We start from the raw sequence: 89,391 nt of genomic DNA on the forward strand, positions 1-89,391 counted from the left end.
ACGCCGTGTTCCTCGTGCTCGCCGCGCATCACGCCGATGGGCATGCCGGTCAGCGCACCGTGGCCGCGAGCGATCAGGGGGAACAGCACCAGCTCTTCCTTGCGCATGTGGCTTTCCAGTTCCTGCGCCATGACCATGAGGTGGCCGGCCAGGCCCTGCGGGCAGTCCTCGCGATCGCCGTGCACCTGCTCCACGCGGCGCGCCAGGCGGATCAGCTCGGGCAGCTGCTCGCGGTGCACCGCGTGGTAGCGCGCCAGGACGTGGTCCACCAGTTCGGTGTCGGTGGCGCGGCTCCAATCAAACGCCTCGGACGGTGCCTCGCGCGCCTGCAGCGCCAGCAGCTCGGCCGCGATGGCCTCGCCGTCGACGCCGGCGGCCGTGGCCGCCGTGCGCAGCGTGCGGTTGCCCGCGCAGCAGAAGTCGAACCGGTGCGCGTCGAACACGCGGGTGGCGCCGGGAATGCGCCGGGCCAACTGGCCCAGGGATTGGTCCATCAGGTCCATGCTTGCTCCTTGGTGAATGGGTCGCCGGGCGATATGCGATCCGCGTGCCAAAAAAATTCCCTTGCCAATCAAAGGCTTGGATTGACCAGGGTCAAATCCACCCTGGGCGCGCCACGGTACAAATCACCGCATGGGGTACGAATGACCATCGACACGACGCAACTGCTGCTGCTGACCGACCTGGTGGCCGAGCTGCCGGCCGCGGTGCGGCTGCAGCGCCTGGTGGGCAGCCTGCGCGCGCACTTCGCCTGCGGGGCGGTGGCGCTGCTGCGGCTCGAGCAGGAGCACCTGCGGCCCCTGGCGGTGGACGGCCTGGCCAGCGACGCGCTGGGCCGGCGCTTCGCGGTGAAAGACCACCCCCGGCTGGCGGCCATCCTCGCGCGGCGCGGCGCCACCCGCTTTCCCCACGACAGCGCGCTGCCCGATCCCTACGATGGCCTGGTCGATGGCCACCCCGGCCAGCCCCTGCCGGTGCACGACTGCATGGGCATGGCGCTGGACGTGGAGGGGGAGCGCTGGGGCGTGGTGACGCTGGACGCCTTGGACATCGGCCGCTTCGACGCCCAGGCCCAGCGCGATCTGGAACAGCTCGCCAGCGCGATCGAAGCGGCGGTGCGGCTCACGCGGCTGGAGGTCGAGGTCCGCGCCCTGCGCACGGCGGGCTGGCCGGCGCCGTCCGGTGCGCGCGCCCACCCGCGCGAGGACAGCGACATCGTCGGCCAGAGCGAGGCCATCGTGCACCTGCTGCACGAACTGCAGGTGGTGGCCGATTCCGAACTGCCCGCGCTGCTGCTGGGCGAGACCGGCGTCGGCAAGGAACTGTTCGCGCACCGCCTGCACCAGCTGTCGCGCCGCGCCGGCAAGCCGCTGGTGCACGTCAACTGCGCGGCCTTGCCCGAGTCGCTGGCCGAGAGCGAGCTGTTCGGCCACGCCAAGGGCGCCTTCTCGGGCGCGATGAGCGAGCGACCGGGCCGCTTCGAGGCCGCCGATGGCGGCACGCTGTTCCTTGACGAGGTGGGCGAGCTGCCGCTGGCCATCCAGGCCAAGCTGCTGCGCACGCTGCAGAACGGCGAGATCCAGCGCCTGGGCACCGACCGCCCGCGGCGCGTGAATGTGCGCGTGATCGCGGCCACCAACCGCCAGTTGCGCGAGCTGGTGCGCGAGGGCGCGTTCCGCGCCGACCTCTACCACCGCCTCTCGGTCTACCCCATTCCCATTCCGCCGCTGCGCGAACGCGGCAACGACGTGCTGCTGCTTGCCGGCCGCTTCCTCGAGCTCAACCGTGCCCGGCTGGGGCTGCGCAGCCTGCGCCTGTCCGCCGAGGCCGACGCCGCGCTGCGCCGCTACCGCTGGCCTGGCAACGTGCGCGAGCTGGAGCACGTGATCAGCCGCGCGGCGCTCAAGGCGGTGAGCCGGGGCGCCGACCGCCGCGGCATCGTGACCCTGGAGCCGGACATGCTGGACCTCGACGAGGGGGACGCGCCGGCGCAGGACCGCGCCGTGCCGGGCGCCAGCGCCGCACCGGTGCCCGCGCCGGCGCCGCTGCATGAGACGGTGGCGGCCACGCAGCGCCAGGCCATCCAGCAGGCGCTGGCGCTGCACGGCGGCAACTGGGCCGCCGCGGCCCGCGCGCTGGACCTGGACGCCAGCAACCTGCACAAGCTGGCCCGCCGGCTCGGGCTCAAGGCCTGAGCACCACGGCCCCGCGGGGACCGCGGGGTGAAGGCGCCCTAGGGGTGCTCGCCCACCGCCTTGTAGATGCCCGCGCGCACCGGGCCATGCTCACGCAAGCCGGTGCGCATGGCTTCCAGGTAAGCGTTCCAGTCGTAGCCGGCGGCGGCGGCGAAGTGCATCAGCAGCTGCCCGTTGACACCGAGCACGTACAGCAGACCGATGTCGGGCCGCTGCAGGGCCTGCGTCTCCTGCGGATCCAGCTCGTGGGCCGACAGGTACTCGCCGGGCGCTGACCGGAACCGCCGCAGCGCCTCGGGGCTGCGGTTGAGTTCGTAAATCACCTTCTGCACGCCATAGAGGCTCATCGTCTTCTCCGGTTCGGGCGCCGCCGCCGTGGCCTCACAGGTCCAGCACGAGCCGCGGCGAGCGGGCCCGCGACACGCAGATGACCATCGAGCGGCCCGCGTCGCGCTCCTCCTGCGACAGCACGTAGTCGTGGTGGTCGACCTCGCCCTCGAGAACCGTGGTCTCGCAGGTGCGGCACAGGCCCTCCCGGCACGAGCACGGAACGCCGATGCCATGGGCTTCCAGCACGTCCAGGATGCTTTTGTCCGGCGGCACCTGCAGGCGCAGGCCGCGCCGGCGCAGTTCGACCTCGAAGGCGCCGGCGGGACCGGCCGCTTCGACGCTGGGCGCGGGCGCCGAGAAGTACTCGAAGTGCAGGCGCTCGGGCGGCAGGTGCGCGCCCTGGGTCCGCACGGCGTCCATCAGCGCGCTCGGACCGCAGCAGTAGACGTGCTCGCCCTCGCGCACGTCGGCCAGGGCCTCGCGCACGTCCAGCGCCGCCCCGCCGCACAGGGCGTCGAAGTGGAAGCGCACCGCGGCGCCGTGCGGGCCCAGGGTGTCATAGAAGGCCGCGCGCTGCGGACTGCGGGCGGCGTACACCAGGCGCCAGGGGCGCTGGTGCGCGACGCACCACTGCACCATGGACATGATGGGCGTGATGCCGATGCCCCCCGCCACGAACAGGTAGCTGTCCAGGCCCGGGTCCAGCCGGAAGTGGTTGCGCGGCGCGCTGGTCTCCAGGCGATCGCCGCAGCGCAGGCTGCGGTGCACGAACGCCGAGCCGCCCCGGCTGGCCGGCGACAGGCCCACGCCGATGACGTAGCGATCGCGCTCGCGGCAGTCGTTGCTGATCGAGTAGTGGCGCACCAGCCCGCCGGGCAGCCGGATCTCCAGGTGCGCCCCGGGCTCGAAGGCGGGCAGCGGGGCGCCCTGCGGGTCCCGCAGCTCCAGCAGCAGCACGCCCCCGGCCTCGGCCCGCACGTCGCTGACCTGGAGCACCAGGCCGTCCTTCTGATTCGACATCGCGCGCCTCAGGCCGTGGCCCGCTGGGACATCGGCATGGCCATCGGCTGGGCCGCGGACTTCGCCGCCTGCTGCTCGGCCTTCACGCGCTCATCGAATACCCAGCGAAAGTGCGACAGCGCCGCGTCGGCGCCGATCGCCAGCATCTTGAATTCGGGGTCGGCGTCGAGCAGCTTCTGCTGCCCTTCGATGAAGGCCTTGTCCTCCATGAAGCCTTCCTCGATGCTGTTGCGAAGCGAGCGTGCGATGTTGGGGTCGTCGAGGTCGAAGTCGTGCAGGTAGTTCCAGAAGAAGTGGGTGCTGCGGCGCGTCTCCGGGGTCATGAACTGGCAGTTGCAGTAGCTGCGCGCGCCTTCCTTGTTGCCGTCCTTGAGGCCGCTGCCGGCCGGGGCGAAGGTGGTGTAGAGGAAGAACATGCCGGGGATCTGCATGTGGCCGATGTTCTTGCGGTCCACCTTGTCCGTCTTGTTCGGGATGACCTTGCGGTGGTAGGGCGGCGGGTCCGAATCCAGGTGCCAGCGCTCCACGCGAAAGCCGTCCTCCAGCCGCTCGATGGCCACCGGCTTGGTCTTGTAGGCGTACTCTTCCGAGCCGCCCAGCGTATTGGTGTGCACGAAGGCCAGGTGCGCGAAGTCGCTGAGGTTGTCGACGATCAGCATCCAGTTGGCGTCGTAGTGCATGTAGTCGGGGATGCCGCGCCAGGCCGGGTCGCGCATGGCCGGGAAGTCCACGATCTTGGCCGGATCGGCCTGGTCCTCGTCGCCCATCCAGATCCACACGATGCCGTCGCGCTCGACCACCGGGTAGCTGCGCACGCCGAGCTTGGGCGGCACCCGTTCCTGGCCCGGGATCTCGATGCACTTGCCGGACGGGTCGAACTTCATGCCGTGGTACATGCAGCGCAGGCAGTCGCCCTCGATGCGCCCCAGGTCCAGCGGCGCGGCCCGGTGGCAGCAGCGATTGTCCAGCGCCACGACACGACCGCTGTCGCCGCGGTACAGCACGACCGGCACCTCCAGCAGCGTTCGCGCCAGCTTCCTGCCGTCGATGAGGTCGTGCGACCACGCCGCGACGTACCAGCAGTTCATGAGAAAGATCCCGTCCTTGTGTGCCATTGCTTCTCCTGATGTGGGGTTGATCCAAGCGTTTGGATGGCGCCGAGATTAGGGTTCGCCAGCCCTGGCATCTACGGGGTCTCGGTGGACACACTGTCCCCTGCGCTGGACAATCGATGCATGACCAGCAACTGGGACGACTACGACCTCTTCTGCCACGTGGTCGAGCACGGCAACTTCTCCGCCGCGGCGCGCGCGCTGGACCGTCCCAAGTCGAGCCTGAGCGCGGCGGTGATCCGCCTCGAAACCTCGCTGCAGGCGCGCCTGCTGGAGCGCACCACGCGCCGGCTGCGCATGACGGAAGCCGGCGAGGCGCTCTTCCATGGCATGGGACCCCTGTTCGCCGCGCTGCGCGAGGCCCACCTCGCGGTTCTCGAGCAACGGCAGGGCGTGAGTGGCACGCTGCGCATCGCCGCGCCCTACGAGTTCGGCGCCGAGCACCTGGCGCCGGTGGTGTGCGCGATGATGGAGCGCTACCGGCAGTTGCGCATCGAACTCGACGTGCACCACGCCTCGCTCAACCCGCTGGAGCAAGGCCATGACCTGGCGTTCGCGATGCTGGAGTCGGCCCTGCCGGCCTCGACCATCGTGGTGCGCCGGGTGATGTCGCTGGAGCGCAAGCTCTACGCCGCGCCCGCGCTCATCAAGGCCCACCGCTCGCCCGCCACGCCGCGGCAGCTGGCCAAGATGCCCATGCTGGCGGGGCTGAGCGACACCGAGTGGCGCTTCCGGGGGCCCGATGGCGGCACCGAGAGCATCACCCTGCAGTCGCCTCGACTGGTCAGCGGGAACGCCGACGTGCGGCTGCAGGCGGCCATCGCCGGCCACGGCGTGCTGCGGGTGGCCGAGCCCTTCGCCACGCCCGCCATCGGCGCGGGCCTGCTGCAGCGCCTGCTGCCGGACTACAGCTGCGACCCGCTGCGCGTGTACGCCTTGTTGCCGGCCAAGCGCCTGATGCCGGAGAAGGTGCGGCTGTTCCTCGAGACGCTGGAGCAGCAGGTGCGGCAGGACGTGACTGGTCGGGGCAGCCTCATGGGCTGGACCAGCCGGCGGCTCATAGGCGCAGCGCCTGAGGCAGCCACAAGGTGATGGCGGGCACGGCGATCAACAGGCCCAGCCGCACCAGGTCCACCAGCACGAAAGGCGTGACGCCGCGCCAGATGGCGCCCGTGGGCACTTCCGGCAGCATGCTGCGCAGCACGAAGACGTTCATGCCCACGGGTGGCGTGATCAGGGAGATTTCGGCGACGCAGACGATCAGCACGCCGAACCAGACCGGGTCCAGGCCCATGTGCGTGATCAGCGGAAAGAAGATCGGCACCGTGAGCAGGATCATCGACAGGGTTTCCATCGCCGCGCCGAGCACCACGTAGATCAGGCAGATGCCCACCACCACCATGAGAGGCGACAGCCCCAGGCCGACGACCGCGTCGCGCAGGTCGGTGGGCATGGTGGTGTAGTTGATGAAGTTGGCGAACAGCGAGGCGCCGATCAGGATGGTGAAGAGCATGGCCGAGGTGCGGCCCGATTCGCCCAGGATCTCGATGAGCCGGCCCCAGGACAGGGTGCGCCGCAGCGCGGCGAACAGCAGGCCGCCCATGGCGCCCACGCCGGCGGCCTCGGTGGCGGTGAACAGCCCGCCGTACAGGCCCCCCATGACGACGCCGAACAGCAGCAGCACCGCCCACACCTTGCGCAGCGCCTGCCAGCGCTCGCGCCAGGGCGTGTGCTCGCCCGGCGGGCCCAGTTCGGGCGAACGGGCCGTGACCACCGCCGCGGCCACCATGTACAGCGCCATCGCCAGCAGGCCCGGCAGCAGGCCGGCGGCGAACAGGGCGCCGATGCTCTGCTCGGTCATGATGCCGTAGATGACCAGGATCACGGACGGCGGGATCAGGATGCCCAGCGTGCCGCCGGCGGCGATGGTGCCGGCCGCGAAGGAGTCGGCGTAGCGGTAGCGCCGCATCTCGGGCATGGCCACCCGGGCCATGGTGGCCACGGTGGCGAGCGAGGAGCCGCAGATCGCGCCGAAGCCCGCGCAGGACACCAGTGTCGACAGCGACAGCCCGCCGCGGCGGTGTCCGAAGAAGGCGAACGAGGCGCGAAAGAGCTCGCGCGACATCCCGGCCTGCGTCACGAGCTGGCCCATGAGGATGAACAGCGGCACCACCGACAGGGTGTACTTGGCGACGTCCAGCACCTCCGTGGTGGCCGAGGCACCGGCCGCCGGCCAGCCGCGCATGAAGCCCATGCCCGCCACGCCCACGATGCCCATGGCGAAGGCCAGTGGCACGCGCAGGAACATCAGCAGGAAGAGGCCTCCGAACCCGAGCATGGCTTCGTTCATGGGGTGGTCTCCGGTGGGGTGTCGTCGATGGAAGGGGCGGGGGCGAACGCCAGGCCCAGGTGCATCGCGGCCGTCAGCAGCAGCAGCGCCGCGATCGCATAGTGGAAGTTCGCCAGCCCGATGGACAGGATGGGCGTGGTGTCGCCGTACGAGGCGGTGCGGGCCGCCCGCGCGAACAGCAGCACGCCGATGCCGGCGAGGATCGCCGCGCAGCACAGGTCGGCGAGCCGTGACTGCAGGTGCTTCAGGCGGGCGGGCAGCCAGGGGTCGAACAGGTCGAACAGCACGTGCTCGCCTTGGAGGGAGGCCAGCGGCAGCCCGGCGAACACCGTCACGAGCATCAGCAGTTCGACCAGTTCCACCACACCGGGCAGGCCGATGCCGAGCAGCTTGCGCGCGACCACGTCGGCGCATTGCAGCAGCATCATGGCGAAGATCGCGGCGGCCACCGCCCAGGTCAGCAGCTTCTGGATCCGCGCCGTGACCGCGATCCGTGGCGTGGGCGCGGCCGCCGGCGTGGCGGGGCTCGCGAGCATCAGCGCTGCTGCTTCGCGATTTCGGCGCGAAGCTCCTGCAGGACCTGGGCCGCGTTCGGCAGGCCCTTCTGTTTCGCCGCGTCCACCCATTGCTGCTCCAGCGGCGCGGTCTTCTGGCGGATCGCCTCGATCAGCGCCGGCGAGGAGGGCGAGGAGTCCACGCCGATGGCGTCCAGCGCGGCGCGGCCACGCTGGTCGGCGGCGTCCCATTCGCGGCCGATGCGACGGGCCAGCGGTTCGCCCGACAGCTTCTCGATGGCCGCGCGGTCGGCGGCGGAGAGCCGCCCCCAGGTGCCTTCGTTCATGAACATCGCGAAGCTGGTGTTGTAGAGGCCGCCCGGGATGTTCGTGCGGTACTTGATGAACTTCTCCAGGCGGTACACGGGCACGGATTCGGCCGGGAAGAAGACGCCGTCGACCACGCCGGCCGACATCAGCTCGTAGGACTCCACCGAAGGCTTGAGGATGGCGCTGGCACCCAGGGCCTGGGCCACGTCCTTGACCATGCCCCCACCCACACGGAACTTCAGGCCGCCGAGGTCCGCGAGGGTCTTGATCGGGCGCTTCGACAGGTAGATGTCGGCCGGCCCGTGCGTGAAGACCGAGAGCACCTTCAGGCCCTTGTGCTCCTTCGCGAAGGCGTCGTGGCGCTCGAAGATGCGCTGGTAGGCGACGGAGTTGATCTCGGCCGAGTGGCCCAGGAAGGGCAGTTCGGCCACCGAGGTCAGCACGAAGCGGCCCGGCGTGTAGCCGTGGATGCCGAAGGACAGGTCGGCGAGCCCGTCGCGCACGGCGTCGAAGGTGGCGGCCGGGCCCGCCACCGGCTTGGGCAGGATGTTGCAGCTCACGCGCTTGTCCGTGGCCTGGGCCACGTCGTCGCACCACTGGCTGACGGCCTTCATCACGGGATGGGTCTGCGGCACGAACATCGAGGTCGTGAGCACCGTCTGCGCCGATGAGAGCAAGGGCGCCAGGGCCAGTGCGAGCAGCAGCGTGCGAGGGGTCGCCAATTTCATGGTGTTGTCTCCTGGAGAATGCGGCACGGCTGTGCCTCGTGGGGAAAGGGTTGTCAGGCCAGCGCGGCGCTCGCGCGCGCGGTCGTGGCCTCTGCTCCCGTGGCCATCACGCCGATGGAGCAGCCGCAGGCGAAGATGGGGATGGGCTCGTAGCACCAGACCTCGCCGGTGTGGCCCGCGCAGGCGCCGGCCACCGCGATGAAGGTGCGAATTTCGTAGCCGCCCTGGCCGCCGTCGCGCTGGGTCTCTTCGTCGGTGTAGGCGCACAGGGCCTCGCGGTCGTTGCGCGTCCAGCGCGCCAGGAACTCGCGGTCCCAGGCCTCGTTGATGCGCCCGGAGTCCGGCGTGCAAGGCCAGTGCGAGATGCCGCCGGTGCCGATCAGGGCGACGCGCGCCGGCATGGCGTCGGCGGCGCGCCGGATGGCCTCGCCGAGCGCGTAGGCGCGCTGCAGCGGCGCCAGCGGAGGGCCCTGGCAGTTGATGTTGACCGGAATGATGGGCAGGTCGTTCTGCGGCACCAGGTGGTGCAGCGGCACCATGATCCCGTGGTCCAGCTTCCACTCCTCGCAGAAGCTCAGGTCCACCGTGGCCGACATGCCTTCGATCAGCTGCAGCGAGAGCGCGCTGTTGCCGGGCACGCGGCGGCGTGCAATGCCCAGCCACTCGGGGTCCTCGATGGGGCCTTCGTAGTGGTCGGCCATGCCGACCGCGAACGCCGGCATGTTGTTTATGAAGAAGTTGGCGAAGTGCTCGGCGGCGATCACCACCAGCACATCGGGCCGGCTCGCGCGCAGCGCCTCGCGCTGGGCCTGATAGGCCGCTTCCAGCCGCGCGAGTTGCCGGGGGTCGGCGCGATCGCGCCGCGCGGTGATGCCGGGGCCATGGCTGCAAACGCCCGCGAAGACGAGGCTCATGCCAGGTCCGCCAGGGGCGCATCGGCGCCCGCCATCTCGGCCGGCAGCTCGTAGGCGCGCACGCCGCGTTCGCGGGCCACCACGCGACGCACGGCACCGCGTTGCCAGACCCGCTGTGCCAGGGCGCGGTAGCGGGGCCGGGGCGGCATCTCGCCGCTCAGCCGCTCGTCGAAGCTCCAGAGGTAGAACACGAAGAGGTAGGCGTCGACCGCGCTGAAGGCCTCGCCCAGCGCATAGGGCGTGTCGCCCAGGCGCCGCTCCACGGTCTGCAGCGCGCGCGCCAGGCGCTCGTGGCCCTGGGCGCGCACGGCCTCGACCACCTCGGGGCGGTCGCCGCCGTAGCTTTGCGGACGGAAGACCGAGCGGTAAGCGGCGTGCAGACTGCTGGAGATGAAGTTCATCCACTCGTGGGCCCGCGCCCGCGCCAGCGTGCCGGGCCGCGGCAGCAATCCGCGCTCGGGGACCAGGTCGGCGAGGTAGCTCAGCAGGGCCTGCGACTCGGTCAGGATCTGCCCGTCGATGGCCAGGGCGGGCACCGTGCCGCTGGGGTTGAGCTGCAGGTACTCGGGGCGGAGGTGTTCGCCAGCGCGGATGTTGACGGCGCGGGCGGCGTAGGGGAGCCCGGACTCCTCCAGCACGATGTGGGGCGCCAGGGAACAGGCCTTGGGGCTGTAGTAGAGGATGAGCTCGGGGGGAAAGGGTGGGGCGTTCATGGGGTGGTGGCGTCGGCTGCGGGCGCAGTTTTATGGAGGGGGCCGGCCGCGATAAGGGGGGCGGACGTGGACAAACTGTCCACCCACTTGGACAATGGCCACGCTTCGCGGTGCACCCGCGCCCGGTCGCGCGCGGTGGGGTGGCGCTGGCCTCGCCCCCGGGCCAGCGCCTTCGGCCTCTGCGGCCTCGGCGGCCTCAGCCGCCCCGGACCGTGGTCTCCATCAGATGGCGCGTGACGCGCGGCGGCTCCAGGCCGATGTGGAAGGCCAGCCGGCGGTCGCGCAGGTCGACGTCGGCGGCGGTGGAGCGGTCGAAGCGGCGCAGGTGGTCCGTCCACGACTCGTCCACGATGACCTCGACGAAACGCCCGGGCTTGTTGATGTCGTGCAGCAGCTCCCAGGACAGCGCGCCCTGGCGCAGGCGGCTGCGCCGGCTTTCGTTGAACATCAGGTCGCGGAATTCCTTGGCGCGCGCCGGGTCGATCAGGTACTCGATGGTCAGCATGATGTGACCGCGCTGGGGCGGCGACTCGACGCTGGTTGCCGTGGTGAGCACGCGCTGGGGCGTGAGGTCGCCCTCCGGGCCGCGGTCGGGCATCCAGCGGTTGGCCAGGGCCATGGCCACCCAGCCGCTCGCGGCCGCGATGCCCAGGGCCACCGACAGGCTGGTCCAGGTGGCGATCTGGCCCCACAGGGCGGCGCCGCTGGCGCTCGCGCCCATGATGGACATCTGGTAGATCGACATGCCACGCGCGCGCACCCAGTCGGGCAGACCCATCTGGATGGACACGCTCAGGGTGTTGGCGGTGGTGATCCAGGCCGCGCCGCCGAAGAACATGGCGGGCACGGCCACCCAGACGCGGTCGGTCAGGGCCATCACCGCCATGGCCGCGGCCTGCAGCAGCGCGCCGCGCAGCACCAGCGCATCGCGCGGGTAGCGGCGGCGCAGGCGCGGCAGGAAGAAGGTCGACACGATGGCCCCTGCGCCCATGGAAGCCAGCAGCAGCGTGAAGGTGCCCGCGCCGCCGCCCTGCATGCCGCGCGCCAGCAGCGCCAGCAGGGCCAGCAGCGCCGTGGAGTGGAAGAAGAAGATGCAGATGCGCAGCAGCACGCCCTTGAGAAGGTAGGACTGCGAGACGTACTGCCAGCCCACGCGCATGGCCGTGCCCAGCCGCTCGCGCCCGAGCGGGTGGGGCTTGTGCTCGCGGTGCCAGCGCGCGATGCCGGCCGCCGCCACCAGCGAGAGCACCGCGTTGAGCAGAAAGACCCAGGCGCTGCCCGCGCCCGCGATCAGCGCGCCGGCCACCAGCGGGCCGATGATGCGCGAGGCGTTCATGGCCACGCCATTGAGGGCCAGCGCCGCCGGCAGCTGCGGGCGCGGCACCAACTCCGGCACGATGGCCGAGAACACCGGCCAGCGCATCGCGAAGCCGATGCCGTTGGCGAAGGTCAGCGCCAGCAGCAGCAGCGGTGACATCACCCCGAAGAAGACGAAGCCGCTGAGCACCATGGCCACCACCGCCACCCAGAGCTGCGTGACCAGGTAGTAGCGTTTGCGGTCCAGGTTGTCGGCCAGCGCCCCGCTGGGCAGGCCGAGCAGGAACACCGGCAGGGTCGAGGCCGTCTGCACCAGCGCCACCCAGATGGGGGTGGTGGTCAGCGAGGTCATCATCCACGCCGCCGCCACGTCGTTCATCCACATGCACAGGTTGGCCACGAGCCAGGTGCTCCACAGCAGGCGGAACACGGGCAGGCGCAGGGGGGCGATAGGGGAGAGGCTGTCGTCGGTGGCGGGCATGCGTGGACACGAAGGCATGCGAAGACTGCGGAGCCTACCGCAGTTCAACCCCGCACTCACGTGCGACATTGCGCGGCCCGTTTGACGCCCCGCCGCCCCTTGCCTAGACTCGCCGCATGCCTTCTCGCCGGATCCACGCCCATTCGCATCGCGCCACCGCGCGTGCGCTGCCGTGCGCGCGTCACGTCCAGGGCCCTTCCGCGGCTCTGCGCGGCCACCGACTGCTGGCCGCACATTCCTCCGCCCGGCGATAACCCTTCCCCCTCGAACGCACACCTTCCATCGCCGGGCCCAGCAGCCAGTGCGATCCCTGCCGCGCGCCTGTTCCCTTTTTCTGGCGTCGGCGACCCGAAGGAGCCGTTCATGTCTTCCATCGTCCGCAGTGAGTGTGTTCTCACCGAGCTGGACCACGCGCGCCTGAGCAAGCTGCAGGACGCCGCGCGTGGCGGTGCCCTGGCCGATCTCCTGGCCGAGGCCGACCTCGTGCCCTCGCAGCGCGTGCCCGCCGACGTGGTCACCATGTATTCGCAGGTGCTCGTGCGCGACCACGCGTCGGGCGAGGTGCGCAAGCTGACGCTGTGCTACCCGAGCGACGCCGAGCCCGACGCGGGCTTTATCTCCGTGCTGTCTCCCATGGGCGCCGCGCTCATCGGGCGGCGCGTGGGCGAGCGCGTGCGCAGCGCGCTGCCCGCCGGGCTGGAGCGTGAGATGACCCTCGAGGCCATCCTGTTCCAGCCCGAAGCCAGCGGCGACTACAGCACCTAGGCGCGCCCGCCGCGCCTTCCCCCTTGTTGGCCGACGGTGGCATGTCCACCGGGTTGGGCCCTGCCTGGGAGTTACCTGCCATGAAATTCTCTTCCCTCATTGCCTGGGACGACGCGGCCCTGCGCGAGTCGCTGCCCGCCAGCGCCGGCGCGACGGACGACCGCGCGCAACGGGGCGCGCGCGCGAACGACACGGTCGCGCCGCCCTGGCTGCTGGTGCTGACCACCCTGTCGGCGGTCACCGGCGACCACCTGGCGAAGGTGGCGCGCGCGGCGGCGGAACTGGGCGTGGGGCTGCGGCTCGCGTACTACGCGGGCGAGCAGCCCATCGGTCTGGTCGATCCCCTGGCGCGGCTGGCGCAGCGCGCGCGCTTCGTGCGCCGCCAGCACGGCATCGGCGTCGAGGTGGTGGCCCACGAGGTGCGCAGCCGCTACCAGCTGCTGCGGCTGTCGCGCGCGGCCGGCCTGACCTGTCTGCTGGACGCCAACGAACGGCCGCGGCGCTCGCGCCTCGGGCCCGACCTGCTGTCGCTGCTGCTGCGCGAGGGCCAGGGGCCGCTGTGGGTGGTGAACGCGTCGGACACCGCCTCGGCGGCGCCGCTGTGCTGCTTCGCGCGCACGGCGCCGCTGTCGCGCGAGCGCGATCTGATGCGCTGGTCGCGCGTGTTCGCCCAAGGGCGCGCGGTGCAGCTGGTGCACGTGCTGCAGACCGCGGTGTCACCGCCCGACTCGGGCGACGCCGCCGAACTGACGGTGTTCGACCACGTCTTCCGGCAGCTGCGCCTGCAGGCCTTCCAGGCGCTGGACACCTTGTCGCGGCCGCTGCGCGAGGCCGGCTGCGAGACCACTTTCACCGTGCTCGCGGGCGATGTCGAGCAGCAGCTGCGCCAGCACCTGCGCGCCACGAGGCCCGCGATGGTGCTCATCGGCCACCGCTGGCGGCCGTGGTCGGTGGGCGCGGCGCGCTCGCGCGTGCAGGGCATCGCAGAGCAGGGCGCCGACGCCCTGGTGGTGCCGCTGCCGCGTGGCGCCTGGTGGTCGTGGATCGCGCGCGCGATCGGCTGGCGGGGGTGATGGCCATGGAACTCTCCAAAGCCTTCGTGAAGGCCAAGAACCCGTGCGCCGACGGCTTCCGCTGGTTCCTGCGCCACCGCCCGCAGGGCGAGGACTACCAGCCGCTGCTGGACGCGCTGGTGGCCGACGGCCGAGTCGACGACGCCTGCTGGCTGCTGGCGCAGTTCGGCCCCACCAGCGCGGTGCTGCAGCTCGACGAGCTGTCCTGCGAGTCCATCGTCTTCGCGGGCGCCATCGAGGTGCGCGGCGGCATCGACGCCGGCGCGCGTGTGCGCGCCGGCCGGGGCATCCGCGCGGGCGGCGACATCCAGGTCGGGCGCGAGCTGGTGGCGGGCGAAACCATCGCGGCCGGCGGCGTGGTCGAGGCCACCACCCTGGAGGCCGGCGGAGACCTGCTGGCCGGGGCCGCGGTCGTCGAAGGTGCCCTGCGCGTGGGTGGCCAGTTGAGGATCGCGCGCGACCTGGTGTGCCGCCGCGACCTCGACGTGGGCGCGCAGGCCAGCGTGGGCGGCGTGCTGGTGGCGCAGGGTGAGGTGCGCGTGGCCCGCAGCCTGCGCGTGCGCGGCACGCTGCGCACGGGCGGCGGCGTGCGCGCGGGCGATGGCGTGCTGGTCGATGGCGCGATCGATTGCGGCTCGCACCTCGACGCGGGCTGGGGCATCAAGGCCGGCGGACCCATCACCGCGCGCGGCGCGATCCGCGCCGGCGAAAGCCTCTGCGCCGACGGCGAGATCGCGGCCGGCGCGGGCTACGGCGTGTACGCCGGCCTGTGCGTGCAGCGCGAGGACTGGGCCGGCAGCGCGCGCGTGATCGCCACCGAGCGGCCGGCCGAGCTGTTGAGCGGTTGCTGGGTCGGCCCGGCCGTGCTGGCGTGAGCGCGGCGGCACGGGTGGGGAGCGCCTGAGCGCGCCCGGCCGGCGCCAAGCGGGCCGCCTCAGCCGAGCGCGCCCGGCGCCTTCAGGGCGATGAAGGCCAGCGTGCCGAGGAAGACCAGCACCAGCACGAAGGCCACGGCGATCAGCACCAGCGGGTGATCGCTCGGCGCCTCCAGCCGGCTGCGCCGCGCCACGCCGATGAGGCCCCACAGCACGGTCCTGATTTCGCGGGTGATGCGCATGGCGGGGCGCTCCTTCACCGGACCTTCTGCACGTCCAGCGGCAGCACGCGCGAGGCGGTGTTGCCCCAGGCGCCGCGCACGTAGCTGGCCAGCGCCGCGATCTCGGCGTTCGACAGCTCCTGCCCGAAGGGCGGCATGCCATAGGGCCGGGGATTGCCGGGCGTGCTGGGCGGGAAGCCGCCGCTGACGATCACGCGCACCAGGTTCGCGCTGGAGGCCATGGTCACCGTGCGGTGCCCGGCCAGCGAGGGGAACTCGGGCGCGGCGCTGGTGCCGTTCTCTCCGTGGCATTGCGCGCACTTGGCCTCGTACAGGCGCTGGCCGAGCACCAGCACCTGGGGTTCGGCCCGCTCCGTGTCGGGCGCGGCCGGCGCCACCACGGGCAGCGACTTCAGGTAGGTGGCCATGGCGTTGAGGTCCGCCTCGTCCAGGTGGCGGGTGCTGCCGGCCACCACGTCGGCCATGGGGCCCAGGGTGGCACCGCGCGCGCTGTGGCCGTCGCGCAGCAGGCGAACCACCTCGGCCAGCGGCCAGTCCTGCACGCCGGCTTCCCGGGGCGAGGCCAGCGAGGGCGCGTACCAGCCCTGCATGGGGATCTGTCCGCCGCTGAAGTCGGGCTCGCTCGCGGTGGCGCCCAGCGCGTTGCGCGGCGCGTGGCAGGCCATGCAATGGCCCAGGCCCAGGGTCAGGTAGGCGCCGCGGTTCCACTCGGCCGACCGCGTGTTGTCCGGGCGGAACGGCTCGGGCGAGAAGAACAGCGTGCGCCAGGCCACCAGCGCGGTCTGCGTGCCGTAGGGGAAGCGCAGGTCGTGCACGCGGTTGGGCGCGCGCACCGGCGGCAGGCTCATCAGGTAGGCGTGCAGGGCATCGCTGTCCTCGCGCGTCACGCGGGCGTAGTCGGGGTAGGGGAAGGCGGGGTAGAGCAGGCGGCCGTTGCGCGACTGGCCGTGGTGCAAGGCGCGCCAGAGGTCGTCGGCGCTCCAGCGGCCGATGCCGGTGTCGGCGTCGGGCGTGAGGTTGGAGGCGTACACCGTGCCGAAGGGCGTGGCGATGCCCAGGCCGCCCGCGTAGGCCGCGCCGCCGCGCTCGGTGTGGCAGGCCGCGCAGTTGCCGGCCCTGGCCAGATAGGCGCCGCGTTCCACGAGTTCGGCGGTGACCGGCACGGCCGCGCCGGGCTCGATGGGCAGCAGCGCGGTGGCCTGGCGCACCCACAGCGCGCCCGCGCCCACGAGGCCGAGCAGCAGCACGGCGGCGAAGGTCCAGCGGCGGGCGCTCATTTCAGCACCTCCGCGCTGCCGCAGCGCATGGGCCAGGGGTCGGGCGCGGCGCTGGCCGGCGCGGGCCCGCCCGTGACGGGCTGCGAGGACAGCCACACCGCCATCGCGCTCACGTCCTCGGGGCTCAGGCGGCGCGCGATCTCGCCCATGCAATCGGGCGCGCTGGCCTGGCGCTGGCCATTGCGCCAGGCACCGAACTGGCCCAGCAGGTAGTCGCGCGGCAGGCCCAGCAGGCCGGGCATGGCGGGCTGGATGCCGGTCATCGCGGCGCCGTGGCAGGACGCGCAGGCGGGGATGCCCAGGGCCGGGTCGCCCAGGCGCACCAGCTGCTCGCCGCGCGCCAGCACGGGCGGCGGCGCGCCGGTGGTCTGCGGCGCGGGGTAGGGCAGGTCCAGGCCGGCGAAGTAGTCGGCGATCTCGCGCAGGTAGGCGTCGGACATGTGGTCGACCAGGTAGGTCATGGTCGGGTTGATGCGCCGGCCCGCGCGGAAATGCTGCAGCTGGTTGTAGAGGTAGCCCGCGGGCTTGCCCGCGATGCGCGGGAAGTAGCCCTGGTTGGTGGCGCGCCCGTCCTGACCATGGCAGGCCACGCAGGCCAGCATGCGCCGCGCCATCGGGTCGGTGGGCAGGGGCTCGGCGGCCTGAGCGCTCAGCCCGGGCAGGGCCAGGGTGGCGGCCAGCAGCAGGCCTTTCCAGAAAGGGGTGCGCGGGCCCCGGGGCGCGTGGAGGGTCTTGTCGGCGGTCACGGCCCCGACTGTGCGCCCGGCGCGGCGCCGGCGGTAGGCTCAGATTGCGTTCAAATCGACCGGATCAGCCGCATCAGATCGGCCGCCCACCGAGAGAGCCCCGCCCCGTGACCACCAAATACGAAGCGCTCGCCAAGGACATCGAAGCGCTCATCGCCAGCGGCACGCTGGCCATCGGCGACCGCCTGCCCTCGGTGCGCGACACCGTGGCCGCGCGCGGCCTGAGCCCGGCCACGGTGTTCGAGGCCTACTACCTGCTGGAGGCGCGCGGCCTGGTCGAGGCCCGCCCGCGCGCGGGCTACTTTGTGAAGGCCGTGCCCGCGCCGCGCGAGGAGCCGCGCAGCGCCACGCCGCACCAGGGCTCGCGGCCGGTGGCCATCCACGACGTGGCGCAGGCCGTGCTGGGCCCCGTGCGCAACCGCCAGGTGGCGCCACTGGGCTCGGCCTTTCCCGCGCCCGAGCTGTTCCCGCTCGATCGCCTGGCGCGCGGCATGGGCGCGGCCATGCGCCGGCTCGACCCGCGCCAGCTGCTGGAAGACCTCACGCCCGGCAACGCCGAGCTGCGCCGCCAGATCGCGCTGCGCGGCGTGGCGCAGGGCGTGAGCACCGGCGTGGACGAGGTGGTGGTCACCAGCGGCGCGATGGAGGCGCTCACGCTCGCCCTGCAGGCGGTGACGCAGCCGGGCGACGTGGTGGCCATCGAATCGCCCGCCTTTTATGGCTGCCTGCTGACGCTGGAGCGGCTGCAGCTGAAGGCGGTGGAGGTGGCCACGCACCCGCGCACGGGCGTGCAGCTGGACTCGCTGGCCGAGGTGCTGCGGCGCCACCCCGTGAAGGCCTGCTGGTTCATGCCCAATTTCCAGAACCCGCTGGGCGCGCTCATGCCCGAGGACGCCAAGCGCGAGATGGTGGCGCTGCTCGCCCGCCACGGCGTGCCGCTGATCGAGGACGACGTCTACGCCGAGCTGTACTTCGGCGCGCAGCGCCCGCTGCCGGCCAAGGCCTGGGACCGCGAGGGCGGCGTGATGCACTGCAGCTCGTTTTCCAAATCGCTGGCGCCGGGCTACCGCGTGGGCTGGGTGTCGGCGGGGCGTTTCGCGCCGCAGGTGAACCGGCTGAAGTTCATGAGCACGCTGGGGGTGTCGGTGCCCTCGCAGCTGGCGGTGCTGCACTTTCTGCAGCACGGCGCGTTCGACAAGCACCTGCGCCAGCTGCGCGCCGCGCTGGCCGCGCGCCAGCAGCGCGCGCTGCTCGCCATCGAGAAGCATTTTCCCGATGGCACGCGCGTGACGCGGCCCGAGGGCGGCTACTTCCTGTGGGTGGAGCTGCCGGACGCGGTGGACGCGATGGCGCTGCAGCAGGCGGCGCTGGCGCGGCACATCAGCGTGGCGCCGGGTTCCCTGTTCTCGGCGGACAAGCGCTTTCGCCACCACCTGCGCCTGAACGTGGGGCATCCCCGGCTGGAGCAGCTCGACGCGGCGCTCAAGACCCTGGGGCGCCTGGTGGGCTGACGCCGTCCCGGTCCCGCGCCGCCGCGGCGGCGGGCTCAGCGCGCGTCGGTCAGCACCGCCCGCAGCGGCTCCGGAATGGCGCGCGGCGGCAGCCGGTGCAGCTGCGCCACCGCCGCCAGGAAGCCCTCGCGGTCCGCGCGCACCGGCCCCAGGTAGCGCAGCACGCCGGCCGGCCGGCAGATCGCCACGCTGGGAAACGCGGTGATGCCCAGCTCGTCCGCGTCCAGGCCCTCGTCCTCGATGTCCACCCAGAGCAGCGCCTCGGCGGGCAGGCCGGCGGCCACCTCGCGGAAGGCGCGGCACTGGGTGCACCACTCGGCGCAGAGGACCACGATCGAGACCTCGGGCGGCAGGGGAAGGGCACTGGGGTTCATGGCGGAGGTGGAGTCGCCGATGGGCCGGTCGTTCCCCGGCCCGCCTCAATTTGGCCTGAGTTGGGTCAAAGTTCGGACTTTTCGGGCCGAATTCGGCCCACTAGCATCCCAGGCAATGCCAGGCCGCCGCGCCGGCAGAGGAGACAAAACGTGAGCTGGAAAGGCCTCAAGAACGGCGAGAAGACACTGCTCGACCACGTGTTCTGGTCGAGTGGCATCTCGCGCGACGCGCTCGCGGCGGTGTCCTCGTATTCCAAGAGCCGCGCCAACGCCGCCGTGGCCGAGCTGCTCGAACAGGGCCTGCTGGAGCCGACCGGCGAACTCGCCAGCACCGGCGGGCGTCGCGCCGAAACCCTGCGCCTGAGCCGGGGCCTGGGCGTGCTCATCGGCGTGGCCGTGGGCGCCACCGGCCTGGAGGTCGGCGTGCTCAGCCCCGACCTCACCGTGCTCGCCCACCACAGCGAACCCGCGGACGTGCGCGACGGCCCCGCGCCCGTGCTCTCGCGCATCCGCGCGCTCATGCGCGAGCTGCTCGCGCGCTGCGGCGTGCCGCCGCGCCAGGTGATCGCCATCGGCATCGGCCTGCCCGGCCCGGTGGACTTCGACACCGGCCAGCTCGTGAACCCGCCGCTGATGCCGCAGTGGGACGCCTACTCCATCCGCGACGACCTGGCGGCCGACTTCAGCGCGCCCGTGTTCGTGGACAACGACGTCAACGTGATGGCGCTGGGCGAGCTCTGGCGCATGCAGCGCGGCCTGCAGAACTTCCTGGTGGTGAAGGTGGGCACGGGCATCGGCTGCGGCGTGGTCTGCCACGGGCAGGTCTACCGCGGCGCCAACGGTTCGGCCGGCGACGTGGGCCACATCTGCGTGGTGCCGGACGGTCCGCGCTGCCACTGCGGCAACCTCGGCTGCGTGGAGACGCTGGCCGCCGGCCCCGCCATCGCGCGCATGGCCACCGAGGCGGCCGAGGCCGGCCAGAGCCCGCGGCTGGCGCGCCTCATTGCCGAGCGCGGCCCGCTGCGCCTGCAGGACGTGGCCGAGGCCAGCCGCGCGGGCGACATGGCGGCCAACCAGGTGGTGCAGCGCGCCGGCGCGCTGGTGGGGCAAATGCTGGCCTCGGTGGTGAACTTCTTCAATCCCTCGCACGTCTTCATCGGCGGCGGCATCACGCGCGTGGGCCCGCTGTTCCTGGCCGCCGTGCGCCAGAGCGTGTACCACCGCTCGCTCGCGCTCTCCACGCGGCACCTGGAGATCCAGTACACGCCGCTGGGCGAGCGCGCCGGGCTCATCGGCGCGGGCGTGCTGGCCATGCAGGAAAGCCTGCGGCAGATGGAGGCGGCGTAAGTGAAACACCCCGCGCGCCGCTTCGCGGCTCCCCCCTCTCTCGCCTGCGGCGGGAGGGGGGCGCACCCTGAGGCCTGGCGGAGCCAGTTCCTCGGGTGCATTGGGGGCGAGGCTTGCGCTCGCCGGCGGGGGGCGCTGACATGAATGGCGTGCGGGTGGCGCTGGGGGGCATCGTCAAGCGCTTCGGCGCGGTGCAGGTGCTGCACGGCGTGGACCTGGCCTTCGAGCCCGGCCGCATCGTCGGCCTGCTGGGCGAGAACGGCGCCGGCAAGTCCACGCTGATGAAAATTCTGGCCGGCTACGAATCGCCCAGCGCGGGCGAGCTGCGGGTCAACGGCCGCCCGGTGCGCTTCGATGGGCCGCGCGCCGCCGAGGCCGAAGGCATCGTGCTGATCCACCAGGAATTCAACCTGGCCGAGGACCTCACGGTGGCGCAGAACATTTTCCTGGGCCACGAGAAGCGGCGCGGCGGGTGGCTGGACGACGCCGCCATGCGCGCCGTGGCGCGCCGCGTGCTGGACGACGTGGGCCTGCGCCAGCTGGACCCCGACGCGCGCGTGCGCGAACTCATCGTGGCGGAGCGCCAGCTGGTGGAGATCGCCAAGGCCCTGTCGCGCCGCGCGCGCGTGCTCATCATGGACGAGCCCACGGCCACGCTCACGCCCGGCGAGACCGGCCGCCTGTTCGAACTCGTCGCGCGTCTCAAGGACGAGGGTGTCGCGGTTGTCTTCATCTCGCACAAGCTCGACGAGGTGGAACGCCTCACGGACGAGGTGGTGGTGATGCGCGACGGCCGCGTCGTGGCGCGCGAGCCCACGGCCGCGCTCACGCGCGCGCAGATGGCGAAGCTGATGGTGGGCCGCGAGTTGGCCGACCTCTACCCGCCGCGCGCCGAGGTGCCGGCCGGCGCGCCGGTGCTGCTCTCGGTGCAGGGGCTCAGCGTGCCCGGCTGGGCGCAGGACGTCAGCTTCGAGGTGCGCGCGGGCGAGATCCTGGGCTTCGCCGGCCTGGTGGGCGCGGGGCGCACCGAGCTGTTCGAAGGCCTGCTGGGCCTGCGCGAGCGCACCGTGCGCGCGATCGACATCGCGGGCGTTCCCTGCCGGCCGCGCTCGCCGCGCGAAGCGGCCAACGCCGGCCTCACCTACCTGAGCGAGGACCGCAAGGGCCGCGGCCTGCACGTGCGCTTCGGCCTGCGCGAGAACCTCACGCTCATGGCCCTGGAGCGGCACGCGCGGCCCTGGCTCCAGCCCGCCAGCGAGGCCGCCGCGCTGGAGCAGGCGGTGCGCGAGTTCGGCATTCGCTGCGGCTCGCTGGACGTGAGCGCAGGATCGCTCTCGGGCGGCAACCAGCAGAAGCTGGCGCTGGCCAAGGTGCTGCACCCCGGGCCGCGCGTGGTGGTGCTGGACGAGCCCACGCGCGGCGTGGACATCGGCGCCAAGCGCGAGATCTACGCCCTCATCCGCCGCCTGGCCGACGAAGGCCGCGCGGTGGTGGTGGTCTCGTCCGAACTCATGGAACTCATCGGCCTGTGCCACCGCGTGGCGGTGATGCGCGCGGGCCGCCTGCAGGCCACGCTGTCGGCCGTGCAGCTGAACGAACAGGAGCTGATCGCCCATGCCACCGGAACGCACTGACGCCGGGGTCGCCCCGGCCCCGACCGGCCGCGGCCGGCGCCTGCCCAAGCTCGGCCCGCTGCTCGGCCTGGCGCTGCTGTGCGTCGCCGGCACCGTGCTCAATGGCGAGTTCGCCACCGTGGACAACGCCATGAACGTGCTCACGCGCACGGCCTTCATCGGCATCATCGCCGTGGGCATGTGCTTCGTCATCATCTCGGGCGGCATCGATCTGTCGGTGGGCTCCATGGCCGCGCTGATCGCTGGCGTGACCATCCTGCTCATGAACAAGCTGGTGCCGCTGGGCTGGCCGCCGGTGGCGCTGGTGCTGGTGGGCATGGCCACGGCCGTGCTGCTGGGCGCGCTGTTCGGCCTGGCGCACGGCCTGCTCATCACGCGCGGGCGCATCGAGCCCTTCATCGTCACCCTGGGCACGCTGGGCATCTTCCGCGCCTACCTGACCTACTTCGCCGACGGCGGCGCGCTCGCGCTGGACAACGACCTGGCCGACGCCTACGGGCCGGTCTACTACGGCAGCCTGCTGGGCGTGCCGATCCCCGTGTGGGTGTTCGCGCTGGTGGCCGTCGGCGGCGCGCTGCTGCTGCAGCGAACGGCCTACGGCCGCTACGTGCAGGCCATCGGCTCCAACGAGCAGGTGGCGCGCTACGCCGCGGTGGACGTGGACCGCACCAAGGTGCTCACCTACACCCTGCTCGGCGTGTGCGTGGGCATCGCCACGCTGCTGTACGTGCCGCGCCTGGGCTCGGCCTCGCCCACCACCGGCCTGCTGTGGGAGCTGGAGGCCATCGCGGCGGTGATCGTGGGCGGCACCGCGCTGCGCGGCGGCGCCGGCAGCATCGGCGGCACGGTCATCGGCGCCATCCTGCTCTCGGTCATCAGCAACATCCTCAACCTCACCAGCATCATCAGCGTGTACCTCAACGCGGCGGTGCAGGGCTTCGTGATCATCGCCGTCGCATTCATGCAGCGGCGGCGTCCCTAGGGCTTGCAACAAGGCCCTGTTTTCCTCTGTCAGCACCACCACCCCTCAAGGAGACACGCATGAAGTACCGTTCCCGTCTGCTCGCGCTGGCCGCCGTGGCCGCGCTGGGGCTGTCCAGCCCGCTGCTGGCGCAGGCCCAGAACAAGGTGAACCTGGGCGTGGCCATCCCGGCCGCCACCCACAGCTTCGCCGCCGGCCTGGTGTACTGGGCCAACGAAGCGAAGAAGGAACTGGAGAAGGACCCCAACATCAAGGTCACCATCAAGACCGCCAGCGGGGCGCCCGAGCAGGCCAACCAGCTGCAGGACCTGGTGACCGCGACCAAGATCGACTCGCTGGTGATCCTGCCCTTCGAATCGGCCGCGCTCACGCGCCCGGTGCAGCAGGTCAAGGCCAAGGGCGTGTACGTGACGGTGGTCGACCGCGGCCTGACCGACACCAGCGCGCAGGACGCCTACGTCTCGGGCGACAACACGGCCTTCGGCAAGGTGCCGGCCGAGTACCTGGCCAAGTTCCTCAACGGCAAGGGCAACATCGTCGCGCTGCGCGGCATCCCCACCACCATCGACAACGAGCGCATGGACGCCTTCACGGCGGTCATGAAGAACCACCCGGGCATCAAGATCCTGGACGCCAAGCACGGCAACTGGAACCGCGACGACGCCTTCAAGGTGATGCAGGACTTCCTCACGCGCTTCAAGGAAATCGACGCCGTGTGGGCGGCCGACGACGACATGGCCTTCGGCGTGCTGCGCGCCATCGAGCAGGCCAAGCGCAAGGACATCAAGATCGTGTTCGGCGGCGCGGGCGCCAAGTCCATGGTCAAGACGCTCATGGACGGCAGCAACCCGCTGATCCAGGCCAACGTGTCCTACTCGCCCAAGTTCCTCTACGAGGCGATCAAGATGACCGCGCTGGCGCGCCGCAAGGGCGAGAAGCTGCCGGCCTCGACCATCGTGCCCTCGGTGCTCATCACCAAGCAGAACGCCAAGGACTTCTACTTCCCGGATTCCCCTTTCTAAGCCGGCGTTCGCCAGGAGGACCCGCATGAAAACCATTCAAGGACCCGGGATCTTCCTGGCCCAGTTCATCGGCGCGGCCGCGCCCTTCAACACGCTGGAGGGCCTGGCGGGCTGGGCCGCCTCGCTCGGCTACCAGGGGGTGCAGATCCCCACCAGCGACGCCGCCCTCTTCGACCTGAAGCGCGCCGCCGAGAGCGATGCGTATTGCGACGAGGTGAAGGGCCTGCTGGCCGCGCACGGCCTGCGGGTGACGGAACTCTCCACCCACCTGCAGGGCCAGCTGCTCTGCGTGCACCCGGCCTATGACCTGCAGTTCGACGCCTTCGCGGCGCCCGAGGTGCGCGGCAACCCGGCCGCGCGCACGGCCTGGGCGCGCGAGCAGCTGCTGCTCGCCGCGAAGGCCTCGCAGCGGCTCGGCCTGAAGGCCCACGCCACCTTCTCGGGCGCGCTCGCCTGGCCCTACCTCTACCCCTGGCCGCAGCGCCCGCCCGGCCTGGTGGAGGCCGCCTTCGCCGAACTGGCGAGGCGCTGGCGACCCGTGCTCGACGCCTTCGACGGCGCGGGCGTGGACGTCTGCTACGAGCTGCACCCCGGCGAGGACCTGCACGACGGCATCACCTTCGAGCGCTTCCTGGACGCCGTGGGCCAGCACCCGCGCGCCAACATCCTCTACGACCCCAGCCACTTCGTGCTGCAGCAGCTCGACTACCTGGCCTTCATCGACCACTACCACCAGCGCATCCGCGCCTTCCACGTGAAGGACGCCGAGTTCCGGCCCAACGGCCGGCAGGGCGTGTACGGCGGCTTTTCGAACTGGATCGACCGCGCCGGGCGCTTCCGCTCGCTTGGCGACGGGCAGGTGGACTTCAAGGCCATCTTCTCCAAGATGGCCCAATACGGCTACGCCGGCTGGGCCGTGCTGGAGTGGGAGTGCTGCCTCAAGCACCCCGAGGACGGCGCGCGCGAGGGCGCGGCCTTCATCCGCGAGCACATCATCCGCGTGGCCGACCGCGCCTTCGACGACTTCGCCGCCAGCGCGGGCGATCCGAAGACGCTCGCGGCCTTGCTGGGCCTGGCGCGATGAGCCACGACCGATCGACGCGCCGCATCCGCCTGGGCATGGTGGGCGGCGGCGAAGGCAGCTTCATCGGCGCCGCCCACCGCATCGCCGCAAGGCTGGACGACCAGTTCGAGCTGGTGGCCGGCGCGCTCTCGTCCACGCCCGCGCGCGCGCACGCCAGCGCCGCCGCGCTGCACCTGCCGCCGGAGCGCAGCTACGCCGACTACGCCGAGATGGCGCGCGCCGAGGCGCGGCGGCCCGACGGCATCGACGCCGTCGCCATCGTCACGCCCAACCACCTGCACGTGCCGGTGGCGCGCGCCTTCGTGGAGCAGGGCATCCACGTGATCTGCGACAAGCCGCTGGCCACCTCGCTGGCCGACGCCGAGGCGCTGGCGCAGCGGGTACGCGAGCGCGGCGTGTTGTTTCTGCTGACGCACACCTACAGCGGTTACCCCATGGTGCGCCAGGCGCGCGAGCTGGTGGCCGAAGGCGCCATCGGCGAGGTCCGCATCGTGCAAGTGGAGTACGCGCAGGACTGGCTGGGCGAGCCGCTCGAGCGCCAGGGCAACAAGCAGGCCGCCTGGCGCAACGACCCGAAACAGGCCGGCCCGGCGGGCGCGCTGGGCGACATCGGCACGCACGCCTACCACCTCGCCGGCTACGTGAGCGGCCTGCGCCTGGGCGAGCTGGCGGCCGAGCTCAGCACCTTCGTGCCGGGCCGCCCGCTGGACGACCACGTGCAGGTGATGCTGCGCTACGAGGGCGGCGCGCGCGGCCTGTTGTGGGCCAGCCAGGTGGCCAGCGGCAGCCGCAACGGCCTGCGCCTGCGCGTGTACGGCAGCACCGGCTCGCTGCAGTTCGACCAGGAGAAGCCCGAGGAACTGTGGCTCACGCGCCCCGGTCAGCCGTCCCAGTGCCTGTACCGCGGCGTGCCTGCGCGCGCCGGCGTGGCGGCCCTGCCGCACCGCATCCCCGCCGGCCACCCCGAGGGTTACCTGGAGGCCTTCGCCCAGCTCTACCGCGACTTCGCGCGCGCCTGGCGCGGCGAGGCCGGGGTGGCGCTGCCGGGGCTGGCGGAAGGCCTGGAGGGCATGGCCTTCGTCGAGGCCGTGCTGCGCAGCCACCGCGAGGGCATGCGCTGGGTGCGCTTGTTCACGCCCTGAGCCGGAAAAACCGGGGTCGCGGTCGACAGACGGTCTTGGTTTGTTACCAAGCGTGTAGGATCGACCTTTCATTTACTGCATTTGCAGTAATTTTTGGGCGAGCAGGACCGAGGGGGGCGGCGGGATGCGCTTGGCCGCACTGGATGACGACGTGTCGCAGCTGGACCTGATCCAGCGGTCGGTGAAGGCGATTGGCTACGAGTGTCAGCTGTTCGAGCGCGGGCAGGCCCTGATGCGCGAGCTGCGCCGCGACAGTTTCGACCTGCTGATCGTCGACTGGCAGCTGCCCGACATCGCGGGCCCGGACGTGGTGCGCTGGGTGCGCGCGAACCACGAGCACCCGGTGCCCATCCTCTTTCTCACCAACCGCAGCGAGGAGCGCGACATTGTCGAAGGCCTGGGCTGCGGCGCCGACGACTACATGACCAAACCCATCCGTGTGCACGAGCTGATGGCGCGCGTGAAAGCGCTCATCCGGCGCAGCTACCCGCAGCAGGACAACGCGCTGCTGCGCTTCGGCGGCTACTGCATCGACCTGGCGGCGCGCACCATCGCCTTCGAGGGCCGGCCGATCGAACTCAAGCAGAAGGAGTTCGAGCTGGCCCGCTGCCTGTTCGCCAACCTGGGGCGCCTGCTGTCGCGGGCCTACCTGGCCGAGACGGTCTGGGGCCGCGCGGTCGAGGTGCCGTCGCGCAGTCTGGACACGCATGTGTCCGCCCTGCGCGCCAAGCTCGAGCTGCGCCCGGCGCGCGGCTACCGCCTGAGCGCGGTCTATGGCCAGGGCTACCGGCTGGAGGCCGTCGGCGACGGCGCGCCCGCGCTGCCGCTCGCGGGGGCGGCGGCGTGAGCCCCCGCCGCTTCGCCACCCTCAGCGCCTTCGCCCTGCTCACCGCCGGCGCTGGCGCGGCCCTGGCCGAGGGTCCGCTGACGCCCTACGAGGTGCGCGCCGGCGACACGCTGTACCGGCTCGCGCAGCGCTACCTGGAATCGCCCGAGGACTGGCGCGCACTGGCGCGGCTGAACCGCGTGAGCGACCCCAAGCGCCTGCCGATCGGCGCCACGCTGCTGGTGCCCGCCGACCGCGTGCGTGGCGTGGCGCGCCACGCCACCGTGCTGTACCTCAAGGGCCTGGTGGTGGCGGCCGCGCCCGCGCGCGAGCTCCAGGTGGGCGACGAGTTGCCCGAAGGCACGTCCCTGCGCGTGCACGAGGGCGCCTTCGTCGGCCTGGGCCTGGCCGACGGCTCCACGCTGCACCTGCCGGCGCGCAGCCAGCTCACGCTGGAGCGCCTGCGCCAGTCCGACGGCATCGGCGGCGCCCGCAACACCCTGCGGCTGGACCGGGGCCGCGTCGATTCGCGGGTGCGCCCGCAGCCCACGGGCTCGCGCTTCGACGTGCGCACGCCGCTGGCCGTCACGGGCGTGCGCGGCACGAGCTTCGGCGTGGCCCTGTCCGAGGACGGCGCGCGCACCGTCTCCGACGTCATTGCCGGCCGCGTGGCCGTGGCGGCCGACGAGCTGCCGCAGGCGCCGGTGGCCTTGAGCGCGGGGCAGGGCGCGGTCACCGAATCGACCACGCAGGCGCCGCGCGTGCTGCCGTTGCTGCCGGCGCCGGTCCTGGGCGCGGCCGAGCTGCGCGTGGAGCGCCTGCCGCACGCACTGGCCCTGGCGCCGCTGCCTGGCGCCCGGGCCTACCGCCTGCAGGTGGAAGAAGAAGCGGCGGGCACCGACGGCCAGGCCCCGGCGCGGGTGCTGTTCGACGCGGTCGCGCCCGGGGCCCCGCCGCCCTTGAGCGGGCTGCCCGACGGCGAGTACCGCCTGCGCCTGCGCGCCATCGACGCCGAGGGCCTGATGGGCGGCGAGGCCACCGCGCGCCTGCGCGTGAAGGCCACACCGATCGCGCCCCTGGCGCGCTCGCCCGAAGCGAACGCGCTGGTGGGCGTGGGCCGCCTGGCGCTGCGCTGCACCGAGGTGCCCGGCGCCATCGCCTACGATCTGCAGGTGTCCCGAGACCCCAGCTTCCAACACCCGATCGCCGAAGCGCGCCAGAGCGGCCAGTGCGCCTTCGAGGTGCCGATCGCCGAGCCCGGCGCGCTGCACTGGCGCGTGGCCAGCGTCGCGCGCCGCGCCGACGGCGCGCTCGATCGCGGTCCCTTCAGCGACCCCAGCCCGTTGACGCTGGTGCCGCCGCCGTCCGCGCCCGCCATGCCCCAGGCCGGCGACGATGGCCAAAGCCTGCACTGGGCCGGCGTGGCGGGCCACCGCTACCGCGTGCAGCTGGCCAGCGACGAGGGCTTCACGCACATCCTGCAGGACCTGGAGGTCGACCAGCCCTCGGTGCGCCTGGACCTGCAGGCCTGCCGCCCGTACTTCGTGCGCTTGCGCAGCCGCTCGCCCCAGGGCCTGGACTCGCCGTTCTCGGCGCCGCGCCGCGTGGGCGCGCGCGCCGGCCTGTGCAGCCACGACGGCGTGCCGGTGCGCTCGCCCCACGGCGTGGACTGGGACACCCAGCCGCGCTGACGCGAAGCCGAGCGCGGTCCGCATGCGCCCCTCCACCCCCATCGCCTCGCTGCCGGCGCCCGTCGCGGTGTTCGGCCGCTGGGGCCTGTTCTGGGGCGCGATGCTGCTCGCCGCCGCGCTGGCGGGTTTTGCCAACGGCTTGGGCCGCGTCGACCTCGCGCTCACCGACCAGATCGCCGCGCTCGACACGCGGCCGGTCTCGCCCGAGGTGCTGGTGGTCGCCATCGACGAGCGCAGCCTTGCCACGCTGGGCCGCTGGCCCTGGCGGCGCGCCGTGCACGCGGCCCTGCTGGACCAGCTGTCCACCCAGGGGGTGCGGGCCATCGGTCTGAACCTGCTGCTGGGCGACGCCGACACCGCGTACCCGGGGGACGACGAGCGCCTGGCGGGCGCCATGCGCCGGGCCGCACGGGTGGTGCTGCCGATGTACGCGCAGTGGCCCGACGGGTTGCGCGTCGAACCCGCGCTGCCCCTGCCGGTGCTGCGCGAGGCGGCGCACGGCCTGGGCCATGTCCACGTCGAGCTCGACGACGACGGCGTGGCGCGCAGCGTCTTCCTGCGAGAAGGCGCGGGGGGCCAGCGCTGGGACCACTGGGCGCTGGCCCTGCTGGCCGCCGGCGGCGAGGCCGTGGACCCGGCGCGCCTGCCCGGCGCGCGCCGCGGTGCCGCGCCGGCAGCGGACGCGGGCGTCTGGCGGCGCGACCACCACGCGCTCATTCCCTACGCGGGGCCGCCGCAGCGGGTGGCGCGCGTGTCGTACATCGACCTGCTCGAAGGCCGCGTGCCGACCGAGCAACTGCAGGGCCGCTACCTGCTGATCGGCGCCACCGCGGCCAGCCTGGGCAACGGCTACGCCACGCCGATGGCCAGCCACGACAGCCTCATGCCCGGCGTCGAGGTCTCGGCCCAACTGCTGGATGCGCTGCGCCAGGGCGTGCACCGGCGCGCCGCCACGCCCTGGGAGAACGCCGCGTTCAGCGCGCTGCCGGTGCTGCTGGCGGCGCTGGCGCTCACGCGCTGGCCGCCGCGGCGCGCGCTGTGGTCGCTGCTGGGCCTGGTGCTGCTGGTGGCGGTCTCGGCCTGGCTGCTGCGCCGCGCGGCGGGCGTGCAGGTGGCGCCGCTCGCGGCGCTGCTGGGCCTGGCGCTGGCCTACCCGGCCTGGGCCTGGTTCCGCCTCGACGCGGTGGTGCGCTACCTCGGCGGCGAGTTCCGCCAGGCCCAGCGCGGCGGCGTGCTCGCCGCGCCGCTGCCGGCCACCGGGGGCGGCGATCCGCTGGACCGCCAGATGCGCGCCATGGCCAGTGGCGTGCAGCAGCTGCGCGCGCTGCAGCGGCTCGTGCACGACAGCCTGGACAGCCTGGGCGACGCGGTGCTGGTGCTCGACGCCCAGGGCCGCGTGCGGCTCGCCAACGCCGCCGCCGCGCGCTACTTCGGCGACGCCGAGCAGGGCCTGCGCGACCAGCCCCTGCACGGGCTGCTGGCCGCGCGCCTCACGCTGGCCGACCGCTCGCCGCTGCCGGAGCTGCGCGCCGCGCTGCAGGGGCGCGGCGGCCTCTGGCACGTGATGGACGCGCAGCGGCGCGACCTGGTGCTCAAGTGCCACCCGCGCCTGTCGGTGGACGGTCGCCTGGACGGCAGCATCGTCAGCCTGATCGACATCTCCAGCGTGCAGCAGGCGCAGCGCCAGCGTGAGGAGGCCCTGCGCTTCCTCTCGCACGACATGCGCGCGCCGCAGTCGGCCATCCTCACCTTGCTCGAACTCGAGCGCCTGGAGCCCGGCGCCGACCCGCGGGTGCTGGAGCGCATCGAGGCCCACGCGCGCCGCGCGCTCGCGCTGGCCGAAGACTTCGTGCAGCTGGCGCGCGCGCAGTCCGACGCCTTCGAGACCGAGGCGGTGGACCTGAGCGACGTGCTCATCGACGCCGCCGACCGCCACTGGGACCAGGCGCGCGCGCTCTCGGTGGAGATCCTCACCGAAACGCCCCCCGCGCCGAGCTGGTGCCGCGCCGACCGCGAGCTGCTCACGCGCGCCGTGGGCAACCTGATCGACAACGCGCTCAAGTACGGCCCGCGCGGCGGGCAGGTGCGCTGCCGCCTGGCGCGCGAAGGCGAGCGCCACGTGATCACCGTGATCGACCAGGGGCCGGGCGTGGCGCCCGAGGACCGGGCGGACCTGTTCGACCCCTTCAAGCGCCTGGGCCGCGAGGCCCGCACGCGCGGCGCCGGCCTGGGCCTGGCCTTCGTGCAGGCCGTGGTGGCGCGCCACCGCGGCAGCGCGCAGGTGGGCGGTGTGTCGGGCGAGGGCGCCGAATTCCGCCTCGAGCTGCCGGCGCTCGAGGTCGAGGACTAGGCGCCCAGGCAGGGCCGGCAAGGGTCGCCAGGCCCCGTTCCGTGACGGGTTGAACGCCCCCGCGCGGGGCCACTGTCAAACATTGTCAATTCGCTGGCGCGCGATGAAACGGCTTCATACATTCGCGCCGCACTGAGCCGAGCGCCCGCCACGACGGCGGCGTGTTCGCCCGACGTTTCCCCTTTCACCGGAAGGTGTCCACACCGCGGTTGCGACCGCGGTGAGGGGGCGTTCGTGCGTCCGCCGCGCGCGGGCGCGGGCGGCGTGGTTTCGGTGCACGAACCGAAGCAGACACATGAAGCCCTACCGAACGTCGATGCCGCAGCGCGCGCTGCGCCGCGCCCTGCTCACCGCGGCCCTTGGCCTGATGGCACTGGGCAGCGCGCACGCCCAGCTCATCATCTCCAGCATCCCCGACGCCCCGGACCCGGTGCCCGCGGGCGGCACCGTCACCTACACGGTGCGCGTGGCCGAAACCAACGGCACGCCGCTCGCGGGCGGCGCCTTCAGCTTCAGCGTGCCGGCCAACGGCCAGTACGCCGGCACCGGCGCGCTGCCCCCGGGCGTGAGCTGCAGCGGCATGGCCGAGGGCCAGGCCGGTCCGGGCCTGCTGAGCTGCACCGGCATCGCCCTCGGCCCCAACGCGGTGGCGCAGGTCCCGCTGCGCGTGCGCTCCACCCTGCAGGGCACGCTGTCGGTGACGGCCACGCCCACGCCGGGCGGCGCGGCGCAGACCGAGCTGACCACCGTCAACGCCGGTGCCGACCTGGACCTGTCGCTCAGCGCGCCGGCCAACGCCCCCGCCGGCAGCACGCAGAGCGTGGTGCTCTCCGTGACCAACCACGGGCCCGACCCCTCGCCCAGCTCGCTGCTGAGCTACAGCATCCCGCCGGGCTTCGCGCTCACGGGCACGCCCGCGGGCTGCTCGCTGGCCGGCGGCACGCTGAACTGCAACCTCGGCGCCATCGCCGTCAATGGCTCGCGCAGCGTCACCGTCAGCGGCATCGTGGGCGTCGGCGGTGGCTCCACGCTCACGCACACGGCCGACATCGCCGCCACGGGCGGCGTGGGCGACGGCGTGTCCGACAACAACACGCGCAGCACCAACACCTTGGTGGCGCCGGGCAGCACCGTGTCGGTGGGCAAGACCAAGTCGGCCAGCGATCCGGTGGCCACCGGTACGGCCTTCAACTTCACGCTCGCGCCGCGCTACAGCGGCGACTACCCCACGGGCGTGCAGGTGCTCGACAACCTGCCCGCGGCCTTCTGCTTCGCGGGCGGCGCCACCAGCTTCACCAGCGGCGCCTGGAGCTGCACCGCGTCCAGCGCCTGCCCCACGGCCGCGCCGGTGGTGTCGTGCACGCGCAGCGGCGGCGGGGCCGCCGGGGCCAACGTGGACCTGGGCAGCATCGTGATTCCGGTGCAGGCCATCGCCACCGGCGCGGGGGTGGTCAACACCGCCACCATCTCGGCGCCGGGCGCCACCCCGGCCAACGGATCGGTGGCCACCACCGTGATCGATCCGGTGTCGGACCTGCGCGCCAACAAGGCCAAGAGCTGGCTGCAGGCCGCCGTGCCGCTGAACACCCCGTTCGACTACACGCTGTCCACCACCAACCTCGGGCCCACGCCCTTCCCGGCCAGCGGCACGCTCACCATCACCGATACGCTGCCCATGGGCCTGCGGCTCAACGGCATCGCCGCGCCGACGGCATTCAACTGCAGCTCCAGCGCGGGCACCAGCTTTCCGCAGGCCGGCCCGGTCACGGTCACCTGCACCAGCAGCAACCTGGCGCTGGCGGTCGACGCCACCACGCCGGGCATCGCGCTCACCGTGCAGGCCACCAGCACGGGCGGCGTGCTCACCAACACCGCCTGCGTGGCCAGCACCGGCGGGCCGGTGGACGACAACGCGCCGAACAACTGCGCCTCGGTGGGCGTCACGCCGCAGACGGGCGTCGACCTGGCCGACGTCTCCGCGCTCAAGCGCGTGATCGGCGCCGGCGACGCGCCCGGCAACCGCCAGCTCGCGGGCCAAGCCGTGCTGTGGGAGATCGAGGTCGTCAACGCCGGCCCGGCCACGGCCACCAACGTGGTCGTCACCGACGTGTTCGACAGCGCCTTCAACGCCTCGCCGGCCGACTACAGCCTGAGCACCCTGCCGGGCAGCGCCACCTTCGGCAGCTGCGGCGTGGTGGCGACCTCCAGCCACCTGGCGCTCGACAACTGCAGCATCGCCAGCCTGCCGGCCTGCACCCCGGGCCTGGACTGCCCGCGCATCCGCGTCAGCGCGCGCCACTTCGGCAATGGCACCGCGGCCGACAACGCCTTCGAGGTCATCAACTCGGCCTTCGTGCTCGCCCAGCAGCAGGGCGACCCGGACCTCAACAACAACAACTCGGCCAACGCCACCGCCTACTACACGGCGCGCGCCGACGTGGCGGTGAGCAAATCGGACAACCCCGACCCGGTGCCCGCGGGCCAGGTGCTCACCTACACCATCACCGCGAGCAACCCCTCGGCCACCAGCGCCAGCCGCGCCTATGGCGTCTCCATCACCGACACGCTGCCGATCGGCGTGGTCTTCCTCTCGGCCACGCCCAGCGGCGGCGGCAGCTGCACCACCGCGCCGGCCGCGGGCGCCACCACCACGGCGGGCAACCGCACCCTGGTCTGCAGCTGGGCCTCCATCGCGCGCGGCGCGCAGGAGACGGTGAGCCTGCGCGTGCGGCCCCTGGCCTCGCACAGCGTGGTCGGCGGCGGCAGCGGCAGCATCAGCAACACGGTGAGCGTGGCCACCACCACGCCCGAGATCGCCGGCGGCGCGGCCAACAACAGCGCCACCCAGCCGACGGCCGTGACCGCGCCGGTGTTCGACCTGCTGGTCAACAAGACGGACGACGCCGACCCGGTGGACGTGGGCGACGACGTGACCTACACCGTCACCGCCACCAACAACGGGGCGTCCACGGCCGAGAACGTGGTGCTCACCGACACCCTGCCCGCGGGCGCGGGCGCGCCCACCTTCGTCGAGGTGGTGGCGCCGCTGCCCCCGGGCGTGAGCTGCAACACCGCCGGCGTCACGGCGGGCGCGGCCGGCGGCAGCATCGTCTGCACCATCGCGCAGATCGGCGGCACCGGCGCCGGCTCCACCGGCGAGCCATCCAGCGTGGCGGTGCGCATCCGCCTGCGCGGCGCCGACAAGGGCCAGTACACCAACCAGGCCAGCGTGGCCCTGGCCGATCCGACCCTGAACGCGCTCGACTCGCAGCCCGGCAACAACAGCAAGGGCGAGCCGACCACCTTCCGCTTCAAGGCCGACGTGCAGGTGGTGTCCAAGCGCGCGGTGCGCCCGGGCAGCACCACCGCCATCACCGAGGTGGCGTCTTCGCAGACCTTCGACTGGCTGGTCGATGTGCGCAACAACGGCCCGCAGGCCGCCGAGACCACCAGTTTCACCGATGCCCTGCCCGCGGGCCTGGTGCTCGCCAGCGCGCCCAGCTTCACCATCACCGCCGGCAGCTTCACGCCCGCCGCCGTGAGCTGCACGGGCGTGGCCGGCGACACCGCCGTGAGCTGCGCCATCGCCAGCATGCCGGCCAACGGCACGGCCACGGTGCGCATCCCCGTGCGCTTCAGTGGCGCGCCGGCCAACGGCACGGTGCTCACCAACACCGCGCGCCTCGTCACCACCGGCTCGGGCGACAGCAACGGCGGCGCCGACCCGAACGGCGGCAACAACTTCAACAGCGGCAGCGTGACGGTGCAGACCTCGGGCGTCAGCGGCCGCGTCTACCACGACCGCAACGCCAACGGCCACAGCGAGGGCGGCGAGCCCGGCGTGGCGGCCACGGTCACGCTCACCGGCACCGACCAGTGGGGCGCGCCGGTGAGCCTCAGCACCACCGCCGACCCGGTGACGGGGGCTTACCACTTCGACGTGCCGCCGGGCACCTACACGCTTGCGCTCACGCGCCCCGGCGGCTGGCTGCCGGGCCTCACCCAGGCCGGCGGCGTCAGCGGCGCGGGCTCCAGCCCGGGCACGGTGCCCACCAGCGGCGCCGGCGTCACCGCGGGGCCCAACGGCTCGGACGCGCCGCTGATCCAGACCATCGTGCTCGACGGCGCCGGCGCCGCGTCCACCAACAACTGGTTCGCGCTGCTGCGCGCCGCCAGCCTGGCCGGCAGCGTCTACCTCGACCAGGGCCTGGCCAACGGTCAACGCGACCCGGGTGAGAGCGGCGTCGCGGGTGTGGCGGTGGCCATCACCGGCACCGACTTCTACGGCAACGCCGTCACGCGCGCGCTGACCACCGACGCCGACGGCCGCTACGCCGTCACCGATCTGCTGCCCGGCAGCTACCAGATCGACGAGACCCAGCCCGCCGACCTCGCCGATGGCGCCGAGCACCTGGGCAGCGTGGGCGGCGCGCCGCGCGGCAGCGCCAACCCCGGTGGCGTGAACGACCGCTTCGGCGGCGTCACGCTCGGCTCGGAAGAGGCTGGCGCGGACTACGACTTCGGCGAACTCGGCGGCCAGCTCGGCGGCCACGTCTACGTCGACCGCGACAACGACGGCCAGCGAGACCCGGGCGAGCCCGGCATCGCGGGCGTCACCATCACCCTCAGCGGCACGGCGGCCAACGGCGTGGTGGTGAACCGCACGGCGGTGACCGATGCCACCGGCCGCTTCCAGTTCGACGGCCTGCTGCCCTCCGACGCCAGCGGCTACACACTCACCGAGACCCAGCCCGCCGCCTACGGCGACGGCCTCGACACGGCCGGCCAGGTGAACGGCGCGCCCATGGGCCAGGCCGGCAACGACCTCATCACCGGCATCGTGCACCTCGGCGGCGCGGGCGACGGCTACCTGTTCGGCGAGCGCGCCGCCTCCATCGAGGGCAGCGTGTTCAACGACGTGGCCGGCAACGGCGTGCGTGAGCCCGGCGACCTGCCGCTGGCGGGCGTGACCATCACCCTCACGGGCACCGACGCCGACGGCCACCCGGTCACGCGCACCGTGACCACGGGCGCCGACGGCAGCTACCGCTTCGACGACCTGCCGCTGTCCGATGGCGCGGGCTACACCCTCACCCAGACCCAGCCGCCGGGCTACGCCCAGGGCGGCGAGTCGGTGGGATCGCTGGGCGGCAGCGTGCCCGGCCCCAACACCCTGGTGGTGCCGCTGACCACGCCCGGCGCGCAGGGCACCGGCTATGACTTTTGGGAGCGCGCGCTGGCGCCCTCCACGCTGAGCGGCACTGTCTGGCAGGACAGCGACAACGACCGCCAACGCTCGCCCAGCGAGCCCGTGAAGGCCGGCTGGACGGTGGAGCTGCTGGTCTGCGCCGACGGCAGCGCCAGCTGCGCGCCGGCGGACATGATCGTGCTCGACAGCCGCCTCACCGCGTCCGACGGCAGCTACCGCTTCGAGCAGCTGGTGCCGGGCGACTACCACCTGCGTTTTCGCACGCCCTCGGGGCAGGTGATCGGCGGCGCCTGGCCGACCGACCCGGTGCTCAACGCCGCTGGTGGCGCGCACCCGACCACGCCGGGCATGCGCCCGCTGCCGATGATCCCGGTGCCCATCGGCGCCGGCATGGCCGTGGTCAACCAGGACCTGCCCCTGGACCCCAGCGGCATCGTCTACGACAGCGTGACCACGCAGCCCGTGCCCGGCGCGGTGGTGGAGTTCCGTGGCCCGCCCGGCTTCGATCCCGCGCTGCACCTGTTGGGCGGCAGCGCCAGCGTGACCACGGCGGCCGACGGGCTCTACCAGTTCTTCCTCATGCCCGGCGCGCCGGCGGGGGAGTACACGCTGGTCGTCACGCCGCCCGGCGGCTACGTCAACTCGGCCACGCACCTGCCCTCGGCCGGGCCGCTGAACGCGCAGACCTGCACCGCGCCCGCCGGCGTGGTGGACCCGGTGCCGGGCGACCCCTGCGTGGTGTCCACGCCCACGCCGCTGCCCGGCGTGCCCTCGCCGTACTTCCTGAGCGTGCTGTTCCCGGGGGGCGGCGCGCAGAACGTGGTCAACAACCACCTGCCGCTGGACCCGGTGGGGGGCTCGCTCATCGAGCTGCGCAAGACCACGCCCAAGCTCACCGTGAAGAAGGGCGAGCTGGTGCCCTACGTGATCACCGCGCGCAACACCCGCGCGGTCGCCCTGGCCGACGTGGTCCTGGTCGACACCCTGCCGCCGGGCTTCAAGTTCGTCACCGGTTCGCTCACCGTGCAGCGGCTGCCGGGCGGCGCCGTCGAGCCCGTGGTGCCGGTGGTCGAAGGCCGCCGCCTCACGCTGCCGCCGCGCGCCTTCGCGCCGAGCGAGACCCTGCGCGTGTCCATGGTGCTCGGCGTGGGCACCGGGGTGGGTGAGGGCGTCTACGTGAACCAGGTGCTGGCCCAGCAATCGGCCACGCAGGCCGCGCTGTCCAACACCGCCACCGCCTCGGTGCGCGTGGTGCCCGACGCGCTGTTCGACTGCACCGACGTGATCGGCAAGGTCTACGACGACCGCAACGCCAACGGCTACCAGGACGAGGGCGAGCCCGGCCTGCCGAACGTGCGCCTGGCCACGGTCAATGGCCTGCTGGTCACCACCGATCCGCAGGGGCGCTACCACATCGCCTGCGCGGCGGTGCCCAAGGAGGGCACGGGCAGCAACATCGTGCTCAAGCTGGACGAGCGCACGCTGCCCTCGGGCTACCGCGTGACCACCGAGAACCCGGCGGCCGAGCGCGCCACGCGCGGCAAGTTCGTGAAGATCAACTTCGGCACCACGGTGCACCGCGTGGTGCGCCTGGCGCTGCGCGCCGAGGCCTTCGAGCCCGGCGCCACCGCGCTCAAGCCGGCCTTCGCGGCCGAGCTGCCGAAGGCCATCGCGGCCCTGGCCGAACGCCCCTCGGTGCTGCGCCTGGCCTACCGCGCCGCGCCGGGCGAGGCGCCCGAACTGGCCGAGGCCCGCGCCCGCGCCGTGAAGGCCGATCTGCTCGAGCGCTGGCGCCGCCACGGCGCCGCGCAGCCGAGCCCCCTGTTCAACCTGGACATCGAGGTCGAGCACGTGTCGCCCTCCGTCGCCCCCTGACGGAGGACCGCATGCCTGTCACGCACGACCCCCGGACCTTTGCCGAGCCCACCATGAACGCCCGCCCCCGACTGACCCTGCGCTTGCGCCGCGCGGCCCTCTCCGCTGCCGTGGCCACGGCCTGCCTGGGCATGGGCGCCGCCGCCGCGCAGGAAGCCCGCCACAGCGGCCACCACGGCGGCGGCGAATGCCGCACCGAGGCCCGCGGCCGCTTCGATGACCGCTGCGCCAGCGACGCGCGCGCCGTCGAGATCGATGGCCGCGACCACCTGCCCGCCACCGCCGAGCGCGAACTGCCCCGGCTCAGCGTGGTGCTGGGCGATGCGCGCGCGCTGCGCGAGACCACCGAACGGCGCCAGGACACCGTGCCCGGCGCCGCCGCGCCCCGCGACGGGGCGCACACCGCGCGCTTCGACTCGGGCGCGGACCTGCTGCTGGACAGCGACCGCCAGCGCCTCGACCAGATCGTGGCCCAGGTGAAGGGCCGCGACGCGCTGCGCTTTCAGATCGTGGGCCACACCGACGTGCAGCCCATCGGCCCGCGCCTGCGCCCGCGCTTCGCCGACAACCACGCCCTGGGCCTGGCGCGCGCGCACCAGGTCGGCCGCTACCTGGCCGAACGCCTGGGTCTGCCCGAGACCGCCTTCACCTACGCGTCCAAGGGCCCCGACGAGCCCCTGGCCACACCGCGCGAGGACCGCGCCCACTGGGCCGCCAACCGCCGCGTCGAGGTGCACGCCTGGTGGACCGACCAGGCGCCACCCACCACCGTGGTGCACACCACCGTGCGGCGCAGCGACCCGAGCGAGTGCCACATGCTCTCGCCCTACGGGAGCGACGACGCGCCGCTGCGCCTCACCGTGGACGGCGCGCCCCTGATCGGCGCCGACGCGTCCAGCGCGGACCGCCAGCGCTGCATCGACGTGCAGCTGGAGCGCCACCAGCTGCGCCTGCAGGTCGACAGCCTGTCGCAGCCGCGGCGCCTGAACGCCGCCGCCTGGCCCACCACGGTGGCGCCTGGCGACACCGTGCGCTTCGCGGGTCACAGCAACTACCTGCTGTTCCTGCACAAGGCCGAGCTGCGCCTGTTCACGCTCAATGCCGGCGGGCAGCGCCAGCCGCTGGCCACGGTCGCGCTCGATGCCAACCTGCGCGGCGAATGGACGGTGCCTTCGGGCCTGCTGGAGGGCCAGGGCGCGGCGCGCGACGGCCAGCTCGTCTACCGCCTGCGCGTGTTCGACGCGCAGGGCCGCTTCGACGAGACCGAGGACTTCTCGCTCACGCTGGCGGCGCGCCGCCCCGAGGCGGCGCAGCCGCACGAGCCCGAGCGCGAGCTGCTGCGCGGCTATGGCGACAGCCGCCTCGCGGTAAGCCACATCCCGATCCGCGCGGGCACCGTCACCGCCAGCGGCCAGGCCATCCGCCCCGACCAGCGCGTGCGCGCCCTGGGCCACGCCGTGCCGGTGGACCCGAACGGCCGCTTCGTCTTCCAGCAACTGGTGCCGCGCCGGGTGCAGACCGGCGAGATCGCCGTGCTGGAGGCCGACGGTTCGGCGCGTGTGTACCGGCGCGACTTCGAGATCCCGAAGCAGGACGGCTTCTTCATCGGCCAGGCCGACCTCACCCTGGGCCGCCAGCGCGTCAGCGGACCGGCCGCGCTGCTGACCATGGACCCGAACCGCCAGGACGGCGGCTCCTGGAGCGAAGGCCGCCTGGCCTTCTACACCAAGCGCCAGCTCGACGAGCGCTGGACCTTCACCGCCAGCCTGGATACCGAGGAGCGCCCGCTCAACGAACTGTTCCGCAACCTCGACCGCAAGGACCCGAGCACCCTGTTCCGCCGGCTCGACCCGGTCGACTCCTGGGCCACCTTCGGCGACGACTCCACCACCGTGGAGGACGCGCCCACGCAAGGCCGCGTCTACGCCCGCATCGACGACGGCCGCTCGCACGCCATGTGGGGCAACTACAAGCTCAACCTGGACGAGACCGCGCTCGCCCAGATCAGCCGCGGCCTCTACGGCCTGCACGGCCGCTACCTGAGCGAGGACAGCACGGCCCATGGCGAGGCGCGCCTGCGCGTGGACGCCTACGCCGCCGAACCGGGCACCCTGTCGGCGCGCGAGGAGTTCCGCGGCACCGGCGGCTCGCTCTACTACCTGCGCCACCAGGACATCACGCGCGGCGCCGAGCGCGTGTTCGTGGAGATCCGCGACCGCGATTCCGGCCTGGTGCGCACGCGTCGCCTGCTGGTGCCGGGTTCGGACTACGAGGTCGACCACCTGCAGGGCCGCGTGCTGCTCAACGGCCCGCTGCCCAGCTTCTCGGACGACGGCGCCATCGTGCGCGCGGGCGGCCTCACCGGCTTGCCCACCTACCTGGTGGTGGACTACGAGTACGCGCCCCTGCTGGGCTCGCTCGACACCCTGGCCACCGGCGGGCGCCTGTCCTGGTGGGCCAGCGACGCGCTGCGCCTGGGCGTGACCGCCTCGAAGCAGGAACAGACCGGCGGCGACCAGACCCTGGCCGGCGTGGACCTGCTGCTGCGCCACGGCGAGAACACCTACCTGAAGGCCGAGGTGGCGCGCTCCGACGGGCCGGGCACGGGCGAGTTGCGCTCGCTCGACGGCGGCTACCACTTCGCGGGCGAGCCGGTGGACCCCACGGCCGACGCGAACGCGTGGCGCCTCGAAGGCCAGGCCGACCTGAAGGACCTGGGCCTGGCGGGCGGCGGCCGCATCGCCGCCTACGCGCAGCGGCGCGGCGCGGGCTTCTCCGCGCCGGGCCAGCTCGTCAGCAACGAGACCCAGCAGGTCGGCGTGGACGCCGCGCTGCCCCTGGGCGAGCGCACCGAGCTGCGCCTGAAGGCCGACCGCCGCGACGAGCGCAACGGCTTCGACAGCGACAGCGCCGAGGCGCAGCTGAGCCACCAGCTCACGCCGCACTGGCGCCTGGGCGCGAGCCTGCGCCGCGACGACAAGCGCAGCGACAGCGTCGTGACCAACGGCGGCCTGCCCTGGGGCGCGGCGGTCGAAGGCGAGCGCACCGACCTGGGTGTCCAGCTGGACTACGACAGCCTGGCCAGCTGGGCCCTCTACGGCTTCGCGCAGCGCACGCTGTCGCGCAGCGGCACGCGCCTGGACAACGACCGCCTGGGCGTGGGCGCGCGCTACCGCGTCAACGACAAGCTCGCGCTCAACGGCGAGCTCTCGGGCGGCGACGGCGGCGCGGCCGGCCGACTGGGCGTGGACTACCAGTACGACGACCGCTCCAGCCTGTACCTGACCTACGTGCTGGACACCGGCCGCACCGACGAGAACACGCAGGGCCGTGGCGGCACGCTGGTGTCGGGCGCCAAGTCGCGCATCAACGAAGGCCTAAGCGTCTTCACCGAGCACCGCCACAGCGTGGGCACGCAGCCGGGCCTGACGCACGCCTATGGCGTGCAGTACGCGCCCGACAGCCGCTGGACCCTGGGCGTGTCGCTGGAGAACGGCCGCGTGGGTGTCGAGACCCTGGGCGAGCTGCGCCGCGAGGCCATCGCCTTCAACGCCGGCTACAGCAGCGATACCGTGCGCTACAGCGGCGGCGCCGAGTACCGCTCCGACCGCGGCAGCGTGGAGTCGCGCCGCAGCTGGCTGCTCAAGAACGCCTTCAGCCTGAAGGACGGCGAGGACGCGCGCTGGGTCGGCAAGTTCAACTGGGCCGACAGCGACAGCAGCGCGGGCGCGCTGGCCGCCGCGAAGTACACCGAGGCCAGCCTGGGCTATGCGCTGCGCCCGGTGAACAACGACCGCCTCAACCTGCTGCTCAAGTACACCTATCTGCACGACCTGTCCTCGCCGGGTCAGGTGTCGGTGACGGGTGTCTCGTCCACCCAGGTCTTCACCACCGGCAACGATTACCAGCAGCGCAGCCACGTGTGGGCCGCCGACCTGAGCTACGACCTCACGCCGCGCTGGACCCTGGGCGGCAAGGTCGCCTGGCGCCTGGGCGAGCTGCGCGCCAGCCGCGACAACAGCGCGCCCTGGTTCAAGAGCAGCGCCGACCTGGCGGTGCTGCGCCTGGACTGGAAGGTGGTGCGCCGCTGGGACTGGCTGCTCGAGCTGCGCTCGCTGCGCGCCAAGGAACTGGGCGACCGCCGCACCGGCTGGCTCACGGCGGGCTACTACCACATCAACGAGAACGTGAAGCTCGGCCTGGGCTACAACTTCACCGACTTCTCGGACGACCTCACCGACATGCGCTACCGCAGCCGGGGCTGGTTCATCAACCTGCTGGGGAAGTTCTGAACACGCCTGCGCTGGTCACCGTCTTCCTGGATTTCGATGGTGTGCTGCACCCCGTGGGGGCGCCACGGGACTGGCTGCTCGACAAGGCCGGCATGCTGTCCGCCGCGCTCAAGGACCTGGAGGGCGTGGAAATCGTGGTGTCCAGCGGTTGGGCCGCCTACCACCCGCTGCCCGAGATCCAGGCCCTGTTCCAGCCCTGGCCTGCGCTGCAGGCCCGGGTGGTGGGCCGCACCGAGCCCTGGGCGCGGCCGCCGGGCCACGGCGCGGCCATGCCCGAGCGCGAGCGCCAGTGCCGCGACTGGCTGCGCGCCAACGGGCGCTCGGCGCGCCACTGGCTGGCCATCGACAACCAGCGCCACCACTTCGCGGCGCGCGACCGGCTGGTGCTGGTGGACGGCCGCCAGGGCCTGCGGGTGGGCAACCTCTACCGGCTGGTGGAGATGATCCACCGGCTGCGGCGCGAGGCCTGAGCAGGCGGACTTGAACGCGCGGCTCAGGCCCGCAGGCCGATGCGCGCCAGGGTCTGGTCGATCCAGGCCGTGTCGAGCCGGCCCTCGGCGATCTGCTGCAGCGTCACCTGTTCCGCCTGCGACTTGTTGCGCGCCGCGTCGAGCACGGCCGCCGCCTCGTCGCACGGCACGCAGAGCACGCCGTCGGCGTCGCCGATGATCAGGTCGCCGGGGTGGATCACCATGCCGTCGATGGCGATGGGCGCGTTGATCTCGCCGGGGCCGTCCTTGTAGGGGCCGCGGTGGGTCACGCCCGCCGCGAACACGGGCAGGGCGCCGGCACCGATGACGTCGAGGTCGCGGATCGCGCCATCGATGACAAAACCGGCCAGGCCGCGCCGGATCGCGTAGGTGGTCATCAGCTCGCCGATCAGCGCGTTGCTGAGGTCGCCGCCGCCGTCCACCACGATCACGTCGCCGGGTTGGGCGATCTCCAGCGCCTTGTGGATCATGAGGTTGTCGCCGGGCCGCGTCTTCACGGTGATGGCGGGCGCGGACAGGCGGGTCTCGCGGCTCAGCGGGCGCAGGCGCGCGCCGGCCGCGGTCATGCGGCTCATGCAGTCGCTGACGTTGGCGACGGGCACGCCGCGGAAGGCTTCGACGAGGTCGGGCGCGACGCGGCGGGGGACGGGGAGGATGCGCAGTCCAAGCATGGCTTCAGTTCCGTTGGGCGGGGATGAGGTGGCTGGGGTCCAGGTCCTCGGGCCGCAGCACGCCCATCAGGGCCATGTTGCGCGAGACCTCCGAGCGCAGCAGGTCGATGGCGCGGTGCGCGCCGGCTTCGCCGGCCACGGCGGCGGCGAAGGCGAAGGGGCGGCCGACGAAGACGAAGCGCGCGCCCAGGGCCAGGGCCTTGAGCACGTCGCTGCCGCGGCGCACGCCGCTGTCGAGCATCACCGGGATGCCGGGGCAGGCCTCGACGATGCGCGGCAGCACCGCCAGCGGCGCGGCGGCGCCGTCGAGCTGGCGCCCACCGTGGTTGCTCACGATCACGCCATCGACGCCTTCGTCGGCCGCGCGCCGCGCGTCGCGCGCGTCGAGAACGCCCTTGACCACGAGTTCGCCGCCCCAGACGCGGCGGATCATCTGCAGGTGGCGCCAGTTCAGGTGGCCACGATCGGAGAGGTTGCGCTCCACGTGGGGCGAGAGGATGGGCGCGCCGCGCGTGGCGTAGCTGTTCTCGAAATGCGGCATGCCATGGCGCAGCAGCGTGCGCAGGAAGGTGCCGAACAGCCAGCGTGGGTGCGTGAGGCCCTGCCAGGCGAGCGCGGGGCCGGGCCGCACGGGAATGGTGAAGCCCGCGCGCAGGTTGCTTTCGCGGTTGGCCGCGGCCGGCGTGTCCAGGGTGATCACCAGCGTGCGGTAGCCGGCGGTCTTCACGCGCTCCAGCAGCGCGAGGATGCCGGCGTCGTCGCCGGGCAGGTAGGCCTGGAACCAGGCCCCGGGGTTCACCGCGATCACCTCTTCCAGGCGGATCAGCGAGGAGCCGCTGAGCACGAAGGGAATGTTCTCGCGCTGCGCGGCCTGCGCGATGACCAGGTCGCCGCGGTAGGCCGAGAGCGCGGCCAGGCCCATGGGCGCCACGCCGAAGGGCGCGGCGTAGCGCTGGCCGAACAGCTCGACGCCGGTGTCGCGCGGCGTGATGTCCACCAGCACGCGCGGCACCATCTCCCAGGCCTGGAAGGACGCGCGGTTGGCGCGCAGCGACTGGTTGGTCTCCGCCGCGCCGGCCACGTAGCCGAACACCGGTCGGGGCAGGTGGCGCCGCGCCTCGGCCTCGAAATCGTCGAGGCACAGCAGGCCCTGCAGCCACCGGGGGGCGGCCGGCGCGTCGGCGCTGCGGCTCATGCGCGGGGCTCGCGGTGCTCGGGCAGGGCCTTGCCCGACAGCGCCCGCACCTGCAGCGCCAGCGCGGCCCAGTCCCAGTCGGCGCGGCCGCCCTCGCACAGCTCGTCGAGCAGCCGCTCGGCCAGCGCGGCGGTGGGCAGCACGGTGCCCGTGCCTTGCGCGCCCTGCAGCGCCAGGCGCAGGTCCTTGCGCATCAGCGCCGCGCGAAAGCCCGGCGTGAACTGGCCGGCGGCGATGCGTGGGGCGTGCTTTTCCAGCGAGAAGCTGCGCGCGGCGCCGCCCAGCAGGGCCTCGCGCATCGACGCCGGGTCCACGCCCTCGGCCTCGGCCAGCGCGAGGGCGTCGGCCACGCCCAGCAGCGCGCCGGCCACAGCCACCTGGTTGCAGGCCTTCACCACCTGGCCCGCCCCCACGCCACCCACGTGCAGCACGCTCTTGCAGAAGGCGCCCAGGGCCTCGCGGCAGGCGTCCACGCTGGCGGTCTCGCCGCCGACCATGCAGCTGAGCACACCCTCGGCCGCGCCCTGCTGGCCACCGCTCACGGGCGCGTCCAGGAAACCGATGCCGCGCGCCGCGAGCGCCGCCGCGAACCCGCGCGCCGACGCCGCCGCGATGGTGCTGGTGTCCACCACGGTGCTGCCCGCCGCCAGGCCGTGCACCAGGCCGCCGTCGGCGAACAGCACCTCGCGCACGGCCGCGTCGTCGGGCAGGCTCAGGAAAACGATGGCGCTGCCCCGGCCCACGTCGGCCGGGCCGTTGCCGGCCGTGGCGCCCTGGTCCACCAGCGCCTGCACGGCGTGCGCCTCGCGCGCGAAGACCTTGAGCGGGTAGCCGCGGCGCAGCAGGCAGCCGGCCATGCCGGCGCCCATGGCGCCCAGGCCGATGAAGCCGAAGGAGGAGCCGGGCGCGTGGCTCATTTGCCGATGGCCTTGCCGATCAGGTCCACCGCCGCGACGACCTCGGCCTGGAAGGCTGCGCCGTCGGCGTAGTCCTGCGTCAGGCCCGACTTGGCCACGTAGTCCTTCCAGCCCGGCGCCTGCATGGCCTTGTGAAAGGCGTCGTGCAGGTAGCGCCGGATCGGCTCGGGCAGGTTCGCCGGCGCCATCAGGCCCTTCATGTTGTCCAGGGCCACGGGCACGCCCAGCTCGGTCATGGTGGGCACCTCCGGCAGGGCCGGCAGGCGCGCGCGCGAGAACAGCGCCAGCGGGCGCACGCGGCCCGCGTCGATCATGGCTTTCATTTCCTCATAGGCGCCAAAGGCGCTGTCGACCTGGCCCGCGAGCAGGGCGGTCATGGAGTCGGCCGCGCCGCGGTAGGGCACGTGCAGCAGCTTCAGGCCGGCGGCCTTCTCGAACACGATGCCGGTGGCGTGGAAGATGCCGCCTTCGCCGGTGGAGCCGTAGGACACTTTCTCGGGCGCCTTTTTCGCTTCGGCGATGAGCGCCTTCATGTCGGCGAAGGGCGAGTCGGCGCGCACCGCCAGGATACTGGGCGCGCGCGAGACCTTGATGATGGGCGTGAAGGAGCGGCGCGAGTCGTAGTTGAGCGGGCGGAAGTGGCCCACCGAGGTGGTCTCGCTGCCGCCGCCCACGAACAGGGTGTAGCCGTCGGGCTTGGCGTCGGCGGTGGCCTGCGCGGCGATGGCGCCAGCCGCGCCCACGCGGTTGTTCACCACCACCGGCACGGGAATGATGTCCTTGGCCGCGTACGAGAGCTGGCGCGCGATCTGGTCGGCCGAGCCGCCGGGCGCGAAACCCACCAGGATGGTGATGGGCTGGGTGGGCTGCCAGGCCTGCGCGCGCGCGGCCAGGGGCAGGGCCGACAGGCCCAGCGCCGCGCCGGCGGCGCCCACGAGGTGGCGGCGTCGCAGGCCGGTGGAATGAATGCTCATGCGCTGTCTCCTTCTGTTGTGAGGGCCCGGTCCACTGGCTTGGGCCGACCCGGGGCGCATTCTGGGAACATGCCTTGTGGATGAAAAGCGATATATTTCGATCGCTCTTGTTCGCCTTTTTTCAACACAAAGGATTGTGCGGCGCCGGCCATGACGCTCAAGCAGCTCGAAGCCTTCTACTGGGCCGCCACCGCCGCGAGCTTCCTGGTCGCCGCGCAGCGGCTGCACATCTCGCAGTCCACCCTGTCCAAACGCATCGGTGAACTGGAAGCGCAGCTGCGCACCACGCTGTTCAACCGCGGCGGCCACCGCGCCGCGCTCACCGAGGCGGGCGAGCAGCTGCTGCCGCTGGCGCGGCGCATGCTGGAGCTGTCGGAGGACATGCGCGATCAGCTCGCGGCCGGTGGTGGCGTGCGCGGCCTCTGCCGCTTCGGCGTGGGCGAGCTCGCGGCCCTCACCTGGCTGCCCGACCTGGTCTCGCACGCGGCCGCCAAGTACCCCGAGCTGCGCCTGGAGCCCTGCGTGGACCTGGGCTCGGCGCTGGAGCAGCGCCTTGAAAGCGGGGAACTGGACTTCGCCGTGGTGGCCGGCCACTCCACGCGCGGCGCCATCGCCAGCGAGGCCATCGCCCAGGTGCGCTTCTGCTGGGCCGCCTCGCCCGCGCTGGTGGGACGCCGCCGCGCGGTGGACGCCGCGCTGCTGGAGCGGCACGCGCTCATCACCCAGCCCGGCGCGGCCGGTCCCACGCGCATGCTGGAGCACTGGCTGGCGCTCAACGGATTGCAGGCGCCGCGCCGGTTGGTGTGCAACAACCTCGCGGCCATCGCCAGTCTGATCGCCTCGGGCGTGGGCATCGGCCTGTACCCGCGCGGCTGGTTTCGGCGCATGGCCGCACGCCGGGCCGTGGTCGAACTGCGCGGGCCCCAGCCCCTGCCGGCGCTGCAGTACACCTTCCAGCACCGGCGCGACGACCACCGCGCGCTGCTCACGCGGCTGCGCGAGCTGGTGCGCGAGACGGTGGACTTCGACAAGTCCGGCCCCCTGTGGGGCGGCTGAACGGGGCGGTGCCAGAATGGCCGGGCGCCAATCATTGGAGGGGACCATGCGCCGCCACGAGATGAACCCGCCGCCCGGATCGCCGCGCGGCCCACGATCGACGGAGGCCCGCCATGGCCGCTGATGCCGCCTCCAGCCAACTGGTGCCGGTCGTCATGCTGCTGGGCGCGGCGGTGGTGGCCGTGCCGCTGTTCAAGCGCATCGGCCTGGGCTCGGTGCTGGGCTACCTGGCGGCGGGCCTGGCCATCGGTCCTTTCGGCCTGGGCTGGTTCAGCGACCCCCAGACCATCATCCACACCGCCGAGCTCGGCGTGGTGATGTTCCTTTTCGTGATCGGCCTGGAGATGCGGCCTTCGCACCTGTGGGCGCTGCGGCGCGCCATCTTCGGGCTGGGCAGCCTGCAGGTGCTGGTCTGCGGCGCCATGCTCACCCTGGTCGGCGTGGCCTTCGGCTTTTCATGGACGGTGTCCTTCATCAGCGCCATGGGCTTCGTGCTCACGTCCACCGCCATCGTGATGCAGCTGCTGGGCGAGCGCGGCGACATCGCCACGCCGCGCGGGCAGCGCATCGTCTCCATCCTCCTGTTCGAAGACCTGCTCATCGTGCCGCTGCTGGCCGTGGTGGCCTTCCTGTCGCCCGACGCCGTGGCCGAGGCCTCGGGCGCCTCGCGCTGGTTGTCGGTGGGCATCGCGGCCGGCTCGGTGGCGCTGCTGGTGGCGGTCGGCCTGTGGTTGCTCAACCCCTTGTTCCAGGTGCTGGCCAACGCCCACGCGCGCGAGGTGATGACCGCCGCCGCCCTGCTGGTGGTGTTGGGCGCGGCGCTGCTCATGCAGCTGGGCGGCCTGTCCATGGCCATGGGCGCCTTCCTGGCGGGCGTGCTGCTGTCGGAGTCCACCTTCCGCCACCAGCTGGAGGCCGACATCGAGCCTTTCCGCGGCCTGCTGCTGGGCCTGTTCTTCCTGGGCGTGGGCATGTCGCTGGACCTGTCGGCGGTGGCGCGGCACTGGGCCCTCATCCTGGCGGGCGTGCTCTCGCTGATGGTGGTGAAGGCCCTGTGCATCTACGTGGTGGCGCGGCTCACGCACAGCCCGCACGCCGACGCGCTGGACCGCGCGGTGCTGATGGCGCAGGGCGGCGAGTTCGCCTTCGTGCTGTTCGCCGCGGCGCTCGCGGGCCGCGTGATCGACCCGGTGGTGAACGCCAACATGACGGCCATCGTGGTGCTGTCCATGGCGCTCACGCCGCTGGCGGTGCTGGCGCTGCAGCGCTGGGCGCCGCGCGCCGGGCCCTCCACCGAGGGCGCGCCCGTGCCCGACCACGAGGCCGGCGCGGTGCTCATCATCGGCTTCGGCCGGGTGGGCCAGATCGCGAGCCAGAACCTGCTGCTGCTGGGCGCGGAGATCACCATCATCGACGCCGACCCGCAGCTCGCGCGCGAGGCCGAGCACTTCGGCTTCAAGGTCTATTACGGCGACGGCACGCGGCTGGACATCCTGCACGCGGCGGGCGCCGACGACGCCAAGGTCATCCTGGTGTGCGTGGACGAGGCCAGCGCGGCCACGCTGATCGTGGAGCAGTGCAAGCACGCCTTCCCCCAGGCGCGGGTCGTTGCGCGCTCCTTCGACCGCGGGCACGCGGCTGAGCTGGTGAAGGCGGGGGCGGACGTGCAGGTGCGCGAGACCTTCGAGTCCGCCATGGTCATGGGGCGCGAGGCCTTGCTGGCGCTGGGCACGGAGCCGATGGCGGTCGATGCCATCGTGGCGGACATGCGCCGCCGCGACGCCGAGCGCTTCCAGCTCGAACTGGACGGCGGCGGGCTGGTCGCGGGGCGGCCGATGATCCTGGGGAACCTGCGCGGGCGCCCGGGGCGCTGAGCCTTCATCGGGTGCTGCAGCGCGCAGAGCACGGGGCGGATCCCTGCGTGCAGGCGCCTGTCGCCACCCTCGCGGCCGACTTGGCCTGCGTGCCCATCGGCCGCTTGGCTGGGATCGAAGCTGGGCGGCGGGGCACACAAGCAGGGTCCCGGCGCGCCAAGCCGCTGCCGCCATGTGTGCCTTCAGGTCAGGTAACCCCCATGTCGTTCATCTTCGCCAGTCTTCTCCCCAGCAACCCTTTCAAGAGCAACAAGTTCAAAGAGGGCGTTTGCCAAAAGGACGGAACGTTTCATCTGGGGATGCTCGCTGATTACATGGAGCACGCGGGCGGTAAGGCGCTTTATTTGAATAAGGCGCCGTCCCTGACTGGGAAAGGCGTTGCATTCGTCTCCACCCATAGGAAAACCAGTTCGCACACGCTGTTTGCAGAGAATGGCGACAAGGCTGCGGCGGCACGGCAGCTTGAGAAGACCATTGGTGGAATGTTCGCCAATGGCCAGTACTACGGCCCCAAGGCGCAGGCGGCAAAGGAGTTGTTGCTGTCTCGTTTGACGCAATACCATGAGGTTTCCAGGGAACCCGAAGTGCTGAAAGCATTGCGTGATCTGGCCGAGGCGCGCAACGACCAAAAACGTGCATTGACCTTCATCGACCAAAATGTGCAGGACGCAGACGTCAAGAACAAGCTGGTCTCTGCCCTGCGCTTTGGATTTAGCCGGTTGACCGAAGCGAATATCTTCGATGAAAACCGAAAGTTGATGGATCAGCTGGCCTCCATTCTGCGTAAATGCCAGGACGGCAGTCCAGCGGACCTCAAAATGTTCGCAGAATTGACGCAAGGGTTCGAGGGTTGCCAAGCTACCCAGCAGCGCTACATTCACACGGTTTATTTCAACTTGGAAAATGGTATCTATGAGGGAAAGGATCTGAATGCTCTTATCGGCATACCATTTTCCCGTTTGAATGAGGCGGCCCTTGAGCAGGCCCTGGATGAATTGCATCCCGACTACAAAGGCATTGATGATGAGCTTCAACAACACCCGCATGTGCAGATGGAGCATAGGAAGCTCGGTGCAATTGCGGTCGCTGGTCAGAGTATGGGATTTGATGCCGCCATGCAACAGATCGGCCGAGCCGATAAGCACCGCTACAAATACTCGGCTGAGGAGCTCGAGAATTTGCGCGAGATTTTTGCCCAAAAGTTGAAGAAGGGGCAAATCGATTTTCTGATTGAGATGGCGAACTGGCTGAATGGTCCGGGCGTGGAGAGGTCCCAACGCCCGATCATGGCCAAAGACTCCGAGTTCAACCGATGGGTGAACGAGGCGGGGCATCCCAATCGCGCGATCGAATTCATGTGCATACACGATGAGGAGGAAATTGCGGCGGCCGTCAAGAAGTACCCCGGCCTGGCGCAACCCGGGGCAGGGTTTGACGATGTGGCCGACCTCTTCTTCACGCCAGATGACGTCCTCAGACTGCTCGTGGCCATGGGGAGCCTGGACCAGGCTGATGCGCTGTCCTTGCAGCACGCGATGGACGGCATCGCGGTCGCGCAAAAACCGGTGGCCCCGAAGCTGGAACCGCTCGCCGGGCCGTCGGCCCAGCCGGTGGCCGTCAAGCACGACGAACCCTCGCCCGTGAACCCTTTTGAGGCTGCCTTGATCGAGGTCTTTGGCCGTCTCAAGGACGACATGGACAAGAACCATGAGACCCAAAGGCAACTCCACGACGCCGAGGGCCGGCTGATCGCCGAGTTGACCGTCGTGACTAAAGAGGGGTTGGGCTACCAACAAGTTTGCCTGCGCGAGGTGGCGCCTTCACAGGCCTATTCGTCAGGCGCGTACAGCGTCATCATGAGCGTGACAGGCAAAAGCTTGTTTTGGCCAGGCATGAAGAAGCAGGCGCAGAACGCGACGGACGTCGAGAAAAAGATGACCCAATGGCTGGCGCTGGCCCAGCAATTCCAGTCCGACGCCGCCGTGCCGCCTTCCGCCCAAGGGCCGGTCGTTGAGGCCCCGGCATCCGCTCTGCAGAAGAGCCAACCAGGGCTGATGGGCGCCTTGGCGACGCTGTACGAGCAGATGATCAACGCCGGTCGCGGCGAGTTGTGGCTGGACAAAACGGGTCAGGTCAGGTACGACCAACGCATCCCCTCACAGATTGCCGCCACCGTCGCCATTTCCGCCACATCGGACGGCACGCCGGTGCTCACCCTCCAGAACCCCGAGGCTTATAGGAGCGAGGGCAAGACGGGTCTGTGGGGCAGCGCGACGATCCCAGTCGACGGTTCCGTCGGCTCGTTCCGCTTGAATCGGACTGGCGACCTGAACCAATTCGACCCGCAGGTCGTGCAGACGCGGATCGAAGGTTTGCTGAACTTCACCCGGCAGTTCCAGGCCGGCGTCTGATGGACAACGGCGGGCGCGATCGAAACGACGTCCCCCGTCGATCGGTCTCTTGCGGACCGCGCCGCACCGGTTCGCGGCCCTGAACGCCCTGTCGGTGCGCCCGCGCGGGCGCACCATGCACCGACGGCGGGCGTTTCGCGCCCAGCCGCCGCCTGCATCGCGCGGCTGGGAATGGGGACAACCCCTATTCATTGAATACTGTATCCAATATAGATTGATGCCCGGTCTGGGACCCTTGGACACGCCGGTCGAAGACCATCGGCCGGGTGTTGCCATGTGCCACGCGCGGTTTGCGCTGCCTCGACGTGGTGTGGCACATCAATTGCATACAGTATTTCAATAAGTCTGCCCCCTCAACGCGCCACAGGAGTTCGCCATGTTCCGAATCCCCCGTCCGTCCCCCTCATCGTTTTGGTCGCGCGCGGTCCATGCCACGGCCACGCTGGCCCTGGGCCTGGGCCTGGTGTCGCCGGCCGCCGCTCAGTCCACCGGCGCGCCGGTGAAGGTGCGCTACGAGGAGGTGGTGCGCTCGGTGCTGTACGCGCCCGCTTACGTGGCGATCAGCCAGGGCTTCTTCCGCGAAGCCGGGCTCGACGTGTCGATCAAGACCTCGCAGGGCACCGACAAGGGCATGGCCGCGCTGCTGTCGGGCAGCGCTGACATCGTGCTGATCGGCCCCGAAGCCTCGGTGTACGTGGCCAACAGCGAATCGCCGGTCAAGCCCAAGATCTTCTCCGGCCTGACCGCCACCGATGGCTTCTTGCTGGTGGCGCGCGAGAAACCCGCGGGCGCGTTCGCCTGGGACCAGCTCAAGGGCAAGGCCGTGATGGCCTTCCGCCCGGGCTCCAACCCCGACGTCTTCCTGGAAACGGCGATGCGCAAGAACGGCCTCGACCCCAAGAAGGACCTCAAGCTGGTGAACAACATCGGCCCGGCCGCGCGCACCGGTGCCTGGCTGGCGGGCCAGAACGACTACGGCATCTTCCTCGAGCCCGAGGCCACCATGCTGGAGAAGACCGGCAAGGGCGTGGTCGTGGCCTCCGTCGGCCGAGTCGTGGGCCCGGTGGACTACACCGTGTTCACCGCCACCGACGTCTACCTCAAGCAGAACCCCGCCGTGGCGCAGGCCTGGACCAACGCCATCGTGAAGGCGCAGAAGCACGTGGCCAGCGCGCCCCCGGCCGATCTGGCCAAGCAGATCGCCGAGTACTTCCCCGCCATGGCCCAGGCCGATCTGGTGGCCGCCATCGAACGCTACCGCGGCATCGGCCTGTGGAAGACCAACCCGATGGTGCAGCGCCAGGCCATCGACAGTCTGCAGGACATGCTGATCGACAGCGGCGTGCTCGACAAGGCCAAGCGCGTGAAGTACGAGCAGGTCGTGGTCACCGACTTCGCCGCGAAGGCCGCGCCATGAGCGCCGTGCTCGAAGCCGAAGCGCCGGTGGCGCAGCAGGTGCAGCCGCGCATCGAGATCAACGACGTCTCGCTGCGCTACTTCACCGACGCCGGCGAGACGCAGGCGCTCGACCGCATCCGCCTGTCGGTGGCGCCGGGCGAGTTCGTGAGCCTGATCGGCCAGTCGGGTTGCGGCAAGAGCACGCTGCTCTCGCTCATGGCCGGCATCCTCGAACCCTCGTCGGGCGAGGTGCGGGTGCACGGCGAGCGCGTCAAGGGCCCGTCGCCGCGCGTGGGCTACATGCTGCAGCAGGACTACCTCTTCGAATGGCGCAGCATCCTGGACAACGCCACCCTGGGCGCGCAGATCCAGGGCCGGCCGATGCGCGAGGCCCGCGAGCGGGCCGCGCACCTGTTGCACAAGTGCGGCATGGGCGATTTCCTGCACCACTTTCCGCGCCAGCTCTCGGGCGGCATGCGCCAGCGCGTGGCGCTGGCGCGCACGCTGGTGACCGACCCCGACGTGGTGCTGCTGGACGAGCCCTTCTCCGCGCTGGATTCGCAGACCCGCCTGGCGATCGCCGACGAGGTGGTGGAGGTGCTGCGCGACGAGGGCAAGTCGGTGGTGCTGGTCACGCACGACATCGGCGAGGCGATCGCCATGACCGACCGCGTGGTGGTGCTCTCGCGCCGCCCCGGGCGCATCAAGTCGCAGCACCTGATGCGCTTTCCCAGCCACGGTGCGGGCCGCCCGAGCCCGTTCGTGGTGCGGTCCCTGCCCGAGTTCAACACCTATTTCGCGCTGCTGTGGGACGAGCTCGACGTCCACGTGGAAGGATGACGCCCATGAACACCACCGCCTCCACGACCCTGGCCGCCATGGTCACCCCCACGCCGCCACCGGCCGGGCGCGAACCCAGCCCCGCGTACCGCGAATGGCAGTCGCGCCAGCGCCGCCGCCGCCAGCGCATCCTGCTCACCCGCCTGGCCCTGCTGGTGGCCTTCCTGGTGCTGTGGGAGGTGCTGGCCAAGACGCACGTGGTCAACCCCATGCTGACCAGCTACCCGAGCGCCTTGTGGCCGACCTTCCTCGATCTGCTGCACAACGGCAAGCTGCTGATGCACACCTGGGTCACCTTCAAGGCCACGCTCATCGGCTTCATGCTGAGCATGGTCATCGGCATCGGCGTGGCCGCCGGGCTGTGGTGGTCGGACTTCGCGCACAAGGTGCTGGACCCCTTCCTGGTGGTGGCCAACGCCATGCCCAAGATCGCCTTCGTGCCGATCTTCTACATCTGGCTGGGGTCCGAGTACTCGGTCTACGGCATGGCCGTGGCGATCGCCGTGTTCGTCACCATCATGGTGGTGTACGACGGCTTCCAGAGCATCGACCCGAACAAGATCAAGCTGGCCCGCACCCTGGGCGCCAGCCGCGCCCAGGTGCTGCGCCTGGTGGTCATGCCGGGCAGCGTGCCCACGCTCGTGGCGGCGCTGAAGATGAACATCGGCCTGGCGCTGGTGGGCGTCATCGTGGGTGAGTTCCAGTCGGCCAGCGCCGGCCTGGGCTTCCTCATCGTCAACGGCAGCCAGGTCTTCCAGCTCAACGTGGTGATGACCGCCATCGTGGTGCTGGGCCTGCTGTCGGGCCTGATGTACCTGGTGATCGCGCGGATCGAGGCCGCCATGGCCAAGCGCTACGCCTGAACCGAGAGGAGCGAGCATGCAGTTCCCCCAATGGGTCGTCGAGCGCGTGGTGGCGCGCCAGGGCCGCCTGCACCCCTATGACACGCTGGCGGCCGAGCGCACGGCCTTCGTCGTCATCGACCTGCAGAACTACTACACGCAGCCAGGCTACCTCGGCGAGTGCGCGCCCGCGCGCGCCACCTTCCCGGCGGTGAACCGGCTGGCGAACGCATTGCGCGAGGCGGGCGGGCATGTCATCTGGGTGCAGACCAGCGCCGACGGCGCCGACGACTTCTGGTCGCACCACCACGCCCACATGCTCACGCCGGCGCGCAGCGCGCGGCGCCTGCGCGAGCTGGCGAGTGCGCACGAGGGCTTCCAGATCGCGCCCGGCCTGCAGCCGCACCCGCAGGACGAGCGCGTGGTCAAGCGCTGCTACAGCGCGCTGGTGCCGGGCTCGTCGCGCCTGGACGAGGTGCTGCGCGAGCGCGGCGTCACGCACGTGCTCATCGGTGGCACCGTCACCAACGTCTGCTGCGAATCGACCGCGCGCGACGCGATGATGATGGACTACGCCACCATCATGGTCGACGACGCGCTCTCGGCCGTCACGCCGGCCGAGCACGAGCACTGCCTGAACAACTGGATGCTGTTCTTTGGCGACGTGCTCAGCACCGACGAGGTGGTGCAGCGGCTGGTGCCGGTGGCCGCGCCCGTCGGCGCCTGAAACCAAAAGCCCGCCGAGGTCGTCGGCGGGCCTGGGCGCTCAGCGGCCGCGTTCGCGGCCGCGGGCGGCTCCGATCAGAAAGACTCCCATTCGCCGACCTCGTCGCTCGCGGGGGCCTTGGCCGCTGCGGGCAGGGGCTTGCCGGCGGCTGGTGCGGCGGCCTTGGGCGCCGCCGCAGGCTTGGCGGCCACCGCGGGCTTGGCCGCCGCCACGGGCCTGGCCACGGCCGCCGCCGCTGGGGCCTGGGGCGCCGCGACCGGCGCCGGCGCCAGTTGGGGCTCGCGGCGCGGGTGCCGCTCGCCCGCCGGCCGCGCGGCGATGCCGTTCGACGCGGCGCTGCCGTCCAGGCGGAAAATGCGCACCACCTCGGCCAGGCGCGCGGCCTGGTCGTTCATGCTCGAGGCGGCGGCGGCGCTTTCCTCCACCAGCGCGGCGTTCTGCTGCGTCATCTGATCGAGGTTGGAGACGGCGGCATTGATCTGGTTGACACCATCCGCCTGCTCGCCCGAGGCGCTGGCGATCTCGCCAATGATGTCGCGCACGCGCACCACGTTCTCCACGATCTCGCTCATGGTCTGGCCGGCCTGGCTCACCAGTTCCGTGCCCACGGTGACCTTGTCCACGCTGGCGCCGATCAGGCCCTTGATCTCCTTGGCCGCCTGGGCGCTGCGCTGGGCCAGGCTGCGCACCTCGCCGGCCACCACGGCGAAGCCGCGGCCCTGCTCGCCCGCGCGCGCCGCTTCCACGGCGGCGTTGAGGGCCAGGATGTTGGTCTGGAAGGCGATGCCGTCGATGACGCCGATGATGTCGTTGATCTTGCGCGAGGCCTGGTTGATCTCTTCCATGGTCGAGACGACCTGGTTCACCACCTCACCGCCTTTCTGCGCGCTCTGGCCCGCCACGTCGGCAAGCTGGTTGGCCACGCGCGCCGAGTCGGCCGACTGTTTGATCGCGCCCGACATCTGCTCCATCGAGGCGGCGGTCTGCTGCAGGTTGCTCGCGGTCTGCTCGGTGCGGCTGGAGAGGTCGTTGTTGCCGGTGGAAATCTCTTTCGCGGCCACGGTGATGTTCTCGGTGCCGCGCTTGACGTCGGCCACCACGCTGACCAGTCGGTCGCGCATGGTGCCCAGCGCGCGGGTCATGGCGCCGAACTCGTCGCCGCGGTCGTTGTTGAGCGTGGCCGTCAGGTCGCCGTCGGCCATGCGTTCGGCGAAGGCCATGGTCTCGTTGAGCGGCTGGCGGATGTTGCGGATGAGGAAGAACGCGCCGACGGCGATGCCCAGGATCAGCAGGCCCACCTGGGTGGCGGCGATGGTGATGCTGGTCACGCGCTCCTTGGCCTGCGCGGCCTGCGCTTCCTGCAGGATGCGGTTCTGCATGCGGCCGAAGTCCTGCACCGCGTTGAGGTAGGGCGTGACCGCGCCATTGAAGTTGGTGGTGATCTCGTGCGCGGCGCCGGCGTAGTCCTCGGCGGCCTTGAGCTTGGTGGCTTTGCCCAGCGAGCTCAGCACGGCGGTGCGCAGCTCGGCGATGCGGGCCAGCGCGGCGACCTCCGCCTCGGTCTTGGGCATGGCGTCCAGCGCCTTCTGCAGCTCGGAGATGCGGGCCGAGCCGGCCGGGATCAGGTCTTTGTACAGGGCGGTGATGGCCGGGTCGCTGGACAGGGTGGAGGCCTGCACGCGGGTGGTGGTGGTCTCGGTCACGCCGGCCCATTCCACGGCCAGGGCGGTTTTGTCGGAGAGCTCGGTCAGGATGCGCTCGGACTGTTCGGTCATGCGGGCCGAACGCAGGCCCGCGCTGATGACGGTGGCCAGCAGGGCCAGGATGATGGTGGCGACGCCGGCCCAGAGTTTGGTGCCGACGGACATGTTGCGGAGGAAGTTCATGGTGAAGCGCGGGGCGGGGGATCGGGTGGGGGCGTGAACAGGTACCGCCCGCGGCCTCCTGGAAGGCACGGGCGTTCGCCGCCACTATCGGCCGGCTGCCGGGAAAACTTGATCGGATAAGGCGGGCAAAACCCGCCCAGTTCGCGAGCGGGCGCGGGCGCCGGGCCGGCGGCGCGCCTTCAGCCGCCGCGCCGCCCCTCGTCCAGCGGCAGGGTGATCACAAAAGTGGTACCGGCCTCGCTGGAGTGCAGGGCCAGGCGGCCCCGGTTCACCCGCACCGTGTTTTGACAGAAGGCCAGGCCCAGGCCGTTGCTGTGCGTGTCGGCGGTGCTCACGAAGGGGCGGAACACGCTGCGCTGCAGGGAGCGCGGAATGCCGGGCCCCCGGTCGCGGATCTCCATCACGCCCTGGCCGCCGCGCACGTCGGTGACCAGCGTGATGTCGCCCGGCGCCGGGGTGCCCTTGTGCTGGCGCAGGGCGACCAGTGCGTTGCGCAGCAGGTTGTGCACCACCTGCGTGAACAGGCGCCGCGTGCCGAGGAAGTGGAAGTCGGGGCCGGGCGCCAGCGCCACCGCGCGCCGCTCGGCCTCGGAGCGGAAGGGAAAGCTGTCGATGGCGTCGGCGATCAGCCCGCGCGCGGCGATGCGCTCGTCGCCGCGTCGCAGGACGAGCAGCTGCGCGTTCACGATCTGCGTGTCGATCTGCTGGTGCAGGTTGCGCATCAGCCCCTCCAGCCGCTGGCCCGAGCGGCGCGCCTGCGGCGACTCCTCGTTGTCGCGCAGGCTTTCCACCAGCAGGCCCATGCTGGCCAGCGGCGTGCGCAGCTCGTGCGCCATCACGCCCAGGGCGTTCATGGTGGCCTGCTGGCGCTGGCGGTCCTGCTGCGCCGAAGACAGGCCCAGCAGCAGGCCGCACAGCCACGACAGACCCACCATGAAGCCGTGCTCGCGCGCCAGCGCGGCCGGCAGCCGGTCGGTGCCGGCGCCGACCAGCAGCCCGCCCGCGAAAGCCAGCACCAGCATGGCGGTGGCGTAGCGCCAGTCGGTGATCACGTACATGAGCAGCGCCACCAGGCACAGGGCCAGCACGCGCGGATCGGTGCCGCCGTTCATGAGGTAGAGCCAGACCTGCAGTGCGGGGCCGGCCAGGGCCAGGTAGAGCAGCACGTAGGCGCGCGCGCCCGGCGACTCCGCCACCTCGTCGGGGTCGAGCAGGAACAGCGGCAGGGCACCGAGCGCGGCGGCCAGGCGCAGGGCCAGGCTGTCGTAGGGCTGCGGCGCGACCTGGGTGTACACCAGCCAGGCCGACAGGTGCACGATGAGGTAGATCAGGCCCAGCGCGGCGAGCCGCGCGCGCGACAGGTGCAGCACGGGCTCGAGCGGGTGGGAGAACAGGGCCTGCAGTGGCGTGCGCGGCATCGGGATCGGGCGAAGCGGAGGCATGGCGGGCCGCGGGAACGGGAATGTGTCCATGCTACGCGCCAGCGGCGGTGCCACCAGGGGGAAGTCCGGCGTGCCGCTGTGGGGGAAACCCGATGGTCGCGCTTCAGCTGGGCGCCCAACGCCTGGCGTGGTGGGCCTCGCCCGCATCCCCCGGCAGCAGGGGCAGCTCGATCACGAAGGACGATCCGGCGGCCACGCGCTCAAAGCGCAGCTGGCCTCGGTTGGCTTGCACGGTTTCGCGGCAGAAGGCCAGGCCCAGGCCGCTGCTGTGCGTGGTCTGGGTGCTGAAGAAGGGCTCGAAGATGGCGCGGCGCAGGTGCCTGGGCACGCCAGGGCCCTTGTCGCGCACGCGGATGGTGCCGCACGAACCCACCGCCGACACCTCGATCTGGATGTCGCCGCGCTCGAAGCGCCCCTGGGTGCGGCGCAGCGCGAACACCGCGTTCTTCAGCAGGTTGTGGATGACCTGGATGAACAGTCGCTCGCTGCCGTGGAAGTGGAAGTCGGCGCGCGTGTCCACGCTGACGGCCAGGCGCTCGCGTTCGCTGAGGAAGGGATAGGACTCGATGGCGTCGCGCACGAGCTGGCCGGCGCGCAGGGTCTCGCGGCCGGGCTGGATGCCCAGCAGCTGCGCGTTGACGATCTGCGAATCGATCTGGTGGTGAATGGCGCGCAGCAGGCCGTCCATGCGATGCGTCAGGCGCTCCACCTCGGCGGGCTCGGCCTCGCGCAGGTTTTCGTTGACCAGGGCCGCGCTGGCCAGCGGGGTGCGCAGCTCGTGCGCCATCACGCCCATGGCCAGCAGCGTGGCGTTGAGCCGCTGCAGCCGTTGGCTGGCCGAGGACAGCGCCAGCGCCAGGGCGGACAGCCAGGCGAAGGCGAAGGTGAGGTTGCCCTCGGTCACGCGCCACCAGGGCATGGCGAGCTGCGGCTCCAGCAGCGCCACCAGCGCGCGCGCGGCGATGGTGCCCGCCGCCAGCGCCGCCGTGGCCACACGCCAGTCGAGGATGTGGTACGCCAGGAAGCACATCAGCGCCGCGCTGGTCATCCACACGGCGTTGCCGTGGTTCATCAGGAAGAACCACTGGAACAGGAACGGGCCCGTGTAGGTCATGTAGGCCAGCAGGTAGAGCCGGATGCCACGCTGGCGCATCACGCGCGACGGCGTCCACCACAGCAGCGGCAGCGCGCCGGCGGCGGCCAGCGCGCGCAGAAGCAGGTTCTCGTAGGGCTGCGGCACGAGCACCGTCCAGAACCAGTGGAAGGCCAGGTGCCCAATGGACAGGAACAGGCCCAGCGTGACCAGCCGCGCGCGCGACAGCTGCTGCAGCGGCTCCAGTGGCTGGCGAAGCAGGGCGATGGCGCGGATGAGGAGGTGGTGGTGCACGACGGGGCGGATTCTAGGGAGCGCCCTCCAGCGCCTTGCGTGAAAAAAGGCGCCAAACCGGCCGGCTCAAGTTCGCCCTTGAAGTGCCGATATGCTTCCCTGGCCCAGACGCGCGTGCGCCGCGTCCCGTCCACCCCGAAGCGAGCCAGGCATGTTGTTCCCCTGCATGAGAGCGTCCTCGCGCATCTCCTTCATCGACGACGACCCGTCGTTCCTCGACGCCATGGCGGACGCCGTGGCCTCGGTGCGGCGCTGCGAGTTCCTGCACCACCCGGGCGAACTCGACCACTCCTATGCCGAGCAGGAAACGCTGCTGCGGCGCGAGCAGCAGATGCTGGCGCGCGTGGTGGGCGCGGAGTCGCCGCTGGCCGCCGCGCTCGACTACTTCGCCTGGGAAGGGCGGCACCGCATCTTCTCGGTGCTGGTCACCGACCAGGTGATGCCCGCCGAGGACGGCATCTCCATCTGCGAGCGCCACGGCCACTTCGGCCTGCGGCGCATCCTGCTCACGGGCGCGGCCGACGCCGACCTCGCGGTCAAGGCCTTCAACGGCGGGGCCATTGAATCCTTCCTGCCCAAGCAGACGCGCAACCTGGGCTTCAACCTGCGCCGCGCGCTGCAGGAGCAGTTCCTGCACAACTCGCTGGAGCGCGGCCGCCACCTGGCCATGCAGATGCGCCACGAGCGGCTGCAGGCGCTGCAGTCGGACGACGTGTCCAACGCGCTGATGGTGATCCTGGGGCGCGGCCGCGTGGACGAATACCTCGTGCTGGGCGAGCCTTTCGGGGTGCTGGGCCTGCGCGCCGACGGCCGCCTGAGCTGGATCCAGATCGAGACCACCGCGGGCCTGCGCGAGTTGGCCGATTCGCTGGCCGAGTTCGGCTGGGACGCGCCCGGCCTGGACCGCGTGCGCGCGGGCCAGGCCCTGCCCAACCTCGAGCTGGTCTCGCAGCTGGAGGGCATCGCGCCGGCCATCGCGCCTGTCGAGGTGCTGAGCGAGGCCGATGGCCTGCTGGCCGCCGAGTTCCTGTTCGACTGGCCCGCCGCGGTGTCGTGGCGCGCGCTGGCAGAGGAACGCGGCGGGTGAGCGAGGATCCCTTGCGCGCCGGCGGCGCCGCCCTCCTGGGCGAACCGCCCGAGCAGGCGTTGCCCCCCAACCCGCTCGATGAGCGCATGGAGGCCTTGGCCTCGCGCCTGCGTGGGCGGGGCTTCGCGGGCCTGGCCTTCGTGCGGCCCGACCCTTACGGCGTGGCCGGCGAGCGCCTGGTGCAGGCCCTCAGCAGTGCCGCGCTGCAGGCCCATGCCGAATGGATGGCGCGCGCCGTGCCGCCGCGTGGCGGCACCGTCGAGCGCCTGTCCGTGGAGGCCCTGGGCGACGAGGCCGTGCGACGCCTGGGCGGTCTGGGCTACCAGCAGCTGCTGCTGGTGCGCCTGCCGCTGCTGGGCGAGGCCTGCGGCGAGTTCTGGCTGCTGTCCACCAGCGCGCACCTGCGGGAGGAGCAGCTGGGCACCGCCGCGCTGGAGGTGCTGGGCGACTGGCCCGCCTGGCGCGAGGCGCTGCGCGCGGCGGTCTGCCCGCTCACCCCGCGCGAGCGCGAGGTGCTGCGCGCCGTGGCCGAAGGCCTGAAAGGTTCGGAAGCGCAGCAGCGTTTCGGCTGCACCGAGCGCACCTTCCGCCTGCACGTGGAGAACGCCAAGCGCAAGCTGCGCGCGGCCAACGGCGCGCAGGCCGTGTACCGTGCGCAGCTGATGGGCGGGCTGTAGGGCCGCGTCCGTTCAGAACGGCAGGCCCGACACCGCCGCCATTTCCAGCCGCACCTTCAGCGCGCCCGTGACCAGGCCCTTGGCGTAGGCGTTCGGGGCGCTGGCCAGCAGGGCCTGCAGCTCCTCGCCGCTGCAGTGCTCGACCGGCAAGGTCTCGTACCGCTCGAACCAGTCCGGGTGCTGCTGCTCGATCAGGCGCATCTCGTTCAGGTTGCTCATCGCCACCTCGGCCTCCAGGCGCTGAAGCATCTCCAGGGTTTCGATGGGCGGGATGCCGAAGGCGGCGGGGCGCATGCCGTGGGTGGAGGGCAGGGTGGTCATGTCGAAGTCCAGGTACATGGTCGCGTCCTTGAAGGCACGAAGGGTCTGTCCCGTGTTTCGACCCCGGTCTGAAGGCCCTTCATCGCCGGCCCTGTCACTTTTGACAGGGCGTGCGACGAAGCTTGGCGGGATGAGGATTCCGTCACGCTCGCGGCCCCTTCCGGGGCGTTTCGCCGTCTTGCAACGCGTCCGCTAACGCTTTTCGGTTCCTGCCCGGCAGGCGAGCACCGCTCATCCCCATTCGGTAACCGCGTGGCGATCGGCGCCGGCCACGGCCTGGCATGGACATGGTTTGGTATTTGAACTTCGCGTATCGTTACAAACGCAAAGTGAAAAACCAATGAGCGCCATCACCCCCTTGCTGCAACGGCTGCCCCCGCCCGCCCGGATCGCCTCGGCCCTGCGTTCCGAAGCGGTGGCCAAGCTGCTGCCGGTCGTGTTCCTCGCGATCGCCATCACCGCGCTGGTCATGATGTTCGTCTGGCAGAACCAGTCGAACTACCGGCCGGTGTTCGGTGCGCGCGAGAGCGTGCCCGCCGCCGACATGATGTCGGTGCTCGACGCCGAAGGCATCGCCTACCGCCTGCACCCCGAAACGGGGCAGGTGCTGGTGTCGGAGTCGAACCTGGGCCGCGCGCGCATGCTGCTGGCCGCGCGCGGCGTGGTGGCCCGCCTGCCCGAGGGCCTGGAGCTGATGGACAAGAGCGACCCGCTGGGCGTGACGCAGTTCGTGCAGGACGTGCGCTTTCGCCGCGGCCTGGAGGGCGAGCTGGTGCAGAGCATCACCGCGCTGGAGCCGGTCAAGAGCGCGCGCGTGCACCTGTCGATCGCCCGGTCGTCCACCTTCGTGCTCAACGCCGCGCAGGCCAGTTCGGCCTCGGTGGCCTTGCACCTGCACCCGGGCCGCGAGCTGGAGGCCGAGCAGATTGCCTCCATCATCAAGCTGGTCTCGGGCAGCGTGTCCAACCTCGCGCCCGAGCGCGTGACCGTGGTCGACCAGGCCGGCCGACTGCTGTCCAGCCGGGTCGACATCAAGGCCGGCCTGGACTCCACCGGCTTCGCGAACGAGGCGCAGCGCAAGGCACAAGAGACCCTGCTGCGCAACGCCCACCTTCTGCTGCAGCCGGTGCTGGGCGCCAACAACTACAACGTCAGCGCCTCGGTCGAGCTGCACCAGGACAGCGTCAAGGAAACGCAGGAGCGCTACGAAGGCGACCCGCGCATCACCAGCGAAGCCTCGCGCGAAGAACTCAACCGCCAGCCGCAGGCCCTGGGCATCCCGGGCTCGCTGAGCAACCGCCCGGCCAACCCCCCGCCAGCCGAGGGCGAGCCGCCCAGCACCGCCGAGCGCAGCGCGGCCACGCGCCAGTACGCCTATGACCGCAGCGTCACCACCATCGAGCGCGCGCGCGGCCAGGTGAAGAAGATCAGCGTGGCGGTGGTGCTGAACAACGCCGCCGCGCCCGCCGGCGCCAGCGCCTGGGCGCCGGCCGAGATCGCGCGCATGGAGCAGGTGCTGCGCGGCGGCCTGGGCATCGACACCGCGCGCGGCGACCAGCTGGTGGTCTCGGCCATGGCCTTTCCGGCGCCGCCGCAGGCCGTGGCCTGGTACGCCGAGCCGCAGTCGGTGTTCACGATGGCGGGCTGGGGCCTGAGCGCGCTCGGCGCGCTGCTGGCCTACCTGCTGATCGCGCGCCCGCTGATCCGCCGCTTCACGCGCGAGGTCGCGGTGCCGCGCGAGGTGGGCACGTCCGAGCTGCTGGAGCTGGGCCCACGCGGCGGCGAGGGCGCCGCGGCGCCGGCCGGCGCCCTGCCCGCCGGATCGGCCGCCGTGGCCGCGCTGCCGCAGCCCGAACGGCCCGCGGGCCAGCGCGACTCCATGGGCTCGCTGCTGGAGAACTACAACCTGCCGCCGCCGGGCTCGCCGGTGGACGTGCTGGTCGATCACTTGAAGGACCTCGCGACCAAGGAGCCCGAGCGCGTGGCCGAGGTCGTCAAACAATGGGTGCAGAAGAATGGCCACCAACCCGCCTGAAGCCGGCGCCGAGGACGGCGCCATGACCGCGATCGAGCAGGCGGCGATCGTGCTGCTGAGCATGGGCGAGGCACCCGCCGCCGCGGTGCTTCGCTGCCTGGAGCGCGAGGAACTGCTGGCCGTGACGCAGGCCATGTCCGCCATGAGCGGCATCAAGGTGGACACCGCGCGCAGCGCGCTGCAGCGCTTCTTCGACGACTACCGAGAACAGAGCGGCCTGCACGGCGCCTCGCGCACCTTCCTGAAGAACTCGCTCGACCTGGCGCTGGGCAGCAGCATCAGCAGCAGCGTGCTCACGCGCATCTATGGCGACGCCATCCGCCCGAAGATGGCGCGCCTGCAGTGGGCTTCGCCGCGCTGGGTGGCCGATCGCATCGCGCAGGAGCACGTGCACATGCAGGCCGTGTTCCTGGCCTTCCTGCCGCCGGCCATGGCCAGCGAGGTCATCGCCAGCCTGCCCGAGGACGGTCGCGACGAACTCATCGTTCGCGTGGCCCAGCTCGGTCACGTGGAGCACCGCCTGCTGCAGGAGGTGGAGGTGCTGGCCGACGCCTGCCTGCAGAGCCTGGAGACGCAGAGCGCCACCATCGAGGGCGTGAAGCAGGCGGCCGAGATCCTGAACCGCCTGCCGGGCGACAAGGCCCGCATGGTGGAGCAGCTGCGCGAGCGCGACCCCGGCGTGGCCGGTCAGATCGAGCGCAGCATGTACGACTTCTTCATCCTCTCGCGCCAGAGCGAGGAGGTGTTGCTGCGCATCATCGAGGCGGTGCCCATGGACGAGTGGGCCATCGCGCTCAAGGGCGGCGACAGCGACGTGCGCCGCGCCATCCTGGGCTGCATGCCGCAGCGTCAGGTCAAGACCTTTCAGGACGCGATCCGCCGCACCGGGCCGGTGGCCGCGCGCCGCGTGGAAGACGCGCGCGCCGCCATCATGCGCGAGGTCAAGGCCCTGGCCGACGCCGGCGCGATCGAGGTGCAGCTGTACTCCGAGGCGACGGTGGAATGAACAGCCCCTACCGCAGCCACCGCTTCCCGCCCCTGGCCGAGCGCGGCCTGGCCGAAGCCCTGTCCTTGCAGGGATCGGCCGAGGCCTTGCAGGCCGCGCTGGCCGATGGCCATGCGCGCGGCCTGGCGCGCGGCCACGAGGAAGGTTTCGACAAGGGCCTGGCCGAGGGCCGCGCCGTCGGCGAGGCGCAGGGTCGCGAGCGCGGCGAAGCGCTGGGCCGCGCCGAGGGCGAGGCGCAGCTGCTCGCGCGCTGGCAGCGCGTGGCCGCGCCGATGCAGGCGGCCACCGAGGCCCTGCGCCAGGTGCAGGCCGACTACCAGGCCGCGCTGCGCCGCGAAATGGTGGAGCTGGTGGAGCGCGTGGCGCGCCAGGTGATCCGCGCCGAGCTCACGCTCAACCCCACGCAGATCCTCAAGCTCGTCGAAGAGACCCTGCAGAGCATGCCGCCGGCCGTCAGCACCGTGGAGGTGTTCCTGAACAGCGAGGACCTGCGCGCGATCCAGGCCATCGAGGGCGCCGACACGCGCGGCTGGAACCTGATCGCCGATCCCGCGCTGGAGGCCGGCGAGTGCCGCGTGCAGGTGGCCGGCTTCGAGGCCGACGCCGGCTGCCGCCAGCGCCTGCAGGCCTGCATGGGCCAGGTGGCCTCGCAGCTGCTCGGGGCGGAAGAGCCCGCACCGGCCGAGGTGCCCTTGAGCGGAGCCGCCGCGTGATCGCCGAACAGCTGCGCCGCATCGCCGTGCCCGAGGTGTCGGTGTCGACGCCCACCGGCCGGCTGGTGGGCGCCACCGGCCCGCTGTTGCAGGCGCGCGGCGTGCGCCTGCACGTGGGCCAGCGCTGCCGCATCGAGTCGGCCCTGGGCGCCGACATCGAGGCCCAGGTGGTGGGCTTCAAGGACGAGGCCGCGCAGCTCATGGCCTTCAAGCGCACCGAGGGCCTGGCCGCCGGCGCGCGCGTCTGGCCCTTGCCCGGCAATGGCCACCTGCTCATCGGCGAAGCCTGGCTGGGCCGCGTGGTCAACGGGCTGGGCGAGCCCATGGACGGGCGCGGCCGCCTGGCGGGCGAGCACCTGCTGCCCAGCGCGCCGCCCTGGGTGGACCCGCTGCGCAAGCGCCCGGTGGAGGGCGCCATCGACGTCGGTGTGCGCGCCATCAACGGCCTGCTCACGCTGGGCCGCGGGCAGCGCGTGGGCCTGATGGCCGGCTCCGGCGTGGGCAAGAGCGTGCTGCTGGGCCTGATCACGCGCCAGACGGTGGCCGACGTGATCGTGGTCGGCCTGATCGGCGAGCGCAGCCGCGAGGTGCGCGAGTTCATCGACCTCTCGCTTGGCGAGGCCGGCCTGCGCCGCGCCGTGGTGGTGGTGGCGCCGGCGGACGAGTCGCCGCTGATGCGCCTGCGCGCCACCGAGCTGTGCCACACCATCGCCGCGCACTACCGCGACCAGGGCCGCCATGTGCTGCTGCTGGTGGACTCGCTCACGCGCTACGCCATGGCGCAGCGCGAGGTGGCGCTGTCGCTCGGCGAGCCGCCGGCCACGCGCGGCTATCCGCCGTCGGTGTTCAGCGCCCTGCCGCAGCTGGTGGAAAGCGCGGGCAACGGCAGCGGCGAGGGCTCCATGAGCGCCATCTACACCGTGCTCGCCGAGGGCGACGACCAGCAGGACCCGGTGGTGGACACCGCGCGCGCCATCCTGGACGGCCACATCGTGCTCTCGCGCGCGCTGGCCGAGCGCGGGCATTACCCGGCCATCGACATCGGCCAGTCCATCAGCCGCTGCATGGGCCTGGTGGCTGGCGCCGACCAGCAGCGCGTGGCGCGCGAGGTGAAGGCCCTGCTGGCGCGCTACCAGCAGGTGCGCGAGCTGCTGCCGCTGGGCGCCTACGTGCCCGGCGCGGACCCGCTGAGCGACCGCGCCGTGGACCTGTGGCCGCGCATCGAGGCCTTTCTTCACCAGGGCACGCAGGAGTCGGCGCCGTTGGACGACTGCCTGCGCCGCCTGATGGAGATCGTCGAATGAACCTGCGCGCGCTGGAACAGGTGGTGCGGCTGCGCGAGCGCGAGCAGGACCGCGTGGGCGCCGTGCTGGCCGAGCAGGAGCGCACGCGCCAGCGTTTCGTCGCCAGCATCGAGCGCCTGGGTGGCCTGCTGGACGAGGCCGGCGCGTCCGGCGCCGCGCCCACGGCCTCGCCCGGGCTGTCGCCCGCGCTGGCCAGCAACCGGGGCGCCTACAAGCTCAGTGTGCTCGACCTGGCCGACCGCCACCGCCACGCCCTGGCCGAGCACGAGTCGCGCATGGACCAGACCCGGCTCGCCTTGCACGAGGCCTTCCGCCGCCGCGAGGCGGTGGCGCAGCTGCACGGGCGCCGCGTCGACGAAGGTGAGCGCGCGCTTCAGGTGGCCGAGCGCAAGCGCACCGACGACATCGCCCAGACCGTGTGGATGAGGGGGCGCGCGTGAGGCCGTCGCCGAAAAAGTCGCGCCGGGTGCTTCAGAAATGCCGCGCCCCGGTCGCCCTGGGCTTCGGAGGCGGCGTTCCGGACCGCCCGCGACCCCTGGAGTAACACGATGGAATTCGATCCCACCACCACCGCGACCCAGCTGGCCAGCCTGCTGGTGCAAGGCCCGCAGCAGCAGATCGACCGCGAGTCCCAGATCGCCAAGGCCACGCAGGCGGGGCTGGAGAAGCTGCGCTCGGCCCTCTCCGGCTTCACCACCGCCTTGAGCGGCCTGAGCAGCGTCTCGGGTGGCCTGAAGAAGAACAGCGCCACGCTCAGCGCCGGTGCCGGCGCCACCGCCACGGCCAGCGCCAGCGCACAGCCCGGCTCCTACAGCTTCTTCGTCGAGCAGCTCGCTTCCACGCACCAGATCGCCTACGCCGACCTGCCGGCGGTGCCGGTGGCGCTGGGCGGTCCGCTGGTGGTGCAGCGCGCCGATGGATCGGCCTTCAACGTCAACCTGCTGGCGGCCGACCAGGACGGCGATGGCAACCTCAACGCCACCGAGATCGCGCGCGCCATCAACCAGGCCAGCGGCAACGAGGGCAAGGTGACCGCCCAGGTGGCCAACACGGCGTCGGGCCCGCAGCTGATCCTGTCGTCCGGCCTGGGCGGAGAGGACGGCGCGATCACCCTCGACGCCTCCGGCCTGCCCGACAGCGCGCTCAAGGCTTCACTGGGCGGCGCGCCCACGCAGCTGGCCGCCGCGCGCGACGCCGTCATCTGGCTGGGCGAGCAGGGCAGCGGCCTGCGCATCCAACAAGGCAGCAACAGCTACACCGGCATCGCCGGCGTGTCGGTCAACTTCACCCAGGCGCACAGCGCGGGCGCGGCGCCGCTTCAGCTCGAGGTGGCGGCCGACAAGGCCGGTACCGAAGAGAGCCTGCGCAAGTTCGTCACCGCCTACAACGCGCTGCAGACCGAGCTCAACAACCTCACGAAAACCAGCGAGGACGCGGCCTCGCGCGGGGCGTTCTCCACCGACGCGGGCGTGCGCAACCTGCGCAACCGCCTCAACGACCTGATCCGCCAGGACGTTGGCGGCCTGCGCATCAGCGACCTGGGCATCGGCTCCGACCGACAGGGCCAGCTCACGCTGGACACCGCGCGGCTGCAAAAGACGCTGGCCGCCAACCCCGAAGCGCTGGACACGGTGTTCGGCTCTGCCGCGCTGGGCAAGCGCTCGGGCGTGCTGGGCGCGGTGACCGATCACCTGGAGATCTGGACGAAATCCGGCACCGGCCAGCTGGCGCGCCGGCTGGACAACGTGCAGGTGCAGCAGAAAGACCTGACCCAGCGCCGCGACCGCCTGGACGAGCTGTTCAACGTGAACTACGAGCGCTACCTGCTTCAGTTCAGCCAGTTGCAGAGCGTGCTGGGCCAGATGAACCAGACCTCCGGGCTGTTCAGCCAGCTGGGCACCGCCTGAGCCCGGGTGGCACACCGACAAGAGGAACCCATTGAGCTACGACGCATACCAGAGCTACCAGGCCGTTGACCTGGGCGCCCAGACGGCGAAGGCCTCGCCGCTGGAGCTGGTGCTGATCCTGATGAACGGCTTGCTCGACGAGCTGGCGCGGGCCCGGGCGCACATCGAGCACGCGCGTTTCGAGGCCAAGGCCAATAGCCTGAACCGTTGCGTCGCCATGCTCAATGGCCTGTCCAGCGCGCTGGACACCGACGCCGGTGGCGAGGTGGTGGGCCAGCTCGCCGAGCTGTACGACTATTGCGCGCGCCGCGTGAACGAGGCCGGCATCCGCATGGACGTGGCGCTGATCGACGAAACCGCGCGCCTGCTGGGCACCGTGCGCGAAGGCTGGGAAGGGGTGCGCGATGCCCGCGGATGAACGCGCCCACGCGCTCGATCTGGCGCGCCGCTTGCACGAGCGCACGCAGGCCGGCGACGTCGCCGCGCTGAGCGCGCTCGACCGCGAGACCGGCACGCTGCTGATCGGCCTGGCCAGTGCCCGACCACTCGACGCCGGCACGCGCTCGGCCTGCGCGCTGCTGCAGGCGGCGCACGAGCGCGCGCTCGCCCTGGTGCGGCGCGAACACGACGCGGTGCAGGCGCAACTGCTCGACCTGTGTGCGCACCGCGGCGGCCGCGACGCCTACGCCTTCGCCGCCGAATGAGAAGGAGAAAGCCATGAACGCCACCTTTGCGCTGGGCGCCACCGCACCCGTCACCCCGGTGGCCGAGGCCGTGCTGGCCCCCGGGCTGTCCGACGGCCCCCGGGCCCTGTTCGCCCAGGTGTTGGGCCAGGCGCCGGCCGCCGACAGTGAAGCCCCCGAAGGCCGCGAGGCGCTGGACGCCGCCTTGTCGCCCTGGCTGATGGCGCTGGATTCGCAACAGGCGCCCGCGCTGCCGTTCACGCAGCCGTTCTCGCGCCTGCTGGGCGCCGCCGCGCGCGAGGCGCCGGGCGAGGACGAGGGCGCAGCCCCCTTGTCGGATGCCGGCGCGGCCGGCGACGCCCACCGCCCCCTGGCGCCCCTTGCCCTGGCCGGGTCCGTCGCCCACGCGCGCTCGGCGGGCGCCGAGTCCGGCCCCTGGTCGCCCCAGGCCATGGCCGCCGCATCGCCCGCCGATGCCGCCAGCGGCGCGCCCGCGGCCGCCGCACCGCCCGCGCGTTCGCCCGCCGATGCCGCCGTGGCGCGCGCGCTGCCGCCCGAGCTGGCTCACGCGCTGGCCATGCCCCGTGCGCGCGAGACCGCGCCCGCCTCGCCGGACGCCTTCGCGGCGGCGTTCCACGCGAACACGGGTCCTTCGGGTGGCGAGGCCATCGAACCGGTCGTTCGCCTGGACCCCGCGCGCAGCGAGCTCTGGCAGCGCCCGCTGGCGCAGGCCCTGGGCGATCGGCTGCAGTGGCAGGCGACGCAGGGCGTCGACCAGGCGCGCATCCGCCTCGATCCGCCCGCGCTCGGCCGCATCGAGATCGTGGTGCGCCAGGAAGGCGGGCAGCTGCAGGTGCAGCTCACGGCCTCCAGTCCCGAGGTGGCGCGCCAGCTCCAGCACATGGGCGAAGGCCTGCGCCAGGAACTGGGCCAGCGCCAGGGCCAGGGCGTGCAGGTGCAGGTGCACGAGGGCGGCGCGCAGGCCGATGCGCGCGGCCAGCCGCGCCAGGGCCAGCCCACCCGCGAGGAGGCCGAACCCGGCCAGGCCCTGCGCAGCGAACACCGCGCCGGCCAGGCCTTCACGCTGGCCTGAACCCACCGAACGAGCCTTCGACATGAGCAAGAAGATCTGGATTTCCCTGGCCGCCGGCGCCTTCGTTCTGCTGGGGGCCGGCAGCGGCCTGGCCGCCTGGCACTTCATGGGCCCGCCCGCCGGCGAGCCGGCCGCGCCGGTGGTCGACAAGCGCGAGTACCGCTACGTCTCGCTCGACAAGGTCATCGTCATGCTGCGCGCGCGCGAGGGCGGGCCGCTGAGCAACTACATGGCCGTGGACCTGGTGTTCAAGACCCCCGTCAAGGCCGAGGTCGTCACCAAGCAGCAGCTGCCCAAGCTGCGCAGCGTGGCCGTGGCCTCGCTGTCCGAGCTCACGCTGGAGCGCGCCAGCATGCTCAGCATCGCCGAACTCACCGACTTCCTGCAGCAGGCCTACGGCGAGAGCTTCGAGCGCGAATCGCGCGAGTCGCCCTTCACGGAAGTGATGGTCGGCCGCCTGGTCATCGAATAGGCGAGGCCCCGGTGCACAGCGGATACGGCGAGATGAACAGCCTGGCCGCGGCGGAGAGCTCCGCCGCGGCGGAGCAGCGCTGGCTCGTCGAGCACACGCCGCTGGTGCGCCGCGCGGTGGCCCAGCTCGCCTCGCAGGCGGGTGGCGCGATGGACCGCGATGACATGCTGCAGATCGGCCTGATGGGCCTGCTGGAGGCGCTGCGCCGCTACGGCGAGCCCGACGAACGATTTCCCGGCTACGCCGCGCAGCGCGTGCGCGGCGCCATCCTCGACGAGCTGCGCCGCCAGGACTGGCGCCCGCGCAGCGTGCGCCAGGAAGGCCATCGCCTGCGCGACGGAATCCGCGAGTTGCGCCGCCGCCTCGGCCACGAACCTTCCGAGGCCGAGGTGATGCAGCACCTCGGCGTGAGCGCCGAGGACTACCTGGCCTACGAGCAGCACACCAACGCCGAGACCCTGGCCTGCTTCGACGAAGTGATCGAGGAGCTGATGCTCACGCCCTCGGCCGCGCGCACGCCCGAGGCCGAGCTGATCCAGCGCCGTTCGCTGGAACAGGCCCTGGCCTGCTTGAACCCGAAAGAGCAGCACGTGGTGCAGCTCTATTACGAAGCCGAGCTCAGTCTCAAGGAGATCGGCGCCGTCATGGGCCTGACCGAGGCCCGCGTCTGCCAGATCAACAAAAGCGCATTGCAAAAGCTGCGCGGCGCGCTCTCGCCCGACTGACCCCCGAACCACCCCCCACCGGCCACCACCATGCAGTTCTTCCTTGGCGTCTTCATCGTGTTCCTCTGCGTCTTCGGCGGCTTCCTGCTCGCGGGGGGCGACCTGGGCGTGGTCTGGGAACCCGTCGAGCTGCTCATCATCGCCGGCGCCGGCGCGGGGGCCATCGTCATCGGCAACCCGCGCCACGTGCTGGCCGAGATGGGCGTGCAGCTGCGCAAGGTGGTGGCGCGGCGCAAGCGCGGCGACGAGTTCCAGCGCCAGCTCATGCTGCTGATGTACGAACTGCTGCAGACCGCGAAGAATGGCCTGAAGGCCCTGGACGCGCACGTGGAGCAGCCGCACGAGAGTCCGCTGTTCCAGCGCTACCCCATGGTGCTGGAGGAGCCCAAGCTGCTGCACTTCATCGTCGACAACTTCCGCGTCATGGCCATGGGCAAGATCTCGGCGCACGAGCTGGAAGGCGTTCTGGAGCAGGAACTGGAGGCCATCCACGAGGAACTCTCGCAGCCCGCCAAGTCGTTGCACAAGGTGGGCGAGGCCATGCCGGGCTTCGGCATCCTGGCCGCCGTGCTGGGCATCGTGATGGCCATGAACTCGGTCAGCGCGGGCGCGGGCGCGGGCGAGATCGCGGCCAAGGTCGCGGCCGCCATGGTGGGTACCTTCATCGGCATTTTCCTGTGCTACGCGGTGCTAGACCCCATCAGCAACATGATGAAGCAGCTCGTGAAGGAAGAGATGAGCAACATGGAGGCGGTGAAGGTGGTGCTGGTGACCCACCTCTCGGGCAAGCCCGAGCTGGTGTCCATCGACGCCGGCCGCCGCCTCATTCAGCTCAACATCAAGCCCAGCTTTGCGCAGCTCGAATCCTGGGTCAACCAGCTGGAGGAGAGCCCCGGTGTCTAAAGCCCACGGAGCCGAGCACGGCACCATCGTCAAGCGCGTCTCGCGCCGCCACGAGGAAGAGGCCCACGGCGGCAGCTGGAAGGTGGCCTTCGCCGACTTCACGCTGGCCCTGATGTGCCTGTTCCTGGTGCTGTGGGTGCTGGCGGCGCGCGACAAGGAAGAGGCCACGCGCGCATTGGAAAGTGGCGGCGGCGCCGTGATGGCCGAGATCTCCGGCGCCAAGATTCCCGCCGAGGGCGGCCCGCGCGGCAGCCTGATCGACCGCAAGCCCATGCCGCGAAAAGGCCAGGGCGAAGGCCCGGACGAGGTCCGCACCGTGCCCGGTCTGATGAACCCCACGCCGCTGCGCGCGCGCTACGACACCCCCGAGCAGATGGCCGAGTTGGCGGCGTTGCTGGCGCGCCTGAGCCTGGAGGCCGGCCTGAGCGCCAACCTGCAGACCTTCGTCACGCCGCACGGGCTGCGCATCATGCTGCACGACACCGACAACGAAGGCATGTTCCAGCTCGGCAGCGCCACGCCCACGCCTCGCTTCGCGGCCCTGCTGGATCGCATGGGCCCGCTGTTTGCCAAGATCCAGAACCCGATGCTGGTCGTGGGCCACACCGACGCCGCGGCCTACGCGCGCAACGACCCCTTCGGCCCTTCGAACTCGCGCCTGTCCAGCGACCGCGCCAGCGCCGCGCGCGCGCACCTGCTGCGCGGCGGCACGCCCGAGGCCTCGGTGCTGCAGGTGGTGGGCATGGCCGAGCGCGCGCCGGTGCGGCCCGACGAGCCCTTGGCCAGCGTGAACCGCCGCATCGAGATCATGGTGCTGACGCTGGACCAGGCGCGCTTGATGACGGCCATGTTCGGCCAGCCCGCGCAGGCCGAGCCCTTGCTGCCCGGTTTGCGGGCCCAGGCGCCCGCGCGCGACGCGCTGGCCGCGCTGCGCGAATCGGTGGTGGCCGCGGGCCGCCAGCTGCCCGGCTTCGATCGCGCGCTGGCGCCGTCGGCCGAGCCCACCCTCACGCGCTGAACCGGGAGCGCGGCATGCGGACACGAAGCACACGAGGCGATCGAATGAGAGTCAACACCCCCCACAACGCTGCCCCCCTGGCGCCGGTGCGCGCGCCGCAGCCGGGCGTCGAGGCCGCCGGCGCGGCCGGGGCCGCGCCGGCCGCGCTGCAGTCCGGCGTGCTGGGCCCCGCCATGCAGGCGCTGCGCGAGATGCCGGAGATCGACGAGGCCCGCGTGGCGCAGCTGCGCGAGGCTTACCAGCGCGGCGAACTGCGCTTCGACGCCGGCAAGCTGGCCGCGCTGATCCAGCGCTACCACGGGGAAGGCCGGTGATCGCCGCCGCCGACGCCATGGCCCTGCTCGACGGCCTGCGCCAGGAGCGCGATGGCTTCGCGCGCATGCGCGCGCTGCTGCAGGCGCATTTCGACGCCGCGCTGAAGCACGACAGCGAGCGCGTGCGCGTGTCGGCCGAGCGCATCACCGCGCTCACGGAGCGCCTGGACGCGCTGTGCTCGCAACGCCAGCGCCTGGTGCAGCGCCTCAGCGGTGGCGCCACGCGCGACGCCCACGAGTCGCTGGCGCTGCGCCTGCCCGCCAAGGCGGCCGACCTGTTGCGCGAGCAGATGCGCGAGCTGCAGGCGCTGGTGGGCGAATGCAAGCGCCTGAACGTGCGCAACTGCGAGCTCGTGGTGGGGCAGCAGGACATCATGGCCCGCGTGCTGAACGACGGCGTCCCCGGTACCTATGCGCCTGCCTGACTTCCCCTCCACCTCGGGGGCCTTCGCGGCGCCGCCGCTGCCGGTGCGCGCGGCGGCGGGCGGTGCCGGCGGCGGTTTCGGCGCGCACATGGGTGCGAACATGGGCGCGGACGCGCTCGGCGGTTCGGTGCGGCAGGAGGTGCAGCGCTTCATCGAGAGCGGCGGCGGAGCGCTGGGCGGGCTGTCGCCGCAGGCGGCCTGGCGGCGCGCCTGGGCCGCACCAGCCTTGCCACCCGTGTCGGGCAGCGCGCCCGACGGCGGCGTTCCCGACGGTGCCAGCCGCGAAGAGCAGCGGGCTTTTCTCGACCGCATCGCGCCGCTGGCGCAGAGAGCCGCCGCGCGCCTGGGCGTGGCGCCCGAGCTGGTGGCCGCGCACGCGGCGCTCGAATCGGGCTGGGGCCGGCGCCCGCTGCGCGCAGCCGGCGGCCAGAGCACGCACAACCTGTTCGGCATCAAGGCCAGCGGCGCCTGGCACGGGGGGGCCGCCGTGGCGACGACCACCGAATTCGAGGGCGGCGCGGCGGTGAAGACCACGCAGCGCTTCCGCCACTACGAGGACCTGGAGCAGGCCTTTGGCGACTACGCCGATCTGTTGCTGAACAGCCCGCGCTACCGCGGCGCCCTGGGCGCGGGCGGCGATCCGCGCGCCTTCGCCGACGCGCTGGCGCGCGGCGGCTACGCCACCGACCCGGCCTACGCCGACAAGCTCGCCGCCGTGGCGCGGCAGATCCAGGGCGCGCGGTGAGGCGCTACTTCACAGGCTCCACTTCGTCGGGGCCCACCACGCGCGCCTCGATCACTCGGCCCGAGGCCAGGTTGCGCACGCGCACCGCGTCGCCGCGCTTGCCCTGGCCCAGGCTTTCGCCCGCGCTCTCCACCGCGATGGCGCCGCCGTGCCGCGCCACGATGCGCACCGGCCGGCCGCGCCGCACCAGCACCGGCTCATGCAGCACCTTGGCCTGCAGCAGCGTGCCCTCGCGCAGGGCGCGCCGCGGCACGAGACCCGCGACCGCGTCCAGCGAGCCGATCGCCTCGGGCGTGGCACCGAGGTCGCGCGCCTCGTACCGCAGGTCCGCTTCGGTCAGCGCGGCGCCGGCCGCGATGTCGCGCGCGGCCACCAGCACCTCGGCGCGCAGCCGGGCGCGCGCCACCACCGGCTCGCGCCAGCGCTCGCCGCAGCGCAGCTCCAGTTTCATGCGGCTGGGGTACCGGCCATCGACCACCACCACCTCGGGCGGCTGGTCACACTTTGGTTCGTGTTCCGGCGCGGAAACCACGCTCACGTCCACTTGGGCGCCGCGCCAGCCCCGCCCATCGGCGTGTTCCAGCCAGTGCGCGGTCACGGTTTTTACAATTCGCGGAATATTATTGGCGCAGAACGCAATTGATGGCGAGGACAGCAGCGCCGCGCACAACAGCAAGGAAAGAGGACGGCTCATGGCAATTCACTTCGGACAGGTCATCGGCGGGCACGCACAGGCCTTGCAGCTGCGCGGTCAGCGGGCCGAGATCATCGCAGCTAACCTGGCCAACGTGAACACGCCGGGCTACCAGGCGCGCGACTTCGACTTCAGCGCGCGCTACGACGCCGCCCTGGCCGCGCGCGACGACGGCCTCGCGCTCGACCTCGACAGCGGCGACTTGCAGTACCGCGTGCCGCACCACCCCTCGGGCGACCACAACACGGTGGAACTGGGCGTGGAGCAGGCCGCGTTCGCGCAGAACGCCACCGGCTTCCAGGCCAGCCTGACCTTCCTGCAGATGAAGCTCAAGGGCCTCGCGCAGGCCATCCAGGGGCAGTGAGCATGTCCTTCGACAGCATCGCCGCCATCGCCGGCTCGGGCATGAACGCCCAGACCGTGCGCCTGAACACCATCGCCAGCAACCTGGCTAACGCGCAGTCCGCCGCCGGTTCCGAGGACGGCGTCTACCGCGCGCGCAAGCCCGTCTTCGCCGCCCTGATGGAAGAGGGCTCCGGCGACGGCGCCCGGGTGCAGGTGCTCGACGTCGTGGAGAGCGACGAACCCGTGCGCAAGGTGCACGAGCCCGAGCACCCGCTGGCCAACGCCGACGGCGACGTGTTCTACCCCAACGTGAACCCGGTGGCCGAGATGACCGACATGATGTCGGCCTCGCGCGCCTTCGAAACCAGCGTGGAGGTGCTCACGCGCACCCGCGCGATGCAGATGGCCGTGCTGCGGCTCGGGGAGTCCTGACCATGCTCGACACCACCATGAACACCGGCGCTGCTGGTGGCGCCGCCGCCGCGGGCGATGGCGTGGCGAAGAACGGCATGTCGGTACCGCAGGACATGTTCATCCGCCTGCTGGTGGCGCAGGTGCGCAACCAGGACCCGCTGGAACCCAAGGACCCGAGCGAGTTCGTCTCGCAACTCGCCACGCTGTCTCAGACCGAGGCGCTGCAAACCCTGGTGAGCCAGAACAACGGCACCGCCGCCATGCTCGACAGCCTGCAGGTGCTGAGCCTGGGGGGCCAGGTGGGCCACACCGTTGCTGTTCGCACTTCGCGGATAGATATTGCAGGAAACAGTATTTCTGGCTCGTTCACGCTCGACGCCTCCAGCCAGACCACGGCCGTGGTGCTCACCGCGGCCGATGGCCGCAAGCACCGCGTCGAGCTGGGTCCGCGCGCCGCCGGCACGGTGGATTTCCGCATCGACCCGGCCGCGCTGGGCCTGCCCGAGGGCCGTTACTCGATCGCGGTCGACGCCGGCGAGGGTGTGCCGGCGCCGGGCGTCGACGTGCGCGGCGTGCTCTCGGGCATCCGCCTCTCGCCCACGGGTGGCGTGCAGATGAACGTGAGCGGGATCGGCGAGGTCACCCCGGCCGAGATCACAGGCTTCTTCGGTCGCGAGACCGCTTCTTCCAACGGATAAAGGAACGCAGCATGAGCATGGAAATCGCCCTGTCCGGCGTGAAGGCCATCAACGCCGAGCTCGAGACCATCTCGAACAACATCGCCAACGCGGGCACCTACGGCTTCAAGTCCAGCCGCACCAACTTCGCGTCGATGTATGCGGACACCTCGCCCATGGGCGTGGAAGCGGCCTCGCGCACGCAGTCCATCGGCATCGGCGGCGGCACGCTCAACACCGGCCGCGGCATGGACGTGGCCATCAAGGGCAAGGGCTTCTTCGCGGTGAAGGAACCCTCGGGCCAGACCCTGTTCACGCGCGTGGGCATCTTCACCGCCGACCGCGAGGGCTACGTCACCGACAGTTTCGGTCGCCGCCTGCAGGGCTATGGCGTGGTGCCCGGCTCCGACGTGCTGGGCCCCATGGGCGACATCCGCGTCAGCAAGGAGCAGCTGCCCGCGGTGTCCAGCTCGCGCCTGGACTATGTGGCCAACCTCTCGGCCGACTGGACCGCGCCCACCGTGGCGGTCTTCGACCCGGCCGAACCCCTGAGCTACAACGGCTCGAACGTCTCGGTGGTCTACGACTCGCTGGGCTCGCAGCACACGCTCACGCAGTACTTCGTGAAGACCGGTCCGAACGAGGTGACCGTGCACTACGGCTTCGACGGCGCGCCGCTGGCCGCCGGCACCGAGACCGTGCTGCAGTTCGGCACCGATGGCCGTCTGACCCTGCCCACCGGCCCGGTGGCCAAGGCCCTGCCACTGCCGGCCACGGTGGACCCGATCACGCTGGACCTGAACTACGCCGGCACCACCCAGTACGCGGGCCAGACCACCACCACGGTGAACGACGCCGACGGCAACTCCTCGGGCGCCTTTCTGTCGGTGAGCATCGACGAGGACGGCGCGGTGCTGGCCCAGTACAGCAACGGCCTGCGCCAGCGCGTGGGCACGGTGGCCCTGGCCAACTTCCCCAACGAGGACGCGCTGGCCAACGTGAGCGACACCAGCTGGACCGTGACCAACGCCAGCGGCGAGCCGCTGTACGACGCGCCGGGCGTGGGCCAGGCCGGCTCCCTGGTGGCCGGCGCGCTGGAGCAGTCCAACGTGGAGATGACCTCCGAGCTGGTGAGCCTCATGACCTCGCAGCGCAACTACCAGGCCAATACCAAGGTGTTCCAGACGCAGAACCAGATCATGCAGTCGCTCATGCAGGCCATCTGAGCGCGCTGAGCCATGGACGCCTTGATCTACACCGTCATGAGTGGCGCCGAGCGCTCGCTGCGCGAGCAGCAGGTGCGCGCCAACAACCTGGCCAACGCCGACACGCCGGGTTTTCGCGCGGACAAGAGTTTCGCCACCGCGATGCGCACGCCGGGCTACGGCTACGACGCGCGCCACATGAGCGAACTCAGCGCCAACGGCGTCAGCGAACGCGCGGGGCCGATCCGCGAGACCGGGCGCGAGCTGGACGTGGCGATCACCGGCGAGGGCTACCTGGCCGTGCGGCACGCGGGCGGCGAGGCCTATACGCGCGCTGGCGGCATCGCCATCGACGCCGAGGGCATGCTGACGGTGAACGGCCGTCCGCTGCTGGGCGATGGCGGCCCCATCGTGCTGCCGCCTTCGGCCCGTGTGCAGATCGGCGCCGACGGCACGGTGTCGGTGCTGCCGCCGGGCCAGGCCGACATGCAGCCGGTGGACCGCCTGAAGCTGGTGAAGCCCGAGCCGGGCGCGCTGGTGAAGAACGAGGCCGGCCTGCTGGTGCCGCGCGACCCGCGGGCCGGCGCCTTGCCCATGGACGAGACCGTGCAGGTCAAGGCCGGCTACCTGGAAGGCAGCAACGTCTCGGCCGTCGAGGAAATGGTGGCCACCATGGCCACCAGCCGCGACTTCGAGATCCAGATGAAGCTCTACGCCGCCGCCGAGCGCATGGCCCAGGCCGGCGACCGCCTGGTGCGCGGCTGAGCCCCCTCCCCATCACGCACACGAGGAATCGACCATGAACGCAGCCATGTGGACCGCCAAGACCGGCGTGCAGGCGCAGGACGCCAAGCTCCAGGCCATCGCCAACAACCTGGCCAACGTCAACACCACCGGCTTCAAGCGCGACCGCGTGGTGTTCGAGGACCTGTTCTACCAGGTGGAGCGCCAGCCCGGCGCCGCGCAGGCCGAAGGCATGAACACGCCCGTGGGCGTGCAGCTGGGCAATGGCGTGCGCGTGGCCGGCACGCAGAAGGTGTTCACCACCGGCAGCCTGCAGACCACGGGCCAGCCGCTCGACATCGCCATCCAGGGCCAGGGCTTCCTGCAGGTGGAACTGCCCGGCGGCGAGACCGCCTACACGCGCGCGGGCCAGCTGCAGCGCAGCCCCGAGGGTCGACTGATGACCGCGCAGGGCTATCCGCTGGTGCCCGACATCACGCTGCCGGCCAACGCCAAGTCCATCACCATCGGCGAGAACGGCACCGTCAGCGTCAGCGTGCCCGGCGACACCGCGCCGCAGGAAATCGGCCAGATCACGCTCGCCGGCTTCGTCAACCCGGCCGGCCTGCTGGCCCTGGGCGACAACCTGTACCAGGAGACCGCCGCCAGCGGCGTGCCCACCGAGGGCATCGCGGGCGAGGAGGCCCTGGGGGCCATCAAGCAGGGCGCGCTGGAAGGCTCCAACGTGCAGGTGGTGGAGGAGATGGTGGACATGATCACGGCCCAGCGCACCTACGAGATGAGCACCAAGGTGCTGAGCGCGGCGGACGGCATGCTGCAGAACCTGGCGCAGGCGGTGCGCTGATGCGCGCCGCGCTGGTGCTCCTCGCGGCCGGGCTGGCCGGTTGCGCCGCCGTCGCGCCGCCGCGCGCGCCGGCGCTGGCCGACGACCCCGCGCCGGTGGTGCGGGTGGCGCCGAGCCAGGCGCGTTCCGGCGGCGTGTTCACGCCGCAGGCGCCGGGCTCGCTGGTGGCCGATACGCGCGCGCGCCGCGTGGGCGACGTGATCACCGTGATGCTGCTGGAGACCACGCAGGCCAGCAAGCGCTCGGGCACGCAAATCGACAAGGGCAGCAGCGCCGGCATCGGCGCCCTGCGCATCGACGGCAAGGACGTGACGCCCCCCATCGGCCTGAGCGCCGACCGCGCCTTCGACGGCAACGCCAGCAGCACGCAGCAGAACGCGCTGAGCGGCGCCATCACCGCCGTGGTGGTGGAGGTGCTGCCCAACGGCCTGTTGCGCATCGCCGGCGAGAAAAGCCTGTGGCTCAACCAGGGCGAGGAGTTCATCCGCCTGAGCGGCTACGTGCGGGGCCAGGACATCGACGCCGCCAACCGCGTGTCCTCGCAGCGCATCGCCAACGCGCGCATCGCCTACTCGGGCAGCGGCACCCTGGCCGACGCCAACTCGCCGGGCTGGCTCACGCGCTTCTTCAACAGTCCCTGGATGCCTTTCTGATCGGGCCATCAGCATGAACTCCCGCACCCTGCGCCAGGGCCTCGCCGGCCTGTTGACCGCCCTGTCGCTGCTCGTGACCGCGCCCGCCGCCGCGCAGAAGGTCGGCGCCGACGCCGCGCGCACCACGCCGCTGGGCCACTTGGTGCAGGTGGAAGGCATGCGCGAGAACCAGCTCATCGGCTACGGACTGGTGGTCGGCCTGCAAGGCTCGGGCGACAGCAGCCAGATCCGCTTCCAGGGCCAGTCGGTGGCCAACATGCTGCGCCAGTTCGGCGTCACCCTGCCCGAGCGCAACGACCCGCGCCTGAAGAACGTGGCCACGGTGATGGTGAGCGCCACCTTCCCGCCGGGTTACCGCAAGGGCCAGACCATCGACATCACCGTCTCCTCCATGGGCGATGCCAAGAGCCTGCGCGGCGGCGTGCTGCTGCTCACGCCGCTGATGGCGGCCGACGGCGAGGTGTACGCGCTGGCGCAGGGCAACGTGGTGGTGGGCGGCTTCTCGGCCCAGGGCCAGAGCGGCTCCAGCGTGACCGTGAACACGCCCACGGCCGGCCGCGTGCCGAGCGGCGCCACGGTGGAGCGCGAGATCCCCACCGACTTCGACACGCGCGAGACCGTCACCCTGAGCCTGCGCCGCCCGCACTTCCAGACCGCCACCAACATCGTTCGCACCATCAACGGCCGCTATGGCGAGATCGCCAGCACGCGCGACGCCACCAGCGTGGAGGTGGTCGCCCCGGCCAACCCCACGCAGCGCGTGGCCTTCGTGGCCGAGCTGCAGAAGCTCGGCGTGATGGTGGGGCAGGAGCTGCCGCGCGTGGTGTTCAACTCGCGCACCGGCACGGTGGTCATCGCCGACGGCGTGCGCGTGCGCCCGGCCGCGGTGGCGCACGGCAACCTCAAAGTCATCATCGGCGAGCAGCCCGTGGCCAGCCAGCCGGCGCCCTTCGGCCGCGGCGAAACGGTGGTGCTGCCGCAGTCCAGCGTGGTGGCCGAGCAGGACCGGGGCCGCATGTTCAACTGGGCGCCGGGCAGCAAGCTGCAAGACATCATCGACACCATCAACCGCACGGGCGCCTCGCCCGACGACATCATGGCGATCCTGCAGGCGCTCGATCAGGCCGGCGCCATCGATGGCGAGCTCATCGTCATATGAAGACGCACCCCCGCCGCGCTTCGCGCGACCTCCTCAAGGGGGCGACACCTGCGGCCCGGCCAAGCCGGTTCCGCGGTGCCTCACGGTTCGACCTGGGCGATTGAGATGGAGCTGCGAATCACGCAAAGCCTTGAGCCGATCAGCGACGGCGCCGTGCAACGCGCGCGCGTCGAGCAGGCCGCCATCAAGTTCGAGGCCTTCTTCGTCGGCCAGATGCTCAAGCAGATGCGCCAGGCCACGCAGGCCCTGGCGGGCGAGGACAGCCCCTTCAAGGACCGCATCCACCAGGACATGCTGGACATCGCCGATACGCAGGTGGCCGACGCCATGGCGCGCCAGCGCGCTTTCGGCATCGCCGACGTGATCCTGCGCCAGCTCCTGCCGCCCGCCATGCCCGTGCCGCTTAAGTCCGGCGCCGATCCGGTCGCCCTGGCAGGACAAGGTGCGGGCGATTCGCCCGCCGACGCCACCGGGCCCACACCATGAAGATCCAGCAGATCGCCCTGAGCGGCGCGATGGCCGCGCAGGCCGCCCTGAACACCACCAGCCACAACGTCGCCAACGCGATGACGCCCGGCTTCACGCGCCAGGGCGCGCTGTTCTCGGCCGTGGGACCCACGGCGGCGGGCGCCGCCGGCAGTGGCAATGGCGTGCGGGTGCCCTCGCTGATCCGATTCAGCGACGGCTACAAGAGCCACCAGCTCTGGTCCGCCGCGTCCGAGCTGGGCCGCCACGAGACCGTGCAGCCCTACCTGAAACAGATCGAACAGGTGATGTCGGGCGAGGGCTCCAGCCTCAACAAGGGCCTGGACGCCTTCTTCGGCGCGCTCAATGCCGCCAGCGTGGACCCGAACTCGGCACCGCTGCGCCAGCAGATCATCACCGAGGCCGAGGCGCTCGCGCAGCGCTTCAACGGCCTCAACCAGGTGCTGCTCAACCAGCGCCTGTCCATCGGCCAGCAGCGCGGGGCCTCGGTCACGCAGATCAACAACCTGGCGGAACAGATCGCCCGGCTCAACGGCGAGATAACCGCCGCCGAATCGATCAACGTCAACCCCTCGGGCCTGGTCGACGAGCGCGACCTGCGCATCGACGAGCTGTCCCAGCTGGTGGGCCTGTCGGTGGTGGACCAGCCGGACGGTTCGCGCAGCGTCTCGCTCAAGTCCGGCGTGCCGCTGGTGGCGGGCGCGGTGGCGGGCCGCATGGAACTCGTGAACCAGCTCGACGGGTCGCAGGCCATCGAGGTGGCCTTCGCCAAGGAGTCGTTCAAGGTGCGCACCGAGGGCCTGGCGGGCCAGCTCGGCGGCCTCTACGAGTTCGAGGACGGCGTGCTCATGCCCACGGTGGCCTCGATTGCCTCGCTGGCCGAGGAACTGGCCACCCGGGTGAACGGCCAGCTGGCGGCGGGTTTCGCGCCCGACGGTTCGCCCGGCACCGACCTGTTCGTCTTCAACGGCGCCGACGGCCTGCTCTCGGTGCGCCCGGGCGCCACGGGCGATGAACTGGCGTTCTCCAGCGATCCGCTGCAGGCGGGCAACAGCGACAACCTGCTCGCGATCATCGGCCTGCAGAACCAGTCGGTGCCCATCGCCGGCCTGGGCTCGGTGCGCATGGGCGACGTCTACACCCAGCTGCTCGGCGGCATCGGCATTCGCAGCCAGCAGTCCCAGGCCTCGTTCGACACGGCCAAGACCGTGCGCGACCAGGCGCAGCAGAGCTGGGCGTCCACCAGCAGCGTCAACACCGACGAGGAAGCCATCAACCTCGTGCAGTACCAGCAGATGTACACCGCCAACATGAAGGTGATCCAGGTCGCGGGCGAGCTGTTCGACGCGGTCATCGGGTCGCTGCGCTGAGCCCAGGGAGCCGGACATGCGCATCGCCAGCAACCAGTTCCACATCACCATGAGCGCCTCGCTGCAGGCGGCCACGGCGCGCGTCGAGAAGGTGCTCACGCAGATGGCCTACGGCCAGCGTGTGCTGCTGCCGTCCGACGACCCGATCTCCAGCGTCCGCCTGGCCCGGCTGGACCGCGAGGAGGCCGCCCTCAGGCAGTACCGCGACAACGTCGGCTCCCTCATGTCGCGCCAGCGCCAGAGCGAGTCCATCCTGGACAGCATCAGCAACGACATGCTGCAACTGCAGGACCTGCTGCTGTTCGCCGCCGACGGCTCCAACAGCAGCGCCGATGTGAACGCCGTTTCGGGCTCGCTCGAGTCGCTGCGCGACAGCGTGCTGGCGTTCGCGAACACGCGCGACCAGGAGGGCCGCTACCTGTTCTCCGGCACGGCCAGCCTGTCTCCCACCATCAGCTTCGATCCCGCGGCCGCGCCCGGCGCGCGTTACACCTTCACCGGCAATACGCAGCAGCAGATGGTGGTGGTGGGCGAAGGCATCACGCAGCCGGCCAATACCTCGCTCGACGATCTGGCCGCGATGCTCAACCAGCTCGATCTCACCATCGTGGACCTGAGCGCCCCCGGCGTGAACCTGAGCGATCCGGGCGTGCGCGCGCGCCTCGTCGCCACCACCGACCTGGCCGACGCCACCTTCGACCGCCTGGGCGAGCGCATCGCGCGCCTCGGGGGCCAGCAGGCCCTGCTGAACAACCTGGACGGCGCGCACGCCAACATCAGCCTCTCCAACCGCCAGGCCGCGCTCACGCTCGGCCAGCTCGACTACGGCGACGCCACCGTGAAGCTGCAGGCCTACAACACCTCGCTGCAGGCCACGCAGAAGGCCTACGCCAAGATCACGGCGTTCTCGCTGTTCGACGTGATCTGAGCGGTACGCCCCCAGCCGCATGCAGATCGCACCGTCCCTGCCGGGCACGCCGGCCCACCGCCTCGACCCCGACGCCCGGGGCGTGGGCCCGGGCGCCGCGCCGCGCGCGGCGGCGGGCACGGCCGACGAGCGCCTGGCGGCGCGCGGCGCGCCGGCGGCCCGCGCGCCGCTCACGCGCGGGCTCAAGGACTTCGACCCGACGCGCCAGAGCGGCGTGGCCGGCGCGCAGCTGGCGGGTGTCTTTCTCGACCGCCTGCAACAGGGGCTGCAGGCCCTGCGCCAGCACTACAGCGCCCAGCTCGGCGCCGACCCGGCCCAGCCCGGCGCCAGCGCGGCCGGCGCCGACGTCCTGCGCGCCGGCCTGAGGGCCGGCTGGTCGCAGCGCGAGCGAGCCACCGCCGGCGCGCTCGATGCGCAGCTGCGCGTCGGCGAGCCCGGCCAGGCGCGCCAGGACTTCCGCGTGCGGGGCCTGTCCCGGGCCGCGCTCAGTGCCGGCGCGCGCGAGGTGCTCACCGTGGTCACGGGCAACGCGCCCGCGCCGCTGACCGCCACCGTCGACCCCGAGCTGCCGGTCTCGGCCAACCTGCGCCGGCTCGACCAGGCGCTGGCGCCCGTGGGCATCCGCGTGCGCGCGGACAGCGCGGGCGAGCCCGTGTTCAGCGTGCCCGAGGCCGAGTGGCCGCGCTTCCAGGACCGCATCCTCATCAAGGGCGAAGGCCGCCGCTTTCCCGACGGCCAGGCCCAGCCCGTGCGCACACCCGCGCTGCCCCCGGTGCTGGGCGAGGCCGTGTTCGAGGCACCGGGCGCCGAGCCCGCCGCGCTGCGCGAGGCGCTGGACCGCGTGACCGTGGGCATCGCCGCCGTGGCCGGCGCGCAGCAGCGCGCGCAGGCCTTGCTCCTCGAACAACAGCAGGGCCTGGCCCAGGCCGGCGGCGCCGCGGTCACCACGCCCGAGCGCGCGCGCGCCCTGGCCGACGGCTTCGCGCGGCGCCTGAGCGAGGCCGGCTACGCGCGCTTCGAGGCCGTGGCCCCGACGGTGGCGGGCATCAGCCGCGAGCGCGTGCGTTCGCTGCTGGGCTGAGCGCGCGGCGCGCAAAGAATTTTCGGCGTCGCGTTTAAGGTTCGCCACGCGGCGGTCGCTCAGTAGGGGGGAGGACGTCGATACCCGACGGACCCGACCAACAGCCCACAGGAGAAATCCACCATGCTGAGTCTGCACACCAACGCCGCTTCGCTGAGCACCCAGAACGCCCTCGGCGGCGTCCAGAAATCCCTGAGCAATTCGCTGACCCGTCTGGGCACCGGCTACCGCATCAACTCGGCGATGGACGACGCCGCCGGCCTGCAGATCGCCACCCGAATGAACGCGCAAGCGCGCGGCATCACCGTGGCCATGCGCAACACGCAGAACGGCATCTCGATGATGCAGACCGCCGAAGGCGGCCTGAAAGAGATGAGCAACATCCTGACGCGCATGAAGGACCTGGCCACCGAAGCCGCCAACGGCAGCTCCACCCAGGAAGACCGCGACGCCCTGCAGGCCGAATACGACCAGCTCGGCGAGGAACTGGGCAACATCATCAAGAACACGGCCTTCGCTGGCGAGCGCTCCTTCTCCAGCGGCACCACCACCGACGGCACGGGCGGCAAGCTGTCCGCCGCCGTGACCTTCCAGATCGGTGCCTCGACGGGCGAGACCATGGAAGTCGACGTGTCCACGGCCCTGGGCGACCTGGCCACGGCCCTCGACGGCCTGGCCGGCTCCTACGCCGCCGGCGCCGACCCGGCCGCTCCGGGCACGGAAATCGCCACCTCGGCCGCCGCCAACACCATCATCGACACCATCGGTGACTCGCTCGACACCATCGGCGCGCTGCGCGCCCAGATGGGTGCCGCCAGCAACCGCCTGGAAAGCGTCTACAACAACCTCGGCAACATGCGCATGCAGACCGAGCAGTCCAAGGGCCGCATCATGGACGTGGACTACGCCAGCGAGACCGCCAACATGACCAAGAACCAGATGCTCATGCAGGCCAGCACCTCGATGCTGCGCTCCAGCAGCAGCATGTCGCAGCTGGTCATGTCGCTGGTGCAGTAAGCGCCGCAGGGGCCGCCTCGGCGGCCTTCGCACAGCAAGGCCAGCCGCGACCCGGCTGGCCTTTTTTTCTTCATTCCCCCGAGTCCTTGGAACGGCGTCGGCCGTTCCCTGCCTGGCCTGACCCATGAACCTCGAGCGTGTCCACGCCGCCCCCGCCCTCAGCGCCCGCGCGCCGGAAGCGCCCGTGCGCCCGGCACCGCCCGAGGTGGGCCAGCGCCTGCGCATGCGTTTCGATGGGCACGACGGCGACGGCGTGCTGCTGAGCGAGGACCAGGGCCGCCGCTGGCGCCTGGCCGATGGCGCGGGCTGGTCGCGCCACCTGCGACTGGGCGACATGCTCTGGATGCAGGTGCGCGCCACCGAGCCCACGCTGGAACTGGAGTGGGTGCTGCGCCCGCCGGTGCCGGCGCGCGGGGACACCGCCGCGCAGCCCGAGGACGTGGCCGCGATGCGACCGGACCAGGCCGCACAGCGCCTGCACCAGTGGCGATTGCCGTCGGCCGCCGAACTCGCGGCGGCGTGGCGCGCCATCCTGTCCTCGCGCCACATGGAACTGGGCCTGCGCAGCCTGGCCCTGATGGAAGGCCCCGCGCGCCTGCCACCGGCGGCGCCGGCGGGCGAGCGCGTGGCCCTGCGCGCGGCGCCCGAGCCGGTGCCGCACTGGGTGTTCCACCTGTACTCGCTGGGCAGCCTGGCGGTGGCGCTGCGCGTGGCCGCGCGCCGGCCCTGGGCGCGCGAGGAGGCGCCGGCCGCGCACCCGCCACAGACCGAAGCCGGTCTGGAACTGGAACTGGGCCTGCCGGGTGGCGGGCAGGTGCTGCTGCAGTTGTGCTGGCGCCAGTCGCGCCTGGCCATGGCGGTGCTGCCGCGCCAGCCCGAGCACCTGGAGCTGCTGCGCGTGGTGCTGCCCGACATCGTGGCCGCCATGGGTCGCGCGGGCGCGGCGCCGGCCATGGTGCAGCTGGGCGCGCCGCTGACGGCGGTGCCCGCCAGCGGCATGGGCTACCGGCCGGGGCCGGTGTCCTCGGCGCTGCTGCAGGTGGGGGCCGAATTCACCACGGCGCTGATGCAGATCTGGCCGGTGGGCATGGGGCCGGTGGCATCGCCGCCCACCCCCGCCTGAGCCCCGGGGCCGGGCCCACGAACCGGCGGGCGCGCCGGCACTGTCAAGCCTGTCAAGGTTGACAGGCAACCGTATTAAACCCCTGTGGGTACGGCCCGGGCGCGGGTTTTCACCCATCCGCTGGCGCGCGCGAAAGGCCTCCGCCTCGCCGCGTGCGGCGGCGCTGCCGGGACGCCTTGCCTGGCGGCCGGGGTCCCGGGCCTGGCGGGTGGGCGCGGGCGCGGATCACGCGAAAGTCATCGAAGCCCGCCAGAGACCGGCCCGGGTATCGGGCCGGCGACGCGCCCCGTTCCCGCTCAGGCCGCCGGGCTGCGCAGGCGGAACACCTGCACCACCTCTGCGAGACGCGTGGCCTGGTCGCGCAGGCTTTGCGCGGCGGCGGTGCTTTGCTCCACCAGCGCCGCGTTCTGCTGGGTCATCTGGTCCAGGTGGCTGACGGCGGTGTTGACCTGACCGATGCCGTCGCTTTGCTCGCCGGCGGCGGCCGAGATCTCGCCGATGATGTCCGTCACGCGCTGCACCGAGCCCATGATCTGATGCATGGTCTCGCCCGCGTTGGCCACGAGTTGGCTGCCGGCCTCCACCTTGTCCACGCTGGCGCCGATCAGCGCCTTGATTTCCTTCGCCGCTTCGGCGCTGCGCTGCGCGAGGTTGCGCACCTCGCCGGCCACCACGGCGAAGCCGCGGCCCTGCTCGCCCGCGCGCGCCGCTTCCACGGCGGCGTTGAGGGCCAGGATGTTGGTCTGGAAGGCGATGCCGTCGATGACGCCGATGATGTCGTTGATCTTGCGCGAGGCCTGGTTGATCTCGT

81 protein-coding genes (1 of these 81 only partly in view) are annotated in these 89,391 nt (G+C 71.8%); 57 read left to right on the forward strand and 24 right to left on the reverse strand.

Annotated features, from left to right (window positions below; all coding sequences use genetic code 11):
• Positions 1 to 503, reverse strand: the 5' portion of a protein-coding gene (gene ytfE, locus DY262_RS14530) for an iron-sulfur cluster repair protein YtfE (protein ID WP_116959812.1). It extends 175 nt beyond the left edge of the window; the window shows 503 of its 678 coding nt (coding positions 1–503); its start codon is at positions 501 to 503; its stop codon lies beyond the left edge, outside the window.
• Positions 504 to 644: 141 nt separating this feature from the next.
• On the opposite strand from ytfE, the gene norR reads away from it, so the two are divergent.
• Entirely contained in the window at positions 645 to 2,195 is a 1,551-nt protein-coding gene (gene norR / locus DY262_RS14535) for a nitric oxide reductase transcriptional regulator NorR (RefSeq protein ID WP_116959814.1), read from the forward strand.
• Positions 2,196 to 2,233: 38 nt separating this feature from the next.
• Here the strand turns inward: norR and DY262_RS14540 are convergent, their stop codons facing one another.
• The 3 genes from DY262_RS14540 to DY262_RS14550 are packed head-to-tail and all read right to left on the reverse strand — an operon-like array spanning position 2,234 to position 4,660.
• Positions 2,234 to 2,542, reverse strand: a complete 309-nt coding sequence (locus DY262_RS14540) for an aromatic ring-opening dioxygenase subunit LigA (protein WP_116959816.1) — start codon at positions 2,540 to 2,542, stop codon at positions 2,234 to 2,236.
• A 34-nt stretch (positions 2,543 to 2,576) separates the two neighbouring features.
• Positions 2,577 to 3,545 carry a PDR/VanB family oxidoreductase gene (locus DY262_RS14545; protein ID WP_116959819.1) on the reverse strand — a complete coding sequence of 323 codons (969 nt, stop codon included), beginning with the start codon at positions 3,543 to 3,545 and terminating at the stop codon, positions 2,577 to 2,579.
• Between the two features lie 8 nt (positions 3,546 to 3,553).
• Complete coding sequence (locus DY262_RS14550) at positions 3,554 to 4,660, reverse strand: aromatic ring-hydroxylating dioxygenase subunit alpha (RefSeq protein WP_116959821.1); 1,107 nt, start codon at positions 4,658 to 4,660, stop codon at positions 3,554 to 3,556.
• Between the two features lie 120 nt (positions 4,661 to 4,780).
• Between DY262_RS14550 and DY262_RS14555 the strand changes: the two genes are divergently transcribed.
• Positions 4,781 to 5,749 (forward strand): LysR family transcriptional regulator, encoded by a 969-nt coding sequence (locus tag DY262_RS14555; RefSeq protein ID WP_116959823.1) that lies wholly within the window; start codon positions 4,781 to 4,783, stop codon positions 5,747 to 5,749.
• Here DY262_RS14555 and DY262_RS14560 read toward each other — a convergent pair.
• From DY262_RS14560 to DY262_RS14585, 6 genes are all read right to left on the reverse strand, one after another.
• Positions 5,715 to 7,007: a TRAP transporter large permease gene (locus tag DY262_RS14560; RefSeq protein WP_116959825.1), complete on the reverse strand. Its 1,293-nt coding sequence runs from the start codon at positions 7,005 to 7,007 to the stop codon at positions 5,715 to 5,717. The genes DY262_RS14555 and DY262_RS14560 overlap by 35 nt on opposite strands.
• Positions 7,004 to 7,543, reverse strand: a complete 540-nt coding sequence (locus DY262_RS14565) for a TRAP transporter small permease (protein ID WP_181936511.1) — start codon at positions 7,541 to 7,543, stop codon at positions 7,004 to 7,006. The genes DY262_RS14560 and DY262_RS14565 overlap by 4 nt, the downstream gene beginning before the upstream one ends.
• Positions 7,543 to 8,559 carry a TRAP transporter substrate-binding protein gene (locus tag DY262_RS14570; protein WP_116959830.1) on the reverse strand — a complete coding sequence of 339 codons (1,017 nt, stop codon included), beginning with the start codon at positions 8,557 to 8,559 and terminating at the stop codon, positions 7,543 to 7,545. The genes DY262_RS14565 and DY262_RS14570 overlap by 1 nt, the downstream gene beginning before the upstream one ends.
• Positions 8,560 to 8,612: 53 nt before the next feature.
• On the reverse strand, positions 8,613 to 9,473 hold the full coding sequence (locus tag DY262_RS14575; protein ID WP_116959832.1) for a DODA-type extradiol aromatic ring-opening family dioxygenase: 861 nt from the start codon (positions 9,471 to 9,473) through the stop codon (positions 8,613 to 8,615).
• On the reverse strand, positions 9,470 to 10,186 hold the full coding sequence (locus DY262_RS14580; RefSeq protein ID WP_116959834.1) for a glutathione S-transferase family protein: 717 nt from the start codon (positions 10,184 to 10,186) through the stop codon (positions 9,470 to 9,472). The genes DY262_RS14575 and DY262_RS14580 overlap by 4 nt, the downstream gene beginning before the upstream one ends.
• A 196-nt stretch (positions 10,187 to 10,382) precedes the next feature.
• On the reverse strand, positions 10,383 to 11,984 hold the full coding sequence (locus DY262_RS14585) for an MFS transporter (RefSeq protein ID WP_116959836.1): 1,602 nt from the start codon (positions 11,982 to 11,984) through the stop codon (positions 10,383 to 10,385).
• A gap of 363 nt (positions 11,985 to 12,347) precedes the next feature.
• On the opposite strand from DY262_RS14585, the gene DY262_RS14590 reads away from it, so the two are divergent.
• The 3 genes from DY262_RS14590 (at position 12,348) to DY262_RS14600 (ending at position 14,697) form a co-directional block, all read left to right on the forward strand.
• Entirely contained in the window at positions 12,348 to 12,749 is a 402-nt protein-coding gene (locus tag DY262_RS14590) for a GreA/GreB family elongation factor (protein ID WP_116959838.1), read from the forward strand.
• A gap of 80 nt (positions 12,750 to 12,829) precedes the next feature.
• On the forward strand, positions 12,830 to 13,822 hold the full coding sequence (locus tag DY262_RS14595; protein WP_116959840.1) for a hypothetical protein: 993 nt from the start codon (positions 12,830 to 12,832) through the stop codon (positions 13,820 to 13,822).
• 5 nt (positions 13,823 to 13,827) lie between these two features.
• Complete coding sequence (locus DY262_RS14600; protein WP_116959917.1) at positions 13,828 to 14,697, forward strand: hypothetical protein; 870 nt, start codon at positions 13,828 to 13,830, stop codon at positions 14,695 to 14,697.
• A 59-nt stretch (positions 14,698 to 14,756) separates the two neighbouring features.
• On the opposite strand, the gene DY262_RS14605 is transcribed toward DY262_RS14600, so the two are convergent.
• The 3 genes from DY262_RS14605 to DY262_RS14615 are packed head-to-tail and all read right to left on the reverse strand — an operon-like array spanning position 14,757 to position 16,962.
• Positions 14,757 to 14,939 carry a DUF2970 domain-containing protein gene (locus tag DY262_RS14605; protein WP_116959842.1) on the reverse strand — a complete coding sequence of 61 codons (183 nt, stop codon included), beginning with the start codon at positions 14,937 to 14,939 and terminating at the stop codon, positions 14,757 to 14,759.
• A 14-nt stretch (positions 14,940 to 14,953) separates the two neighbouring features.
• The gene (locus DY262_RS14610) at positions 14,954 to 16,216 is read right to left on the reverse strand and encodes a c-type cytochrome (RefSeq protein WP_116959845.1); all 1,263 of its coding nucleotides are present in this window, start codon (positions 16,214 to 16,216) and stop codon (positions 14,954 to 14,956) included.
• Complete coding sequence (locus DY262_RS14615; protein ID WP_425459296.1) at positions 16,213 to 16,962, reverse strand: c-type cytochrome; 750 nt, start codon at positions 16,960 to 16,962, stop codon at positions 16,213 to 16,215. The genes DY262_RS14610 and DY262_RS14615 overlap by 4 nt, the downstream gene beginning before the upstream one ends.
• Positions 16,963 to 17,069: 107 nt before the next feature.
• Here DY262_RS14615 and DY262_RS14620 point away from each other — a divergent pair, with 107 nt between their 5' ends.
• Positions 17,070 to 18,473: an aminotransferase-like domain-containing protein gene (locus DY262_RS14620; RefSeq protein WP_116959848.1), complete on the forward strand. Its 1,404-nt coding sequence runs from the start codon at positions 17,070 to 17,072 to the stop codon at positions 18,471 to 18,473.
• A gap of 35 nt (positions 18,474 to 18,508) precedes the next feature.
• On the opposite strand, the gene DY262_RS14625 is transcribed toward DY262_RS14620, so the two are convergent.
• On the reverse strand, positions 18,509 to 18,847 hold the full coding sequence (locus DY262_RS14625) for a hypothetical protein (protein WP_116959850.1): 339 nt from the start codon (positions 18,845 to 18,847) through the stop codon (positions 18,509 to 18,511).
• Between the two features lie 150 nt (positions 18,848 to 18,997).
• Here DY262_RS14625 and DY262_RS14630 point away from each other — a divergent pair, with 150 nt between their 5' ends.
• The 12 genes from DY262_RS14630 to DY262_RS14685 all read left to right on the forward strand — a co-directional run bounded on the left by DY262_RS14630 (position 18,998) and on the right by DY262_RS14685 (position 42,771).
• Positions 18,998 to 20,194 (forward strand): ROK family transcriptional regulator, encoded by a 1,197-nt coding sequence (locus tag DY262_RS14630; RefSeq protein WP_181936512.1) that lies wholly within the window; start codon positions 18,998 to 19,000, stop codon positions 20,192 to 20,194.
• Positions 20,195 to 20,334: 140 nt separating this feature from the next.
• On the forward strand, positions 20,335 to 21,828 hold the full coding sequence (locus DY262_RS14635) for a sugar ABC transporter ATP-binding protein (protein ID WP_116959853.1): 1,494 nt from the start codon (positions 20,335 to 20,337) through the stop codon (positions 21,826 to 21,828).
• Positions 21,809 to 22,810 (forward strand): ABC transporter permease, encoded by a 1,002-nt coding sequence (locus tag DY262_RS14640; RefSeq protein WP_116959854.1) that lies wholly within the window; start codon positions 21,809 to 21,811, stop codon positions 22,808 to 22,810. Before DY262_RS14635 ends, DY262_RS14640 begins: the two co-directional genes overlap by 20 nt.
• A gap of 59 nt (positions 22,811 to 22,869) precedes the next feature.
• Positions 22,870 to 23,832 (forward strand): substrate-binding domain-containing protein, encoded by a 963-nt coding sequence (locus tag DY262_RS14645; RefSeq protein WP_116959855.1) that lies wholly within the window; start codon positions 22,870 to 22,872, stop codon positions 23,830 to 23,832.
• 25 nt (positions 23,833 to 23,857) lie between these two features.
• A complete protein-coding gene (locus DY262_RS14650) occupies positions 23,858 to 24,916 on the forward strand; it encodes a sugar phosphate isomerase/epimerase family protein (RefSeq protein ID WP_116959856.1) in 1,059 nt (352 codons plus the stop codon).
• Positions 24,913 to 26,058, forward strand: coding sequence for a Gfo/Idh/MocA family protein (locus DY262_RS14655; RefSeq protein ID WP_116959857.1), 1,146 nt, complete (start codon positions 24,913 to 24,915; stop codon positions 26,056 to 26,058). The genes DY262_RS14650 and DY262_RS14655 overlap by 4 nt, the downstream gene beginning before the upstream one ends.
• A gap of 124 nt (positions 26,059 to 26,182) precedes the next feature.
• Positions 26,183 to 26,905: a response regulator transcription factor gene (locus tag DY262_RS14660; RefSeq protein WP_116959858.1), complete on the forward strand. Its 723-nt coding sequence runs from the start codon at positions 26,183 to 26,185 to the stop codon at positions 26,903 to 26,905.
• On the forward strand, positions 26,902 to 28,575 hold the full coding sequence (locus DY262_RS14665; RefSeq protein ID WP_116959859.1) for a FecR domain-containing protein: 1,674 nt from the start codon (positions 26,902 to 26,904) through the stop codon (positions 28,573 to 28,575). The genes DY262_RS14660 and DY262_RS14665 overlap by 4 nt, the downstream gene beginning before the upstream one ends.
• Positions 28,576 to 28,597: 22 nt before the next feature.
• The gene (locus DY262_RS14670; RefSeq protein WP_116959860.1) at positions 28,598 to 30,925 is read left to right on the forward strand and encodes a CHASE2 domain-containing protein; all 2,328 of its coding nucleotides are present in this window, start codon (positions 28,598 to 28,600) and stop codon (positions 30,923 to 30,925) included.
• A gap of 295 nt (positions 30,926 to 31,220) precedes the next feature.
• On the forward strand, positions 31,221 to 38,009 hold the full coding sequence (locus DY262_RS14675) for an SdrD B-like domain-containing protein (RefSeq protein ID WP_116959861.1): 6,789 nt from the start codon (positions 31,221 to 31,223) through the stop codon (positions 38,007 to 38,009).
• A 53-nt stretch (positions 38,010 to 38,062) separates the two neighbouring features.
• A complete protein-coding gene (locus DY262_RS14680) occupies positions 38,063 to 42,301 on the forward strand; it encodes an OmpA family protein (RefSeq protein WP_181936513.1) in 4,239 nt (1,412 codons plus the stop codon).
• Between the two features lie 26 nt (positions 42,302 to 42,327).
• Positions 42,328 to 42,771, forward strand: coding sequence for an HAD domain-containing protein (locus DY262_RS14685; RefSeq protein WP_281272928.1), 444 nt, complete (start codon positions 42,328 to 42,330; stop codon positions 42,769 to 42,771).
• Positions 42,772 to 42,794: 23 nt separating this feature from the next.
• Here DY262_RS14685 and DY262_RS14690 read toward each other — a convergent pair whose 3' ends face one another.
• The 4 genes from DY262_RS14690 to DY262_RS14705 are packed head-to-tail and all read right to left on the reverse strand — an operon-like array spanning position 42,795 to position 46,549.
• Positions 42,795 to 43,463, reverse strand: a complete 669-nt coding sequence (locus DY262_RS14690; protein WP_116959864.1) for an RraA family protein — start codon at positions 43,461 to 43,463, stop codon at positions 42,795 to 42,797.
• A 4-nt stretch (positions 43,464 to 43,467) separates the two neighbouring features.
• Complete coding sequence (locus DY262_RS14695) at positions 43,468 to 44,658, reverse strand: alpha-hydroxy acid oxidase (protein ID WP_116959865.1); 1,191 nt, start codon at positions 44,656 to 44,658, stop codon at positions 43,468 to 43,470.
• Positions 44,655 to 45,575 carry an NAD(P)-dependent oxidoreductase gene (locus DY262_RS14700; RefSeq protein ID WP_116959866.1) on the reverse strand — a complete coding sequence of 307 codons (921 nt, stop codon included), beginning with the start codon at positions 45,573 to 45,575 and terminating at the stop codon, positions 44,655 to 44,657. Before DY262_RS14700 ends, DY262_RS14695 begins: the two co-directional genes overlap by 4 nt.
• Positions 45,572 to 46,549, reverse strand: a complete 978-nt coding sequence (locus DY262_RS14705; RefSeq protein WP_070400715.1) for a Bug family tripartite tricarboxylate transporter substrate binding protein — start codon at positions 46,547 to 46,549, stop codon at positions 45,572 to 45,574. The genes DY262_RS14700 and DY262_RS14705 overlap by 4 nt, the downstream gene beginning before the upstream one ends.
• A gap of 150 nt (positions 46,550 to 46,699) precedes the next feature.
• Here DY262_RS14705 and DY262_RS14710 point away from each other — a divergent pair, with 150 nt between their 5' ends.
• From DY262_RS14710 to DY262_RS14740, 7 genes are all read left to right on the forward strand, one after another.
• Positions 46,700 to 47,605, forward strand: coding sequence for a LysR family transcriptional regulator (locus DY262_RS14710; RefSeq protein ID WP_116959867.1), 906 nt, complete (start codon positions 46,700 to 46,702; stop codon positions 47,603 to 47,605).
• 113 nt (positions 47,606 to 47,718) lie between these two features.
• Entirely contained in the window at positions 47,719 to 49,479 is a 1,761-nt protein-coding gene (locus DY262_RS14715; RefSeq protein ID WP_116959868.1) for a monovalent cation:proton antiporter-2 (CPA2) family protein, read from the forward strand.
• 200 nt (positions 49,480 to 49,679) lie between these two features.
• The gene (locus tag DY262_RS14720; protein ID WP_147326240.1) at positions 49,680 to 51,890 is read left to right on the forward strand and encodes a hypothetical protein; all 2,211 of its coding nucleotides are present in this window, start codon (positions 49,680 to 49,682) and stop codon (positions 51,888 to 51,890) included.
• 376 nt (positions 51,891 to 52,266) lie between these two features.
• A complete protein-coding gene (locus tag DY262_RS14725; protein WP_116959870.1) occupies positions 52,267 to 53,307 on the forward strand; it encodes an ABC transporter substrate-binding protein in 1,041 nt (346 codons plus the stop codon).
• Positions 53,304 to 54,128 (forward strand): ABC transporter ATP-binding protein, encoded by an 825-nt coding sequence (locus tag DY262_RS14730; RefSeq protein WP_070400711.1) that lies wholly within the window; start codon positions 53,304 to 53,306, stop codon positions 54,126 to 54,128. Before DY262_RS14725 ends, DY262_RS14730 begins: the two co-directional genes overlap by 4 nt.
• Before the next feature lie 5 nt (positions 54,129 to 54,133).
• Positions 54,134 to 54,991: an ABC transporter permease gene (locus tag DY262_RS14735; protein WP_245981011.1), complete on the forward strand. Its 858-nt coding sequence runs from the start codon at positions 54,134 to 54,136 to the stop codon at positions 54,989 to 54,991.
• Between the two features lie 16 nt (positions 54,992 to 55,007).
• Positions 55,008 to 55,697 (forward strand): cysteine hydrolase family protein, encoded by a 690-nt coding sequence (locus DY262_RS14740; RefSeq protein ID WP_116959871.1) that lies wholly within the window; start codon positions 55,008 to 55,010, stop codon positions 55,695 to 55,697.
• Between the two features lie 74 nt (positions 55,698 to 55,771).
• On the opposite strand, the gene DY262_RS14745 is transcribed toward DY262_RS14740, so the two are convergent.
• The 3 genes from DY262_RS14745 to DY262_RS14755 form a co-directional block, all read right to left on the reverse strand.
• Positions 55,772 to 57,583, reverse strand: a complete 1,812-nt coding sequence (locus DY262_RS14745; protein ID WP_116959872.1) for a methyl-accepting chemotaxis protein — start codon at positions 57,581 to 57,583, stop codon at positions 55,772 to 55,774.
• Positions 57,584 to 57,762: 179 nt separating this feature from the next.
• On the reverse strand, positions 57,763 to 59,001 hold the full coding sequence (locus tag DY262_RS14750; protein ID WP_116959873.1) for a sensor histidine kinase: 1,239 nt from the start codon (positions 58,999 to 59,001) through the stop codon (positions 57,763 to 57,765).
• A gap of 127 nt (positions 59,002 to 59,128) precedes the next feature.
• Entirely contained in the window at positions 59,129 to 60,412 is a 1,284-nt protein-coding gene (locus DY262_RS14755) for a sensor histidine kinase (protein ID WP_116959874.1), read from the reverse strand.
• 151 nt (positions 60,413 to 60,563) lie between these two features.
• Between DY262_RS14755 and DY262_RS14760 the strand changes: the two genes are divergently transcribed.
• Positions 60,564 to 61,499, forward strand: a complete 936-nt coding sequence (locus tag DY262_RS14760; protein ID WP_181936514.1) for a response regulator — start codon at positions 60,564 to 60,566, stop codon at positions 61,497 to 61,499.
• Positions 61,496 to 62,176, forward strand: a complete 681-nt coding sequence (locus DY262_RS14765; protein WP_116959876.1) for a helix-turn-helix transcriptional regulator — start codon at positions 61,496 to 61,498, stop codon at positions 62,174 to 62,176. The genes DY262_RS14760 and DY262_RS14765 overlap by 4 nt, the downstream gene beginning before the upstream one ends.
• 12 nt (positions 62,177 to 62,188) lie before the next feature.
• On the opposite strand, the gene DY262_RS14770 is transcribed toward DY262_RS14765, so the two are convergent.
• Positions 62,189 to 62,515, reverse strand: a complete 327-nt coding sequence (locus DY262_RS14770) for a hypothetical protein (RefSeq protein ID WP_116959877.1) — start codon at positions 62,513 to 62,515, stop codon at positions 62,189 to 62,191.
• Between the two features lie 322 nt (positions 62,516 to 62,837).
• On the opposite strand from DY262_RS14770, the gene fliF reads away from it, so the two are divergent.
• The 16 genes from fliF to DY262_RS14850 all read left to right on the forward strand — a co-directional run bounded on the left by fliF (position 62,838) and on the right by DY262_RS14850 (position 75,840).
• Positions 62,838 to 64,532, forward strand: coding sequence for a flagellar basal-body MS-ring/collar protein FliF (fliF, locus tag DY262_RS14775; protein ID WP_116959878.1), 1,695 nt, complete (start codon positions 62,838 to 62,840; stop codon positions 64,530 to 64,532).
• Positions 64,513 to 65,538 (forward strand): FliG C-terminal domain-containing protein, encoded by a 1,026-nt coding sequence (locus tag DY262_RS14780; protein WP_116959879.1) that lies wholly within the window; start codon positions 64,513 to 64,515, stop codon positions 65,536 to 65,538. The genes fliF and DY262_RS14780 overlap by 20 nt, the downstream gene beginning before the upstream one ends.
• Positions 65,535 to 66,251 carry a flagellar assembly protein FliH gene (gene fliH / locus DY262_RS14785; RefSeq protein WP_116959880.1) on the forward strand — a complete coding sequence of 239 codons (717 nt, stop codon included), beginning with the start codon at positions 65,535 to 65,537 and terminating at the stop codon, positions 66,249 to 66,251. The genes DY262_RS14780 and fliH overlap by 4 nt, the downstream gene beginning before the upstream one ends.
• Positions 66,248 to 67,555 (forward strand): flagellar protein export ATPase FliI, encoded by a 1,308-nt coding sequence (fliI, locus tag DY262_RS14790; protein WP_116959881.1) that lies wholly within the window; start codon positions 66,248 to 66,250, stop codon positions 67,553 to 67,555. Before fliH ends, fliI begins: the two co-directional genes overlap by 4 nt.
• Positions 67,552 to 67,995, forward strand: a complete 444-nt coding sequence (fliJ, locus tag DY262_RS14795; protein WP_116959882.1) for a flagellar export protein FliJ — start codon at positions 67,552 to 67,554, stop codon at positions 67,993 to 67,995. Before fliI ends, fliJ begins: the two co-directional genes overlap by 4 nt.
• A 108-nt stretch (positions 67,996 to 68,103) precedes the next feature.
• Positions 68,104 to 69,462, forward strand: coding sequence for a flagellar filament capping protein FliD (fliD, locus tag DY262_RS14800; RefSeq protein WP_116959883.1), 1,359 nt, complete (start codon positions 68,104 to 68,106; stop codon positions 69,460 to 69,462).
• Positions 69,463 to 69,493: 31 nt separating this feature from the next.
• Entirely contained in the window at positions 69,494 to 69,880 is a 387-nt protein-coding gene (gene fliS / locus DY262_RS14805; protein ID WP_116959884.1) for a flagellar export chaperone FliS, read from the forward strand.
• Complete coding sequence (locus tag DY262_RS14810) at positions 69,867 to 70,166, forward strand: hypothetical protein (protein ID WP_116959885.1); 300 nt, start codon at positions 69,867 to 69,869, stop codon at positions 70,164 to 70,166. The genes fliS and DY262_RS14810 overlap by 14 nt, the downstream gene beginning before the upstream one ends.
• Positions 70,167 to 70,179: 13 nt before the next feature.
• On the forward strand, positions 70,180 to 71,238 hold the full coding sequence (locus DY262_RS14815; protein WP_116959886.1) for a flagellar hook-length control protein FliK: 1,059 nt from the start codon (positions 70,180 to 70,182) through the stop codon (positions 71,236 to 71,238).
• A 22-nt stretch (positions 71,239 to 71,260) separates the two neighbouring features.
• Positions 71,261 to 71,710 carry a flagellar basal body-associated FliL family protein gene (locus DY262_RS14820; protein ID WP_116959887.1) on the forward strand — a complete coding sequence of 150 codons (450 nt, stop codon included), beginning with the start codon at positions 71,261 to 71,263 and terminating at the stop codon, positions 71,708 to 71,710.
• Between the two features lie 32 nt (positions 71,711 to 71,742).
• Positions 71,743 to 72,435, forward strand: a complete 693-nt coding sequence (fliA, locus tag DY262_RS14825) for an RNA polymerase sigma factor FliA (protein ID WP_181936515.1) — start codon at positions 71,743 to 71,745, stop codon at positions 72,433 to 72,435.
• A gap of 30 nt (positions 72,436 to 72,465) precedes the next feature.
• On the forward strand, positions 72,466 to 73,338 hold the full coding sequence (gene motA / locus DY262_RS14830) for a flagellar motor stator protein MotA (RefSeq protein ID WP_116959889.1): 873 nt from the start codon (positions 72,466 to 72,468) through the stop codon (positions 73,336 to 73,338).
• Positions 73,331 to 74,356, forward strand: a complete 1,026-nt coding sequence (locus tag DY262_RS14835; RefSeq protein WP_116959890.1) for a flagellar motor protein MotB — start codon at positions 73,331 to 73,333, stop codon at positions 74,354 to 74,356. Before motA ends, DY262_RS14835 begins: the two co-directional genes overlap by 8 nt.
• Before the next feature lie 44 nt (positions 74,357 to 74,400).
• Entirely contained in the window at positions 74,401 to 74,670 is a 270-nt protein-coding gene (locus tag DY262_RS14840; RefSeq protein ID WP_116959891.1) for a flagellar biosynthesis anti-sigma factor FlgM, read from the forward strand.
• Positions 74,667 to 75,095: a flagellar export chaperone FlgN gene (gene flgN, locus DY262_RS14845; protein WP_116959892.1), complete on the forward strand. Its 429-nt coding sequence runs from the start codon at positions 74,667 to 74,669 to the stop codon at positions 75,093 to 75,095. The genes DY262_RS14840 and flgN overlap by 4 nt, the downstream gene beginning before the upstream one ends.
• The gene (locus DY262_RS14850; RefSeq protein ID WP_116959893.1) at positions 75,082 to 75,840 is read left to right on the forward strand and encodes a glycoside hydrolase family 73 protein; all 759 of its coding nucleotides are present in this window, start codon (positions 75,082 to 75,084) and stop codon (positions 75,838 to 75,840) included. Before flgN ends, DY262_RS14850 begins: the two co-directional genes overlap by 14 nt.
• Before the next feature lie 4 nt (positions 75,841 to 75,844).
• Here DY262_RS14850 and flgA read toward each other — a convergent pair whose 3' ends face one another.
• Entirely contained in the window at positions 75,845 to 76,534 is a 690-nt protein-coding gene (gene flgA, locus DY262_RS14855; protein ID WP_116959894.1) for a flagellar basal body P-ring formation chaperone FlgA, read from the reverse strand.
• Between flgA and flgB the strand changes: the two genes are divergently transcribed.
• From flgB to DY262_RS14925, 14 genes are all read left to right on the forward strand, one after another.
• Positions 76,533 to 76,898: a flagellar basal body rod protein FlgB gene (gene flgB / locus DY262_RS14860; RefSeq protein ID WP_116959895.1), complete on the forward strand. Its 366-nt coding sequence runs from the start codon at positions 76,533 to 76,535 to the stop codon at positions 76,896 to 76,898. The genes flgA and flgB overlap by 2 nt on opposite strands.
• Before the next feature lie 2 nt (positions 76,899 to 76,900).
• Positions 76,901 to 77,311 carry a flagellar basal body rod protein FlgC gene (gene flgC, locus DY262_RS14865; RefSeq protein ID WP_116959896.1) on the forward strand — a complete coding sequence of 137 codons (411 nt, stop codon included), beginning with the start codon at positions 76,901 to 76,903 and terminating at the stop codon, positions 77,309 to 77,311.
• A 2-nt stretch (positions 77,312 to 77,313) separates the two neighbouring features.
• Positions 77,314 to 77,991 (forward strand): flagellar hook capping FlgD N-terminal domain-containing protein, encoded by a 678-nt coding sequence (locus tag DY262_RS14870; RefSeq protein WP_116959897.1) that lies wholly within the window; start codon positions 77,314 to 77,316, stop codon positions 77,989 to 77,991.
• 11 nt (positions 77,992 to 78,002) lie between these two features.
• A complete protein-coding gene (locus DY262_RS14875) occupies positions 78,003 to 79,196 on the forward strand; it encodes a flagellar hook protein FlgE (RefSeq protein WP_116959898.1) in 1,194 nt (397 codons plus the stop codon).
• Between the two features lie 12 nt (positions 79,197 to 79,208).
• On the forward strand, positions 79,209 to 79,940 hold the full coding sequence (gene flgF, locus DY262_RS14880) for a flagellar basal-body rod protein FlgF (protein ID WP_116959899.1): 732 nt from the start codon (positions 79,209 to 79,211) through the stop codon (positions 79,938 to 79,940).
• Positions 79,941 to 79,974: 34 nt separating this feature from the next.
• The gene (gene flgG, locus DY262_RS14885; RefSeq protein WP_181936516.1) at positions 79,975 to 80,763 is read left to right on the forward strand and encodes a flagellar basal-body rod protein FlgG; all 789 of its coding nucleotides are present in this window, start codon (positions 79,975 to 79,977) and stop codon (positions 80,761 to 80,763) included.
• Positions 80,763 to 81,416, forward strand: a complete 654-nt coding sequence (gene flgH / locus DY262_RS14890) for a flagellar basal body L-ring protein FlgH (protein WP_181936517.1) — start codon at positions 80,763 to 80,765, stop codon at positions 81,414 to 81,416. The genes flgG and flgH overlap by 1 nt, the downstream gene beginning before the upstream one ends.
• 13 nt (positions 81,417 to 81,429) lie before the next feature.
• Positions 81,430 to 82,575 (forward strand): flagellar basal body P-ring protein FlgI, encoded by a 1,146-nt coding sequence (locus tag DY262_RS14895; protein ID WP_116959901.1) that lies wholly within the window; start codon positions 81,430 to 81,432, stop codon positions 82,573 to 82,575.
• Between the two features lie 105 nt (positions 82,576 to 82,680).
• Positions 82,681 to 83,061 (forward strand): rod-binding protein, encoded by a 381-nt coding sequence (locus DY262_RS14900; RefSeq protein WP_116959902.1) that lies wholly within the window; start codon positions 82,681 to 82,683, stop codon positions 83,059 to 83,061.
• A complete protein-coding gene (gene flgK / locus DY262_RS14905; RefSeq protein ID WP_116959903.1) occupies positions 83,058 to 84,431 on the forward strand; it encodes a flagellar hook-associated protein FlgK in 1,374 nt (457 codons plus the stop codon). The genes DY262_RS14900 and flgK overlap by 4 nt, the downstream gene beginning before the upstream one ends.
• 16 nt (positions 84,432 to 84,447) lie before the next feature.
• A complete protein-coding gene (locus DY262_RS14910) occupies positions 84,448 to 85,359 on the forward strand; it encodes a flagellin N-terminal helical domain-containing protein (protein WP_116959904.1) in 912 nt (303 codons plus the stop codon).
• A 19-nt stretch (positions 85,360 to 85,378) separates the two neighbouring features.
• The gene (locus tag DY262_RS14915; RefSeq protein WP_116959905.1) at positions 85,379 to 86,440 is read left to right on the forward strand and encodes a hypothetical protein; all 1,062 of its coding nucleotides are present in this window, start codon (positions 85,379 to 85,381) and stop codon (positions 86,438 to 86,440) included.
• 123 nt (positions 86,441 to 86,563) lie between these two features.
• A complete protein-coding gene (locus tag DY262_RS14920) occupies positions 86,564 to 87,457 on the forward strand; it encodes a flagellin N-terminal helical domain-containing protein (protein ID WP_116959906.1) in 894 nt (297 codons plus the stop codon).
• A 124-nt stretch (positions 87,458 to 87,581) separates the two neighbouring features.
• Positions 87,582 to 88,580, forward strand: coding sequence for a hypothetical protein (locus DY262_RS14925; protein WP_116959907.1), 999 nt, complete (start codon positions 87,582 to 87,584; stop codon positions 88,578 to 88,580).
• Positions 88,581 to 88,876: 296 nt separating this feature from the next.
• On the opposite strand, the gene DY262_RS14930 is transcribed toward DY262_RS14925, so the two are convergent.
• Positions 88,877 to 89,391, reverse strand: a 515-nt coding sequence (locus tag DY262_RS14930) for a methyl-accepting chemotaxis protein (RefSeq protein WP_245981014.1), incomplete at its 5' end; no start/stop codon positions are given.

The sequence above is a fragment of the Hydrogenophaga borbori genome, from assembly GCF_003417535.1.
Classification (GTDB): domain Bacteria; phylum Pseudomonadota; class Gammaproteobacteria; order Burkholderiales; family Burkholderiaceae_C; genus Hydrogenophaga; species Hydrogenophaga borbori.

Excerpts from the sequence above, each read along its gene's own strand:
- norR (WP_116959814.1), top strand. The coding sequence starts at position 645 with ATGACCATCGACACGACGCAACTGCTGCTGCTGACCGACCTGGTGGCC.
- DY262_RS14540 (WP_116959816.1), bottom strand. The coding sequence starts at position 2,542 with ATGAGCCTCTATGGCGTGCAGAAGGTGATTTACGAACTCAACCGCAGC.
- DY262_RS14545 (WP_116959819.1), bottom strand. The coding sequence starts at position 3,545 with ATGTCGAATCAGAAGGACGGCCTGGTGCTCCAGGTCAGCGACGTGCGG.
- DY262_RS14550 (WP_116959821.1), bottom strand. The coding sequence starts at position 4,660 with ATGGCACACAAGGACGGGATCTTTCTCATGAACTGCTGGTACGTCGCG.
- DY262_RS14555 (WP_116959823.1), top strand. The coding sequence starts at position 4,781 with ATGACCAGCAACTGGGACGACTACGACCTCTTCTGCCACGTGGTCGAG.
- DY262_RS14560 (WP_116959825.1), bottom strand. The coding sequence starts at position 7,007 with ATGAACGAAGCCATGCTCGGGTTCGGAGGCCTCTTCCTGCTGATGTTC.
- DY262_RS14565 (WP_181936511.1), bottom strand. The coding sequence starts at position 7,543 with ATGCTCGCGAGCCCCGCCACGCCGGCGGCCGCGCCCACGCCACGGATC.
- DY262_RS14570 (WP_116959830.1), bottom strand. The coding sequence starts at position 8,559 with ATGAAATTGGCGACCCCTCGCACGCTGCTGCTCGCACTGGCCCTGGCG.
- DY262_RS14575 (WP_116959832.1), bottom strand. The coding sequence starts at position 9,473 with ATGAGCCTCGTCTTCGCGGGCGTTTGCAGCCATGGCCCCGGCATCACC.
- DY262_RS14580 (WP_116959834.1), bottom strand. The coding sequence starts at position 10,186 with ATGAACGCCCCACCCTTTCCCCCCGAGCTCATCCTCTACTACAGCCCC.
- DY262_RS14585 (WP_116959836.1), bottom strand. The coding sequence starts at position 11,984 with ATGCCCGCCACCGACGACAGCCTCTCCCCTATCGCCCCCCTGCGCCTG.
- DY262_RS14590 (WP_116959838.1), top strand. The coding sequence starts at position 12,348 with ATGTCTTCCATCGTCCGCAGTGAGTGTGTTCTCACCGAGCTGGACCAC.
- DY262_RS14595 (WP_116959840.1), top strand. The coding sequence starts at position 12,830 with ATGAAATTCTCTTCCCTCATTGCCTGGGACGACGCGGCCCTGCGCGAG.
- DY262_RS14600 (WP_116959917.1), top strand. The coding sequence starts at position 13,828 with ATGGAACTCTCCAAAGCCTTCGTGAAGGCCAAGAACCCGTGCGCCGAC.
- DY262_RS14605 (WP_116959842.1), bottom strand. The coding sequence starts at position 14,939 with ATGCGCATCACCCGCGAAATCAGGACCGTGCTGTGGGGCCTCATCGGC.
- DY262_RS14610 (WP_116959845.1), bottom strand. The coding sequence starts at position 16,216 with ATGAGCGCCCGCCGCTGGACCTTCGCCGCCGTGCTGCTGCTCGGCCTC.
- DY262_RS14625 (WP_116959850.1), bottom strand. The coding sequence starts at position 18,847 with ATGAACCCCAGTGCCCTTCCCCTGCCGCCCGAGGTCTCGATCGTGGTC.
- DY262_RS14635 (WP_116959853.1), top strand. The coding sequence starts at position 20,335 with ATGAATGGCGTGCGGGTGGCGCTGGGGGGCATCGTCAAGCGCTTCGGC.
- DY262_RS14640 (WP_116959854.1), top strand. The coding sequence starts at position 21,809 with ATGCCACCGGAACGCACTGACGCCGGGGTCGCCCCGGCCCCGACCGGC.
- DY262_RS14645 (WP_116959855.1), top strand. The coding sequence starts at position 22,870 with ATGAAGTACCGTTCCCGTCTGCTCGCGCTGGCCGCCGTGGCCGCGCTG.
- DY262_RS14650 (WP_116959856.1), top strand. The coding sequence starts at position 23,858 with ATGAAAACCATTCAAGGACCCGGGATCTTCCTGGCCCAGTTCATCGGC.
- DY262_RS14655 (WP_116959857.1), top strand. The coding sequence starts at position 24,913 with ATGAGCCACGACCGATCGACGCGCCGCATCCGCCTGGGCATGGTGGGC.
- DY262_RS14660 (WP_116959858.1), top strand. The coding sequence starts at position 26,183 with ATGCGCTTGGCCGCACTGGATGACGACGTGTCGCAGCTGGACCTGATC.
- DY262_RS14670 (WP_116959860.1), top strand. The coding sequence starts at position 28,598 with ATGCGCCCCTCCACCCCCATCGCCTCGCTGCCGGCGCCCGTCGCGGTG.
- DY262_RS14675 (WP_116959861.1), top strand. The coding sequence starts at position 31,221 with ATGAAGCCCTACCGAACGTCGATGCCGCAGCGCGCGCTGCGCCGCGCC.
- DY262_RS14680 (WP_181936513.1), top strand. The coding sequence starts at position 38,063 with ATGAACGCCCGCCCCCGACTGACCCTGCGCTTGCGCCGCGCGGCCCTC.
- DY262_RS14690 (WP_116959864.1), bottom strand. The coding sequence starts at position 43,463 with ATGCTTGGACTGCGCATCCTCCCCGTCCCCCGCCGCGTCGCGCCCGAC.
- DY262_RS14695 (WP_116959865.1), bottom strand. The coding sequence starts at position 44,658 with ATGAGCCGCAGCGCCGACGCGCCGGCCGCCCCCCGGTGGCTGCAGGGC.
- DY262_RS14700 (WP_116959866.1), bottom strand. The coding sequence starts at position 45,575 with ATGAGCCACGCGCCCGGCTCCTCCTTCGGCTTCATCGGCCTGGGCGCC.
- DY262_RS14705 (WP_070400715.1), bottom strand. The coding sequence starts at position 46,549 with ATGAGCATTCATTCCACCGGCCTGCGACGCCGCCACCTCGTGGGCGCC.
- DY262_RS14710 (WP_116959867.1), top strand. The coding sequence starts at position 46,700 with ATGACGCTCAAGCAGCTCGAAGCCTTCTACTGGGCCGCCACCGCCGCG.
- DY262_RS14715 (WP_116959868.1), top strand. The coding sequence starts at position 47,719 with ATGGCCGCTGATGCCGCCTCCAGCCAACTGGTGCCGGTCGTCATGCTG.
- DY262_RS14720 (WP_147326240.1), top strand. The coding sequence starts at position 49,680 with ATGTCGTTCATCTTCGCCAGTCTTCTCCCCAGCAACCCTTTCAAGAGC.
- DY262_RS14725 (WP_116959870.1), top strand. The coding sequence starts at position 52,267 with ATGTTCCGAATCCCCCGTCCGTCCCCCTCATCGTTTTGGTCGCGCGCG.
- DY262_RS14730 (WP_070400711.1), top strand. The coding sequence starts at position 53,304 with ATGAGCGCCGTGCTCGAAGCCGAAGCGCCGGTGGCGCAGCAGGTGCAG.
- DY262_RS14735 (WP_245981011.1), top strand. The coding sequence starts at position 54,134 with ATGAACACCACCGCCTCCACGACCCTGGCCGCCATGGTCACCCCCACG.
- DY262_RS14740 (WP_116959871.1), top strand. The coding sequence starts at position 55,008 with ATGCAGTTCCCCCAATGGGTCGTCGAGCGCGTGGTGGCGCGCCAGGGC.
- DY262_RS14745 (WP_116959872.1), bottom strand. The coding sequence starts at position 57,583 with ATGAACTTCCTCCGCAACATGTCCGTCGGCACCAAACTCTGGGCCGGC.
- DY262_RS14750 (WP_116959873.1), bottom strand. The coding sequence starts at position 59,001 with ATGCCGCGCACGCCACTGCAGGCCCTGTTCTCCCACCCGCTCGAGCCC.
- DY262_RS14760 (WP_181936514.1), top strand. The coding sequence starts at position 60,564 with ATGTTGTTCCCCTGCATGAGAGCGTCCTCGCGCATCTCCTTCATCGAC.
- DY262_RS14770 (WP_116959877.1), bottom strand. The coding sequence starts at position 62,515 with ATGTACCTGGACTTCGACATGACCACCCTGCCCTCCACCCACGGCATG.
- fliF (WP_116959878.1), top strand. The coding sequence starts at position 62,838 with ATGAGCGCCATCACCCCCTTGCTGCAACGGCTGCCCCCGCCCGCCCGG.
- DY262_RS14780 (WP_116959879.1), top strand. The coding sequence starts at position 64,513 with ATGGCCACCAACCCGCCTGAAGCCGGCGCCGAGGACGGCGCCATGACC.
- fliH (WP_116959880.1), top strand. The coding sequence starts at position 65,535 with ATGAACAGCCCCTACCGCAGCCACCGCTTCCCGCCCCTGGCCGAGCGC.
- fliJ (WP_116959882.1), top strand. The coding sequence starts at position 67,552 with ATGAACCTGCGCGCGCTGGAACAGGTGGTGCGGCTGCGCGAGCGCGAG.
- fliD (WP_116959883.1), top strand. The coding sequence starts at position 68,104 with ATGGAATTCGATCCCACCACCACCGCGACCCAGCTGGCCAGCCTGCTG.
- DY262_RS14810 (WP_116959885.1), top strand. The coding sequence starts at position 69,867 with ATGCCCGCGGATGAACGCGCCCACGCGCTCGATCTGGCGCGCCGCTTG.
- DY262_RS14815 (WP_116959886.1), top strand. The coding sequence starts at position 70,180 with ATGAACGCCACCTTTGCGCTGGGCGCCACCGCACCCGTCACCCCGGTG.
- DY262_RS14820 (WP_116959887.1), top strand. The coding sequence starts at position 71,261 with ATGAGCAAGAAGATCTGGATTTCCCTGGCCGCCGGCGCCTTCGTTCTG.
- fliA (WP_181936515.1), top strand. The coding sequence starts at position 71,743 with ATGAACAGCCTGGCCGCGGCGGAGAGCTCCGCCGCGGCGGAGCAGCGC.
- motA (WP_116959889.1), top strand. The coding sequence starts at position 72,466 with ATGCAGTTCTTCCTTGGCGTCTTCATCGTGTTCCTCTGCGTCTTCGGC.
- DY262_RS14840 (WP_116959891.1), top strand. The coding sequence starts at position 74,401 with ATGAGAGTCAACACCCCCCACAACGCTGCCCCCCTGGCGCCGGTGCGC.
- DY262_RS14850 (WP_116959893.1), top strand. The coding sequence starts at position 75,082 with ATGCGCCTGCCTGACTTCCCCTCCACCTCGGGGGCCTTCGCGGCGCCG.
- flgB (WP_116959895.1), top strand. The coding sequence starts at position 76,533 with ATGGCAATTCACTTCGGACAGGTCATCGGCGGGCACGCACAGGCCTTG.
- flgA (WP_116959894.1), bottom strand. The coding sequence starts at position 76,534 with ATGAGCCGTCCTCTTTCCTTGCTGTTGTGCGCGGCGCTGCTGTCCTCG.
- flgC (WP_116959896.1), top strand. The coding sequence starts at position 76,901 with ATGTCCTTCGACAGCATCGCCGCCATCGCCGGCTCGGGCATGAACGCC.
- DY262_RS14870 (WP_116959897.1), top strand. The coding sequence starts at position 77,314 with ATGCTCGACACCACCATGAACACCGGCGCTGCTGGTGGCGCCGCCGCC.
- DY262_RS14875 (WP_116959898.1), top strand. The coding sequence starts at position 78,003 with ATGAGCATGGAAATCGCCCTGTCCGGCGTGAAGGCCATCAACGCCGAG.
- flgF (WP_116959899.1), top strand. The coding sequence starts at position 79,209 with ATGGACGCCTTGATCTACACCGTCATGAGTGGCGCCGAGCGCTCGCTG.
- flgG (WP_181936516.1), top strand. The coding sequence starts at position 79,975 with ATGAACGCAGCCATGTGGACCGCCAAGACCGGCGTGCAGGCGCAGGAC.
- flgH (WP_181936517.1), top strand. The coding sequence starts at position 80,763 with ATGCGCGCCGCGCTGGTGCTCCTCGCGGCCGGGCTGGCCGGTTGCGCC.
- DY262_RS14895 (WP_116959901.1), top strand. The coding sequence starts at position 81,430 with ATGAACTCCCGCACCCTGCGCCAGGGCCTCGCCGGCCTGTTGACCGCC.
- DY262_RS14900 (WP_116959902.1), top strand. The coding sequence starts at position 82,681 with ATGGAGCTGCGAATCACGCAAAGCCTTGAGCCGATCAGCGACGGCGCC.
- flgK (WP_116959903.1), top strand. The coding sequence starts at position 83,058 with ATGAAGATCCAGCAGATCGCCCTGAGCGGCGCGATGGCCGCGCAGGCC.
- DY262_RS14910 (WP_116959904.1), top strand. The coding sequence starts at position 84,448 with ATGCGCATCGCCAGCAACCAGTTCCACATCACCATGAGCGCCTCGCTG.
- DY262_RS14915 (WP_116959905.1), top strand. The coding sequence starts at position 85,379 with ATGCAGATCGCACCGTCCCTGCCGGGCACGCCGGCCCACCGCCTCGAC.
- DY262_RS14920 (WP_116959906.1), top strand. The coding sequence starts at position 86,564 with ATGCTGAGTCTGCACACCAACGCCGCTTCGCTGAGCACCCAGAACGCC.
- DY262_RS14925 (WP_116959907.1), top strand. The coding sequence starts at position 87,582 with ATGAACCTCGAGCGTGTCCACGCCGCCCCCGCCCTCAGCGCCCGCGCG.